The sequence below is a fragment of the Bifidobacterium minimum genome (assembly GCF_000741645.1).
GTDB lineage: Bacteria > Actinomycetota > Actinomycetes > Actinomycetales > Bifidobacteriaceae > Bifidobacterium > Bifidobacterium minimum.
Window position 1 is genome coordinate 171,424 of sequence record NZ_JGZD01000009.1, and the last position, 115,343, is coordinate 286,766.

Below are 115,343 nucleotides of genomic sequence, written 5' to 3' on the forward strand. Positions count from 1 at the left end.
GGCAGACGCTGGACGTTACGGGGTCGGAGTCCTAGGGCCGCTTCCGTTCACCTTGGGCCCGGTCCAGTCCCGGTTCGATCTCGCTGTAGTTCGATTTCGCCTTAGTCCGATCTTGCTTTAGCCCGAGTCTCGCCTCAGTCCAATCCCAGAGCACTAAGCGCCTCGGCAAGCGTCGACACCTCGATGACGTTCATGTCCGCGGGTATCCGCGTGTCCGACGAGCTCGAACGGTGACGGGGAACCACGGCCGTCGTGAATCCCAGTCGTGCCGCCTCGGACAGGCGATGCGTCAGCCGCGGCACCGGTCTGACCTGTCCGGTCAGGGATATCTCGCCCATGGCGCACGTGGTCCTATCAAGGGCCCGCTCCCGCACGGTGCTTGCCAGCGCCGCGACGATGGCGAGATCGCACGCGGGCTCCTTGGCGGATCCCCCCGCGATGGTCGACACGTACAGGTCACGGTCGAGAAGGTTGATCCGTCCATGGCGGTAGAGGACGGCGGTGAGCATCGCGATGCGGTTCGGGTCGACGCCGTTGGTCGCCCGGCGAGGGGTGGGAAGCACCGACGCGGTCACGAGGGCCTGTATCTCGATGGGAAGGCTACGGTGGCCGTCGATGGTGAACGTCACGCATGTGCCATCCGTGGGGACGTCGGAGGGTGACAGGAACAATCCCGTCGGATCCGAGACCTCGGCGATGCCGTCGCCCACCATGTCGAAGCATCCCACCTCATCGGTGGGGCCGAAACGGTTCTTCACGGCCCTGAGCAGGCGCAGCGCCGTCTGGGACTCACCTTCGAACTGGCATACGACGTCCACCAGATGCTCCAGCGTGCGCGGCCCGGCCACGGAACCGTCCTTGGTCACGTGTCCGACCAGCAGAAGCGGGCAGTCGAGCGACTTTGCCGTCTCGACCAGCATGCTCGTCACGGCCCTCACCTGCGCCGATCCTCCGGGGACTCCATCGACGTCTGACGAGGAGATCGTCTGGACGGAGTCGATAATCGCCAATGAAGGACGGATGGACGACATGGCTGCTACCGCGTCGGACGCGTCCGTCGTGGACGACAGAAGGAGGTTGGGCGTCACCGCGTCGACGCGGGATGCCCTCATGCGCACCTGGGCCAAGGACTCCTCGCCGGAGACGTACAGGACCGTGGAGTTCGGTTGCGCTCTGGACACCGATGCCGCGGTCTCCAGAAGGAGCGTCGATTTGCCGATTCCCGGTTCCCCCGCGACAAGCACCACGGAACCGGGTACGAGCCCTCCGCCGAGAACCCTGTCGAACTCATGGAACCCCGTGGGGATCCGATGCGACTGGTGGAGATCGACATCGGTGACAGGGGTCGGCTGCGGCCTGTCGTGGGACGTCGCCGACGCTCGTGATGCGCCACGGCGGCGTCCGTTGGAGGCGATGGCGGGCTCATGGAACTCGGTTACCGTTCCCCATTGCCCGCATTCCGGGCATCGGCCGTACCATTTGGGCCCGCTCCACCCGCACTCGGAGCAGAGGAATTGCGTCGTTGTCGCCATAGCATCCGACGCTAGACGTTTTTGGCGACAAGCGCATCGGGGCATGATCGTTGTGGAGGGATGAGGCCGAGTCGGGTCCAGCGCACGTCAGGTCAGGTGATCGTGCAAGAATGACAACCATGTCGAGCACTCGTGTATCCTCCTCCCATACCAAGCTGACGATCGTCGTCGCGTCGGCGGCGCTGGTCGTCGTTCTGGCGGTGTTGTCCGCGTTCGTCTGGCCGGGATGGGCGTTGGGAAGATCGGACTCCGATCAGACTGTGGCCACGTCGGCGGCCTCGTCGTCCGGCGGTACAAGCGCGTCGGCGGAGCCACTACCCCCACGATCTCCCCGTCGGCGTTGCCCGCCGACTCCACTACCCTGCTCAAGGCCATGCCTGAGAGCGTCCTGAACTTCGCCCGGACCGAGGCGTCGCCCAGCGCCAGCTGGACGTCCTCGTCGCCGCTGGAGGAATACACGCTGACGTATTCCACGGGCAAGGAAGCGCAGAACGTCACCATGATCGTTGCGCAGTGGACCACTTCCGATTCCGCCAAGACCCAGTACGACGCGCTTGTCTCGGCCCAGAAGGGCACGGACATCGCCACGGGCACGATCAAGGTGTCGGGATCGGCCACGGGGAGCTATGTCGTGCGTGAGGATGCGTCCGACTCGCAGCAGGCCGTGGCCATATGGCAGAATGACACCGCCGTTTTCCAGGTGTCGGGGCCTCGCAGCTCGGTTCTGCGGTTCTATCAGAAGTTCCCGCTGTGATGCTTCTTCGTGCAGTGGCTTCCTTCGAGCGGCCTCTTCTCGCACGCCATGGGGAACGCCATGCGCGCTAGTCGCCACGCGCGTGTATTATTGGGCAAGTTGCAGTCTTTCGAATAGGAATGGAGGCTTCCGATGGGTTCGGTCATCAAGAAGCGTCGCAAGCGTATGAGCAAAAAGAAGCATCGCAAATTGCTGCGCAAAACTCGTCATCAGCGCAAGTAGTGACGAGCGGCTCATAGCATGGATGGGGCGCCAGCCTTCAGTGATGTTATGACGCGCTGATTATGGTGTCCCGGGGCTCTCCAAGGCAATCGTCGTGGAGAGCCCCGGTGTTTTTTTACTTCGGTGTCTTTATATGACAAGGGTGTTTTATATACAAGCGGAGTCACACATATAGATGGAGTCCCTTCTTGCCTATCGGTCGGTGTCGCGGCATCGGTCGGTGTTGCCGCGGTGATCGGAGGCTCAGACATCGATCGGAGGCCCGGACCGGAGATCTTCCGCTTTCTCCCCATGATTTCTGATATGGAAACCGATCTCTGACATGGAAACCGCGCGACGTGGAAACCATGCGACACGGAAGCCGCAAGACGCGAGGATGGCGGAGCACAGGGCCCGCCACCCCCACGCACAGTTCAGTGCTTCTTGAAGGGATTGACCAATGTACGAGGCCCCTGCGGATCCCCGACGATGACCTTGTCGACCATATTGAGGAACAGCCCGTGCTCGACGACGCCGACGGTGGTGATAAGGTCCTGGGCGAGTTCCTCGGGCTTGTCGATGCGTCCCAGATGAAGGTCGACCACGTAGTTGTTCTCGTCCGTGCGCACCTCCTTGCCCGCGGCGTCCTTGCGGAGAACGGGATGGTATCCGCGGTCCTCGAATCGTTTGATCACATGCCCGGCTCCGAAGGGAATGACCTCCACGGGAAGCGGGAACCGGCCGATGGTGTCGACGACCTTTGACTCATCGACGATCCATACGACCCGGTCGGAGTTCGTTGCCACGATCTTCTCCCACAGGAGCGCCGCGCCGCCTCCCTTGATGCCGTTGAAGTTGCCGTCCACCTCATCTGCTCCATCGATGGTCACGTCGATGTGGTCGACGTCGTCGATGTCGACGATGCGTATTCCGTAGCTCTCCGCCTGCTCCTGTGTGCGACGCGAGGTCGTCACGCCGGTGAAGGAGAGTCCCTCGTCCGTCACGCGACGTCCCAGCTCATCGACGAGAAAGCGGACGGTCGATCCGGTCCCCAATCCCGCGACCATACCGTTGGTAACGAGTGACGCGGCCTCGATGCCTGCCGCTTTCTTCAGCGCGTCCTGCTGTGCCTTATCCATCATTCTCCTGTCGGTTGAGTGTGTCTATGTCCCGCATTCCATGGTGCGTGTCCGGGGCCGGAATCCATCGCTCCGTCCCCGTCGGGCAGAACCATTCTATGGTGGGGGGAGGGCAGTGGCTATGAGCGTCCGTCGGACATGGTGAAGGGCATGTTGTCGACTGTCATGGATCCGTCGCCGTTGACCAGCGCGTCTATGTGGATCACGCCATGGATGCGGCGGGGACGTCCGTCGAAACTGGGGCTGCTTGCGGGGGGCGGCGAGAACCGGAGCGTGCCGGACACCGTCAACGATGCGCCGGTCGCGGACCGTCCGTCAGCGGCGACCGGCGCCTGCGTCGTCCGTGTGGCAGGGGGTTCGATGGGCGGTTCCTCGCTGCCCGTGCGGGAGCCGTCTCGCAGGTGATCGGCGCCGTCGTCATGCGTCGCCGGCGATGACGCTGGTATCGGATCCCCTGCAGAATCGGCATCAGCGGCGTCCCTGTTGGTGGCGGAGGACGTTCCCTCCGTCCGCCCCTCCACCTGTTTCCGCGTCCCGTCCCGCGGATCATCCTTGCCGATGCGCCCGCGATGATAGTCCCGATCGTCTATGGCCCCATCGAGAAGGAGCCGGGCGTCCGGGGGAACCGTCAGTCCGGTGGCGTAATCCGAGGCGAGCAATGATTGCCATCCCTCCTTCGGAAGATATCCGTCTCGGGATCCGTCGCGGCAGGAGGAGGCATAGTCGCGGGCCAGATCATCGACCATCTCGTTTCCGGCATTGCCGGCGTGGCCCTTCACCCACACGAAGCTCACCTTTCCGGGTCGCGAATGGAGCTCGGCGTCGATCGCCTTGATCAGCGCGTCGTTCTTGACCGGTTTCCCCTGTTTGTTGCGCCATCCGTTGCGCTTCCACCCGCGCACCCACGTGGTCGAGCAGTTGATCGCATACTGGGAGTCGGTTTCGATGACAAGTGGCTCGTCACCGTGATGGGACCGCAGGGCCTCGAGAACGGCGCAGAGCTCGCCGATCTGATTGGTTCCGTTGGTGGCGCCTCCGGCGTCATGATCATGGGGATGGTCGTGCCCTTTCTCCCCCTGCGGATGAGGATGGTCGGCCCATGCCCATCCCATCGGTCCATGGGGATTTGCCAGGGCGGATCCGTCTGTTGACACGGTGATTGTCACGGGTCTCCTTTTCTTCATAGGCTTCTTCGGCCTGATATCCGGTTGGGGCGCCTATGCTGGCGGTGGCGGTGGCGGTGGCGGTGGCGGTGGCCGGAGGACTCCTCGATGGCGGCGTTACCGGACGGGTTGGATCGGCTGGATCGGTTGGATCGGCTGGATCGGCTGGATGTTCGAATCGGCCGGATCGTCGGAATCAGCCGAATGAATCGAATGGAATCGTCCCATTGCCCGCGAACGCGTGATGCCGTCGGCAAGCATCAACTCCCGACGGCATCCGTTCCCGAATCGGCCGCGTCTCGTCATGCCATAACCGTTACGGCGTGACGAGACCGGTTCGCTCAGCCCTCAAGGGCCTTGTCCACCACATCGGTCGCCTCGTCGAGGACCTTGTCCAAGGCGTCGGGCGAGACGAACGACTCCGCGTAGACCTTATAGATGTTCTCGGTTCCCGAGGGGCGTGCGGCGAACCAGTTGTTCGCGGTCGTGACCTTGATCCCTCCGATGGCGGCGCCGTTCCCGGGGGCCGTGGTCAGCTTCGCGGTGATCTCCTCTCCCGCCAGCCGGGTCGCGGTGACGTCGTCGCCGGTGAGATGAGCGAACTTCTGCTTCTGCTCCAGCGTCGTGGGGGTGTCGATGCGTCGATACCAGCTTTCGCCGAAACGTGACACCTGATCCTGATGAAGCTGCGCGGGATTCTTCCCCGTGCGCGCGGTGATCTCGGCAGCCAACAGGTCGGGGATGAGCCCGTCCTTGTCGGTCGTCCACACGCGGCCGTCCTTTCGCAGGAAGCTCATCCCGGAGCTCTCCTCGCCGCCGAAGGCGACCTCCCCGGAGAACAGCGGGTCGACGAACCACTTGAATCCGACGGGGACCTCGACGAGGCGGGCGCCGATGGACGTCGCCACCCGGTCGATGAGGCTGGAGGAGACCAGCGTCTTGCCGATGCCGGCGTTCTCCGGCCAGCCGGGACGGTTGCCGCCGAAGAGGTACTCCACACACACGGCGATGTAGTGGTTGGGGTTCATCACGCCCCAGTCGGGGCAGACGATGCCATGGCGGTCGGCGTCGGGGTCGGTGCCGCCGACGAGGTCGTACTTCTTCCAGGCGCCGTTGTTGAGGGAGTCCACGAGGCCCTTCATGGCATAGGGGGAGCTGGGGTCCATGCGGATCTTGCCGTCATGGTCGATGGTCATGAAGCTCCAGGTCGGGTCGACCTGGGGACGCACGACGTCGATGCTCAGGCCGTACTTCTCGTTCATCAGCGGCCAGTAGTTGACGGAGGCGCCGCCCAGGGGGTCGATGCCCAGCCGCACGCCGGAGGAGCGGATGACGTCGAAGTCGATGACGTTGGACAGATCGTCCACGTAGTGCTCGCGATAGTCGAAGCGCTCCACCAGATCGGAGGCGATGGCCTGCTCGTAGGGTGTCCGCTTGACCGATTTGTATGATCCCAGAAGCTCGTTGGCTCTCGCCGCTATGGCGTTCGTGGCCTCGGCGGGCGCGGGGCCGCCGGTCGGCGGATCGTATTTGAAGCCGCCGTCGGTGGGTGGGTTGTGAGAGGGCGTGACGACGATGCCGTCGGCAATATCGTTCCCCGTAAAGCGCTGCGAGCCGTCGGCGGCGCGGTTGTGAGTGAGGATGGCCTGGGACACCACGGGAGTGGGGACGACGTCGTCACGGGAGTCGATACGCACGCGCACGCCGTTGGCCACGAGGACCTCGATGGCCGTCCGCGTCGCGGGTTCCGACAGAGCATGGGTGTCGCGGCCCAGATAGAGGGGGCCGGTGACCCCGGCCTTGGCTCGGTATTCCGCGATGGCCTGTGCTATGGCGACGATGTGGGCCTCGTTGAACGAGGTCTTCAATGAGGATCCGCGGTGTCCGGACGTGCCGAAGATGACGCGTTGCTCGGCTATGGATGGATCGGGAACGAGGTCGTAGTACTTGCCTATCACCTCGTCCACGTTGATCAGATCAGCAGGGGTGGCGGGTAGTCCCGCATTTTTAGCAACCATGCCTTTTATTGTGCCACGGAGACGCGATGAAATGTAAAGATATGTGTCATTCTGTTCGAAAAACATGGAATAAAAGGACGGAAGGGAACGCCGGTGCGGCCTGCCGTGGGATGTCGTTTTGTGCGGAGCGCGTTCGAGGGCTATCATAAGGGACGAATAACATATTGCAGGGTTGCAAGTTCATCAAGGACGCAAAACCTGAGGCACGACCGTGCCTCAGGTTTTTTTATTGCCTTCGTGTCCGGGAAGCCCTGTGATTCCAATCAGGATTAAGAGAAAGGGCAATGAGATGGCTGATTCAACCCCTTCGCAGATCATTTCTGCGGTCGGCGGCCCACGGAACGTCAAGAGTCTGACGCACTGTGCCACCCGTCTGAGGTTCGAGCTGAACGATTCCGCCAAGGTCGACCAGCATCGGTTGGAAACGATGGACGGTGTCCTTGGGGCCGTTCCCCAGTCAGGGAACCGCTATCAGGTAGTCATCGGCGGCGCCGTCGCCTCGATATATGACGAGATCATGGCGCTGCCGCAGATGAAGCAGATGGGATCCGCCGCCCAGGCTCCGTCCGGGGCCGGCTCCGATGATGGCATGTCCAACGCGGACGTGAAGGCGGCCGTAAGGGCCAAGGGACGCGGCCATGTCCAGTGGCTTGACTCCTTCATCGAATACCTGTCGGACTCCTTCCGTCCCATTCTGGGGGTCCTCCTCGGAGCTTCGCTAATCATCGCGCTGGTCAACCTCCTTATATCCGTGAAGGTGATCACGGGCGATGAGGCCAACACCAGCCTGATGTTCGTCAAAGCCATATGGAAGGGCGTCTTCTACTTCCTGCCCATCATGATCGCCTACAACGCCTCGAAGAAGCTGAGGGTGGATCCGTGGGTGGGGGCCACCATCATGGGCGCCCTCATGACACCGCAGTTCGTCAGCCTGTCCGATACGCAGAAGTGGAAGGGCGTCACGACATGCGTCGAGAACGCAACGCTGGGCACCAGCTCCTGCTCCACCACGGTGTTCGGTCTTCCCATGCAGCTGAATGACTACAGCGGGAACGTCTTCGTGCCGTTGCTGATGGCGGCGTTTCTCGCCTTGGTCTACCACGGGTTGGAGAAGATCATCCCCGACAGCGTCCAGCTGGTGTTCGTCCCCTTCCTCTCCATGATCATCGTCACCGCGCTCACGGCCTTCCTGATCGGCCCCATCGGAGTCTGGGCGGGCAATGGCATCGGCGTCGGCCTGGCCTGGATGAACTCCCATGCGCCGTTCATATTCGCCATCCTCATCCCCATGCTCTATCCGTTCCTCGTGCCGCTGGGCCTCCACTGGCCATTGAACGCACTGATGCTCATGAACATTCAGACCCTGGGATATGACTTCATCCAGGGGCCCATGGGCGTGTGGAACTTCGCCTGCTTCGGCGCGACCGCCGGCGTTCTGGCGCTCTCCATCAGGGACCGTGACGAGAAGATGCGGCAGATCTCCATCGGTGCCCTTGCGGCCGGTCTGCTGGGCGGGGTCTCCGAACCCAGCCTCTACGGCATTCATCTTCGCTACAAGCTCGTCTATCGTCGCATGCTGATCGGCTGCTTCGTGGGTGGCGTGGTCATCGCCGTCATGGGATGGCTGTTCCCCTCCGTGATCGCCTCGGGAGCCAGCGTCAAGGGCGTCACCACCACGGCGTTCGCGTCCACCTCGCTGCTGACGATCCCCGTCTTCGACCAGATGTGGGTGTACGCCATCGCCATCGCCGTGGCGTTCTTCGTCTCGATGATCCTCATCATCACGCTTGACTACCGCACCCCCGAGCAGAAGGCCGAGGCCCTCGCGTCGGTCGCCCAGGCGAAGTCCGGCTCGGCGGCGGCCGTTGCGGCTCCCGCAGCTTCTTCCGTGGGGGATGGCTCGGATGGTCATGCGAGTGGTTCCGACGACGGTCAGGAGTCCACGACGACGGTGGCCGCCCCTATCTCCGGCCATGTCGTCTCTCTGGACGACGCCGGTGATCCGGTGTTCGCGTCACGCGCCCTGGGGGAGGGCGTCGGAATCCGCCCCGAGTCCTCCGACGTTCTCGCTCCGGTCTCCGGAGTCCTTCAGACCGTGGCAGAGACCGGTCATGCCTTCGGCATCAAAACGGACGATGGCGTGGAGATCCTCGTCCACGTCGGAATAGACACCGTGAAGATGAACGGAGAGGGATTCAGCGTCAACGTGGTCAAGGGCCAACGCGTCCGCGTGGGCGACAAGCTGGCGACCGTCGACTTTGCTAAGGTGAAGGATGCGGGATACAGCACCACCACGTTGATGACCGTGCTCAACACCGCGGCGCTGGGCGGTGTCGTTCCGCGCACCGGCATCGATGTCACCGCCGGCGATCCGGTGCTGGAGGTGACGCGCTAGCCAGGATGGTCACAGTGGTCTGAATCGGGGAAGAGGACGTCGTGGAGATCCTTCGCGTGTTCAACAACAATGTCGTTCTGGCCATAGACGACGGGCGTGAGGTCATCCTCACGGGACGTGGGCTTGGATTCCATGCCCGGCCGGGACAAGAGGTGGACAGAGCGAAGATCGTCCGCACGTTCCTTCCCTCCGACGGCCGCGACCCCGACCATATCGCCGAGCACATAGCCGACATCCCACCGGAGATCATCCGGCTGGTCACCGACGCCATGGCGCGGGTGGGGATGGCCCGCCAGTCCCGGGAAAGCCCCACCCTCGTCGTTGCGCTCGCCGACCATGTGTCCGGCGTTCTCAGACGCGCGAGCGTCGGCGGAACATCCATCGAATATCCGCTGGAGGCCGAGGTCAGATCCCTGTATCCGGAGGAATACGAGAAGGCTCGATCACTGGTGGCTGAGCTCAATGCGGCGCTGAAGGGCGCTCTGCCGTCAAGCGAGGACGTGGCCTTTGCTCTCCATCTCGTGAACGCGGGCTTCTCGACGGGGGACCTGTCCTATACCTACAGGATGACGGGGGTCATACAGCAGATGCTCGCCGTCATCGAGCAGACCTACGGCATCAGAATGGATCAGCGAAGCGTGAACGTCGCACGGTTCATCACGCATCTGCGATACCTTTTCGTCCGCATCCACCAGGGCCGACAGCTGGAGAAGGGCTCTGAGCCGATTATCCAATCCATCCGCCAGACGTATCCCGACCAGATGCAGTGCGCATACCGTCTGGCCGCCGTTGTGGAGCTCAGGCTCGGCGCCAGCCTGACCGAGGACGAGATCGGGTATCTGGCACTCCACGTCGCCCGTGTCGTGGCGGATGCCACCCAGTCCTCGTGACGCCGTGTCGTTTCACTCGTGACGATCGTATCGTTCCCCGTGGCGACAGTCTCGTCGAAAGGCCCAGTGGACGATGCCATCCGATGGAAGGTGCCATCCAGTGGACGATGCCATCGGAGATGGCGTCATCGAGAAAGACGGAGTTGCCGAGGGGGTTGACAGGGAGTCCTGACGCGATATGCCGGTCGCGTGCTAACGCCCGTTGGATTCGGGGACGCGGACCGTCAGGGAACGGTGTTCGACGCTGAAGCCGATATGGCTGCTTTCGCCTAGCATATCGCCGTCCACCTGAACGAGTGCCGGTTTCTCCAGAACGATGTCGGCGGATACGCCCTGAACCTGTTCGATGCTCGAGTTCGTCGACAGCGGGCTTTGCTCCGCCTTGCCCGTGATCGTCTGATGGACGACGTCGCCGAAAAGGCTCGCCCATCCCAGAAGTCCGCCCGAGGTGTCGATGATCTCGAAATCCAGAAGCCCGTCGTCGAAGGACGCCTCCGGCATCAGCGAGAACACGGGGATCTGCCCGCAGTTTCCCGCCATCAGCGTGCGGAAGGTGAGGTCACGGGTCGTGTGGGTCTCTCCGTTCGGCTCCGCTATGGTCACCGTGCCATGATATTTGGGCGCGAAAAGATTCTTGACGCCTCCGATGAAGTACGCAAGCCAGCTGATGTTCTTTTTGAGGTTCGGGTCCGTGTCGTCGATCATCAGCGCGTCGAAGCCCATTCCCGCGACGATGAGGAACGCGTGGGCGTGGACATCTTCGGCGTCGAGAAGGGACATGCGCCCCACGTCGATGCGGCGGGATCCGTGCGATGTGGCCACCGTCAGCGCGGCCTCGACGTCGTCGAGGGGAATCCCCAGATTGCGCGCCAGAAGGTTTCCCGTTCCCGTCGGGATTATCCCCATGGCATGGCCGCTGCCCGACATCGCGCTCGCTACCGTCCGGACGGTCCCGTCCCCTCCCACGGCCACCACGACGTCGGCCCCGTCGTTCAGCGCTTCGCGCGCGCAGGCGCCCCCGTCCTTATTGACCTGAGTGTCAAGAAGAATGATCTCTCCGAGTCCGTGGTCCTCGCAGAAGCGGATGATGTGCTCGCGGTTTTGCTCGGCCTGCGGCTTGGAAGGATTGATGATGAACGCGTATCGGACGCTGTCGCCCCGACGATGCAGCAGGGAAACGATTATCTTTCTGCGCTTCTGCCATACGCGGATGCCCACCACAACCGTGATCACGGCCACGGTGATGACGGTGAGGACAAGAACGACGATTGAGGTCTGGGGCATACGTCAATTGTGCCTGTGCCCGTGCGTGAAACCGGTGCGGTGGACGTTACATTGACGATTTCTGCACGAAGACGCCCCTGCGCGCGGCGCCGACGTCCTTCGTGTCGGGGGTGTCGCCTTTCGGCATTAGGCTGAAGCCATGCTTGATATTCAGTTCATTCGCGATCACGCCGATATCGTCAGGGAATCACAGCGCAAACGGGGGGAGTCCGTCGAACTCGTCGACGAGGTCCTGCGCTCGGACGAGGTGCGTCGTTCGTCGCTGAAGAGCTTCGAGGAGGCCCGGTCCCGGCAGAAGGAGATCGGTCGCCAGGTGGCGGCGGCCGCACCCGATGCGAAGGCCGCGCTTATCGCCCAGACCAAGGAGCTGTCGGCGCGCGTGGCGGAATACAGGGCCTCCGCCGATTCCGCTGCGGAGGAGTACACCACGGCGATGTGGAAGCTTTCCAACATCGTCGAGCCCGAGGCTCCCGAGGGGGGCGAGGACGATTACGTCGTCGTCAAGAAGGTGGGAAGCATCCGGGATTTCGCGTCGGAGGGATTCGAACCGAAGGATCATCTGGCGTTGGGCGTGGGCGTCGCGGGCATCGATATGCGCCGCGGCGTGAAGGTGTCCGGGTCGCGCTTCTATTTCCTGCGTGGAGCCGTGGCCCGGCTGCAGATCGCGATGCTGACCATGGCCGTGGACCAGGCAGAGGAGAACGGCTTCACGCTTGCCATCACCCCGACACTGGTCCGGCCCGAGGTCATGGCGGGAACGGGGTTCCTCAACTCCCATGCCGACGAGATCTATCGTCTTCGCGAGCCCGACGACCAGTATCTTGTGGGGACGTCCGAGGTCGCGCTCGCGGGGATGCATGAGAACGAGATCCTCGATCTGGGCAATGGTCCGCTGAAGTACTGCGGGTGGTCGAGCTGCTACCGGCGCGAGGCCGGGGCGGCGGGCAAGGACACTGCGGGAATCATCCGCGTCCACCAGTTCGACAAGGTCGAGATGTTCGTCTACTGCCGTCAGGAGGATTCGCGCGACATGCACCAGCAGCTTCTGGGCATGGAGCAGAAGATGCTGGCCAAGGTCGAGGTGCCGTACCGCATCATCGACACCGCCGCGGGAGACCTGGGGTCGTCGGCCGCGCGCAAATTCGACTGCGAGGCGTGGGTGCCCACCCAGGGGCGTTACCGTGAGCTGACATCGACGTCCAACTGCACGGAATATCAGGCGCGACGGCTGAACATCCGCGAACGCACCGAGGACGGATCGACGCGGTCGGTGTCCACGCTGAACGGGACGTTGGCCACCACCCGATGGCTGGTCGCGATTCTGGAGAATCATCAGCAGAAGGATGGTTCGATCGAGATACCGCAGGCGATGAGGCCGTATATGGGCGGACGCGAGGTCATAGAACCCGCGACGTGGGAGGCCTGACGTCCATTCGTGCGAAATCCGCGATAAAGCCGTGGCATGTCGGGGTGGCATGCCGCCGCGTCCCGTTGCCGATGGGGTACAATGGACGCTCGTGACCGCAGGAGCATGGACGCGATCATGGACAGGTGTCCGAGCGGTCTAAGGAGACGGTCTTGAAAACCGTTGTGGTGCAAGCCACCGCGAGTTCGAATCTCGCCCTGTCCGCATGAGGGCCCCGGGAGCAATCCCGGGGCCCCTTCGTTATGCGGGTTTCCCGGTGATTCCGCGTTCGTTGATTCCATTTCCGCGTTGGGGACAAGGGATTATCCACTTCGTCGCGCTTTCCTACGCTACGCCTTTCCGCCATGCCATTCTTCCGCCATGCCGTTCTTCGTTACGCCCGTGTCTTCGTTACGCCCGCGTTCCTCGTCATACCTGTGGGGTGAGGCCTAGTCGGTGATTGTGATGGCGGCGGCTTCGCTGACTTCGCAGATCATGTAACACGCCGTTTATGGAGACCCTGTCATCCGTTACCTGTCCTTAACCGTCCGCTCGTGATTCTCCGAGGCGCTTCTGCGAGTATTCACGCATGGCCCTGGGCCGTCGATTTTCCCGCTCGTTTTCGGAGCGACCGGGAACGTCGCGATGAGCGCAAGCACAGGGGGAAAGGTGTGGATATGGTGTCGAAAACCATCGCAAGCCTGATGGACGTGGATTCCACGTCAACGAGTCTGGATGCGTTCTCGGGACTGTCGAAGGGCGATCCCGCTCCGTTCTGGCTGTTTCAGGGCGTGTGCGCGGCCTGGGGGATCGATCATACGAAGGCCGCGCTCAATCTGATCACGGTGTCGGAGAACGCCACGTTCGTCCTGCTTCTGGACGATGTTGAAGAGGGCGTCGTGAGGGTTTCGCAGCCGGGGTACGTCGGGGGGCCGCAGGCGGTGGCGTCCGAGATCACCTGGCTCAACGCGCTTCATGACATCGACGGCGTCAATCTGATCAATCCCGTCCCCACCGTCCGCGGAACGTTCGTGACCGGGATACGCGACATGACGGGAACCGTATGGACGGTCGTCTCGACGAAGTTCGTGGAGGGAACCGTGCTGGAGGATCTGGAAAACCCCGCCCCCTACTACGTCACGATCGGGCGGTGGGCCGCCATGTTCCACAAGCAGTCACGGCGGTGGACCCCACCATCGGGTTTCACGCGCTTCAATTGGGATCTGTCCAATATGGTCGGGCCCTCGCCCCGCTGGGGACGGTGGGAGAGCGCGGACCTCACCGAGGACGAGCGGGACGTCTGCACGAAGGCCCTGTGGAAGGCGATGGACGTCCTCATCAAGGTTCCCCGGACCGCCGAGACCTGGGGGCTGATTCACGCGGATCTGCGCCCGTCCAACGTCATCAGGGGACCGCAGGGAAAGCTGACCGTCATAGACTTCGACGACGCGGGCTACAGCTGGTACCTCTACGACTACGCCTCGTCCCTGAGCTTCATCGAGCATGAGGACTACGCCCCTGAACTCGCCTCCGCATGGGTGAAGGGATATGAGGAGATCGCCGGAACGTTCTCCGATGACGATCTGGAGATCATGTCGGCGCTGTCGATGATCCGCAGGCTGCAGATGCTCGGGTGGACCACGAACCACCGCGAGGACGCGCTGCCACCTGGATTGGCCCGACAGCAGTCTTCCGGATCGGTGACGTGCGCGGTCCGGTATCTGGAGGATTCGCGTTGGCTTCTTCGCTGATGGATTGGAGGGCAGACGGGATGGTATGGCGTGCCGCTGGCATTGTCGGCGTGCCGATCGCGTATTGACGGGTGATCAACCAGGTGATCAGGAGAGAGAGGACAACCATGGCTTCAACGGCAGGCGACTTGCGGTCGCGTGGGTCGGGTCTGGGAGCGGTGACCTACGTGGACATCGACGAGGACTACTTCGACAAAAGGCAATTGAAAAGGACCTCCGGGGCTTTCGGCCTGTGGGCGATCGGCATCGCGGCGGTCATCTCCGGGGATTTCTCGGGATGGAACGGCGGCATCGCCCAGGCGGGATGGGGCGGTATGCTCATCGCGGCGGTCATCGTGTACGTCATGTACGTTCTGATGCTCAACTCGATCAGCGAGATGGCCTCGGCGATGCCCCACACGGGCGGGGCGTACTCCTTCGCTCGTGCGGCCATGGGGCCATGGGGAGGATTCTTCACGGGACTGGCCGAGACCATCGAATACGTGATGACGGCCGCCACGATCGTGTACTTCTCATCCGCCTACGCGGACGCCATCGTGTCGGATCTGACGGGATACTCCCTGGACGACCATGGTCTGCAATGGGTATGGTGGCTGGCGTTGTACGTCATCTTCGTCATCGTGAACTGGCTGGGGGCCGAAACCTCCTTCCGCTTCGCGCAGGTCGTCTCGATCGCCGCCCTCGCGATAGTCGCGATCTTCGGCATCGGAGCGTTCGCGACGGGCAAGGTGGATTTCGGCTCGCTTCTTGACATCAAGCCCACGGCAGGCGGAACCTCGTTCCTTCCCATGGGTCCCGCGGCCATCCTCTTCGCCATGCCTTTCGCCATGTGGCTCTTCCTGGGGATCGAGCAGCTTCCGCTCGCCGCCGAGGAGGTTCGCGATCCCGAGCACAACATCCCGAAGGCGTCTCGTCTGTGCATCCTCACGCTGGGGATCTCGGCGCTGATCATCGTCTTCCTCAACCCCGCCGTGGTGGGATCCGCCGCCCTCGCCGGTTCCGACGAACCTCTGTTGGACGGGTACAGGGCCATTCTCCCCGGGAATGTCGCCGCGCTCCTGTCGGCCTTCGCGCTGATCGGCCTCCTAGCCTCCATCCAGGGGATCATGTTCGCGTATGGCCGCAACCTGTATTCGCTGTCCCGTGCAGGCTACTATCCGGCGTTCCTCAGTCTGACGGGGAAGCGCAAAACCCCGTACTGGGGCCTGATCGTGGGCGCCGTGATCGGCTTCGCCGCTCTGTTCATCATCGCCTACGGTGGCGAGGGCGCGGGATCCGTCGTTCTGAACATCGCCGTGTGGGGCGCCGTTCTGGCCTATCTTCTGCAGATGGTCTCATATGTCCTTCTCAAGAGGAACATGCCGGGGATATCACGCCCCTTCGTCAGCGCATATGGGGTGCCCGGGGCGGTCGTCTCGGGTCTGCTCGCCCTGGTGATCTTCGTGGCGGTTCTTTTCAACCCCGACTATCGGCTGGCGGTGTATGTGATGGTCGCGATCTATCTCGTGGCGACGGTGTTCTTCGCGCTCTATGGACGCAAGCATCTCATCATGTCGCCCGAGGAGGAGTTCGCCGCATCCGGAGGATCCCTGCAATACCACACGCACGAATAGTACGTCCGATGAACGAATGAATAACCCGCACCACGGAAACCGTCGCTTCCGATGCCGACGACCTCCGAGGACGATTCCCCGGAATGGCCGGCATCGGAAGGGATGCTTGGTGCGCACCCGTGCCGGCCGGATACCGGACGGCACGCGGTGATGACGTGAATGACGCAAGAAAGAAGACATAACGATGGCAACTCGATCGACCATTATGGATACGAACAGTTTCAGGCCCGAGATGGCGGACGCCTCGACCCCCGCACGAGGGAGCTGACCCGGGAGAGAAGCGTTCTCGGCGATGCGTACCGGCTGTTCTACCGCACGCCGGTCCATCTGGTCAAAGGACGCGGATCGCATCTGTGGGACGCCGACGGCGTCGAATATCTTGACGTGTACAACAACGTGGCGTCGGTCGGGCATTGCCATCCGCGGGTGGTCGAAGCCATGACCAGACAGGCGTCCGAACTGAACACGCATACCAGATACCTGCACGAGAACATCCTTCACTACGCGGAGGATATCCTGTCGACCATGCCCGATCCCCTGGATCGTGTGATGTTCCAGTGCACCGGATCCGAGGCCAATGATCTGGCGGTCCGCGTCGCCCAGGCATACACGGGCGGCGAGGGCGTGATCGTCACGCATGAGGCCTACCACGGGAACTCCGCGTTGACGTCGAAGCTTTCGCCCGCGTTGGGCACGGCCCAGGATCTGGGGTTGACGATGAGGATGATCCCCACTCCCGACACCTACCGGGTGAGCGTGGATGGAATCCGTGGCTCGCAATGCGATGCCGCGACCTTCGGCGCGTGGATGGCCGACCGTGTGCGCGACGCCGTGGCCGACATGAACCGGCATGGGATAAAATTCGCCGCCCTGCTGGCCGATTCGATTTTCTCGTCCGATGGAGTGTATCCCGATCCCGTGGGCTATCTTCAGCCGGTTATCGACGTCGTGCATGAGCTTGGCGGCGTGTGGATCGCCGATGAGGTCCAGCCAGGGTTCACCCGGACGGGGGACGCCTTCTGGGGGTTCGAGCGGCAGGGCATCGTTCCCGATCTCGTCACGTCGGGCAAGCCCATGGCGAATGGACTGCCGACGTCCCTGATGGCGGCGCGGCATGAGATCCTGGAGCCGTTTGCGGGCTCCATTCCATACTTCAACACCTTCGGCGGCAATCCGGTGTGCATGGCTGCGGCGCAGGCCGTTCTGGACGTCATGCGCGACGAGGACACCATGGGGAACTCCAAAAAGGTCGGCGCCGTGTTCAAGGCGGCGGTCGAGGGACTCAAGGACTCCCATCCATGCATCGGCGACGTGCGCGGCGCCGGGCTCTACATCGGATGTGAGATCGTCAAGCCCGGAACGACGGATCCCGATCAGGCCTCGGCTCTCGACATCCTGGAGACGCTGCGGCAGAACCATGTCCTCACCTCGGTGTGCGGTCGCTACGGCAACATCCTCAAACTGAGGCCGCCACTGGTGTTCAGCGAGGACGACGTCGACTGGTTCATGTCGGCGTTCAGCACGACGCTCGACTCGCTGGACAAATAGAGTGACGGGCTCTTCCGCGTCGTTTCCGCACATGACGAGTGTGCGGTTCGGGTGAGCATGAGGCGTGTAGGCGAGGTGATTGTTTCTGCTGGATGTCCGTGCAGTTGCGCAGCGGTTGCGGGGATTAATGGCTACGAACGTGAGGATTTCGTATCTCGGCGTCCAGGTAATTCAACTCATTTAGCATGAGTGCGTTCCATCATGGAGGTTCATGGGAATGCCGTTGCGGGCGATGAGTGGCGTCGAGCGTTCCATCCGAGAATCAGTGAGAATGAAATGAATGAAGGGAATCTGAAATGTCATATACAAGGAAACGAGCCGCATCCCTGGTTGTAGCCACGATCTCGGCGGTTCTGGCTATTTCTGCGGCTGGATGTGGATCGACGGAAAGTTCGACTGTGGACTCTAAGTCGGCATCCGCTACCAGCGCCGAGGACTTCGGTGGCATGGATGCTCTCGTCAAAGCCGCCAAGGCCGAAGGTAAGCTGACCCTGATCGCTTGCCCGGATGACTGGGCTAACTGGGGGAAGATCATCAAACTTTTCGAGAAAAAGTACGGCATCGACATCAACTCGACCAATCCCGACGCATCAAGCGCCGAGGAGATCAAGGCCGCGAAGAATCTCAAAGGCCAGTCGAACGCTCCGGATGTGTTCGACCTGGGTGCCGCCGTCGCTACGACGAGTACGGACTATTTCGCACCCTACAAGGTTACGCGATGGTCGTCGATTCCCGATGACAACAAGGAGAGCTCGGGCCTGTACGTCAACGACTACACCGGAGTCATGTCCATTGGGTACGATTCGTCGAAGGTTCCTCGCCCAACGTCCGTCGACGATCTTCTCAAGTCCGCCTATAAGGGCAAAGTCGCGATAAACGGGGATCCCACTCAGGCAGGGGCGGCCTTCGCCGCGGTCGGTTGGGTCACCCTTCAGGAGGGTGGGACGCTTGATGACTATTCGACGGGCATCAATTTCTTCAGGAAACTGAACAAGGCCGGCAATTTCCTGACGGTTTCCGCCACTTCGTCCACCATCGCATCGGGCGAGACTCCCGTAGTCATCGACTGGAACTATCTCAATGTCGCGGCTGCTGAACAGAACGCTAACTACAAGACGGTCGTTCTTCCGAACAAGGCCTACGGAGCCTATTACAATCAAGCGATCAACAAGGACGCCCCCCATCCCGCGGCGGCGCGTCTGTGGCAGGAGTTCGTGTTCTCCGACGATGTCCAGAACCTTTTCCTCAAGTCGGGAGCGTTGCCGGTCCTCGCCAAGTCCATGACTGATGCGGGAACAATCGACAAGGCTGCGTTGAAGAAGGCTGGCGGGCTGCCGGATGACATAGCGATTGCAACCTCGGCCCAAACGACGGCGGCCAATACTCTGTTGGCGGATACGTGGTCATCGGTCTCCGCATCATGAGGCATGTGAACGATTGTCAAGATTGAGCGTCGGCGTCCCGCGAACTGCGTGAAGACGTCGACGTCGGAATCATCGAGGAGGCCAGTGTGAAGAGAATCAGAAATATGGCATCGCTGGTGCCCTTCGTCGTCTATGTGACGATGATGTTTTTCGTTCCTACGCTTCTTGTGGCGAAAAGCGCATTCGAATCGGCAGATGGAGGATGGACCCTCGCGAATCTGGCGATCTTTTCCCGGCCGGGAGTGGGATCGGCCTTTCTGAACTCGTTGTGGTTGTCGTTGCTGACGGCACTCGTCGGAGCGGTTCTTGGCTCGATCATCTCCTTCGCGCTTCTTGGCTGTGCCCCGGGAGGGATCATTCGACGGACGGTCGATTCTGCGTCCAGTACACTATCCCAATTTGGTGGAGTCATGCTGGCATTCGCCTTCATCGCCACGCTAGGGAATCAAGGCATGGTGACGCTATTCCTCCGCAGGGCTTTCCATGTCGATATATATGCCGGAAGCATGTGGCTTTATACTCCGCGTGGATTGATCCTGCCATATCTGTTTTTCCAGATTCCCTTGATGATAATTATCTTTTTCCCCGCGATATCGCGGTTGTCTCCCCAATTCGCGGAAGCCGTCGCGATGTTGGGGGGCGGACGCCGGGATTATTGGCGCTATGTTGGTGTCCCCGTTCTTGTTCCCGCTTTCATGGGAGGGTTCCTGCTTCTTTTTGCAAACGCGTTCTCCGCGTATGCGACGGCGGCGGCGTTGATAAGTCAAGGATCGCAGATAGCCCCGCTCCAGGTGCGGGCGGCGCTCATCAGCGAGACGGGTCTGGGCAGTGGCGGAGAGGCCGGTGCCTTGGCCATGGGGATGTTGGGGGTCATGATCGTCGTCGTGGGCGCGTATGCGCTCGTGGAGAGAAAGGCCTCGACATGGATCGGATAGGAATAAAGAAGACCGTGGATCGTTCGGGCGAGAGACCTATCGCGGATCAGATGCCCGTCTGGTCGCCGTATGACCGTCCCACTCAGGTGTTTCGGCGTGTAGCCCTTGTTCTTTTTGCAGTGTTCATTGCGTTGCCCCTTATTGGCATGGTGTATTTCACATTTCGTTCGTCAACCGGTGGTTTTACCACAGAGCATTGGACGACGGTTTTTTCTCCACGTGGTTCGGACATCTGGGACTCCTTGGGACCAGGCCTCTACAATTCGCTGATTCTTGTAGTCTGCACGGTCGTCATCGTGTATGTTCTGGTTATCCCTGCCATCATCCTTATCGATGTGCGTTTCCCTAGGATGCGAAGAATGATGAGGGTGTTCATGCTGTTTCCGATTGCGGTGCCCGCGATAATCCTGGTGGTGGGTTTCGCGCCGGTCTTCGCTTTCCTTTCACGTGTGGTCGGTCCAGGCTCATGGACGCTGTCGCTCGCCTATGGCGTGCTTGCCATGCCCTTCGTTTACACGACGGTGGAATCGGATCTCAGCGGTCTTCACGCTGGGACGTTGGTGCAGGCCGCAGAGTCTCTCGGATCACGATGGTCGAGGACGTTGGTGCTGGTTCTTGTACCTTGTCTACGGCGCAGCATCGTGTCGGCGACACTGATGGTCTGCGCGATCGTCCTTGGTGAGTTCACCGTCGCCTCGCTGTTGAACAGGGAGACGCTGCAGACCGACCTGATCGTGATCTCCCAAGGTGATGTGTATGTATCGGTCATTATCACATTGATCGTCCTTGTGGGTACCTTCGCCGCGCTGTTTGCGGTGAGTGGAGCCGGTGGACGCCGGACGCGCGGGGATTCCGTGAAGTAACCCCACGCTGGTCGATAGTGACGCGCGACAATAGTCATAAGGAGCAGACCATGGTCACAGAGCATCATGACGCGGGTGACGCCGCATTGGGCGAGTCGGTGGTTTTCGACAATGTCACGAAATCATATGGGGGGCGGGAAGTACTACATTCGTTCTCGCTCAGCGTGCTTCCGGGCGAGATGGTTAGTCTTCTGGGGCCATCGGGATGCGGGAAGTCGACCGCGTTGAGGTGTTTGGCGGGCTTCGAACAGATATCCGGAGGGCGCGTCAGCGTAGGGGGACGTGAGGTGTCGAGAACCCCTCCACGAAGTCGTGGCATCGGCATGGTTTTCCAGCAGTATTCGCTGTTCCCTAATATGACGGTTGCGGACAATGTCGCTTTTGGTCTGCGGGTTAAGAGGGTGGGGCGTCAGGAGCGTAGGGCCAAGGCCGCGGATATGCTGTCCCTTGTCGGTCTTGGTGAGTTTGCCGATCGATATCCTTCTCAGCTGTCGGGAGGTCAGCAGCAGCGTGTTGCCGTGGCGCGCGCGCTGATTCTCAATCCGGGTGTTCTCCTTCTGGACGAGCCATTGTCTGCATTGGACGCCAAGATCCGAGTGCAGCTGCGTGATGAGATACGGTCGTTGCAGTTGAAGCTGGGAATCACGACGATTTTCGTGACGCACGATCAAGAGGAGGCTTTGGCTGTTTCAGATAGGATCGCGGTCATGCATGATGGCAACATCGAGCAGATTGGAACGCCGAAGGAACTGTATCTGACTCCGAAAACGCCTTTCGTCAGTGATTTCGTCGGGCAGTCGAACAAGGTCGACACGACCGTGGGACGAGACGGAGCCGTCACCGTATGCGAATGCCCGCTTCCCCTGTCATCCAAGGAAGCTCCAAACAGTCTCGTCACGGTCTTCATCCGTCCGGAGAACGTGGTGCTGTCTCCTGATGACGCGGGTGATGCCGTCGTCGTCCGCACAAGCTTCTTGGGGTCCATTCAGAGGACGACCGTTCATGTGGACGCAATGGAACTTGTAGCACAGCATGACATAGACGACCGGTTCGATATTGGCCAGCATGTTGATGTTGCCATCAAGCCCTATCCAGTCATGAGCAGGCGTATCGAGTTGAGGTGGGCCGAGGATGCGGGGAAGGATGGTGACGCTGATGCTGAATGATTCGACGTTGTCGTTCCGAAAGGATGGGACTTTCCGTGTTCTCCAGCTCGCCGACATTCAGGATGGCCCCGTCGTGGATCCGGATGCGGTTGCGCTTATCGATGCCGCCGTTCGCGAGGCCGACCCGGATTTGGTGGTACTTACCGGAGATCAGATTCGCGGGTATGATCCCGGGTATATGGAGACCTTCACGTCGAGGCGTGGAGATGCTATCGGGGCGCATGTCTCCCGCGCAGTTCGATTGGAGGCGATGATTGATGGTTATTCCACTCGTTGCTCGGAGTCACCGATGGCCACGGGAGGGAGCGAATCAGCGCTTCGGAGTACCCGTCTCAAGATCAGGGAGTCGATACGCCAATTTCTGGATCCCATCGTCTCGCGGGGAATTCCCTTCGCGGTGACCTACGGGAACCATGATTTCCAGTGCGGTGTGATGCCCGACGAGCAGGATGAGATTTATCGTCAGTTCCCCGGTTGTCTCAACCCTAGGATGGACGATGTGCGGGGAACGGAGCGCTCGGCTCTTGCCTGCGAGGTCGGCTCCTTCGCGATGCCTATTATGTCACGGGATGGTTCACGTGTGGCTATGGGCATTATGATGGTCAACTCAGGTGATTTCGACGAGAGCGGTGGATATGGGGCTCCCTCTGATGTGGCTGTCAAATGGCTGGAGAGGGTCCGGCTGGGGGCAGACGGTGGGAATCCGGTGCCGTCAGTGGTGTTCCAGCATATTCCTCCACAGGATTTCTATCGGTGCCTGAGAAAGACGGGCCCTTTGACGCCGAATGCGGTGCGCGGACATCGGATGTTCTCCGATTCCTGCTACGTGCTCAATCCCGAGGTCTGCCGTCCCGGGTCTACTCTGGGTGAGGGGCCGTGCTGTTCCGAACGGGCCGTCGGCGAGGTTGAGGCGATGCGTCGGGCAGGCGGCTATTTCGCGTTGTACTGCGGGCATGACCACAAGAACACTTTTGTGGCCACCATCGATGGAATGGATTATGGATATGCGCCGACATGTGGCTTCCGATCCTATGGCCCACACGCCTCCGACAGGGCATTGCGTCTTTTCGTTTTTCATGAGGACGATCCACGGTCTTATGAAACGAGGCTGCTCAGATACGGTGATCTTATCGGTCGTGCTTCGTGTGATCCTCTGCGGATCCTTGCCGGTGAATATATGGTGTCGAGTCTGTCATCGTTGGGTGATGTCCTCCGCCGTCCGCGGGTCGCGGGGTGTCTTCTTGTTTTGTCCTGTCTTCTTGTCACTGCGATCGGGCGTATCGGCACCCTGTGGAGACGGAGGATCGACAGATCGTGACATCGATGCGCGCGTTTGATGGTGACGACGTCGCTGATGTGGGCGACGTCGTCAGAAGGCTTCGCGCGATCATCTCCCGTGAGGAGTACCAGCCTGGCGAGCGCATGGGATCAGAGCGCGACCTCGCCCGGCAGTTGGGAGTCACGCGCTCTCGTCTGCGCGCGGCGCTCGCGGTTCTTGAGGGTTCCCATGAGATCGTTCGACGCATCGGCCGGTCGGGCGGCATCATAGTCTCCGACGACAGGCTCGAGCGCAACATCAACACCGTCGAGTCCCTTCCCGACATCGCAAAACGTCAGGGGCTGGTCATGTCCTCGTGGGTGATGTCGGCCGTCGTGACTTCCGCGTCTCCGGTGGACGCCAGAATGCTGGATCTGCGTGGCGACGCGCCCGTCATCTATGCCATCACCAGACTGAGGATGATAGCGGGACGGCCTTTCTCCCTGGAGGTCACCCACCTTCCGGCGGATCTTTTCCCCGGCTTCCTGTCCAAGGATCTCACCCGTCCGTTCTATCGTATCTTCGAGGACGATTATGGTGTGCGGCCGCAGTCGGTCGACGAAACGCTGGATTCCTTCATGGCGGATTCCCGCAGGGCGCAGCTGCTGAAGATCGCCGAGGGCACTCCCGTGACCCGCATCCGTCGCGTGGCTGTCGACCAGTCCGGCCGTCCCTGTGAAAGGGCGGTGGACGTGTACATCGCATCCCGCATCCGCTTCACCATGCATCATTCGGGGTATGTGAGATTGTCGGCGACGGCCGTTGGCAATGGCGGGGAGATTGGTAGAGACGGAGAGGCTGGCAATGATGACGAGGATGGACGCGGAGGGACGGCATGACGGTCGCCCGACGGTGACGGATGTCGTCATGGATTTCTGCGGCGTCCTTGTCGATTGGCGTCCCGAGCGCGCTCTGGAAGGACTGTATCCGCAAGGGGTCATCGATATGTTCTTCGATCCCGATGACCCGTATGGCTTCGATCACTATGATGCGTTGAGCGATCTGGGCTGGAGTGACGAGCGTGTGCTGGAGGATTATGAGGACCGCCATGGCCCGGCCGTCGCCTGGGTTTTCCGGATGTATTTCGAGCATCGCGACAGGACCATCGTCGGCATGATGCCGGGGATGGCCGATCTGCTGCGCGATCTCGACTCCAGAGGATTGAGGTTGTGGGGGCTGACGAACTTCACCACGCGGTTCGTCGACATCGCTCGGCGCGCATGTCCTGACCTCGCCCTGCTCGGTGGCGTCGTCATATCCTCGGAGGAGTCGGTGGCGAAGCCCGATCCTGAAATATATCGTCGCGCGCAGGAACGGTATGGACTTGATCCCGAGCGAACGGTGTTCGTCGACGATCGTGCGGAGAACGTCGACGCGGCGCTTTCCCTGGGATGGCGGGGGATGCGGTTCACCGACGCCGAGGATCTGCGCTCGCGAATTCTCGGCATCCGTGAACCGCCCCGCTCCCCGCGTTCCGTCTCCGCGCCGTCCCCGTCCGTGCCGTCCCCATCCGGACCGCTCGCTTCCATTCCGCCCGTTACCGATCCCAGTGTCCCTGCGACTTCTCGGCCTCATCCAGACCGGTGAATCCGGCGAGTCTCACGGTGTTCGCGATGGTGTCCTCGGTCAGATTCCCGTGTCCCGAGGTCAGCGAATCAACCATCCGCGCGTACAACGACAGCGTGCGATCCGAGTAGGTCCCCAGCTCGCCGCGCAGATAGGTCTCGAACGACGTGTTCTCGGTCGTGTCCTGATCGGTTGTCAGAACGCGCATTCCGGCTCCCAGACGGGGGTATCTTTCGCGGAAGTCGGCCGCCCATCCCACCTGCGTGGCGATGATCCTCTCCTGGACCTGCATGCGTCCCTCGTCGAGCCGCGGGATGAACGGGCGGATGTCGCGGTCGAACGTCGTCGGATCGGTGGACTCCATCATCCGCGCGTACTTCTCGGTGACCAGATTGCGCCCGGTGCGGTCGGCCTGCGTCAGATCGTTCTCGTAGGAATTCAGAAGATCGTGCGGCCACGTCAGGAACTGGCTGGTCCTCATCTGACTGAACATGGGCCAGTTGTCCTGACAGGAGGCCCGACCGCCCTCGTTGGTCGTGTCCTGGAACTGCCTCCACTCGTGGGCCACCACCGTGGCGATGAGCGGATCCGGCCGGCGGCTCCCGATGGGGGCGTCGGCCGCGCCGGTTCCAATGCCGCCGGTTCCAATGCCATCCTGTTGGACGGTCTGCGGTTTGCGGTTGTCCGGCCGGATTCCGGTGATGTCTGATTCATGTGCGGTCATGGTTCTAGTCCTCCAGACTTCGTAGAAGCGGCGAGTCCGACGTGATGCGGCTTTCCACATAAGGACGCTGCCATTCAAGAAACGTCTCGGTGCTTTCGCTGAGGCCCTCGCGTCGCAGCTCGGACGCGACATCGGCGCAGACGTCCTCCACGTGTTTGCGAACGGCCGCCATCGATGTCGACGCGCCTTTGCCGCCCTCACCGAAGCCGACTCCGGCATAGCAGGCGGCGGAGGAGAGGCGCATGATGTCCTCCAGGCCGGCGGCGACCTGGGGCAGGACGCTGCCCATGCGCTTCGACAGACGTCTCAGAGCGGCGAAGCGCCATTTGTAGTAGGGCAGGTAGCCCACGCTCGCGGGATTGTTGAGCAGAAAGACCAGCGACGACGTGGCGTCCACGAATTGGCCGATCGACAGCCATGCGCCCGCCGGGTCCCCCCGTTCGAGCATGCGGGGGAGGTTGTACTGCCCGGACTGGGCCATCATCCCGAGCCGTCGCGAGATGAGCGAGAGCCGAACGTCATCGGGCATGAGCATGAACCCGCGTCTCGTGCGGGAGAACATGCCGTAGGGGTCGCGGAACACGCGGCCGTTCGTGGCGGCCGCCAGCGTGGGCTCGTCCAGCATCAGCCATTCATGGGGTTTGTCGGCCGACGGCGCCTCCCGGAGCCCGGTGAGGGATTCGAAGAAGTCGCCGATCTCGAAGACCCCCACCCGTCGTCCCTGTCCCTGGGCGCGGGGGGTACGGACCCGGGGGCCGAATCCCATGAACGATTCGGGAAGGCCCTCGTAGTCGTGCTGGAGATCCGCTCCGATCACGGCGTAGTCCTCCGCGGTGAGCCACAGACAGAACCCCGGGCCGAAATCATGGTCATGGGAGATGTCGTCGTCGAATCCGTAGCATTCCGATCCGTGCCCCACGAGCCCCACTGCGGTGCGGTCGCGGAACCGTGAGTATCTGCCGTCCAGCAGCGGCTTTCCGTAGGCTTCCCAGTATCGACGGGACAGGTCGAGTCCGGAGATGGATGATGGCGCGGATGGCTCTGCTGCCGGCTCTGCGGATGATGCGTGGACACGTGACGTGGCATGCGGGACTTCGTCGGTGGGGTGGGGGATATCCGGTCCGTCCGCCGCAGCGTCGTCATGGCGCCGCCGGTCGTCTCCGCTTTGCACGGGGGGTGCCGGAGAGGACGTGTCGTCGGGCGTCCGCTTCCCGGCTCTGAGACGTGCGTCCTCGAGATTCTGCTTCGTGACGCGGTAGGAGTCCGCATCGGTGCCATAGCATTCCTCGATCAGCGCGAGCGCCTTGCCGTAGAAGGCCACGGCGTCGTCGAAGAGTCCCCGTGCGTATGACACCTGGGCCATGGCCGCGAGCGCCGACGCGTAATGCGACTCATGCTCGGCCCCCGCTGCCCGATACAGGGACAGGGCTGTCAGCGCATGATGGTCGGCCTGCCGAAGGTATTCGTCGGATTCCGATGATTGCGCCGCGACATCGAGAAGAATGAGGGCCATGTTCGCGTGCGTGGCGGCGATGTCGACGTCATGATCCGGGTCGGGACTGGATGATTCAAGGATGTCCAGGGCCGCCCGGAGCTCCGCGAGAGCCTGACGGGGTCTGCCCGTCTCGCTGTACAGCATGGAGAGGTTGTTGTGGAGGGCAGCCATCCGCCGATCGGTTGGCGACAGCGTCGCGTTGGCCGACTCCAGGGCCTGTTTGTAGAGGTCCTCGGCCTGATCGTGGAGGCCTGCGGCTCTCATGCCCGTGGCGGCGTTGATCAGCGTCGTCGTCCAGGCGTCGGTGCCGGTGATCCCCATGCGCAGCCCCAGCTCCAACGCCCGCTGGACCATCCATTGAACATCCTGATTCCGTCCCTGCGAGCGGTAGAAGCCTATGGCCTCGTTGAGAACCGTCAGTGTTCCCGCGTCATCGCCGGCGTTCTCCGCATCCGCCAGCGCCTGGAGGATGCTGGGCTCCGCGTCGGTCGCTCCCCGGTGCGAGGAGAATATGGCGTCCAGTTCGGCAAGGAAACGATCCTCGTCGAAAGCGTCTGTGGAGTCGTTCACTCTGTCCTCTTTTCCGTCGCCACCCATAGCGCAGTCGGCCTGCATCGGTCATGTCCGCGTGGTGCGGGTCGGGTGATGAAGAGGGTGGCGTCTCGTTGCCGTCCGTGCGTCGCTGCAGTGGTTCGCGGGGATTGCCGTATGTCCTTCGATATGCGCTATCAGTGTATATCAGGGTGTTGCGAGGCGCCCGCTCGTCCTGCCGTGATTTCTCCACGAACTACACATGGCACTACACATGGCACTACACGCGGCACTACACGTCGAACTACACAAGAAACTACATATCCATACTGAAAACGGGTGTTTTCTGGGTCAAACTGCACATTGGGGGAATGGCCGGTTACGGCCTCCGAGGCCAGTAAAAGCAATGAAAAAGCGGCCCCGCACCGAAGTGCGAAACCGCTCGCTGTCGGGCTGGCGAGATTTGAACTCGCGGCCTCTTCGTCCCGAACGAAGCGCGCTACCAAGCTGCGCCACAGCCCGCCGGACAACGGAGGTCATCGTACAACGTCACCTAGGACAATGCCAAGCTGCGTGTCGATGATAGGGTCCATCGCCGGAACCGGCCTCGCCGTGGAGCGGCCCCACCGTGTGTATCCGCCGCTCGGTACACTGGTGCGCTATGAGTGATTTGAGCGAGAACGAGGATGAGGATCGCGCGGACGGTGACACGCCCTCCACCATGACGACGCTTGAGCATGCCCGTCTGCTGTGGGAGCAGGATGCCGCCATTGCACAGAGCGTCGATGAGGGCATGGGTCTGGAGGAATCCATCGATCCCGGCAATACCCGGTTCGGTCCGGCGGCGCATCCCGAACAGACCCAGATGCGGGTGGCCAAACGTGCGATGATGCTGAGGGAGGGTCTTCAGCCGTATCCGGTTCATGTGGACGTCACCCACACCATTCAGCAGGTTCGCGAGAAATACGATGGGACGTTGGATCCCGGCGCCGAAACCGAGGATATGGTGGGTATCGCCGGTCGTGTGCTGTTCCTGCGCAACGCCGGAGGACTGTGCTTCGTCCAGCTGTCGGCGGGGGATGGAACCACCATCCAGGGAATGGTCTCGAAGCGGGAGATCGGCGCCGAGTCGCTCAAGAAGTTCAAGCAGTTCGTTGATCTTGGCGACCATCTGTATATTCGTGGTCGTGTCGTGTCCTCGCGGACCGGCGAGCTGTCGGTTTTCGCGACGGAATGGTCGATCGCGTCCAAGGCCCTTCAGCCGCTGCCCGCGCTCCACAAGGAGCTTGGCGATGACACTCGCATCCGCAAGCCGTATCTGGCGATGATCGCCGACAGGCGCACGCGCGACATGGTGCGCAACCGCTCCAAGGCGGTGTCGAGTCTGCGCCGCACCTTCGACGAGCACGACTTCCTCGAGGTGGAGACGCCCATGCTCCAGACGATCCACGGCGGTGCCGCGGCGCGCCCGTTCACGACGCATATGAACGCCTTCGACATGGATCTGTATCTGCGCATCGCTCCGGAGCTGTTCCTCAAGCGCTGTCTGGTCGGCGGGATCGACCGCGTGTTCGAGATCAACCGCGACTTCCGCAACGAGGGAGTGGACGCCACGCATGCCCCGGAGTTCACCATGGTCGAGGCCTATCAGGCCTATGGAACGTATGATTCCATAGGCAAGCTCGTCAGGGAGCTCGTCCAGCGCACGGCGACCGATGCGTTCGGATCGACCACGGTCACGCTGCTCGACGGAACCACCTACGACTTCGGCGGCGAATGGAAGCAGATCAGCATGTACGATTCGCTGTCCGAGGCGCTGGGGGAGGAGATCGTCCCGAACGGAGGGCCGGACAATCCGGGCACGTCCGTCGAGCATCTGGGGCGGATCGCCGACAGACTGGGCGTGGAACGCGATGACGTCGAGAACCACGGCAAGCTCGTCGAGCACCTGTGGGAGCACTTCTACGAGGACAAGCTCTACGAGCCCACCTTCGTGCGCGACTTCCCCGTCGAGACCTCGCCCCTCGTCAAGTCCCACCGCGCCAAGCCCGGCGTGGTGGAGAAGTGGGATCTCTACGTGCGCGGCTTCGAGCTGGCCACCGGATACTCCGAGCTCAACGATCCCGTCGTCCAGCGTGAGCGCTTCCTCGCGCAGGCACGGGATGCCATGGCCGGTGACGAGGAGGCCTCGGACATCGATGAGGACTTCCTGGAGGCCCTGGGCGTCGGCATGCCCCCGGCCGGCGGCATGGGGATGGGCATAGACCGGCTTCTGATCGCCTTGACCGGTGCCACGATCCGTGAAACGATCACCTTCCCCCTGATCAAGCCGCTGTCTCTGTGACCGTCCGGGACTGGCTGCGGGGAGCGCGTCCATGGACGTTGGTCATGGGCGCGTCTCCCGTGGTGGTCGGGGCCGCGGCATCATGGCCGCGGGTGATGCGTGGCGTGTGGGGCGGGGACATGGTCCACGTGCCATGTCCCGTCGTCGGAGGGCGACCGGTTCCACGGGCGTCGGCCGGAGAGGGCGTATGCGTCACGTCGACCGGATGGTTCCTTGCCGTCGCGCTGCTGTGCCTCGTCGTCTCGGTGGCCCTGCAGATCTCCGCGAACTTTCTGAACGACTATGCCGATGGCGTCAGGGGAGTGGATCGGGACAGAGGCGTGCCGGATGCGTCGTCGGCGGGGGCCCCCGTGCGTCTGGTGGCATCCGGGACCAGTCCCCGCTTCGTGCTCCATGCCGCGCTCTCCGCTGTGGCCGTCGCCATGCTCGCGGGAATCACCGTGGTGGTGTTGACAGGGCATATGCTTCTTCTCGCCGTGGGTGCGTTGTGCGCGATCATGGCCTGGGCGTACTCGGGCGGGCGCAGGCCCGGAGCGTACCGCGGCTGGGGCGAGGCCATGGCGTTTCTGTTCTTCGGGCCCGTAGCCTGCGTGGGCACCCAGTGGGCGCTGATGGGTGGTCTGGGATCCGTCGGAGGGCTTGATCCCTCGAGCGTCATGCTGTCCATCGTGCCCGGATGCTGCTCCGCCTGTCTGATGATGGTCAACAATCTGCGTGATCGTGAATCCGACGGAGCGATGGGCAAGCGAACGCTGATGGTCCGCATGGGCGAGGATCAGGGGGCCGTGCTTTTCGCCCTGTCGATGGCGGTGGCGACGGTCGTTCCCGTTCTGCTTTTCGCGTTGACCAGGCCATGGTCGCGGCTGGGATTGACGTCATGTGGCGTGACGTCGTCCGGCGATCGGGCGTGTTCCGGTCCCTCTCCGGCGGTCACGGTCGGTTTCTGGCTGATGTCCGTTCTGCTCGTGGCGCTGCTGTCTCAGGCGATCGCGGGTGTCGTGGCTGTTCGTCGGCGGTTGTGGAGACGGGCCTTCCTTCTGTGCGTCGGGGTTTCGGCGTCATCCGCCCTCGTTCTGTCCTTGTGCGTCCTCATCGCATGAGACGCGCGGCCCGTGGAACGATGCGGAACGATTGCGTGCGGACGGTGCCCGGAGCCGCTTCCTGGTGCGGGCGTCGCCGCCATGTCGTCTGTCCTTTCGCGTAGCATGACGTTATGTCTTACAAACTGGTATTGCTCCGACATGGTCAGAGCGCATGGAACAAGACCAATCAATTCACCGGCTGGGTGGATGTCCCGCTGACTGAGCAGGGCGTCGAGGAGGCCAAGCGCGGGGGCCGTCTTCTCAAGGAGAAGAACGTGCTTCCCGATATCGTCTTCACCTCGCTGCTTCGCCGGGCTATCAACACCGCCAACTACGCGTTGGACGAGGCCGACCGTCTGTGGATTCCCGTGGAGCGCAGCTGGCGTCTCAACGAGCGTCATTACGGCGCGTTGCAGGGCAAGAACAAGTCCGAGATCCGTGAGAAGTACGGCGACGAGAAGTTCATGATCTGGCGCCGTTCCTATGCTACTCCGCCGCCCGAGATCAACCCGGACGACGAGTACTCGCAGGATCATGACCCGCGCTACGCCGGGGATCCGGTTCCGGAGACCGAGGCCCTGTCGAACGTCGTCAGCCGCGTCATGCCGTATTGGGAGTCCGCGATCGTTCCGCAGCTCAAGTCCGGCAAGACCGTTCTGATCGCCGCCCACGGCAATTCGCTTCGTGCCATCGTCAAGATGCTTGACGGTCTGAGCGAGGAGGAGATCTCCAAGGTCAACATCCCGACCGCCATTCCGCTGGTCTACGAGCTTGACGAGAACTTCAAGCCCATCAAACCGCGTGGCGAGTACCTTGATCCCGAGGCCGCCGCCGCCGGCGCCGCCGCCGTCGCAGCCCAGGGACAGAAGTAACAGGGACAGAAGTAGGTCGAACGGATCGTTCCCCTGACGGGGGCCGCACCAAAAAGGTGCGGGGCCCCTTGTTCCGTGGTGAGCATCGGCGCCGGAATGGCGCGAACGGTCAGTTGATGCGAACGGTCAGTCGATGTCCGTTCCCTCGTCTCGCGACGGCTCCTTGGTGGGATCGAATCCGGAGACGATATAGACCACCCGCCGTGCCGCCGAAACCGCATGATCCCCAAGGCGCTCCATGAAGCGCGCCAGAAGGACGACGTTGATGAGATCCTGACGCGATCCGGTCCAGTCGTCCGCGAGGACCAGATCGAAGGTCTTGTGGTGGAGTGCGTCGAGCTGGTCGTCGCTGAGGATGATCTGCTCGGCCGTTTTGGCGTCACGGTCGGCGAGCATGCTGACCATGCGATCGGCCATCACGGTGAGGAAATCCCCCATCTGCGTGAAAAGCGGCATGGCGTCGGGGGTGATCGCCGATTGGGGATATGTCCGTCGGGCGGCTTCGGCGAGATGCCTTGCCAGATCGCCCATGCGCTCGAAGGTCGACGCCAGGCGCATGGTCGATACGACGACCCGCAGATCGGTTGCGACGGGATTCTGCTTGGCCAGCAGCTTCACGCATTGGTCGAGGATGCTTGATTCGAGATTGTCGATCGCGGAATCCCCGTCTATCACGCTTTGGGCCGCTTCGACGTCGCTTTTGAGCAGCGCCGTGCAGGACAGGTTGATGGCGCGGCGCACATCCTGGGCCATGGTGTCGAGGTCGTCCGCGACGGCCCTCATCTCCTCGTTGAATATCACACGCATATTCCCGCCAGCCTTTCGCGTATAGACGCATTCGATGAAACCAGTCTATTATGCCGAGCGCCATTGTCCATGGGCATGTCTGCATCCAAACGACTGTTCAGGAAGAATTCATGGTGGCGTTCACTCAAGATTCACCGCACCCTACGTCGACGCGGTGGGAGAATGGATACATGGAATGGTCTGCGCTATCGGGATCGTCGATGATCTGGCTGGTTGCCGGAGTCGTCATCGGAGCGGTTCTGATCGGGGTGGTGGCGCTGGTGGCGTCACGTCGGCGTGCGGATGGTGAGTTTGATGACGCCGGCGATGAGGTCGACGATTCGGTGGTGTCCGTGCTGTCGATGCTGGATGAGGCCTCCGTCGTTCTGGATTCCTCCGATGAGGTTGTTCAGGCGAGTCCCTCGGCCTATCGCATGGGGGTGGTGGCGGATGATGCCGTGTCCGATCCGCAGATACGCGCGATGGTCTGGCGTGCGAGGAGAGAGAGGCGAGTCGTCCGATCCGACGTCACGACGTGGACTCCGGAACGATTCCGCGAGGATTCCGCCTCTGATGCCTCCGACGCCGGAGGTTCCACAGCGGCCGTGTCGAGACGCAACTGGCTTACCGTGACCGTATCGATGATCGCAGGGGGAACCGTCATCGTGCTGATCGATGACGTCAGCGAGCGGGTGCGTTTCGCCCAGGTTCGCGACTCGTTCATCGACAACGTCTCGGAGCAGCTTGTGGGACCGACGGCGGCGATCGAGGATCTGGCCGAGTCGATGGAATCCGGCGGAATCGACGCCGCGCATGTCATGGAATCGGCCAGACAGGCGCGGCGGTACGCCTCGCATCTCAAACGGATGGTCGCGGATCTCCTTCTTCTGATCAAAGCCCAGGAGCCCGTGGTGCCTTCCATGGAGAATCGCCTTTCCCTGCGTGATGAGGTGGACGCCGCGTGTGATAGCTGTGCTGCGCTGGCGAAGGACAATGGCATCAGGGTGGAGGTCAGCGGGGAGGACGATCTGATGGTCAACGGCGATCCGGGACAGATCCGGGTGGCCGTGGCGAAGCTTGTCGAGAACGCGATTGCGTATTCGACGCAGGGTGCCGTCGTATCGGTTCTGGTCACGCGGGCCTCGTCGCCGGAACGGGCGATGGTCCAGGTGGTCGACCGTGGTTGCGGAATCGCGAAGGACGAATGCCCCCGCGTGTTCGAGAGATTCTATCGTGGCAGCAACCAGAACCATCGCACGTCCGAGGGCATCGGCCTGGGACTCGCGATCGTGAAGCACGTCTCGCTTACCCATCACGGCATTGTGTCGGTCTGGAGCGCTCCCGGTCAGGGGAGCACCTTCACGATGTCGTTGCCGGTCGCCCAGTAGGGACGCCATAGTCGATAGTCGATAGTCGATCGTCGTCGTTTGCCGGTGGCGCCGGTGGTGCCGTTTTATGCCGAATAAGCCGGATGCCGGAATCCGGTGGCGTCGAACGTCACTTCCCTAACTGGCTGTAGTTGCGCCTATCGAGCCGTTCCCATACAAGAAGGGCGACGCCGACTCCCAATCCTGCGAGAATTACCCAGAAGGCCCTTCCCGTGGGAATCGTGAGGGCCATCAGCACGAGACATACAACGAGCGCGATGAGCCACATCACCATGCCGGCGAGGAACACCCGTTGAAGGTTGACCCTTATTGGTTTGGGCATCGGCCTTCGAGCATCCGGGTTGATGATCGGTGCAAGCTTCATGGTTTCACCATATACCGGAACCGGTATTATGTGGTCCTTCAGCGGGTACCTTGATGAGGCGCCTGTCCGCGATCAGGGAGGAGCACCTTGTGTATCGCATCGAGCCAGTGCTCAAGCCCTATGAGTGGGGGTCGAAGGACCGCCTCCAGACGATGTTTCCCCATGGTCGGGCCGCGCATGTGACGGGTCCGCTCGCCGAGGTGTGGTTCAGCGGGCATCCCGTGTGGCCGTCGGTTGTCGATGGAGGGCCCGCCGGATCCTCCACCGTGGATCAGCTGATCCGTGACGATCCCACCTCCATGCTTGGTGAGTTTGACTCGTCCCGTTTTGGTCCCGTCCTTCCCTTTCTGCTCAAGGTGATCTCGGCCCGGCGTCCTCTGTCCCTTCAGGTTCATCCCGTGTCGTTCCGGGCGCGTGAGGGGTTCAACAGGGAGAACAGGGCCGGCATCGCCTCGGATTCCCCGTCGCGGGCCTATCGCGACCGTGTCGAGAAGAACGAGATGGTCGTGGCGCTGGATCCCTTTGAGCTGTCCGTCGGATTCGCGGGTATGGGGGTGACGCGTTCCGTCCTGGCGAGGGTCCGGCATCCCGTGGCGGCGGCGATGCTGCGTTGTGTCGAAGAGGCGGATGAGTCGCCTGGCTATGACGGCGTCGGTGATGACGACGTCGGTGATGACGACGCGATGGCATGGCTGTCGCATGGGGCCCGTGCCCGCCGCCGCGCGTTGGGCATCGCGGTCACGAGCCCTCCACGATGTGCCGCTGGCCTGTACGATGCGTTGCGGAAGGCTCTGGCGGGGGCGGACGATGGGCGCGGAGCGGCCATGCTTCGGCATGCCCTCGTCGCGGCGGACGCGTTCCCCGGTGACTGCAGTCCTTTGGCGCTGCTTCTTATGAATGCCGTCAGTCTTGACCGAGGGCAGGGCATGTACGTTCCCGCCGGCACATTGCATACGTATATCGGCGGGACGGCCGTTGAGATCATGACGAATTCGGACACCGTGCTCAGGGCCGGTTTGACGGTTAAGCCACGGCATGTGGATGAGGCTCTTCGCGTCGTGGACTATGAGGGCGATGGAGGTGTCAGACTGCTGTCGTTCTCGGGAGAGACCCCGGGGCTGAGCGTCCATGGGCGTGCCGTGGCCGGCGCGATGAGCCCGGGGATCGAGGAGTTCATGCTGTCCTGGTGCAGTTTGCCGGATTCCATCGGGGTTCGCGTCGGGGAGGGTGCCGGGGAGGAGTCCTACGTGGAGTTGGATCGGGGTCGTGTCCGCGTCGTGCTGTGCGTCTCGGGAGGTGTGCGATGCGAAACGACGGCTGGATCGTTGCTTCTGAACCCCGGTGAGGCGGCTCTTGCACCGGCGGTTGAGCGCGTTCGCGTGTTTCCCGTCCCGAATGACGGGGATTGCGCCATTCTGATGGCATCACCAGCGATTTGAGATCGCTGGGCCGTGCCGCCGTCACGCCGAACGGGTTCCACGGCATGGAACCGAGACAGCGTGGAACCGGGACGGCGTAAAACCAGGACGGCACGGAACCGGTGTGGTGGGGGAAACGAAAAGGACCTAGATCCGTGACACGACGTAATCAACGCATCGCGTCAGCGCCTGCACGTCCTTGGGGTCGACGGAGGGGAACACCCCGATGCGCAGCTGGTTGCGACCGAGTTTGCGGTATCCCGACGTGTCCACGATCCCGTTGTCGGTGAGCCTCGACACCACCGTTGCGGCGTCGACTGACGGGTCGAGATCGATGGTGACGACGGAATGGGACCGCGCATCCTGATCGGTCACGAACGGCGAGGCGTAATCGCTTCGTTCGGCCCAGTCGTAAAGCGTCCGCGCCGATTCCTCGCACCGTGACGTCGCCCAGTCCAGTCCGCCGTGGTCGTTCAGCCAGCGGATCTGATTCTCCATCAGGATCAGCGTGGCCACTGCCGGCGTATTGAGCGTCTGCTCCTTGCGTGAGTTCTCCAGGGCCGACGTCAGCGACAGGAACGCTGGTATCCAACGGTCCTTCGCCTCCTGACGCGCGGAGGTTTCTATGGAGTACGCGCGCTCGATGGCTTCGGGGGAGAGGACGGCGAACCAGAGGCCGCCGTCGGATCCGAAGGCCTTCTGCGGGGAGAAGTAGTAGGCGTCCGTCTGCGCGATGTCAACGGGCAGGGCTCCGGCCGCGCTGGTTCCATCGACGAGGATGAGCGCGCCCTGCCGTGCGCTTCCCCCGATTCTCGACACGGGGGCGCTGACTCCGGTGGAGGTCTCGTTGTGTGCCCAGCAGTAGGCGTCGACGCCGTCGGTGAGGTCGGGAAGGCGATAGGTTCCCGGTTGCGATGAGAACAGGACGGGGGAATCGAGGAATGGCGCGTTCTCGGCCTCCATGGCGAATTTCGCGCTGAATGATCCGTAGCTGCCGAACGCCGCCCTGTGGTCGATGAGGCATGCGCAGGCGATGTCCCAGAAGGCGCTTGCTCCGCCGTTTCCCAGCGCGATCTCATATCCGTCGGGGACGCGCAGGAACGAGCGCAGCCCATCGCGTATCGACGCGACGAGTCTTCTGACCGGGGGCTTGCGGTGGGACGTGCCCATGAGGGACGTCGAGCCTTCGTCAAGCGCGGCCATCTGGTCGGTGCGTATCTTGCTTGGGCCGGACCCGAAACGTCCATCCTGGGGAAGCAGGCTTGCGGGAATCTGTAGACCGTCATTCATGCTTCCGAGGGTAGTCTCCGCTGTGGATGGCGGGACGGCCTCGGAACGCAGCGTGTTCGTTCTGACGCCGCGGTATCCGGCTTTGCTGCCAGAAGCGTGTGCTACGATGACGCGGGTGTCCGGCCGTTTGCGCCGTTCAGCGACGTCGGAAACGTGAAATATCGTTAAATATCGCGATGATGTTCTCGTGTGATGATTGTGGATGCCGTGCGCGCGGGGTCGTGGCGGTTGATGATCCTCAAGGAGTGTGGTAATGGGTAGTGCCGCTCATAAGGCCCGATCTTCCGGTCGCAGTCGGTTTCTATCCGGCTGGGTCCTTGGGCGGGTCTCCTCTGACAAAGGCGCCCACGCCCAGCATTGCGAAGCCGTTTTGGACGATGGGAATCCGCTTGATGCCGGGCGCGACGACGGTACTTCGATAGCAGGCGTGGATCGTGACCTCCTTCGACGGTTGAATTCGTCCGCACCCGTCACCCGACGGGAGATGCGGCTGGCCGCCCGGGCGCAGCGGCGGAGGAACAACCTTGTCGCGTCGGCGTCGCTGGCGGCTTTGGTGGGTACCGTGACGTCGGTCATGGCCTGGGCGGGGCCGCAGGGGTCCTCGACGTCCACGGCTCAGGAGACGACCACCACGCAGATCCAACGGGTGCGGGGGGATTCGGCGGCCTCGCGGTCCGATGAACGGACGGATCTGACGCAGACGCAATCGTCGTCGACGGATGACGGCGGGTGGAGTCTGGGCGAGTCGAACTCCCAGTTTGATGTGAAGAAGATGTCCACCGTGGCGGCGTCGAACGTGCGGGTCGCTGCGTTGATGGAGAAGGACTCCGCCGTGCTCCCCTCCGGATTCAATCCGAATCACGCCACCGGTGATGCGGGCAACACGTACGAGTTCGGCCAGTGCACGTGGTGGGTCTACAAGCGACGGACCCAACTCGGCCTCCCTGTGGGGTCCCATATGGGTGATGGACGGATGTGGGCCGATTCCGCCAAGACGCTGGGGTACTGGGTCGATTCCACGCCTCGGCATGTGGGGGATGTCATCGTCTTCTCCGCGGGTCAGGACGGCGCGGATGCGGTATACGGCCATGTCGCCATCGTGGAGGCCATCAATGATGATGGTTCGGTGGTCACTTCCGAAACCAGCGCGGGCATGTCCGGCGAGACCTTCTCGAGGACCTTCACGGCATCTCAGGCCGCAGCCCTCCGGTACATTCATTACTAGGCCCCTCGGTACATCCATTACTGGGTAGCGTGCAGTGCCGGGCATCATGCTTCATCACCGGGCATCGTTAAATCGAATCATCCTGTTACGTCGAATCATCCTATGGAGTGATTGACGACGGGGCCCGTGGCGGCCATGCTTTCACGGCGTGTCTCCGCGTGGCATCGGCCCATGCGCTAGGCGCGGGATATGTGTTCAATCTGTGTGTGATAGAGTTTCGCGTGATGAAGAGCCTAAACAAACCTCTGCTGTCGATCGCCATTGTCGTGGTGGTCGCCATGATGCTTGCCCTGTTCGCGCCAATGTCGATTGCGAACACGGCCCCGGCCGTCGTCACCTCATCACGGTCCTTCCCGAAGAACAACGTCGTTCGTCGTAATCTTCTTGCCGAGTCTACGTCGGTGACGGTGGAGGGTGACTCCTCCGACCGCAGTCGCTATACCGAGACCCTGAACGTCGAGAAGACCAAATCGACGAAGGAGCTTCAGGCCGAGCAGAAGGCCAAGGAGCAGGCCGCGCAGGAGGAGGACGAACGCGAGCAGCAGGCCGCGGCAAGTCGCTCTCAGGAGCGGCAGTCGTTGAGCGCCTCGTCATCGTTGTCTTCGTCCTCGTCTTCGTCTTCGTCCTCGTCGTCCGCCACCAAGGGCACCGCGACCGGGTCGGCCATCGCGGCACTGGCCACCTCTTATGAGGGGAATGCCTATGTCTATGGGGGAGAGACTCCGAATCCCGGATGGGACTGCTCGGGTTTCGTGAAGTACATCTACGCCCAGTTTGGCATAACTCTTCCTCGCGTCTCAGGATCGCAGGCCACGGTGGGCACCGCGGTCGGCAGTTTGGCAGAGGCTCAGCCGGGGGATATTGTGGCCAACGGAATCCATTCGGGCATTTATCTTGGCAACGGTCTGATCATCAGCGCGTTGTTGCCGAGTCTGGGCACTCGGATCACCGGCACCGAAGTCTACACGGGAGCCTACTCGATTCGGCGCGTTGTGTAGTGGTCGTTGTGTAGTGCTTTTGCTGTGTAGTGCTTGTCTGTATCGTCCAGTGCTTTGAAAAGAACCTGTCTGCTATTGTTTGCAGGCGGGTTCTTTCACATCGGCTCATTTCATGTCCATGGTTCCGTACGGTCTTCTTCATGCTTCGTGCTTTCTTCAACTTCGTGCTTTCTCCGTGTTTCGTGGATGTCATGGAGCGCTTCTCATGGGGGCGCTTAGTGGATCTTGCGGAGGCCTTCGGTGAGTCCCTGTGTCGCGTGCGTTGTAGGGGAGCGTCAAACGGGTAAAATCGTTTATGGCGGCGCTGGGAATACCGCCATCCGCCGGAGGAGGTCATCATGATCAACGATAAGGCCATTCTTGTGGGAGTCGATGGCTCGCGCGCCAGCTACAAGGCCACGTGGTGGGCGGCGAACTATGCCAAGCACGCGGGACTGACGCTGCAGATCGTCTGTGCGTATTCGCTTCCGAGCTATGCTGCAGTGTCCTTTGACGCGACATATACCGCTTTCGGCGACGACAAAGCCGCCCACAACGACGCTCAGGAGATCCTGTCGAAGGCGAAGGCAATTGCGGACCAGCAGGGCGTCGAGGCGGTCACGCTGATAGTGACCGGCGATCCATCCTCGGTTTTCGTCGAGCTGTCCCGTAACTACAACCTCATTGTCATCGGCAATCGAGGCAAGGGCGGATTGGCGGAAAGGCTTCTGGGCACCACCAGCTCATCCCTCCCCGCATATGCGTATTGTCCGATCGTGGTCGTTCCCTATACCGACGATGACGGCAATCTCATGCATCTGAACAACACCATCACCCGGGTCGCCGTAGGTGCCGACGAGTCCATGTGGGGGATGAAGGCGCTGGAGATCGCCGCGGGGTTCGCCGACGGATGGGGAGCGGAACTCGACGTCATATCGGCCGTTCCGCACGTCCAGGGCGCCGACGGCGACGAGGACGTCACGGCCGCGTACCTCGAGGATCTTGACCATCGCGTCCAGCCGCTGCAGAAGAAGTATCCGTCATTGGTCGTGAGCAAGAAGGTCGTTCCCGGCAACGCCGTCGCTGCCCTGACCAAGGCCAGCCGTGACCACGACGTCGTGGTGGTCGGATCGCGGGGTCGTGGCGGGTTCACCGGTCTGATCCTCGGCTCGACCAGTCAGGGGCTCGTCCAGCATGCGGTCAGTCCGGTCTATGTGGTGCCACGCAAATACGTGGAGGCCGAGGAATCGCGGCCCATTGAGAAATCGGCCGATGACATCGAGGGGGTCACCGAGGTCTCGGTGCCCACCGCGGATTCTCGACAGGCGGAGGCCATCGACGCGAGCATCGATCCTCTTCACGGCGAGCATTGACCGGAAGCCGGCGATCGACGTAAACCATTGGCATAAATTCAATCAGGAGTCGTCCGGAATGGTATCGGACGACTCCTGATCGTTTTCCTCGTTACGCGACGACGCTGCCGTCTATCGGCCGCCGTCTATCGACGAATGGTGACGTCCAGACGGACCGGTGTGATCTGCTCCATCGTGTGCTTCACCGTGCAGCTCTTGTCTATGTGGCGTCTGACGCGCTCCTCGAGCTTGTTCGCGTCCTCCGCGCTCAGATCGGCGTCGGTCGCATCGACGGTGATCTGCTCCTCGAACGCGAGATACGAATCGCTGTCGTTGTCGTAGGTGCCATCGACGACGATATGGGCGCCGTGCCCCTCCCCGACGGTATGCTCGACGGCGAACTCGCTCGATAGTGCGCCGCAGCCGGCCAAGGCCACCTTCATCAGATCGCCGGGGCTGAAAAGTCCCTTCCCATGACCGAACTTGACGTGGGCTCCGTCCTCACTGAAGGCGTCCCAGGAGCCGTCCTTGTTCCTTTCGACCCAGATGCGCTTACCCATGCGATCCTCCTTGTGGTAGCGACGCGGGACTCCGCGTCTTGACATGGACAACTGTAGTTCACCCGGGCAACCGGAGGAATGCATTGGGCTTCTGGTGAGAATCCGGGGCGCGTCCCGGCATACGGACGTGTCGGCATACGGACGTGTCGGAACGCGGATGTGTCGGCACACGGTTCCGCCTGCGTCCGTATCCGTCGACGCATCGGCCCGCCGAGAAGTCATAAGCGTCGGTAGGATGGAACCCATGTCTTTGACCACAGAGGATCTTGACGATATCCGTTCACATGTGCCGCCGCGCCCGCAGTCCGTGGTGCCCACTCCGTACGAGGATCTTCTGCGTGAGATTCTCATGACGGGGACGCTCAAATCCGACAGAACCGGCACGGGGACCATCTCGTTGTTCGGCAAACAGATGAGGTTCGACCTTGCCGAGAGTTTCCCGCTGATCACGACCAAGCGGGTGTTCTTCCGCGGAGTGGCCTACGAGCTTCTGTGGTTTCTGCGGGGATCCGGCAATGTGCGCTGGCTTCAGGAGAACAACGTCCATATATGGGACGGGTGGGCCGACGAGAACGGTGATCTCGGTCCCGTCTACGGCGTCCAATGGCGCAGCTGGCCGGCGCCCACTCCCGATGATCCGAACCGGACGATCGATCAGATCGCTCGTGTGATGGACCTGATCCGGCATCATCCCGACTCGCGGCGTATGGTCGTCAGCGCGTGGAATCCAGCGGAGGTCGAGAACATGGCGCTTCCTCCCTGCCACGCGCTGTTCCAGTTCTATGTTGCGGATGGGCGGCTTTCCTGCCAGCTCTATCAGCGCTCGTGCGACATGTTCCTCGGGGTGCCCTTCAACATCGCCTCCTACGCTCTTCTGACATGCATGCTGGCCCAGCAGGCGGGACTGGAACCGGGGAAGTTCGTATGGACCGGTGGCGACTGCCACATCTACGACAACCACGTGGAGCAGGTGCTTGAGCAGCTGGGGCGTGAACCATATCCGTATCCCACTCTGCACATCGATCCGGCCGCGTCCCTCGCCGATTACGCGTATGAGGATTTCCATGTGGAGAACTATCGTCACCACCCCACGATCAGCGCGCCAATCGCGGTATGATCGCGTGGTCTGAGCCGGTCGTTACACTGATGACCCAGTCTTGAGTCCAAGGAGCGCTGTGAAATGGAGCATGACAGTAGTAGCCGCAGTGGCTATCACGAACCCGAGCCCGGTTATGCCGGGCTTGATGACGAGGGGGAGGATTGGGGGGATGATTTCCCCAAAACCTTCTCGGTGAATCTGATATGGGCACAGGCTTCGGACCTGTCGGGAAGGCCCGGGGCCATCGGCTTCGAGGGCGGCATGCCGTGGCATCTGTCCGAGGACCTGAAGCGGTTCAAGGAGCTGACGGTTTCGCATCCCGTCATCATGGGACGGAAGACCTGGGATTCCCTTGATCCGCGGTACCGTCCGTTGCGTAACCGCGACAACATCATCGTCTCGCACAATCCCCATATGACGGCGCCGGGGGCCACGGTGGTCAGCGACATGGACGCCGCGCTCGATCTGGCCCGGCAGGAGGCGATTCCCGATGATGGCATGGACCGCAGCGAGATATGGGTTATCGGCGGAGCCGCCGTTTTCCGTCAGGCCCTGCCTTTCGCGTCGAAGGCATATGTGACCCAGATCCGCGCCCAGGTTCATGCGGACACCTATGCCCCGGACATGGACGAGCTCGTCTCGGACGGATCGTGGCATGTCGAGGATGACGGAGAATGGCGTTCGCCCGCTGCGGATGGAACCATGATCAGGGGATACCGATTCGTCACATACGCGAGGAATCGCTGAACGTTCGGCCACGGTCCCGGATCGATCGTCCGGGACGAAGGCGGGGGAGACCGCGCCGCGCGGAGCGCCGATAATGCCAGCGCCGATAATGCCGACAATAAGAGGGAGCACCATGTCCGACGACCATCGCTACACCATTATGACCGTCTGCACGGGGAACATCTGCCGATCTCCCATGGCCCAGATCGTTCTGGCCACGAGGTTCAGGGACGCCGGGCTGGATGGCAGTGTCGACGTCCTGTCAAGCGGTGTGAGCGATGAGGAATATGGCCATCCCATCGACCCGCGTGCCGTCACGGTGCTGCGGGACCGGGGGTATGAGATCCCGCGTCATCATTTCGCGCATCGGATAGACCGCGATGAGATCGATCGGACCGACCTGTTCCTGCCCATGACGGCGGCGCATATGCGCGCGTTGCTGCGTATGCTGCCGCCCGAGGATCGTGGGGCCGTGCGTATGTACAGAAGCTTCGACCCGGCTTTGAACGCCGCGGACGTCGGAATCGATGACCGCCTTGATCTGGTGGACCCCTGGTATGGGGGACCGCGCGAGTTCAACACCGCCATCGATCAGATCGACGCCGTCGCGCCCTACATCGTCGACTGGGTGCGTGACCGGCTTGACGCGTGACGAGGCTGGTGCGTGATCTGGTTCGTGACAGTGCGGACGGGAACCATGCGGGCTAAGCTGCCGACTGAAAATCGCTAGGAAACAGCATGTCGTTGGGGAACGTCATGGAAAACCCCCGGAACCGTTGAAATGTGCGGCTTCCGGGGGTTTGTCGTGGTGGCTCCGAGCGGCATCGATCCGCTGACCTAACGATTTTCAGTCGTTCGCTCTACCAACTGAGCTACAGAGCCATGACAGTTAAAAAAACCCGGAATCACCGGGTTTCTTCACCATCGCGACCCCGGCCGGACTTGAACCGGTGACCTCCGCCGTGACAGGGCGGCGCTCTAACCAACTGAGCTACGGGGCCGATGGCCGCCGTAAAAGCAGCCAAGTGGATATATTACAGATACTTTACGGTCTCGCAAGGTGTCGGCGTGTCAGAGGCTGTCATGCGAGGCGCGATCCGGGTCAGACCGCGACGCCGGGCCATAATGTGGTGGTTGTGGCGTCGGGATTCGTCGTGATCACCGTTGGGGCATACTCCTCGGGGCTGTTGCGCGTGTCCGCTGCCGACCACTCGTCGGTGGAGTTCATCGAGTCGTCCCAGTCCTCATCGCAGGAGTCCCCATAGCAGTACGACCATGAGTCGCTGTCCGTGTCGATTCCCTTGATGGTCTGGCCGATTATCCAGAAGCCGAAGATGATTCCTATGACCGTGAGCACGGTGGATATTCCGCCGATGATGATTCCCGCGATGGAGAGACCTCGGCTTTTCCCGCCGGTTTTGTTGATCTGGTTAAGGGCGATGATCGATAGGATCAGCCCCACGACCGGGATTATGAAGGCGAGTGCGAATCCCACGATGCACAGGGTGTTCCAACGGTCGTTCGGGCCGTAGGGGGTCGCGTAGGGCTGTTGCCCGGGATAGCCGGGATAGTTGGGATAGCCGGGGTTCCCGGAATAGCCGGAGTTGCCAGCATTGCCGGGATAGTTGGGATAGTTCGGGTTGCCCGGGTTCCCGTCGAATGCGCCGTACTGGTTTGGCGCGCCTGCCCCGTCGGCATTCGGCCATTGCGATGATACGGGGAAGGTCTGCTGCGGCTGTTGCGCGTTCTGCTGATCCTGATATGGATTGTGCTGGCCGGCGTCGCCGCCATAGATCGGACGGGAGCTGGGGGTTTGGGAGTAGTGGGACGAGTCGGGATAGAGGGGCGTTTGCCGTGTCTCGTTCCCCTCTTCGTCCATGGGGTTCTGCGGCTGCTGATAGGGCTGCTGCCGGTCGTCATGCTGATCGGATGATGAGGACGGCGCCGACGGATTGTTATCGCTCATGACTCCATAGTAATTCCCGCGCGGCATCGCCGGAGGGCCGTGCGTGGATGTGGTTGGATGCGGGCGATCGGGCTGATGCTGGAGGCGGCCCGTGCCGTGCGGACGCGAACCGCATGTCCACGGCGTGGATGTCTTTGGTTATCGTGGATTCTTGCCCGGAGAATACGGCCGTGCGCCGGGCGTTCGTCGCTGCACGTTCCCCGCCGATGCTCGCATGACGAGTTCTGGCCGGAACAGCATCTCCTTGCCGGATCCCAGATCCCCGCTGCGCATGGCGTTGACGAGGAAGTCGACGGCGGCCTGGCTGATTCCCAGCGTTGACTGGCGGATCGTTGTCAGCGAGGGATGAACGAATCGCATCAACGGCGAGTCGTCATACCCGATAATCGATATATCGCGAGGGACGCCCAATCCCTGACGGTTCGCTTCCTGTATCGCGCCGAAAGCCATGGCATCCGATCCGCATATGATTCCCGTGCAGCCCTGTTCTATGAGGGATTGTGCCGCGGACTGGCCTCCTTCGATGCTCAGCAGGGAGCTCTCGACGAGAATCTGATCATCCGGGGTGCCGAAGCGGCTTCGCATCAACGTGCGGAAGGTCTTTTCGCGTCGCAGCATCGGAACCAGCATCCGCGGCCCCAGGGCCAGCCCGATCCGGGTGTGTCCCAGCGAGGCCAGATGCGAAACGGCAAGACGGGTGCCCGTCTCGTCGTCGTCCGACACGAACGACGCCTTGACGTTGGGGATATAGCCGTTGACGAGGATGATGGGCAGCCGGTTCTCGAGAAGCCTCTGATACCGCGAGGGATCGGAGCCGCTTTCCGCATGGTGTCCTGCGACGAAGATGATTCCGCTCACCCGCCGATCGAGAAGTGTGGACACATAGTCGTCCTCGGTGAGACCTGCCGAGTTGCGAGTGCAGATGACGGGTATGAGATCGTATCGTGCGAGCGCGCCGGACATGAATTGGGCGAAGCTGGCGAAGACCGGAGTGTCCAGGTCGGGAACGATTATCCCGACGAATCCCTGCGACTGTTTGCGTAGTCGGCGGGGTCTCTCGTACCCCATCTCGTCCAGAGCTTTGAGAACCTTGTCCCTGGTCTCGTCCGCAACGCCCTCCTTGTTGTTGAGAACGCGTGAAATGGTCGTGATGGAGACGCCTGTTCTCTGGGCGAGCTCGGTGAGTCGTGCGGTCATGACGACCAGTGTATTCAGGATGCTTAATTATTTGCGGTTGTTTTCGTCGTGTTTCCGAAAAAAGATGGCGAAAAAAGCGGCATGTGCTTCCGGCACGCAATCCTGTTCATACACTGACGATTGTTCGACGGACACAACGAAGTATCTACGGGCGTCGGGTCCCGGGCGTCGAACGACAAGGACCAAGGACAAGGGAGTGAAAATGAGGCATAAGGTGATGGCCGCTCTTGTTGCCGTTCTTACGACAACGGGAATGCTGGCTGGCTGCGGCGGCGGGTCCGGACAGGCGAGCAAGGAAGACGAGCCGCATTTCTCGGGGACGTTGACCATCTGGGCCGACGCGACCCGGTATCAGCCGATCAAGGACAGCGCTCAACGGTTCTCGCGGAAATTCGGCGTGAAAATCGACGTCGTGCAAAGGGACTACTCCAAGATCCAGCAGGATCTCACGTCCCAGGCGCCGACGGGGACCGGCCCCGATATCGTCATAGGCGGGAACGACTGGACCGGGAAACTCGTCCAGAACGGCATAATCGCCCCGATCGATCTGGGCTCACGGACCAAGGATTACGCGACGTCCGCCATTGATGGCGTGACGTATAAGGGGAAGGTGTATGGGCTGCCGTACGCGCTGGAGAACGTGGGGTTGTTCCGTAACCCGAGTCTGGCGTCCGATGCGCCCACGTCCTATGATGACATGATCTCGACGGGCCGTAAGCTCGTGGCCGAGGGAAAGGTCAAGTATCCATTCATGGTGCAGCAGGATCCCTCCTACGGCGATCCCTACCATCTTTTCCCCTTCCAATCCTCGTTCGGGCTCTGCCGTTTGCATCAAAAGCCGATGGGAGCCTCGACGGATCAAAAGTGGCCATGGGCGGTGACAATGGGGCGCAGTTCGCGTCCTGGCTTGCGAGTCAGGGCAAGGATGGCGTGATATCGCCGAACTATTCGGCGGACGTGGTCAAGGAGGCCTTCATCAAGGGGGAGGTCCCGTACGTCGTCAGCGGGCCATGGAACATCGCCGACTTCGTCAAGGCCATCCCGGACGTGGTCGTCGATCCGGTTCCCGCGGCGGGCTCCAAGGAGGCTCGTCCTCTGGTGTCGGTCCAGGCGTTTTTCGTCAGCGCGTATTCGAAGAACCAGCTGGCGGCGAACTACTTCCTCACCAACTACATCGGCACCAAGAAGGTTCAGCTTGAGCTTTACCAGGCCGGCCAGCGTCCGCCGGCGCTACTTGCCGCGCAGAACGATCCCCAGGTCGCGGACGATCCGATCATGAAGTCGCTCGGATCCATAGGCAAGACCGGAATACCTCAGCCCAATATCCCGCAGATGTCCGCCGTCTATACCTATTGGGGACCGGCGCAGACCTCCATCGAATTCGGCAAGGGAGGCGATCCGGCGACGGTGTGGCAGCAGACCTGCGACAAGATCGACGCGGACATCGCTGCAGCCAAATAAGCCTCGGCCGCGCGGCGCTGACCTCCGGCCGCGCGGCCGTCGTGCTGAGGAAGGAGTGCGAGTGTGAAAAGCAGAACTACGGACATGACGGACATGACGGATATGACGGCCTCTTCGCGGAAGGGGCCCGAGCGTGGCGGAAGGGCCTGGATGGAGAGAATCCCCCGAGTGGGCTGGTATTTCGCCCTGAAGCTGGTTCTCATGTGCATGGTCAATGCGGTGGGGGTGTTCGGCATATGGCTGGCCGCCCTTCAGCATGACTGGCTGATCGTCGGTTTCCTTGCGGTGTCGCTGGTGGTGGCCGATGTCGTCTACTTCTCGAAGAGGATGACGATCGCGAAGTATCTTCTCCCGGGGCTTTTCTTCCTTCTGGTCTTTCAGGTGTTCGTCATCGCATATAGCGGATATGCCGCGTTCACGAACTACGGGGACGGCCATAACTCCACCAAGCAGGATGCGATCCAGGCCATTGAGCAGGGGTCGTTCGAGGAGTCGAAGGATTCGCCGGAGTACCCTCTCACCGTGCTGCGGGGAGAATCCGACGGGAATCTGTACTTCCTGGTCACCGACCCAGAACAAGGTGCGATGATCGGATCCTCGGACGAGCCGCTCCATGCGGTATCGGGGGCGACGATGGAGGATGGACAGGCGATTGGTCTGAAGGGCTACACGGCGTTGGGCATGCGGGATCTCTTCGGTATGCAGCAGCGCGTGACCGCAATGCAGGTTCCCGTTTCGGGGAATCCGAGCGACGGCATTCTGAGAACCAAGGAGGGATCTCGGGCGAGCCTGTACACGCCCACTCTTGTCTACGATCAGCGCAGGGACGCGTTCGTCGATCAGCGCGACGGCGACGTCTACCGGGCCAGAAGCGACGGACGTTTCGTCGACGACCAGGGGAAGGCCTTGGAGCAGGGGTGGAAGGTCTTCGTGGGTTGGAAGAACTTCGCCGCCGTCGTCAGGGATCCCACGATTCGTGGTCCCTTCGCGGGGGTTCTCGTCTGGACCTTCGTATTCGCGGCGGTTTCGGTCGTGCTGTCCTATCTTGTCGGTCTGGGTCTCGCGCTCGTCCTCAACCATCCTTCGGTCCGTGGGCGGCGGGTGTACCGTGCGCTTCTCATCCTTCCCTACGCCTTCCCCTCCTTCCTGTCGCTGCTTGTGTGGAAGGGGATGCTCAACACCGACTACGGCGTGATCAATGCGGTTCTGGGGGCGAACATCCCGTGGCTCACCTCGCCGTGGCTGGCGCGTCTGTGCGTCATCGTGGTGAACGTGTGGATGACGTTCCCGTACATGTTTCTCGTGTCCACTGGCGCAATCCAATCCCTGCCGGGGGATCTTATCGAGGCAGCCGAGATCGACGGCGCCAATTGGTGGGAGATATTCCGCAAGATCAAGATGCCCATGCTTCTGGTCTCCACGGCGCCGCTTCTGATATCGAGCTTCGCGATGAATTTCAACAACTTCAATGCCATATACATGTTGACGGGCGGAGGCCCGGTCGACAATCCAACCGACGCGGCGGGGTCCACCGACATCCTCATCTCGTTCGTCTACCGGCTCGCCTTCGGGGGCGTCAACAAACAGTACGGTCTTGCCTGTGCGATCTCGATGCTTATATTCCTCATCGTCGGCGCGATCTCGATCATCTCGTTCAGAAGCACGAAATCCATGGAGGAGTGGAGCTGATATGACGAAGGAAACCACTGTGCCCACAGTTGTCGGGGGCGGGTCTCAGGGCGTCGGCGGTCGCGGGGAGGCCCTGTCGGCCCGATTCGGGTCATCTCGTCCGGGGTCGTCCCCAGCAGTCCCGGAGAACGTCCATGGGCTGGGGCATTGGATGAGGACGGCCGGGTGGAGGCATGCCGTGGCGATTGTCGCGGTCGCCTTCGCGCTTTTCCCCATGGTCTTCGTCCTGTCGAGCTCCCTCAACCCCCGTGGGTCGCTCACCGATGCGTCGAGCATGTTCTCCACGGTGTCGTTGCGCAACTATCTCGAGCTGTTCCGCCAGCCGAGGTACCCCTATGCCTGGTGGTACCTGAATTCGTTGGTCATAGGCGTCACGGTTTCCGCAGGTTCGCTGCTTCTCGCCGCGTCCGCCGCCTACGCCTTCTCCCGGTTCAGGTTTAGAGGGCGCCGAACCGGGCTGATGAGCCTCATCCTTCTGCAGATGTTCCCGCAGGTGCTGGCCTATGTGGCGATTTTCCTGATGCTCAGCACCTTCACGCGGGTGTTCCCCGCCATCGGGCTCGATCGGCAGCTTGGCCTCATTCTTCTGTACATGGGAGGGGCCTTGGGAACCAACACCTATCTGATGTACGGCTTCTTCAACACCATTCCCCACGAGATAGACGAGGCGGCCATGATCGACGGAGCCGGTCATGCTCGCATCTTCTTCACGATCATTCTCAGACTGTCGCTTCCCATCCTTGTCGTCACGGGGATGCTCAGCTTCATAGCCACGCTCAACGACTACATGATTCCGTCGATCGTCCTGATCACTCCCGAACGCCAGACGCTCGCCGTCGGCCTGTACCAGTACGTCAACGTCTCGTTCTCGCAGAACTGGGGGGTCTTCTCGGCCGGCGCGGTATTGGCGGCGGTTCCGGTCGTCGTGATGTTCATGTTCCTTCAGAAGTACATCGTCTCCGGTCTGACGGCCGGCTCCGTGAAAGGATGACCCCATGGCATTATCGCCACACCATGATGGATCCGAACTCTACGTGTCATGCTCGACTCCACGACTGGGGGATGTGGTCCGCGTCAGGGTGAGAATACCCGTTGACGCGGCGTATGACGCCGTCCGGATCCGGTCGACCTATGACGCCGACATCCATGTCGAAAGCGCCGCAAGGATCATGGAGGGACCTCGCGGGGGCGTCGTCGCGGCGCGTGCGGGGACGGACGACGGGGTGAACGACGGGTTCGTCGCGGAGGATTGGTACGAGGCTCCTCTGCTGGTCCACAATCCCGTGACGCGATACCGGTTCATGCTTATGCGCGCTGACGGCGGATTCGACTGGCTGAATGCGACGGGCGTTCATCGCAGCGAGGTCAGCGACTCGGACGATTTCATCATCACCACATTCACCGGATCCCCCTCGTGGAACGTCGACGGCGCCGTATATCAGATTTTCCCCGATCGGTTCTGCGCGTCTGGGAAGTCGGCGTCGAGGAACCCGCCGCCTTGGGCGATTCCGACGGCCTGGGGCGTCACGCCCCTCGCGCGTGGGGAGGGGTCGGGGCGCCAATGGTACGGGGGCGATCTCGATGGGATCCGAAGCAGACTGGACTACATCCGGGACCTGGGATTCACCACCGTCTATCTGACGCCGTTCTTCACCGCAGGATCGGTGCATCGATACGACGCCTCGACGTTTCGGCATGTCGACCCGCTACTCGGTGGCGATGAGGCGCTGGCGTCCCTCGCGCGCGAATGCCACGGGAAGGGACTGCGGCTCGTTGGCGATCTGACGCTCAACCATACGGGTTCGGGTCATGAGTGGTTTCGCAGGGCTCTCGCCGATCCGGACTCCCCAGAGCGGAAATTCTACATGTGGCGCTCGTATCCGGATGACTACGTGGCATGGATGGGGGTTCCGTCGCTCCCCAAACTCGATTGGTCCTCCCGCGAGCTGCGCGAGCGTATGATCGACGGTCCCGATTCCGTCGTCGGCAGGTGGCTTGGCGGCTCGGACGGCCTTGATGGCTGGCGTATCGATGTGGCGAATCAGACGGGACGATACGGCGCCGATGATCTCAATCTGCAGGTCGCCCGATCCGTGCGCGAGACGGTGGACGGCTGCACGGGTGGTGATGGAGTGCTTATCGCGGAGCATATGCATGATCCCCAGAACGATCTCGATGTCAACGGGTGGCAGGGGGTTATGAACTATGCCGGTTTCTCCAGACCGATATGGACCTGGCTGTGTGATCCGGGGAACACGATCGACTACATGGGGTTGGGGGTGAATTTCTGCCGCCGTCGGGGCGTTGACGCCGTTTCGTCAATGCGGGAGTTTCTGGCGCACGTGTCATGGAAAACGGCTTTATCCCATTGGAACAACCTTGATAGTCATGACACCGCGAGAATCGCGACGCTTATAGGTGACGAGCGGCTGGTCGCCGTTGCCGTCGGACTGCTGATGGCGTTTCCCGGGGTCCCCATGGTGTTCGCCGGCGATGAGTGCGGTGCGGTCGGCAGCACCGGCGAGGAAAGTCGCGTGTCCATGGACTGGGAGTCCATGGAAGGCACCCATGGGACCCAAGGCACCCATGGGATCGCCGTGATGGAGACGTATCGGCGTCTTCTCGGTCTTCGACGGGCGTGTCCGGCGCTTCGCTCCGGTGGATTGAGATGGGCTTATGCGGACGATGATTCATTCGCCTTCCTTCGGGAGGATGCGGACGACAGGATCCTCGTGACGGCCTCCCGGACGGATGGGCGGCGGATGCGGATCGATTCCGGGTACATCGGTTCCGGAAGACCACGGCTGCTTTACGGCGACGGTCATGTGGAGGATCTTCCGGAGGGAAGGGTGTTCGTGCATGACCGTGCCTCGGTGTGTCTGTGGAGGCTTGACCCGCTTCCCGTCCCGCACTGGTGATGGGTCGATGACGGGGGATCCGCGGCATCCGGCCCGCAGGATTGCCCCGTCGCGTCGGAGGGACTGCGCGGATCGGGGAACTTATAGGAGAGGATCGGCGGAGAGAGAGGAAGAGGGGGTAGGAGGCCGCCGAGTGTCATCTCCGTGAGACCCGTGTGGCGTGGACGTCCGTGTACTGTGGACGCATGCGACATGATGAGAATGATGGGGGTTCCATGATCGACGGCGTGTCCGGAGGTTCCGAAAGATCCGATTCCGGCGGACGGCCCGTCCATCGCGTCCTTTCGTTCGTCAGACGGTCCGGTCGGCTCGATGCCAGGCTCCGTCGCGCCCGGGAGAACTACGGGAGCCGCTATCTGCTGGATGCGTCGGCGGGTGCTGGGTCGCTGGACGTGCGTCCGGGATTCTCGTTGGGGCAGTCCGATGTGGTCCGTCTATGGGGGAGTGATCGGCCGCTCGTCGTCGAAATCGGCACGGGTCAGGGTGAGAACGTCGTGGCCGCGGCCCAGAGGAACCCCGAGACCAACTTCCTCGCCGTCGAGGTGTACGACCCCGGCGTCGCCCACACGATGCTGCTGGCGGGCAAGTCGGGATTGGACAATCTGCGGATCGCCCAGGTCAACGCCACCGATCTCATGGCGGCAATCGCACCGGGGACCGTCGCCGAAGTGTGGACGTTCTTCCCGGACCCGTGGCCCAAGATGCGCCATCACAAGCGCCGGATCGTGCAGCCGGCGTTCGCTGATGCCGTGCGGGGCTCGCTCGGCGAGGGCGGCGTGTGGCGGCTCGCCACCGACATCGAGGACTATGCCCTGCACGTTCATGAGGTGATGGATGGACGCGGGGACTTTCTCAATCAGGGGACCGTCACGGTGAGTCTTCCCGTGGAGCATGTCGGCAAGGGTAATGCGCAGGAGGCCGCGTCATTGCCGCATGCCGACTTCGTGGAGTCGGAGAGGTTCGCGGGCCGTGTCCTGACGAATTTCGAACGCAAGGGGCTGCGGTCCGGTCGCGTGATCCACGATTTCACATATCGGGCCGTCTGATCCGGCGGCCGATGGCGCCCAACACGCCGCGATTGCAGGGAAAGTACGAGGCCACTAGCATTATCTATTTGTGTTGCCCCCTTCGTCTAACGGTTAGGACACCAGACTTTCAATCTGACAACGAGAGTTCGACTCTCTCAGGGGGTACGAGAATCCGTCGGCATGCGCTCGAAATAGAGTGTTCGTGGTGCCACGACCAGAGGCGATGCCCTGTGCCGATGCGTCCTGCCATGTCCTATGTTTACGTATCGGTGGCTGCATTGCGGCTGCATAAGGGCATAGGAATGCGCAAGGGACACGCGTAGTACGCGCAGTAAGGGACATGAAATAGTAAGGGACATGAAAGAAGATATGGGAAACGGGACCTTCCTGCGCGCGTGAGCGTCGGGACGGCCCCGTTTCGTTTTCGTTTCGTCAGTTTCGCCGGCATCATGGCCGATGAACCCAGCCGATGAACTCCGCAGTACAGCTTCTCAGTACAGCTTCTCGAAGATGTCCAGCACCTGCGCCTCGTCCAGCGGGACGAAGCAGTTTCGCATAAGGCGCTGCTGCGTGGCCATGACGCGATGGGCAAATTCGGGGAGATCCTCGCGAGTCACCCCGTACTCGTGCAGCGCCTTCTTGGGAAGAAGCCTGTTGATGAGGGCCTCGAGCCTGTCGTAGACCTCGTCCTCGTCGCAGTCGAGGATGCGCGCGAGGAAGGCGTTCATCACGGCGATCTCGCCGTCGGATTTGATCGACATGTAGCAGCGCAGCACTCCGGTGAACATCGCGTAGTTGGATTCCCCGTGCGGGACGTGGTACTTGCCGCCGAGCTGGTAGCTCAACGCGTGCACGGCCGCGCATCCGGCGATGTCGAAGCTGATCCCCGCGTAGTTGCTGGCGATGAGGAAATCCTCCATGAGCTCGTTGCGCCGTGCCCGACGCTCCTCGCTTCCGGCCTCGCCCGCATCGGCCACCTTCTGATAGCCCTCCACGATCATCCGCATGGCCTCGTAGCCGAAAAGCCGCGTGTATGACGTGGCGTTGGGGGAGAGGACCGACTCCACGGAATGCACGAGCGCGTCCATGGAGCTTGTGGCGAAGACGTGGTCGGGGAGGCCGTGGGGCAGCTCGGGGATGAGGACGGCGTGGTCGGCGAACATTTGCGGGCTTGAGATTCCCGCTTTGGTTCCCAGACGCGTGCGGTTGATGGCCGCTATCTCGGTCGTCTCGCTTCCGGTGCCGCAGGTGGTGGGGATCAGGACGAGTCCCGTGGAGCGCTTGAGGGATCCGATGCCGTCGATCACCTCGTCGATGCCGCGTCCGTCCGCGATGGCGACGACCTTGGCGACGTCCATCACCGCGCCGCCTCCGATGGCGATGATGCGGTCCGCGTGATAGGGCGTGGCGTCGGCGATGACCCTGTCGATCATCTCGTCGGTGGGCTCCTGGTTGCCATAGTCGTCAAGAAGAAGGGCGTGGGCGCCATTCGACAACGGCTCGATGAAGGCGTTCCAGATCGGGTGGATGCTGATGATGAGGTCATGCGACGACGGGGCGAATTCCTCGGCGAACTCGCGTACGGTGGCGAAGCGGTGGATCTCCCGTGGTCCGACGGCGAAGAGTTTCATAAATCCTCCTTGAGAGATGATGTCGGGCCATGCCGGCTTTGCGCTGTTCGGCACGGCCCGGTTGCATCATACGCACACATCATGTGTGCCGATAGGGGTTTGCTGGTGTGCGGGGGGCGTTCAGCGCGCGCTGTTCCTGACGATGATCTCCTTGAGCGTGTCGAGCGCCTCCGTGAGCTCCTCGTCGGTGATGACGAGTGGAGGCAGGAGGCGGATCACGTTGCCGTTGATGCCGCAGCTGAGGATGATGAGTCCCGCCTGCTGGCAGTCGGCGACGATACGTCCGACCAGCGCCTTGTTGGGCTCCATCGTTCCGGGCTTGACGAACTCCACGGCCTGCATGGCGCCAAGACCACGAATCTGCGCCACCGTGTCGACGGTGCCGACGAGCTCTCCCAGCGACCTGGTGACGAGCTCTCCGATATGCTGCGCCCGATCCGCCAGACCCCTGCTTTCCATCAGACCGACGGCGGCCAGAGCGGACGCGCAGCTGACGGGATTGCCGCCGTAGGTCCCGCCGATGCCTCCGGGCTGCACGCTGTCCATGATCTCGGCGCGGCCCGTGACCGCGGAGATGGGCATGCCGCCGCCGAGAGCCTTCGCGGTGGTGATGAGATCGGGCTCAAGGTCGAAGTACTCGGAGGCGAACCACTTCCCGCTGCGGCAGAAGCCCGCCTGGATCTCGTCGGAGATGTACAGGACGCCGTTTTCGTGGGCCCACTGGTTGAGCGTCGTGAGGAAGCCCTTGGCGGGAACGACGAATCCGCCTTCTCCCTGCACGGGCTCGGCGATGATGGCGGCCACGTTCTCATGGCCCACAAGAAGCTCGATCTTGTCGATCGAGGCCCGTGCGGCGGCCGCGCCATCCTCGCCGAATCCGTCACGCAGGGGGTAGGAGTAGGGGACGGCGTAGATGTCGGGGGCGAACGCGCCGAATCCGCGCTTGTAGGGCATGGACTTCGTGGTCATGGCCATGGTGAGGTTCGTGCGTCCGTGGAACGCGTTCTCCATCACGATGATGGCGGAGCGTCCGGTGTATCTGCGGGCGATTTTCACCGCGTTCTCCACGGCCTCGGCGCCCGAGTTGAGAAGCACGCTTTTCTTCGGAAAGTCGCCGGGGGTGTGCTCGGCGAGCTTCTCGCACACGTCCACGTATCCGGCGTAGGGCGTGGTCGCGAAGTTGGTGTGGGTCAGTTTGGCGGCCTCCTCCTGAATGGCCTTGACGACCTCGGGCGCGGCGTTGCCCACGCCCGTCACCGCGATGCCCGCGGCGAGGTCGATGAACCGGTTGCCGTCCACGTCGGTGATCGTCGATCCCGAGGCGTGGTCGGCGAATATCGGCATAAGCTGCCCGACGCCCGCGCTTACATACTCTCCGTATCGTTTCTGCAGGGCGACGGACTTCGGTCCGGGAATGGAGGTCGTGATGGACCGTGCCACCTGAGGGACGGTGATTGGTGATGACATGATGTGTCCTTTCCTTTATATATCTCTTATTTGGTGTGGTTTGGTGTGGTGTGGTCTTTAGGGCTGCCGTGCGCCGCCGAACGGTGCGGATGCGCGTCGTGGGGCAGCCGATGGTCGGGTCATGAAGCGTCGTCGCCGTCGTACTGCGGCGGGGTCCGGCGGAATCCGTGCGTGATGAAGGCCAGGACGACGATGCCCACGCCCAGCCAGCTCACTCCCAGAATCAGCGCGTGGGCGTCGAGGTGCACAAGGAGGTAAGCGCAGAACAGGGCCCCCAGAGCGGGTATCAGGATGTTGCGCAGGACGCCCCCCGGCATGGTCGCGTGGCGGGTTTCCTCGTCAGCTTTCGCGTATGACACGATCACGCAGACGTTGACGAGAGTGAAGGAGACGAAGGCTCCGAAATTGACGAAGGACGTCGAGGTCGCCACGTCGAGGAACATGGCGATCAGCCCTACGACCGCGACGGTGAGGATCCCTCCCACCGGCGTCGCGAACCGTGCGCTGAGCCGTCCGAAGAGTCGTTTGGGAAGAACGCCGTCGCGCCCCATGACATAGAGGAGACGCGAGGCGCTCGCCTGAGCCGCGATGCCCGAGGTGAACTGTCCGAAGCACAGTCCGGCGATGAACACAGCCGTGAACAGGTTGCCGCCCACCTGGGCCGCGACCTCGTAGGCCGCCGACGAGGAGTCGACGAAGGATCCGCCGGGATGCACGAGTTGGATGATGTAGGAGACCACGATGAAGATCAGGCCGCCGATGAGGGCTATGAGCATGATGGCCCGAGGCATGGTGTGTTGCGGATCATGGGTTTCCTCGCTGAGCGTGGTGACCGCGTCGAACCCCAGGAAGGAATAGGCCGCTATGGCGCCTCCGGCGACGATCGTCGACAGGGATGACCCCTCCCCGACGAACGGCTTCAGGCTGATGAGCGCGCCCGCGCCTCCCTGCAGCGCCACGGAGCGAATGGAGAGCACGACGAAGAGGATTATCACCAGGGACTGGAAGATCATGAGGGCGAAGTCGATCTTGTCGGCGACGTTCAGGCCCACAACGTTGATCGCCGTCGTGAGGATGATGAATCCCAGAACCCATATCCAGATCGGCACGGAGGGGAACTGCGCGTTGAGGTAGGAGGCGCCGATAAGCCATATCACCATCGGCAGGAACATGTAGTCGAGCAGCACGGACCATCCGGTGAGGAATCCCGGACGCAGGCCGATCACTCGGCCGACGTAGGTGTAGGCGCTTCCGGATGTGGGATGCAGGACGGACATCCGTCCGTAGCTCGCGGCGGTGAACAGCATGGCTATCGTGGCCATGACGTACGACATGGCGCTGGCTCCATGCGAGGCCTCCGCGATGACGCCGAATGTCCCGAGAACGATGATCGGGGTCATGTAGGCCAGTCCGAACAGCACCACCGAGGGAAGGTTCATGGTTCTGTGGAGATGGGTGTCCGTTTCCTGATCGGCTGCGGTCTCGTTGAGGAGGGGCGACGCGTGGATCGCGGTCCCGGGGTCGTTCGTTGTCGACGTTGATGTCATGATGTTCTCCTGATGGTGATGGCGGCGAGTCGTGGTGGGACGGGTCGTGGATTGCATGTGAGGAATGTGTCGGCCGTCCGTCATCGTCGCGGTGCCCACAGGGTCGAGTCGATCGATCCGCCATAGAGTGGGAGCGGAACCGGGGGATCGTCGTCCCGGAATTCCTCCCAGAGCTTGTTGCATCCCTCCGTCCCCTCGCTTCTCACCCGTCGGGCGTGGCCGAGGTTGACAGTGGTTATGAGGAGCTGCTGCCTGGGTCCGTCGAGATGGGAAAGAACGTGCCCTTCGGGATCCACCAGCAGGGAATCGCCCATGCCGTCGGGTTCGGCGGCGTTCACGCTGGCCATATACACCTGGTTCACGATCGCGTTGGACCGCGCGAGCACCGTCTCCTGAAGGCGGTCCCTCGTCGTCGTGCGCACCGTATTGACGATCATGTCGGCGCCCAGCCATGCGACCTGACGGGATATTTCGGGGAACCAGGCGTCGTAGCAGATCGTGAGGCCTATCCGCCCTTTGCCGGGGATGTCGACGACGGTGAAGGACGTTCCCGGTATGTAGCTCTCGTATGGCCTCCAAGGGCAGATTTTGCGATAGGAGGCCACGAGCTTCCCCTCGGGGGAGAAGACGACGGCGGTGTTGTGGATTCCGCCGCGATCCGCCTTCTCGGGAAGGGTTCCGGGGATCAGCCAGACGCCGAGCTCACGGGAGAGGTCGCCGAGAGATCGGGTGAGCCCGTCGTGGAGGTCCGTGGCGGCCTCGAGTTGGAGCCGCTCCGACTCCTGCGCATCGACTCCCGGAGTGCCGAACAGATGCATCTCCGGAAAGACGATGAGCTGTGGGCGCGCTCCCGATGTCGCATGGGATTCGGCGATCGACCTCACGGATCGGGCGAAGGAGTCGAATGGCGTCCCGATCGGGAGCTGCGCGTATTGAGCAAGTGCGATGGTCAGAGCCGTCGTATCCGTTGCGCTTCCCATTGCCGCCTCCTGATCAACGGCCATCCGATGATGACGTGTGTATGCCGCTTGACCATCACGCTAGGGAACGTTGACGGCCGTGTCCGTGGACGATATGGACAAATTGGGATCATTTCATGGACGTAATGGTGTTATTGGAGGAACGCGATTGAACGTTGCTGGAGGGTGACTTATGGCGATAACGCTGAACGATCTGCTGTCCACCGCCTATCTGAGGCTTGACGTCGTGGTCCCCGGAGCTCCGGGAACCATGGATGAGCCGATATCGTGGGTCCATCCCACCGAGCTCGACGACCCCACGCCCTATCTCCAGGGGGGCGAGATCATCCTCGTCTCCGGAGTGGCCATGGCGGACGATTCCCCCACTCCGGCCCAACGGGGATATTCCCAGCGGCTGGTCGACAGGCAGGTGCGCGGCGTAGGATTCGGGGTCGACGTGATCCATCCGAAGCCTCTCAGCTGGCTTGTCGACCAGTGCGAGGCCTCGGGCCTCCCGCTGTTCTCTGTTCCGTTGGACACTCCGTTCGCCGCGGTGTCGAAGGCGATCTCCCGTGGCGTCCTCAACGATCAGGGCCGGGGATTCGCCGCCCGGTACAACGAGCAGCGGCAGCTGCTACGCTCCATACAGACGCTTAACCCCGTCAGCTCCATCGTCGACCGCCTGGCCCAGGTCATTGGAGGATGGGCGTCCCTGCTCAATCCGGCGGGAACCGTGGTGGAATCCTCCCATCCGTTCATCCCCCTCAATCTGGGGATGCTGGGCGAGGCCATCACATTCAGCGCCGTGGGGCAGGCGAAGTTCATGAACGTGCGCGGATACGACGTGGCGGTGTTCCATGTGACCTCGCCGGCGGGGAGGACGCTGGGCTTCCTCGTCGCCGGCTGCCATGGGACCGTCGGAACGTTGGACCATTCGCTTGTCGCCTCCGCGTCCCTGCTGCTGTCGTTGGCGGTGACCCCCGTCGCCGACGCCGACAGGTCCCTGGGTCGTCTGCGGTCATCGATGATCCGCGCGTGTCTGGAGGGCGACGCCCGGTCCGTGCGCCCGTATGCCAGGGATCTGTGGTCCGATATGCCCGTCGAGCCATTGGTCGTCCTGCGCGTCTGCGGGGACCGGGACGCCCTTGAGTCGGCGGAAAGACTGGTCGAGCCGTTCCACAGATCGCTTGCCAAGGATCTTCATCCGGTTCTTTTCGGAATGGTCGAGGGGGATCTGTGGATCATCGTCTCGAGGTCCACCGCGCAGCTATGGACGGACCAGCTGGGTCGTGACTCGCGTCTGAGCGTCGGCTGCTCGTCGGGATGCATATGGCGCGATCTTCCCCGTGCTCGTCATGAGGCCTATCAGGCGTGTGCGGAGGCCATGACGTCGGACGAGTGCGTCGTGGTCTATGGCAGGGAGCGCGGGGTGGGGGGCCTCGAGTCGATCGTCGACCCCGCGCGGATGCGAGCCTTCGCCGATCTGAGGCTTGCCCCCATATCCGCGCTTCGCTTCAACGCCTCGATAGGCCCGCATCCATCCGGGGCCGATCGCTCGGGCGGCGCGGTGGATGTCGGCGCGGTGGATCTGCTTGCGAGCTGGTTGGGCAATCAGGGGAATCTGGAGGCGACGGCGGCCGCGTTCGGGCTTCATCGACACACCGTGAGCAAGTATCTGTCGCGCGTCGCGGCCGCGTTGTCGGTGGATCTCGGCGATCCCGGCGTGCGCGCCGAACTGTGGTACGCCTGCCGTTTCACGCGGTTCGTCTCACGCGCGGCCCGTGGGCGCATCGATGGCTGAACACGCCGGACGACGTGCGGCCGGTGACGAAAGGACGCGGGGATGGCCAATCCCGAATCCCTTGTCGCCAGTCTGAACGCGGCCGGAGCCCTGGTCGCGCTTTTCGCCGACGTCCTTCTGGGGGCGTTCTCGGACCGCAGCAGATCGCGGTACGGGCGACGCACTCCCTTCATCGTCGTGGGATCGCTGATCGCCGGAATCAGCATCTACCTCACCTACGCGTTCACCACCCCCGGCCTGATCATCCTCGCGTGGTGCGGCTTCCAGCTGGGCCTCAATGCGCTTCTCGCGCCCTTCGTCGCGACGATGTCCGACAGGATCCCGAGAACGGACGCGCGACGATGTCGGCCGTGTACGGCATCGGCCTGTCCATCGGCGGCGCGATCGGTGCGACGGTGGGCAAGATCTTCATCAACTCGCAGCAGGCGGGCTTCCTGCTGGGAGCCGTGGCTCGGGGCGTCACCGGAATCCTCGTCACGCTGATCTGGCCCAAGGAGGCGTCGGCGAGGGATATCCTCAAGGAGCATGCGGGGGTCTGGTCGGTTATGCGTTCGTTCATCCCCCCGACCCGGGACTGCCGTGACTTCTGTCTCGCGCTTGTCGGCAGGCTGCTCATGATGATGGGCTATTACGTGACCATGGGAATGCTTCTCTACGTGCTTGAGAGCTATGTGCGCCTGGGCAAGGACTCCGCCGCGTCGACGCTGGCCGTCATCTCCGTGATCAACATGATCGTGGCCGTGGTGGCGTCCCTCATCGCGGGATACATATCCGACCATTTCCAGCGTCGCAAGGTCATGGTCCTTATCTGCGCCGCCGTCTTCGCGGTGTCCTTCGTCTTCCCGTTCATCTGGGCCGAGCCGTGGGCGATGATCGCCTCGGCGGCCATCGGCGGCTTCGCGCTCGGAATATACAACGCCTGCGACGGGGCGCTCAACATCGACGTCCTCCCCAGCAAGGACGAGGCCGGAAAGGATCTGGGCTTCCTGAACCTCTCGAACACCATCGGACAGGTCCTGGGTCCCATCGTCGCGGCGTAGCTCTTCCATTCGATGGGCAGCTTCCGGCCCATCTACCCCATCGCCATGGTTCTGGTCCTGGTGTCGATGCTGTTCATCATCCCCATCCGCAAGGCCAGATGAGAGCGGTGGCCGCGCGGTCCGGCGAAGGCCGTGCGGCCGTTTCGGCCCCGTAGCCTGATGCGCGCTCGTCCGCGTCCGGACGGCGTGGCCGGCGACGGCCAGGGCACGGCGGCGGTCGGAGGCAACCCGAAACCGACGATCCGAGACAATCCAAGACAACCCGACAAACCGACAAACCGAGACAATCCGAGACAATCTGGCAATCCAAGACAAGGAGCGATTCATCATGAGCGCATCATTCGACGTGAACGATCTGACCCTCGAGGAGAAGGCCAGCCTGACATCCGGAGGCGACCTGTGGCATCTTCAGGAGATCCCCGCCAAGGGGGTCCCCGGATGGATGATCACCGATGGCCCCCATGGCCTGCGTAAGGCCGTCCGCAGCGACACCGCGACCGATCAGTCGGTTCCCGCGACCTGCTTCCCACCGGCCGCCGGATTGTCCTCGTCGTGGGATCCGGATCTCATCGACAGAGTCGGGCGGGCCATGCGCGAGATCTACCTGCCGGCGTTCGAATATGTCATCAAGCATGCGAACCCGTGGACGGTCATGTGCTCGTACAACAAGGTCAACGGCGTCTACTCCGCGCAGAACCATCGCCTGCTCACCGAGATACTCCGCAACGAATGGGGGTACGACGGGGTCGTCATGAGCGACTGGGGAGCCTGCCACGATCGTGTGGCGTCCCTGGCGGCCGGTCTCAACCTCGAGATGCCGCCGTCCCACTCCGACGACCAGATCGTCCACGCCGTGCGCGAAGGGCGCCTGCCCGAGCCGCTTCTGGACGCACGGGCGCAGGAGCTGCTCGATCTGGCGGCGAAGGTGGCTCCCGCGATGGCGCGTGAGGGGTACCGCTATGATCCCAAGGCGCATCAGGACGTCGCGCGGGCCGCGGCGCGGGAGTCGATGGTGCTTCTCAAGAACGATGATGCCGTGCTCCCGCTGTCCGATGACGATGATTTCGCCGTGGTCGGCGAGTTCGCGAGGACGTCCCGCTATCAGGGCGGCGGCTCCTCGCACATCACGCCCACCGAGATGTCGAGCTTCCTCGACGCCCTGCGCAACCGTGGGGTCGAGGCCGAGTTCGCCCCGGGCTTCACTCTGGACGATGCCGACCAGGACGCGGCGTTGACGAAGGAGGCCGTGGACGTGGCCTCCCGCCATGCCACCACGCTTCTGTTCATCGGTCTTCCGGAGTCGTCGGAATCCGAGGGGTACGACCGCACCACGATGTGCATTCCCGCCAAGCAGATCGAACTCCTTCACCGGTTGGCCAAGGAGGACTCGCGTCTCGTCGTCGTTCTTTCCAACGGCTCGTCGGTGATCACCTCGACATGGCAGGACGATGCCGACGCTATCATCGAGGGATGGCTTCTGGGCCAGTCCGGAGGGGACGCCACCGCCGACATCGTCTTCGGCGACGCCACGCCCTCGGGCAAGCTCGCGCAGAGCATCCCGGTGCGGTTGGAGGACGATCCCTCGTACATCAACTTCCCCGGAGGCGAGGGGACGGTGGATTACGGCGAGGGCGTGTTCGTCGGATACCGCTATTACGACACCGTCGGACGCGAGGTGTCCTTCCCCTTCGGATTCGGCCTGTCGTACACGACCTTCAGCATCGACGACCTTCGCGTCGAGGCTCAGGGGCCATGCGACGCCCATGTGGACGTGACGGTGACGAACACGGGAACGCGTTCGGGATCCGAGACCGTGCAGGTGTACGTCGAGCCCAAGGGCCCGTCGCCGGTGGCAAGACCCAAGCATGAGCTGAGGGCCTTCAGGAAGGTCGAGCTCGGGCCCGGCGAGTCGCGCGTGGTGTCGTTCGATCTGGATGCGCGGGCGTTCGCCTACTGGTCGGAGGCTCGTCATGACTGGCATGTGGAGGCGGGGGACTATGACATCGAGGTCGGCTCATCAAGCCGCGACATCGATGCCACGGGAACGGTGAGCCTCGACGGTGACGGGAATTCCCTGGAGCTGACCGATTTCTCCACCTACGCCGAGTGGATCGCCGATCCCGTGGGCGGGCCGATTCTCACCAAGGCCCAGGAGTCATCCGACTCCGAAAGGATCCAGGGCATGCTGGCGAATCCGAAGGTGATGGCGTTCATCCAGGACTTCCCCCTCACCATGCTCGAGGCCTTCGGCGGCCCCGACGTGGCGAAGGTGTGCTCCACGGCCATCGCGGAGTATCGCCGGACCCGTGACATCCAGGATGTCTGAGGCGGATCGGATGGCTTTGGCGGATAGGACGTCTTAGGCGGATCGGATCGCCTAGCGACAGCCTCCATGGACGGCGACGGTGCGGGGATGCCCCCCATGCCGTCGCCGTCGCCGTTTCCGGGGCACGGCTGCGGCCACGAGTACTGCGGCTGCGGCCACGGGGCGGCGGATGCTGCCGTGTCTATCTGTAGTCGTCCCATAGGGGGCTGGGGAAGATGACGTCCTCGCAGCGCGACCAGAGCCGACTCAGCGACACCGAGTCGTCGCGCAGCCAGCGCAGCTGGATACCGTCCATGGCGCTGTTGGCCGTGGTGAATACATTGCGCATATCCGTGCCGGGAGGGACCTTCCAGGCGATGTTCCGGAACCGTTCCCAGAAGGCCTTCTCGCGGCGTTGGAAGTAGTCATAGGCAGGATGGTCGGGCTGCAGGGCCTCGGCGCCCAGAACGGAGAACAGCCTGACCATGTCGGGCCGGGTCTCGTTCACCTCCACCGTGCGCCGGTACAGGACCGGTATGTGCGTGGAGGACATCGATGCCGCGGTCTGCGCGGCAAGCCGGTCACGCAGAAACATCCACACGGGGTTTCCCTCGTCGTAGCTTGACTCCAGAACCATCGTCATGAGTTCGTTCTTGTTGCGCACGTAATGCAGCACGCCGGCGTTGGTCATTCCCACGGCGTCGGCGATCTGATGCAGCGACGTCCCATAGAATCCGTATTGCCCGATAAGCTCGGTGGCGGCTCCAAGAATCTGGTGCAGTCTCTCGTCGTGCGTCTGCTTGCGCTGCCCGAAGTGTTTACGAGGTGCGCCGTCCCGTCGTGAACCCTCGCGTTCCTGCTCCATATGCCACCCTCTCCCGCGGACTGTGCCCATGGTACGCCACCGGGAGGGCCGGACGCCGGGGAGGTTCCCTATACCAGACCCCGGGTTCCCCTATCGGACCCCGACGGCCGACGGCGGATCGGAGAGAAGATCCTCGCAGATGTGGTCTCCCTGTCCGTCCGACCACGTCAGGACCACGGGCGACCTGCGGTTGTCCACCCCCATGGAGCGCGATGGCTGGAAGTCGAGTCGGGCTCGCGTCGTGTCGCCCGTCCATTCAAGGACGAGCGTGTCGTCCGATTCGCGGGAGGCCGCGAAGACGCCGTCGAAGGCGTCCAACGTGTTGCGCAGCCGGCACAGCGCGTTGAGGGATCTGACCACGGGACGGCGAAGGTTCTCGTCGATCTCCCGCGTGCCGTAGTAATGGCGGTTGATGTCCCGGCCCACATTGGTGCGTCCCAGAAGATCCATGTCGTTGGATCCGGCGAGGGCGCCCACATAGTAGACCTGAGGCACTCCGGGAAGGAAGAACTGCACGGCCCGTGCGGCCAGATAATGCTGGTCGTTGCATCCCAGCGCCGAATAATAGGTGGAATTGATCTGATAGAGATCGAGGTTGCTCGCCGCGGCCCCGGTTGCGGCCATCGATTCCCCCCGGGTGTTCCTGTGGATGGTGGTGACCAGATCGTCGACGTCCGCATCGGGTATGAGTCCCGCGACGTTATGGTCCAACTGATCGGGCCCGACGTCTATCACGCCGATGCCGTCATGGGTGTCGAGCACGGTGACGGCGTTGTTGGGACGCACGTGCGTCCAGTGCGCAAGCGCCGTGATGTCCCCGGTGAAGATGGAATGCAGGAGGAGCGGCGGAAGTGCGAAGTCGTAGACGCGATCCACCCTGGATGCGATGTCGATCTGCTTGCGGTAGTGCGAGTGGACCTCGATAAGGGTTTCGAGCCCCCGTTCGGTGGCGGCGTCCCTGATCCGTCCGATGAGTGCGAAGGTCTTGTCCGTCATGAAGCAGCTGGTGTCCGCCTGTTTGGCGCCGTATCCGACGGCGTCGAGCCGTATGGAGCTCACATGGCTTTCGCTGAGCCGGTCGAGGATCGATATGAGATAGTCCCATCCTTCGGGTGAGTCCGTATCGATGTCCACCTGTTGAGGGGTGAACGTCGTCCATACCAGACGCGTGGTTCCCGCCCACGAGTAATGGGTGAAGGGCAGGTCGGGACGGGGCCTGTAGATGCCGGCGAGCTGCTCCTCCGTGGCCCCATGCGGGAAGATGCTCGACATGGTCAGGAACATGCCGTGGTAGGGGCTGTTCTCCCCGCGGGTCATGACGTCCTGGAACTGTCTGGACCGCCAGGACATGTGGTTGACGATGGTGTCGACCATCACATGGTGCGTTCCGGAAAGCTCGGTGATGTCGGCCCATGTCCCGAGGCGCGGATCCACGGCGGTGTGGTCCACGGGGTCGAATCCGGCGTCGGCGCCGTCGAACGGAGTGAAGAACGGCAGTATGTGGACGCCCTGGTAAACGCCTGAGAAGCGGGAGCGGAGGATGTCGGTGAGGGAGGAGATCGTGCCCTCTCCGAACCGGTTGGCGTAGGTTATGAGCTGCACCTTGTTGTCCATGATGACTCCTTTGTATCGAACGGGTTCGATACTACGCCGGAAAGGGAGGAAAGACAATCCGTGTGCGATGGTGTGTCATGCCGCGCCATGCGCCTCGCCGATGCTCTGGGATGCGGACGACGATGGGTCGTCGGGGGATCATAGGCGGGGCCGCTCTGCGCCGAGACACGCTGCGTTGGGGTACGCCATGCCGTGGAGCGGTGCATCATGGAGCATGATGGCGAATCTCATCGAAAGGGGCATGGACCATGCTGGAGCGCGTGTCGATCGACGAGGCCCTAGGTTCGTATGATCTGCTGCTGTCCGGGAAACTCCTCGGAGCGCAGGGGGATCCCACCTCCGCGTTGTTCGTCGGGGGCGCCCCCCGGAGCGGCAAAACCCGGTTCGCCATGAGCGCTCTTCGTCATGCGTGGCATACCGGGAAGGACGATGGAGAACGCGGGGACATCCCCGGCGCCCCTCTTCATGGCATCCGTCCACGCGCGCTTATGGTCTGCTCGACCCGGCTCTCGGCGCGTGAGCTCAACGCGCAGATGCTCCCCTCGCTGGGGCACACCTCCATTCCCCGGGTGGTCACCACCCTGCCGGCGGTGGCGTTCTCGGTGCTCGAGCGTTCACGGGCCGAGCGGGGACTGACCGCACCCCGTCTGCTCAATGGGGCCGAGCAGGACGCGCTGCTCACCTCCGTGCTTGATGAGCATCGCCGTCATGCGCGGACTGGGGACCTGTGCCCGACCTGCGATCTTCTCGTGGAATATTTCGGCGCGCGGGACGGCATCGCGGCCCGGGGCGACACGGCATCGGCCGCGACGGGGTTTCCGGAGGGGGAATCGGACCGGACCGTCCCGTATTCGGGCACAAGCGACGAGATCTTCGAACGATGCCTGACTCCCGCGTTCACCGCGCAGCTCAGGGATATGCTCGCCCGGATGAACGAGGTCGGCGCCCGTCACGCGCGTCGTGACATGATCATCGACGCGTTGGGTGCCCGGCCGATCGATTCCGATCAGCGCGAGCGGCTGTCCCTTCAGTGGCGTCTGGCCTTCGCCCTGCGCCGCGAGTACGCGGACGCCGTCGTCCGTCGCTTCCCCGGCGAATTCAGAGTGGATTCGTCCTATCTGCTGGTGACCGCAACGTCCCAGCTGCGTGACCACCGGGAATCGTGTCTGCGCGCGGTTCCCGAGATTCTTATCGTGGATGATGCGCAGGATGTGACCATCGCCGGGATGGAGTTCGTCCAGGAGCTGGTCGCGGCGGGAACCCGTCTGGTTCTCGTCGCCGGCAACGATGAGGCCGTCCAGACCTTCCGTGGGTCGTATCCGGAATTCCTCCATCGTCGTGTCGTCATGCCTTCCGGGACCGGGGCGCCCGATGAATGCGGCATCGCCCATGGAGGTCTGGGGCGCCTTGGAGCGGCCCAGATCGAGCTCGCCCCTCTCGGTGACGACTCGACCGTCAGCGACCGCGACATCGTCGCCTCGCGCATATCCCTGTCCATCGGCTCGGAGGAGGAGGGGCTTGCGCCGATGACGGACCGCACGGGGAAGTATCCCCAATACCACGGTTCGCTTGCGGTGCCGCCGGTCTCGCGGGCGTGCGCGGAATGCCCGGAAGGGGAGGGCTCGGGGAACCGTGGCTGCCGTGTCGCCGTCGAGACCCACCGCTCACCCGGCGCCGAGATGGAGTCGGTGATCTCCCACATCATCCGCACGTCCATGTCCGGTATGACAGGCGGATCCTCGGACCGTCGTGACGATGGTGGTCTCCGGCCGGCGGACGATGGCGGTGCTCGCGTCATGTGGAACGACATGGCCGTCATAGCGCATGACAACTCGACCGTGCGCGCCTATGGCGCCAGACTGCGCGCGATGGGGGTGCCCGTGCGGTATTCCTCAGTGACTCGCTCCTTCGGCGAGGACCAGACGGTCCAGGGGTTGTTGTCCCTTCTCCAGCTTGCGATGGCGCGTCTTTCGGGGGGATCCCTTCCTGAGCCTCCGTCCGATGGCGATGCCGAAGCCGACGCCGAGACGCGGTACGGGACGATGGCGCGTCTTCTGGAGGAGTACCTGTCCAGTCCGTTGATCGGCGTTCCGTCGGGCCGTGACGACGTGGAGGGCGGACGCGTCCGTCCCGTGAGGATGCATGCGGTCCGTTCCGCGCTGGATGCGATTCGTCTGATGGCCGTGGCCGTCGGCGAGGCCGGTGCCGACCAGAAGACCGGGCGGAAGATCAACCGGAGGGCCGACCGGAGGACCGACCAGGACCAGAAGGATGGTGCGGGCCATGCGGATGGTGCGCAGACCCCTGATCCGGATTCCACGGCTTCGACCTCGCTGCGGCCATTGGCCGATCTGTGGAACGCCGCCCATGAATCGCGGGCGTCATCCACGCCGGTCAGGCACACGACCGATGAGATCGTCGCGCTGTTGGTATGCCGTGCGGGTGCGCCGTCGCAGGGGGAAGGCGACCCGTCCGCGGATGCGGCCGACGGAGTCATGGCGGCGCTGAAGGCGATGGGACGCTCCCTGCCTGATGTCAGGGCCGTCGTCCATGCCCTGTCCGTGATCCGCGCAGTCGCCGACGATCTGGGGAACGATCGCGACGTGACGCCGTCATCGGCTCTGTGGTCCGCATGGGATCGCAGCCATGTCGCGGATTCCTGGCAGAGGGCCGCGCTGGGGTCGGGGCCCGACGCCGATCTGGCCAACGATCGTCTCGATATGGCGGTCCGGCTTTTCGATTATGCCGAGCATGGCAGCGAGGCCCGCGATCTGGCGGCGTTCATCGAGCGTGTCAACGGGATGGATGTGGTCGCCGACTCCCTGGCGAGGACCGCGCCCGTCGACGACGCGGTGACGCTCACCACTCCTGCGGGAGCGGTGGGACGGGAATGGCGTTATGTGTGGATTCCCGCGGTCCAGCAGGATGTGTGGCCCAATCTGACGATACGCAACACGCTGTTCGGGGCGGATGATCTGGCCGACCTTATGCTTCGCGGACGTATGCCCGCATTGGAGGACGCCCAGGGGGACCGGTCGCGTCTGCTGTCGGTGCTCCATGCGGAGCAGAGAAGCCTTCTGGTCGCGTTGACGCGCGCCAGCGACCAGGTGGTTCTGAGCGCGGTGTCCGGTGGGGACGCCATGCCCTCCGATTTCCTGCGCGTCTATCTTCCTGAATTTTTCCAGGGTGCAGCGAACGACGACGCGTCCGGAGGCGCTCCCCATTCCGTTCGTGGCGGTTCGGAGGACATCACGGGCGTGGATGCACCGGCCGATGGGGATCCGATGGAGGATGGTCCGGCGGGCGATGACGCGGCAGCCGACACCGTGGCGGATGATCGTCGTGCGATATGCGGGGCCTTGGCTCGCTCGGTGTCCGGTTCGGTGACTCCGCGCGGACTCGTGAGGGAGGCCAGAATGGTGGTGACCTCCGAGGCCGTGCGGGAGATGGACGCCGTCGGGACGCGGACGGATGGAAGGCGGACGGCTGGAGGACGCGGCGATGAGTTCCACCGTGATGCCGATGTCCGTACGCATGTCGCTCGAGTTCCGCTCCCCGACGAGGTCCGGGACGCCGTGGGCGCGCTGAGCGCCCTGTCTCGGGAGGGCTCGCGCGGGCGGTATCCGATGGCCGACCCCCGCAATTGGTTCTTCGTCGACGCGTCCCGTTCCGACGCGTCTCGTTCCGCGTTGCATGATTCCGTCCGGTCCGGTCCGGTTTCGTCCGATTCCGCTCGGGGCCCAGCCGATTCGGCTTCCGATGGCGGCCATGGATCGCGGGACGTCGTCGTCCCCCTGAGCCCGTCGATCGTCGATTCCGTGTGGGCGTGCCCGGTGTGCGCGCTTCTGGACCGATCCATGTCCGGCCCCACCGTCTCCGGCGTGTCGATGTCCTTCGGAACCATCGTCCATCACGTGGCGCAGTGGGGATCCGAGCAGGGCCTCGATCGTCCTGTCCGGGTGGGCGCGCAGGAAGGGACGTCGGGGACCTCCGAGACGGACGACCAGCGCATCGACGCCATCGCCGGGCGCCTGACGGACAGATACCGTGAGCTGCGTGGACCGCTGGATGCGGCATCCGATCCCTCCAGCGCCATCGCCATACGCCGCAAGGATGCCGCGGCGTCCGGGATCATGGCCAATCTGGCCGGATACTTCGTCCGCGGGAACGGAAAGGACTATGGGAGCAAGGTCGGCGCGCGGATCGGGGATGTCGTCGACGTCGGCTGCGAGGTGCCCCTGACCTCTCGATTCGGTCTTGACGACATCACCGCGGCGTACAACGCGATTCCCGGAACCCTTCCGATGACCCGTGACGAAATGTTCATGATCCTCGGCGAGCTAGCCGGCGGGTTCCCCTCCGATTTCTCCCCCGACGCGGTTATCAGGCTCTCCGCGCGGATCGACAGGCTGGAGCGTCGACGCGACGCCCAGGGGGAGTTCCTGCGGGTGATCGACTACAAGACGGGAATGACGAAGCACACCGGGGCTCAGAACTTCTGCGATCTTCAGCTGGTGTGCTATCAGCTGGCGCTCCGTTTCGCGGACGAGGGAGACTGGGCATCCCGTCCCGTCGCGGGGGCGTCGCTGTTCGACGTAGCGACCCATGACGCTCCAGGGCAGGAGGCGTCGGTGGAGGAGAAGACCACGCAGCCTCCGCTGTTCGTCGACGGTCATCTCAATGCCGGGCGCGCGCGTCCGGCGAATTTGCATCCGAAGCCGGGCGACGACAGGACCGTGGTGGATCGGTACTTCCCCGATGCTCCCGAACCGTCCTCCCGTCCCGACGACGTCCGCGAGGAGGTGTGGTCCCGACTGCTCGCGTATCGGGACGCGAAAAGCTACGTCTTCTGGGGCCTGTCCATGATCTCGAGGGTGTTCTACGCCGCCGCGGTCATGTCCAGCGCAAGCATCCCGCCGCATGATCCCGCGTCGGGACACCTTCGCTACTGCGAATATCGGAATCTATGCCCGTGGTGCGCCGATGGGGTCATCACCGTCATGGGCAGGGAGCAGGACTGAAATCATGGAAGCTGAACGGAATCATGGAAACTGAACGGTCACAGTCATCGGATGCCATGGACGCATCCCCCCGGACCGAAGGCGGCTTCCGCCCGACGCCCGAACAGCAGGCGGTGATCGACGCGCCCCGCGACGAGGACGTTCTGGTGGTCGCCGGCGCCGGATCGGGAAAGACGACGACGATGACGCGTCGGATCGTCGCGCTGACGGAACGCGACCATGTCCCCGCCGAAAGGATTCTGGGACTCACGTTCACCAGAAAGGCCGCGACCGAACTGATGGAGAGGGTGTCCGGTGAGATCGCCCGGTCGCTGCCCGCGGATCGGCCTGATTCCTATGAGCGGCTGGTCATGAAGCCACATATATCGACGTATGACGCCTTCTTCCAGTCCATCGTCGCGCAGTATGGCCTTCTTGTCGGCATGGACCCGCATACCCGGCCGCTGAGCGATGCCGGCTCCATCCAGATCATCACGGATATCGTCGGAGACGACATGGACGCTCTGTTCGCCGACGCGCTTGGCGACGATTCCGACGGTGGACGGGATGCGTCCGCGGACGATGACGCGGACGCGGCAGGCGACAACATCGCCGGAGCCGGTTCCGCAGACGCCGACGGCGACGCGGGCGCGCTGAATGTCCTGGTCTCCGATGTCCGGTCGCTGTCGCAGAACATCGCCAGCTCCATGATCGACGAGAGCTGTCCGACCATGGAGGACGCCATCGCCTCCATACGGTCCTGGGACGAGCACTTCCTCCGGACGCTTGGGAATCTGCGGCCTTCGGGCATTCCCGTCGATGACTCCGGATCGCGGCCCAAGCCGCCCCAACCCAGCTCGACGGCGCTCGGCTCGATGGACTTCGAGCAGTGGGTAGCCCGTGACGGGGTCACGACGCGAAGCAGGAAACCGAAGATCGTCCCCTATCAGGCGCACGTCGTGGACTATCTCGTTCGCAGGACCCGGCGCCGCGAGCTGCTGCTCTCGCTGGTCGAGCGCTACCAGAAGGAGAAGAGGCGTCTGGGGATGGCGGAGTTCAGCGACTTCACCATAGCCGCCCTGCAGCTGGTCATGAGGTTCCCGTCCATCGGGAGCCAGTATCGCCGCCGATTCAGCCATGTTTTCCTCGACGAGTATCAGGACACCTCAACCACGCAGGCCACCGTGCTGGCCGCACTGTTCCATCCGAACGACACCGGAGAAAACGGCGACAGGAGAAACGGCGATAAGGGGAATGGCGACAGGGGGAACCGGTCGGCCGTCACCGCCGTGGGGGATCCCTACCAGTCGATCTACTCATGGCGGGGGGCCAGCCCGGGGGCCTTCCGGCTGTTCATGAGGAAGTTCGGCGTCACGCGTCGGCCCTATGAGCTGACCATCACGCAGCGCAATCCCGAGGTGGTGCTGGCGGCGGCGAACAGGCTCACCGACGCCTTCCACAAGTCGTACCGCGTGGACAGCAACGTTCCGTCGGATCTCAGGGAGGTGCCCGTCAGCAGACTGGCACCCCCGAAGAAAGCCTCGCCATCGGAGGACGTCTCGTCGGAGGATCCCGCGGACTCGCCGTCGTTCGCGCTGATGGGATTCGGCACGCGGCTGGAGGAGGCCGATGCCGTCGCATGCTTCGCGCGCGACTTCATCATCCGCCATCCTCGGGTGCGGGGAAGGGACGGTGACGGTGACGGGAATCACCGCCCTTCCGTGGCGATTCTGTTCCGTTCGCGGTCGACCATGAGGTTTTTCGGCGACGCGTTGAGACGCCATGGGCTGACCTATGCCATGGCTGGGAACAATCCTCTTCTCGACAGACCCGATATGGCCGATATGCTGTCCCTGCTGCGTGCGGCCGCGGATCATTCCTCGTCGCGATCCCTGCTGCGGTTGCTGGCGTCTCCTCGGATGGGGATGTCCATCAGCGACCTCAAGACGCTGTCGTCCGCGGCGGATGCGGCGAACGCCGACTACCAGTTCCTTGCCCTGAAACAGGCGGGGCTCGTCGACGACTCGGTGGGCCGAACAGCCGTGGATCGGGCACGGGCGGTCCGGGCGCTGCGGGATGACGTGTCGCTGCCTACGGGCGTGTTCCTCGCGGATTTCATGATGTCCGAGCAATGCGATGCCGCGTTGTCCCGGGCGGGGATGAGCGAGCGCGGACGCCATGACGTCCATCGGGTGTCCGCGATGCTTCGTCAGGTCGAGGAGGCCGCACGCCATTCCATCGCCGATGCCGTCCGGGCCAGCGCCGATGCTCTGGATCTGGACATCGACACTGCGGTGGCTTCGGTGGCTGGCGACGACCAGGCGGCGGCACTGGCCTCGTCGTATCCCGATGCGATGGACACCGTCCTCGGGCAGGTCGACTCCTTCATCCAGGAGCTCCCCGCGGGACGACGCGGAACCGTCGCCGGATTCCTGTCGTGGCTCGACGCCATGACGCGCGATCCGGATGGACCCGCCATGGAGGTCGATTCGGGCGTCGATGCGGTTCTGATGACCATCCATCAGGCAAAGGGACTGGAATGGCCCGCCGTCGCGGTCGTGGGAATGGCCGACGGGCTGTTCCCCACCAGCCAGGGGGAGCATCTGCGTGTCTCGAAGCCCGACGATGAGGACTGGGCTCAGGACCGTGGCCCGGAGTATCGCGCCACAAGCTCCTGCTGGCTTGACACGCCCGATGCCGTTCCGGCGCCTGTCCGGGCGGACAGGGACATCATCCCCAGGTTCCCGCATTCCGGAACGCTTGACGATATCCACGATGCGGCGACTCTGGAGCATGAGTTCGTCGATGCCCTGTACGGCGTCAGCGGAGAGCGTCATGCGCCCGGGGACGAGTATCTGGGCCAGTATGAGGAGTACGGGCGGCTGCGGCATGAGGACGAGAGACGCTTGGCCTATGTGGCGTTGACGCGCGCCGAGAGCAGCGTGATGCTGACGTATTCCAGCAGGTCGTCCACGCCGTGGTCCGAAGAGCGCGGCGGTCAGATCGTCCGTCTCGATCCCGATGAGGGCAAGGACGCAAAGGTCCGCAGGGCCTCCAACTTCTGGAGGGAGCTCCACGCCGCGTGGGGGAGGGATGTGGACGCCGGCATGACCGTGGAGCGGCATGTCGAGGATGAGATCGCCGGACGTCCCGACGGCGTGCCTGACGGATACCGCGTCCCCGTGGGATTCGTGGTCTGCGACGACAGGGAGGGCTCGGAGCGGTTGCTTTCGGACATCGCGAAGTCGACTCTGGATGCGGTGGAGGATCACCTCCGGCATTCCCGCGACGCCCATCATGGTTCCGGCTGGCCGAGGTCACTGACCGACCGCACCCGTCGGATCCTTGACCGCAGCGCCGAGCTGGTGATGGAGCACCGCGATGACGATCCGACGCCGGACGTTTCCTCCCCGGGAGGCTCCACCGCTGCGTTCGGGACGATGCTGGGACGCGCGAGAATGATGATCGGGCGTTCCGGTGAATCGTCGGACGGCACGCCCGTCGGGATGAGCGGGATTGACGATGGGCGACAGTCCTCTCTGATCGCGAGGGCGGATCGGGTGAGGGCCCATGCGAACCTTGGAACGACGACGATCGAGAGGACTCTGGCCGCCAAGGGCGATCCGGTCAGGGTGGGGGCCGTTGCCAGAAGCATACTTCGGCCGGTCCCGCTTCCCCCCGCGGCGGCGGCCGATCGCGGGACGCTGTTCCACGAGTGGGCCGCGGACTTCCTTGGCGCATGGATCGACGGCGAGGTCGATGAGAGACGATCCATGGTCGCCGCCATCGACGGCGAGGATTCCCTGGATGCGGACGAACGCGCGTGGCGACATCGTCTCGCGCAGTCGCCGTGGGCCCGCCGCAGACCTCTTGCGGCGGAGCTCCCCATCACGGCCATAGTGGACGGAGCCCCCATCAATGGCACCATCGACGCGGTGTTCGCCGGGGGGCTGGATGATGACGGCACGGATGACGACCCGTCATCGTCCGGGGAGGGGCGGACCGCGACGCCTCCATCGACGGAGGCCATCACCATCGTCGACTGGAAGACGGGGCGCAGGCCCACCTCCGCGGACGAGATCGAGAACAGGCTGGTCCAGCTTGACATCTACCGTCTTCTTCTGTCGGGGCAGTGGGGGGTTCCCCTCAGGAACATCCACGCGACCCTGTACTACCTGTCTCAAAGCGATCCGCGGTTCCGGGCCATTCCTGCGAATGACCGCGACGAAAGCGCGGTGATCGCCGAGATTCGCGAGGGCCGGCGGCTGTCGGAACAATCGGAACGATAGGCGGGATTCGGCGGCCGGCGTCGCAGACTTCCTGGCGACGCCGCAGACTCCGTTCCCGGACGATCGTCCCCTCGTTCCCGGACGATGACCCCCATCCATCCGTGGACGCGCTCATCCAGCATCGAGACTATCCTTGACCGAGAATATCCTTGGTGTTGGCTTGAAGGACTCGTTCCCGTGGCGTGTGGTGCGTGGTATGCCGCCCGCCGGGGCTCATCGGAAGGTTGCATTGTGACCCTGACTCTGCTTGTTGTGGGTGCGCTGTTCGCACTATCATGGGCCGTGGCCTTTTTCGCGCACTCGCTGGCGACGGTGTTCATCGTGGTCTTCGTGGTTTTCGTCGTGGTTTTCGTCGCGACCATCGCCGGGCATCGGATCAGGGCCCGTCTGGAGGCCCGAAAGAGTAGTCGGTTGGTGTCGTCCTGGGTGTCGCAGACGCCGCGGGACTAACCCGGAACCTACGGGACTAATCCGGGATCTACGTACGGGACTGGCTCGGGATCAACGGGATCGCATCGTCGGCCGGATCGTCGGGGACGGGGGACGACGTCAGGCCCGGTCGGCTATGGTGCGGTCGGCCACGGTATGGCAGCCGCCTTCGCTTCCTTCTCGGTCATCGAGGTCCTCGCCCTCCTTCTCGGCGATTTCGAACTGCTCCTTGAGCCATATGCGCTCCGCGGGATTGACGTCCATCATGTCCAGATACTTCTGGTAGACGGGATAGAAGAGCCTGAGGGCCGGATAGGCCGCGTAGAGGGCCTGCTCGGTGCGGTGACGGCGCCAATGCTCGGGATGCGCGTCGAAGGTGTTGCGGAAGCGCTTCATGTAGTTGTGGAACGAGGCGAAGGAGGTGTCTATTCGCCGGGCCGAGATGCCGCAGATCATCCGGCGCGAATACACCGTCTTCATCCCACGGCCGAGAAGATGCAGGGAGACGTCGAGATCCTCATGCATCACGTCCTCCTTGTCGGGGCACACCTCGGTGGCTATGGCGCGCCATGCGGAGGCGCGTAGCGCCATGTTCGATCCGAACAGCAGCACCTGGTCGCCGTCGGCCCTGTAGGTGTGGCGACGGACCTTGTCGTCCCCCTTGAGTCCGACCCGCTTGGCGGGCATGTCGTAGTACACCACGGGTCCGGTCGCGCCCATGGCGTCGGGATCTTCGGTGAAGATTCCCGATACCACCTCGACCCAGTCGGGCTTGAGCATGCAATCGGCGTCCACGCGGCCCAGAACGTCGCCGGTGGCATGGTTGAGTCCGTAGTTTCGCGTGGGGATCAGCCCCTGGGAATCATCCTGATGAAGAAGTCTCACGGGGGAATCCGGATGGTCCCGGATGAAATCCTCGACGATCGACACCGTCGAATCCGTGGAACGGTTGTCGACGACGATGACCTCGTGGGGGGCGACTGTCTGGCGTGTGGCGTTGACGAGGCATGCGTTGATGCGCTCCTCCTCGTTCCATGCCGGGATGACGATCGAGACGTTCAGCATAGTGACAAGGATAAGATGAGCAGCCTACAGCGTCCGGCCGCGGGATTCCCACGCGGGGGAAGGCGCCATGGGCGGCGGTTCGTCGTCCGGGATGTTCGTAGGGGCGAACTGTAGAATGGGCGCCATGGCTTCGCATGACGACAAGAAGATTGACCTCGCGTCGGTCTTCCCCTCGCGGGGGGATCCCCGCAGACCCCCCGAATGGTGGGGGAGGGCCCTGCTGTATACGGGGATCGGCGTGTTCATAGCCGTCTTCCTCTGGCGATCCTGGGGGAAGGTGTCGTTCATCGTCCTCGACGTGGTCATAGCCGTCTTCATCGCACTGGCCATCGAGCCCTTGGTGGTCCGTCTGGTGGGACGAGGATGGCGTCGCGGCGTCGCGGCGGCGGTGAGTCTGATCGGCCTGTCCGTCATCGTCATCGCGTTGATGGGGCTGTTCGGAAACATGTTCGTCCAACAGGTCGTCGCCATGGTGAAGGGCATCCCCGAGCTCTACGATCAGGCGCGTGACTTCGTCTCCGACCATACCGACTTCGTTCTGCCGGAGAAAAGCAGCGTGGGCAGCGAGATCATGAACAACATCCAGACCTCATGGCTCACCGATGTGGCGGGTCAGGCGGTCAGCACCACGATGGGCCTGTTCAGCGCGCTTCTCGATCTGCTCACCGTGGTGATGGTCGCCTATTACGTGTCCGCCGCCGGGCCCAGGATGCGCAGAAGTCTGTGCCGATGGCTGGGGCCGGTCAGCCAGCGCCGGTTTCTGCTGGGATGGACCGTGGTCCAGGACCAGATTTCGGGATTCCTGTTCTCCCGGACCATTCTGGCGGCTATCAACGCCGTATGCATGGCGGTTTTCCTCGAGATAATCCACGTTCCTTCGTGGCTGCCGCTCGCGCTGTTCTGCGGGATCACGTCCCAGTTCATCCCCGCCGTCGGAACCTATATCGGCGGGGCGTTGCCGGTGATCTTCGCCTGGGGGTCCAATGGTCTGATGTCGGCGGTTGGGGTTCTGGTGTACATCATCGTCTACCAGCAGATCGAGAATCTCATCCTTTCCCCGAAGATCTCCGAACGGACGATGGATCTCAATCCCGCCGTCGCCTTCCTGTCGGTCCTCGTCCTGGGCGCCGTGTTCGGGGCACTGGGCGCCTTCCTTGCGCTTCCCGTCACGGCCAGCATCCAGGCGATCCTCAAGGTGTATCTCAAGCGATACGAGCTGGTGGATTCGCCTCTGATGTCGGACCCCGTGCCGGAGCGGAAGTCCAGGGTGGTGGAGGGCGCCGAGGCCTTCAACGAGCATGTGATCAAGCCCATGAGCGACCGCATCCCCCGCGCTGCGAGGGGATCCACGTCGCGCGCGCCCGTCGACGACGAGCTGCGGAGGCTGCAGGAGGATCTGTATCCGCAGGTCTCCCAAAGCAGCCCCGAGGATTCGATGACGGTGGCGATACCTCGTGGCGCGTTGGCGCCGCACGGGGTGTCCGTGGGGTCGGAAGCGTCCGTGGGGTCGGAGGATTCCGGCCTGCCGTCCGGCGAGAGTCGCGGAACGGATGTCACGGGTGCGGATAATGGTGAGGTCGGGTCCGATGCCGAAGAGGAATCCGACGATGACGGGCGCAATCCCAGAGCGAGGTGGCGTTAGATGGTTTTCCTGGTTGTCCTTGATGTCCTTCTCATGGTCGTCGGAGGCGCGGGGATCATCTACCAAGGGGTGTGCATACTGGCGTCGTTGTTCTCCCATGAGATCACCTTCCCGGCCGCGCCGATGGACAGACGGTACGCGGTGCTCATCTCGGCCCGCAACGAGGAGAACGTCGTCGGCAATCTCATCGACTGCATACGATCCCAGACGTATCCCTCCGAGCTGATCGACATATGGCTTGTGGCCGACAACTGCACCGATGAGACCGCCAGGGTCGCGCGCGACAAGGGATGCCATGTCGTCGAGCGCTTCGACTCCGCCAAGGTGGGCAAGGGCTACGCCCTGACCTACCTTCTGGACCAGATGATCGACAAGGGCCTCGAGGACGTCTATGACGCCTATTTCGTCTTCGACGCCGACAACAGGCTTGACCCGCACTACATCGAGGAGATGAACAAGGCCTTCCAATCGGGATTCCGGATTCTGACGAGTTACCGCAACTCCGTCAACCTTTCCGACAACTGGGTCTCCTCGGGGTCCGCGCTGTGGTTCATCCGCGAGTCCCGCTTCCTCAACAACTCCCGGATGCTGTTCGGATCGAGCTGCCATGTCGGGGGAACCGGCTTCATGTTCTCCAGGGAGATCATGAAACGCAACAGAGGATGGAAGTTCCATCTTCTCACCGAGGATCTGGAGTTCACCATGGATTCGGTGCTGCACGGCGATCGTGTGGGATACTGCGGCACCGCCATCCTGTATGACGAGCAGCCGGTGACCTTCCGCCAGAGCTGGCGTCAGCGTCTGCGGTGGAGCAAGGGGTTCCTTCAGGTGTTCCGTTATTACGGCCCGGCGCTGATCCGGCGCGCGGTGCGAGAACGGGATTTCTCGGCGGTCGACTTCACGCTGCTGCTTTGCCCGTTCACCGTCCTCGCCATAGTCCGCATGGTGCTGGGCTTATTCTTCGCGCTGTTCGGCTTCGTGACCTGGGCGAGCCAGCTGGGCGCGCTGGTCGGATGGGCGTCGGGAATACTGATGAGCGTTCTGGGAATGATGGGGCTGGCGGCCCTGACGATCGTCGTCGAGCGTGACAGGATAGGTGCCAGCAACAAGGAGCTTCTCGCCTACGTGCTGAGCTTCCCCGTCTATATGTTCAGCTATGTCCCGATCTCCTTCCAGGCCATTTTCTCGAAGGCGCAATGGAAGCCGATCGAGCATCAGGGACGATGACGTGATGGGTGACGTTCGTGCTCGCCGAACCGGCGATCAGGAGGATCCACCGGCGCGTTCCGCCAGGCGACGGCGGGCGCTTACCGTGCTGGCGTCATGTCTGACGACGATCGTGGTCATGACGGGGTATCTGGTGGCCGGCGCGCGGGGTCTGGTTCCCGGGGTGCTCGCCGTGCGCGGAACCAGTGCCGCGTCGTCCAGCTCCCACTCCTATGTGCCGGGGGTCCGTGCCGTATCCGACGCCGTCCCGCAGGCCGATCTGTCCAAATCGATCGATAAGAATGCGTTGCGGTCGGCCGTCAAGGCGTTTGAATCCACCAGCAAACTGGGCGACGATTATTCCGTGGCGGTCGCCACCGCGGATGGGACGATCGTGGAATCGCGCGATCCTGATTCCCCCCGTCAACCGGCTTCGACGCTGAAAACCCTCACCGCCTTCGCCGCGGCGTCCCGCCTTGACATGGGATCGACTCTCGATACGCAGGTGTATCTCGAACACGCCGACGACTCCACGCCGACGATCATCCTCAAGGGCAATGGAGACATGCTGCTGTCGTCCGGTGACGACGATCCCGATCATGTCAACGGACGCGCGGGACTGGGCAGCCTGGCGACCCGCACCGCCCGGGTGCTGCGGGGCAAGGGCATCTCCCGCGTCCGTCTTGTGGTGGACGATTCCCTTTTCGGCTCCGTCCGCTCGCCGACGAACATCGAACAGAACAACGAGGATGGACTGTACTACACGCCGGTGTCGTCGATGGCGGTCGATGGAGGACGACGATGGTCCTCCGGGCAGACTCCCTCCGACCCGGACGTTTTCGAGGATTACCCGCCGTTGTCCACGCACACGGCGTCGGATGCGACGACGGTGTTCATCCGGCGTCTCGTCGAGCGCGGGATCACGGTTGAGGGCACGGCCTCATCGGGGCAGGTCCACGATGGTCTCAGGCCGGTGGCGAGCGTCCACTCGGCGACGCTGACCGAGATCATGGCCTTCATGCTCAGGCACTCGGACAACACCCTCGCCGAGGAGTTCGGAAGGCTTCTTGCGCTGCACGTCGGTGAGGAGAACTCGCCCACCGGCGCGGTCACGGCGGTCAGGGACGTTCTTCGCGCGTCGAAGATCTCCATGACGGGATTGACGATGGCCGACTGCTCTGGGCTCTCTCCGGGATCGCTCGTCAGCGTCCGCACGCTGGCGGCCGTACAGTCGCGCAATCTGGGACGGCATGGGGTGTCCGCGGCGGCCGAGGGACTGTCCGTGTCGGGGCTTGTGGGTACCGCGGCCGAAAGGTTCTCCGACTCCGCGGCCAATGGCCTTCTCCGTGTCAAAACAGGAAGCCTGTCCGATGTGACGGCGATGGTCGGGACGGTCTCGCGCAAGTCCGGCGGCGTTCTGGCGTTCGCCGTGATCGTCAATGATCCGCAGGACTACGATGCGGCGGTGGCGGCGATCGGCTCCTTTGGCTCCGCCCTGACGGGAGTGTGAGCGCACGATGACCTATACAGCGTCCTTGAGGACCGCCGTGGGCTGCGTCCATGCGGCGATCGACTCCCTTGGTCTGGATCGTGACCCGCGTTTCCGCGAGCATGGACGCCATGTTCCCGAGAGAGACGCCCCCATGGTCGTCGTGGCGTGCTCCGGCGGACGTGACTCATTGGCGCTCGCCGCGGTGTCGTCGATCGTCTGCTCGTCCAGGGGCCTGCGCTGTGCGGCGGCCATCGTCGACCACCGGCTTCAGGACGGTTCGCGGGAGGTGTGCGACCGGGCCGCCCGCCAGTGTGCGGGCAGGGGGTTGGAACCGGTTCGGGTCATCGGCGTCGACGTCGTCGACGATGGCCGGGGGATCGAGGCCTGCGCCCGGGACGCGCGGTATCGGGCGCTATGTGAACAGGCGCGCCTATGGGGGGCCTGCGCGATTCTTCTGGCACATACCCGCGACGATCAGGCCGAGACGGTGCTGATGGGGATGCTGAGGCTCAATGGCATCGACGGGGTGGCCGGAATGCCGGAGAGGTCCGTCGTCGACGGAGTCGTCTTCCTCCGCCCCTTCCTGTCGCTGACAAGGGCCCAGACCACGCGGATCTGCGAGGACGTCGGCCTGTCGTGGTGGGATGACCCCACCAATGGGGACGACCATCCCGGAGACGAGGATCTTCCGTCCGACTATCCGCTGCGTTCACGGGTCCGGCATTCGCTGATCCCCTATCTTTCGCGGTTCACCGGGTCGGATGTCGTCGACCACCTGGCGAGAAGCGCCCGATTGTGCGCGGTCGACAAGGATTATCTCGATTCCCGGGCGGACGAGGTCGCCGCTAGGGTGGTCACGCCCATCGTGGGCGCGTCCGGCTCCGAGGTCGTCATCGACGCTCCGGGGCTGGCCGACGAGCATGAGGCCATCAGATCGAGGGTGCTGGTCCGGGCGGCGTCCCTTCTGGGGCTGACGGTGAGCTCACGGCATGTCGCCGCCATCGACGCTCTGGTGACGCGATGGCATGGGCAGGGGGCCGTTCATCTTCCCAGCAAGTATTCGGCCATTCGCCAGAAACACGTCATTCGGCTGTGCCAAGATGGAGTGCATGCAAATCGCTGATGTTCAGGAAGCCATCGACCACGAGCTGGTGAGCAGCAAGGCCATACATGACAAAATCACGGAGGTCGCCGCGCAGGTGAGCAGGGACTACGCCGGCAAGGATCTCCTTCTTCTGGGTGTGCTCAAGGGAGCGGTGAACACCATGGCGGAGTTCTCGCTCGCCGTGAGCATCCCGGTAGGCCTTGAGTTCATGAGTCTGTCCAGCTATGGGTCCGGCACCACAAGCAGCGGCCGCGTGACGATCCGTCAGGATATCTCCACCGATGTTCGCGGGAGGCACATTCTTATCGTCGAGGATATTATCGACTCGGGAAGAACGCTTGCGTGGCTGGTGGATGAGCTGAGGCGCCGCGGTGCCGCGTCGGTCGAGATCTTCGCGTTGCTGGAGAAACCCTCGCGACGCGAGGTCGAAGTCCATGTGAAATACCGTGGATATGAGATTCCCGATGAATTCGTTGTGGGGTTCGGACTGGATTACAATGAGCGGTTCCGTAACCTCGATTCGATAGCAGTGCTCAAGCCCGATGTGTATCAAGGAGTGCAGGCATGACCAATCCGCAAGGTCCACAGGGGCCTCAGCAGGGCAACGGCGGTGGCCGCAAGCCCTCCCAGGGGGGCAATCCCTTCGGACACAACCCCTTCACCGGTGGCGGAAACGATCCTCAGACAGGTGAGAAGAAGCCCTTCTGGCAGTCCCCGTGGCTGTGGGTGGTCGTTCTTGTCCTTCTGGTCCTGTCGGCCTTCCAGATGTTCTCCGGGACGGGATCCCAGACGATCGACACCAAGGACGGGCTGACCCTTCTCAACGGCAACACCGTCAGCTATGCCGAGATCATCGACAACAGGCAGCTGGTGAAGCTCACGCTCAGCCAGAACTACACGAAAACCGATTCATCGACGGGCAAAAGCCGTGACTACGGCAAGAAGGTCCAGTTCTACTACACCTTCGCGCAGGGATCCCAGATCGTCAAGGCCGTCCAAAGCGCGGATCCGAGCGACGGCTGGACGTCCAGCATGCAGCAGACGAGCATCTGGAGCTATCTGATCACGTCGATCCTGCCCTTCATCATCTTCTTCGCGCTGTTCTGGTTCCTTCTCAGCCGCATGGGCGGGGCGAACGGCATGCTCGGCATGGGCGGCAAGAAGAACGGCAAGCTGCTGGAGGGCAAGACCCCGACCACCAAATTCTCCGACGTCGCCGGCGAGCAGTCGGCCGTCGAGGAGGTCGAGGAGATCAAGGACTTCCTCAAGGACCCCTCCAAGTACAAGGCTCTGGGGGCGCGCATCCCTCGTGGCGTTCTGCTGTATGGCCCTCCTGGAACCGGCAAGACGCTGCTGGCTCGTGCCATAGCGGGTGAGGCCGGCGTTCCCTTCTATGCGATGGCGGGTTCCGACTTCGTGGAGATGTTCGTCGGATTGGGCGCATCCCGAGTCAGGGAGCTTTTCGAGGAGGCCAAGAAGAACGCGCCGGCGATTATCTTCATCGACGAGATCGACGCCGTGGGCCGCAAGCGCGGTTCCGGCATGGGTGGCGGGCATGACGAGCGCGAGCAGACCCTGAACCAGCTGCTTGTGGAGATGGATGGATTCGACAACGACACCAACCTCATCATCATAGCCGCGACGAACAGGCCCGATGTCCTTGATCCGGCGCTGCTGCGCCCGGGACGCTTCGATCGTCAGGTCGGGGTCGAGGCCCCGGATCTGGAAGGACGTGAGGCCATCCTCAAGGTGCATGCCAAGGGCAAGCCCTTCGTGCCCGATGTCGATCTGCACATGGTCGCGGTCCGCACTCCCGGCTTCACCGGAGCCGATCTGGCCAACGTCCTCAATGAGGCCGCGCTGCTCTGCGCCCGGTCGGGCGCCCAGCTCATCGACAACAGGGCCATCGACGAGGCCATCGACCGCGTCCAGGCCGGACCTCGTCGGCAGTCCAAGGGCATGGCGCTCAACGAGCTGCGCAACACCGCCTACCACGAGGGCGGTCACGCCTTGGTCGCCGCCGCGCTGCGCAACACCGATCCGGTGACGAAGGTGACAATTCTTCCGCGCGGACGGGCGTTGGGATACACCGCGGTGATGCCCACCACGGACCGGTATTCCCAGTCGAGGAACGAGCTTCTCGACCAGATGGCGTACGCGATGGGCGGCCGCACGGCGGAGGAGGTCGTTTTCCACGATCCGACCACCGGTGCGTCCAACGACATCGAGAAGGCCACCGCCATCGCGCGGAAGATGGTCGTCGAGTTCGGGTTCTCCGAGAGGCTCGGCGCCATTCAATGGGCCTCCGATGACGATCAGACCACGGTGATGGACGGGCTCCAGCCCCGCAAATACTCCGATGAGACCGCACAGGTCATCGATGACGAGGTTCTGCGTCTTGTGGAGAACGCCCACACCGAGGCATGGACGATCATCAGCCAGAACCGCGATGTTCTCGATGAGCTTGTCCGTCAGCTGCTTCTCAAGGAGACGCTGAACGAGAAGGAGCTCGCGACGATATTCTCGACGATCCGCAAGGCCCCCGAGCGTGCCCTGTGGCTGTCCAGCAAGGACCGTCCCGTGTCGGATCTCCCGCCGGTGGAGATTCCCGAATCGTTGAAACGCTCCGTAGGGATGAAAGCCGGGGAGTGACGACCGGCATGGCGGGCGATGATCCGATGGACGATGATGAGCGTGATGAGGGACGTGTGATCCGTCTCCGTGACGGCCATCCCGTCGTCAGGGCCACGGTGGTTCTGACGGTCGATCCCCGGTCTCTTGCGGACGTTGCGCGGGATGCGACGGTCATGGGCGATGCTTCGTCGGGCGTTGCCGCAGTGGACGGTGCTGCGGGTGTCGCCGCGGCGGGTGGCGCTGCGGACGTCCACGGCACTGCGGATACGCGTGACGTGATTCGGAGGTTCGCCCGGGGACTGGAGGCGTCCGTCGTCCTCTCCCATCGTGATCCGGCGATGGCTGCGGTGGTCGGAACCATTGGGCCGGACGACGTGGACGTCAGAATCACTGTCGGCGACGGTGACGTGGACGGCGGTATGGGCGGATCCGCGGGTGTCCGCGAGGATGCCCCGCGTCCTCATGAGACCTCCGTGACGGATCGGTCCCGAGCGGCCGTCGGAATGGTGCGGTCCGGTCGGCAGACCCCTGACCGTGATGGCCGGGCGATACTGTCGCTGATCTCCTGCGCCCCGGACGCCGAGAGGTTCTTCCGTTCGGCGGTGGTCACTCTTGACGCGATACCGGGGAACCAGGTCGAGGGAATATCCGCGTTGTATCACGTCAGCGCGGTCGATGGGCCCGATTCCATGACGACGGTCGTCGCGTTGTCCACGCATATGACCGTCCGTGAACTGGCGAAGGCCGTTCGGGCCATCGGATCCCATGAGGGGACCGACGGCGATATACGGATTATCGACGTGACGTTCCCGCAGGACGGATTCTCTTCCGGCTCCGGCACCGACTCGTCTTCCGGCACCGGCGCATCGTCCGTGGGCGCGGCCGCCGGCGGCGCGCTGCGTGACGACGATGCCGGCGATGGTCTGGCGGATGATTCGATCCGACACAGCGCCGTGGTTCTGGTCCCCTGGCTGGACATGGACGTCAACGCCACATTGGATGGCGATCCCGTGTCGTATCTTCTGGCATTGTCCGGTGACAGCGACACCGTGGGCATGCTGGCCGATGACTGGGTGTTCCGGGATTCGTCGCGCGACGATGGAGAGGTGTCGCCATGAAGGCTCGACGCACACCGTGGTGGTACTACGTCCTTGCGGTGACGCTGGGAGCTGGGGGAGGCGTGTGTCTGGCCTCTCTCGATGACCGGTCGAGGATATCCCTTATCGGTGCCCCGTGGATCGTTCCGATCGTTCTCGCGATTCTTGGCGTGGTCGTTCTGGTGATGTGCATCCAGGTGCACCAGTACGCCACAACCGATCCTGCGAAGCGCCGGTCGCGCCTCGACCCCGCCAAGGCGATGATGACCCTCGTTCTCGCCAAATCCCTGGGAATCGCCGGAGCGGCTCTGCTGGGCTGGTATGGCGGGCAGGCCCTGATGACGATGGGACGGTCGGAGGCGCCCTATTACGGCGATGCGGTCACGCAGTGCGTGGTCACGGCGGCGGTCTGCCTTGCGGATATGAGCATCGGCATCATCGGTGAGTGGCTGTGCCAGATACCTCCGGCGGATGGCCCGGAGAATCCCCATCGCATCGATCCGCGGAAGAAATCCATCACCCGGACGGCAGCAGGCGTCGAATCCCGAATGTCCTCCCGCGACACCCGTTCATCGGGTGCGGCCGCGCAGCCGGATGCCGCTACGACAACAAATGGCGGCGTGACGACGAATGCCACTGTGACGAGGGATACCGCCGTGACGAGGGATGGTGCTGCGACGAGGGATGTCACGCCGCGCTAGTCGCGTGGAACGCGGATCATGGCCTCCTGCGCCATGGTGGCGACAAGATCACCGTCGCGGTCGTAGACCTTGGCGGTTCCCAGCCTCGGCCATGCGCGGCCGTCGGGGTGTCCTGAACGTAGAGAAGCCAGTCGTTGATGTCGACGTCACGGTACCACCACATGGAATGATCCAATGAGGCGAAGGAGATCCCCGGCGTGGCTATGCTCAGACCCGCCCTGCGCAGGACCGGCTCCATCATGACCTGATCGCACTGCAGCGCGAGCATGGCACGGTGCATGGCCTGCGGAAGGTCCACGTGACCATCGGCACGCATCCACACCATCTGCCGTCCGCTGTCGCGGGCGACGCTGTCCTTGTCCACGCCCAGCATGACGGTCGGCGAGATGTGGCGGATGTCGAAGGGGGAGCGTTGCGCGTAGAAGTCGGCGAAGGCCGATTTGCCGGCGTAGGGGGCCATCAGCTCCTTCGCGCTGGTGAGGGTGTCGGGGTCGGGAGTGTCCTCGGGCATGGGATCGGCGAACTCCACGCCGCTTTGTCCGGTTTTCTGGAAGCTGGCGATGGCCGTGAGGATGGCTCCCTGCGATTGGGTGACGTTCACCCGTCTCGCGGAGAAGGAGCGTCCGTCCCGAAGCGTCTCCACGTCGAACAGGAGATCCTGACGGATGTCCCCCGGGGCGATGAAGTAGCCATGGATCGAATGCGGGAGACGGTCTCCCTCAACGGTCTTCGACGCGGCGATGATGGATTGGGCGATGACCTGTCCCCCATATACCCTGCCCGTCGGAAAGTAGAGGCTTTCGCCGTTGATGTAGGTATGGTCGCGATACCGTGAGGGGTCCCCCAAACGCAGCACCTGGGCCACATGCGTCAGTGGTGTGGCCTTGTCGGCTTCAGTCATGCTGTTCCTCGATTCCTGTTCGTGGATCTCCGGGAGGTCCATGTCCGGTCGCGTGCGGCGTCGCCGGGCTCCAATCGCCCTGGCCTTATGATCCGTAGTCTATCGGGGCAAGGTAAAGGACGATTGGCGTCATGTAACGAACGGTCGTCGCTCCGCAGCGGCGTGGCAGCCGTTCGTTACATGACGCCAGGGACGTGCCTGGATATGTCTAGCGTGTCAACTTGCGGTGCAGACGATGCGGACGAGCCGCCTCCTCGCCGAGCCGGACGACCTTGTTCTCCTGATACGCCTGGAAGTTGCCTTCGAACCAGTACCAGTGCGCGGGATGCTCGTCGTCGCCCTCCCAGGCGAGGATGTGCGTGGCGATGCGGTCGAGGAACCAGCGGTCGTGGGAGATCACGACGGCGCATCCGGGGAACTCCAGAAGTGCGTTCTCCAGCGACTCCAGCGTTTCGACGTCCAGATCGTTGGTCGGCTCGTCCAGCAGCAGCAGGTTCCCGCCCTGCTTGAGCGTCAGGGCAAGATTCAGGCGGTTGCGTTCTCCTCCGGACAGGACGCCGGTCATCTTCTGCTGATCGGATCCCTTGAAGCCGAAGCTCGCCACATAGGCCCTCGTGGGCACCTCGACGCCTCCGACCTCCATGAAGTCGAGTCCGTCCGACACGGCCTCCCAGAGGTTCTTGGTGGGGTCCAGCCCCTCGCGGTTCTGATCCACATACGAGATCTTGACCGTGTCGCCGATGGTCAGGGTCCCCGACGTCAGCGGCTCGAGGCCGACGATGGTCTTGAACAGCGTGGACTTGCCGACGCCGTTGGGGCCGATCACGCCCACGATGCCATTGCGGGGCAGCGTGAACGAGAGGTCGTCGATAAGGACCCGGTCGCCGAACGCCTTGTGGATGTGCTCGGCTTCGAGGACCTGGGAGCCCAGACGTGGTCCCGGCGGGATCTGGATCTCCGAGAAATCCAGCTTCTTGCTGTTGCGTGCCTCGTTCTCCATCTGGTCATAGCGTTCCAGACGGGCCTTGTTCTTGGCCTGACGGGCCTTGGGGGAGCTGCGGACCCAGTCGAGCTCATTCTTCAGCCGCTTGGCGAGCCTGGCGTCCTTGGCGCCCTGTATCTCCATGCGCTTGGCCTTGGTCTCCAGATAGGTGGAGTAGTTGCCCTTGTAGGGATACAGATGCCCGCGGTCGACCTCGCAGATCCACTCCGCCACGTTGTCCATGAAGTAGCGGTCGTGGGTGACGGCGATGACGGCACCCTTGTATTGGTGGAGGAACTGTTCGAGCCACAGGATCGATTCGGCGTCCAAGTGGTTGGTGGGCTCGTCGAGAAGAAGAAGGTCGGGGGCCTCCAGCAGAAGGCGGCACAGCGCCACGCGACGCCGCTCGCCGCCGGAGCACACCGACACGGGAGTGTCGGGATCGGGGCATTGGAGGGCGTCCATCGCCTGTTCGAGCTGGGAGTCGATGTCCCAGCCGTTGGCGGCGTCGATCTGCGTCTGGAGCGTTCCCATCTCCTCCATCAGGGCGTCGTAGTCCGCATCGGGGTCGGCCATCTCCTCGCCGATTTTGTTGAAGCGCTCGACCTTGGCGGCGAGTTCGCCGAAGGCCATGCGGATGTTCTCGCCCACGGTCTTGTCCTCGTCAAGAGGAGGTTCCTGCTGGAGGATCCCCACGCTGTATCCGGGGGTCAGATCGGCCTCGCCGTTCGACACCGTGTCGAGGCCGGCCATGATGCGCAGAAGCGTGGACTTGCCCATGCCATTGGGGCCCACGACGCCGATCTTCGCTCCGGGCAGGAAGCTCAGGGTCACGTCGTCGAGGATCACCCGATCGCCGTAGGCCTTGCGAGCCTTGATCATTTGGAAGATGAATTCAGCCATATAATACCTAACTACTTAGGAAACGTTGATTTTCCAACGTTTTGCGGGACCTGGACTCCGTAATGACACAAATTAAAATGACACAACCGTCTACGGGGTGTCCCGGACGGCCCGTTTTGTGTCATCCGCCGTTTGTTTTCCCGTGTCATCCTGGTGTCTGTCCACGCAAAAGCACTTTGTGGATTATCCCATATCCCATCGTCATGCCGCAACAGTGGAGTGGGGTCTGATTCAACGGCATGCTCATAAAACATGAGCCATGGTAGCCGTGGTTTTAGCATCGTCTGTCCGCCAGACGGTGGATTCTAGTGGTGGTTGCAACACCTGAGGTTTGAGCGGCCTTCCATGGCCGCGTTGTCGGTTGTTGGGGTTGTCACGCGGCGTCGAGCAGTTCGATGATCTTCTCGCTTGGTTTCATGAAGCCGAGGGTTTTGCGTGGCCGGTCGTTGAGTTCCTCGGCGACCGCGTCGAGGTAGTCCTCCGGGTAGGCGGATAGGTCGGTGCCTTTGGGGGGAAGCGCTGGCGCAGGAGCCCGTTGGTGTTCTCGTTAGTGCCGCGCTGCCAGGGGAGTGCGGGCCGCAGAAGTAGACGGCCATGTCCAGTGCCGTGGTGATCCGTTTGTGCAGGGCGAGCTCGCTTCCCTGGTCCCGGGTCAGGCTGTTGCGCAGGAGTTTGGGCAGGTGCTGCATCTTGTCGATGATGGCCTGTTGGACGTGTTCGGCGTCGTGCCCGTCGGGCAGGTGCAGCAGGATCGTGAACCTGGTGGTGCGCTCGACGAGCGTGCCGATCGCGCTTTGGTTTTTGGCGCCGGTGATCAGGTCGCCCTCCCAGTGTCCGGGCACGGCGCGGTCCTCTATCTCGGCCGGCCGTTCGCCGATCATGACCATGGGCTCGCGGAACCGGGGTTTGCGCCCGCCGTCGCCCTGTGGCTTGCGCTTGGTCCGGCCTTGCCCCATGGCGCGTTTCAGCTCCTGCTTGAGTTCGCCCCTGGCCTGCAGGTAGATGGCCTGGTGGATCGTCTCGACGCTCGCGTGCATATCCCATTATCCGGGAAGTCGGCACGTAGCCTGCCGGCGATCTGCTCGGGACTCCAATGCCTGCGAGGTCCTTCGAGGATCTCCCTCCACAACGGCGTGCCTTCGGCGGCCTTCCTCGGTTTGGGCCGTTTGGGCCGGTCAGCCGCCTTCTGCTGGGACCGGTAGGGCTCGTAATCGCCGGACTCGGGATTCCTGTTGCGCTCGACCTCGCGGCTGACCGTGCCGGGATCGCGGCCCAGCAGCCGCGCGATGGCGCGGATCGAATCGCCCAGGCGCAGCCGGTCGGCGATCAGGATGCGCTCCTCCTGATTGAGGTAGCGCGCGTGGATCCGTTTGGGTTTGTCCATGGTGGAACGATACCAGTCCATGCTTGCCTTTTCGTTCCTCCCGGTGGCGCGGGTGCGCCCGTTGCGCCATACCTTGCCGGCGCGCTTGGAGACCCCGACCGCATGGGCGGCCTGGGTGAAGTTCATGCCCTCCTCGTCCAGCAGACGCACGTACTCCTCGCGCCTCGCCGCGCACATCAGCTTCCTCGTCGGATATTCGACGCCGTTGAACGTCCAACGGCGTTCCCCGCCACGGTCTTCGTTTCGGTGGCTCCTGGTCACCGGGACTGTCCATTTATGTGTGTAACTGGCTTTGATCGCCGATCGTGTTGATTGGCGGGGAAGGCCGGTGAGTATGCCGACTGAGACAATGGCTGGTATGACAGCCAAAAATAACGAGAACCAGACGCGTTCGGCGGAGATGGATGCCGCCGTGCAGCTGGTGCGCCAGGCCAGGGAGCAAGGGCTGGCGTTGACTGGGCCGCGTGGCCTGTTGAAGCAGTTCACCAAGACGGTGCTGGAGACCGCGTTGGACGAGGAGATGAACGAGCACCTCGGTCGCGTTAAGCACGAGAAAACGTTGGACGGTCGTGCGAAGAATGCACGTAATGGCACCACGAGTAAGACGGTGACGACCGATGCGGTCGGCCCGGTCGAGATCACGGTGCCGCGTGATCGGGATGCCTCGTTCGAGCCGGTGATCGTCAGGAAACGGCAGCGCCGCTTGAATGATGTGGATGAGGTGGTGCTTTCCCTGTACGCGAAAGGTTTGACGACCGGGGAGATCAGCGCGCACTTCCAGGAGATATACGGGGCGTCCGTCTCGAAGGAGACGATCAGCCGGATCACCGACCGGGTGGTCGAGGAGATGAACGAGTGGTCCTCGAGGCCGCTGGACCAGGTGTATGCGGCGATCTTCATCGACGCGATCGTGGTCAAGGTGCGTGACGGGCAGGTCGCCAACCGGGCGTTCTACGCGGCCATCGGCGTCGGCCTGGATGGTAACCGGGACGTGCTCGGCATCTGGGGGTCACCCGCGTCGGAGGGCGCGAAATACTGGCTTTCGGTGTTGACTGATCTGAAGAACCGGGGTGTGGCGGACGTGTTCTTCCTTGTCTGTGATGGTTTGAAGGGCCTGCCCGACGCGGTGGAAACGGTCTGGCCGCTGGCGATCGTGCAGACCTGTGTCATCCACCTGATGCGCAACACGTTCAGGTACGCGTCGAAGAAGGACTGGGATGCGTTGAAACGCGACGTGAAACCCATCTACACTGCCGCCACACCAACGGCGGCCGAGACCGCACGCGATCAGATGCTCGACCACTGGTCAAAGAAGTATCCGGCTATCAGGAGTCTGTGGCTCAACGCGTGGGAACGGTTCATTCCATTCCTGGACTACGACGTGGAGATCCGCAAGGTCATCTGCTCGACCAACGCGATCGAGAGTCTGAACGCTCGGTTCCGCCGCTCCATACGCGCCAGGGGGCACTTCCCCAACGAGCAGGCCGCCCTCAAATGCCTCTACCTGACCGTCCGCTCCCTGGACCCGACCGGCAGAGGTCAGGTACGATGGATGACACGATGGAAGCCCGCATTGAACGCGTTCGCCATCACCTTCGCCGACCGCTGGCCGGACGGAGACAACCAATAATGAAAACCGCCAGTTACACACTTAATGAGATAGTCCCTGGTCACCTGACCCTCCTTGCGGTAGGTCAGGTGTTGCAACGATCACTAGAACTCGCCGGGGTGCTAAGTCCGCCGTTGATGCAGACGGCAACGTGCTCGCCGCTTATGCTTCCCATGTCGCCTTGCAGAAGGCAGAACGCCCTGTTGCTCCCAAGCCTGCCAAGCCAGGCCCGGGTGCGAATGTTCCCCCTGCTGCTTCGAATTCTTCCGGATTCAACGGCCGGATGGGAAAAACCGGTAGCGCCGTGATGGTCATCGTCTTCGCCATGCTGTGCTTGGTCGGTGTCGGATTGGTATTGAAGAAATTCGGTCGTGGCCAAGCGTTGCTCGCAGCCTTTTCCGAAAAGGCGGTGCGTCGATGAACATGACAACGCTTCGTAAAGGATTTGCCGTGGCCGTAGCCACGGTACTTGCCGCATCCATGAGCTTCATGATGGTGCCAAAGAACAAGGCGTACGCCGCCAACATCACCCCAACCGCAGGCAGCATCTCCGCACAGGTGCTCAGCCGAGTGCCCGCCGTGGAAAGCGCCGTCGGACGTACCATCGCCGTCAAGGGCACCGTACCGGTGAAAGGTTTGGCGGGCAAACAATCTGCGTTGGTACGCGTCAGCGTATTCGGTGCCGCGCAAGACACGGTGGTGAATGTGACTGGCACTCCGGCTCTGAGCGTCACATCCGGACATGATGCTTCGGCCACGGTGCTCGCCCCCGTATCAAACGGTACAATCGCGGTTGCCGCAGATCATGACGCCACCATACGCGTGGAAGTACTTGCCACATTTGCGGATACCGAAAACGCGCCAGGCATGACCAAGGCTCTGGCTACGCCGACCACCCGCGCAGCAGTCGCGCTGGCCGAAACGGCTGCCCCGGTCGCCATCAACGGTTTGGGCGGCGTGCCCTCCGACGATGTGCGCGCAGCATATGTCACTGCGGACATCACCCTGCCGGCCGCAGGCAATGTGACGCTCGGTGGTCAGCAGCTTTCATTGCCTGCCGGCCGTAGCCTCGTTTCCACCATTGTGGTGCCCGATGCGCAAACCGGTGCGGTGAACGTGACTTCCTCCGTTGGCGGCAGTGCGACGCTGACGGTGCGTGGTTGGGTCAGTGGTTCGGCCGCCCAAACCGAACACGCGAACGTGAAAGGCAGCTTCGTGCCCGCGACGAACGCCGCATGGCAGAAGATCTCCGCCACCGACACCGCCAACGGGTCGGTGAACCTGCCTGGTTCCGCGGATAAGCAGTTCACCGTCGCCTTGGTCAGCGCCAGCCAGGATACTTCGCTGGCCGACGGAACACAGCGCGAGCGTACCTTCGTGGATGTTGGCGAAAGCATTCGAGGACGATCCCATGGCGTAGTGGTTGATGCGTCGAACGGTGCACTGCCGCAGCTTGAAGTCGTGGAGAATCCGCAGGGCGCGGCCACCGTGGCTGCACGCGGCGAAGCCATTACCGGCCACGTGCTCGCCTTGGGTGATGTTTTGGGCGATGCGGTGCAAGGCGGTACGGCCGACGTGACCATCGAAGCCTCCAACGCCAACAATGGTGCGGTTGATCTTGCACAAGAAGGCAACGTGGAACTCACCGGTACGGTGACTTCCGATGCTGCCGTCGACAGCGTGAAGGTGTACGGCAACGGCACGTTGATCGGCACAGCTGCTGTGCAGTACGACGCCACCGGCAAGGCGAGGTGGAACTTGAACGTGGCTGCGCCGAACAGTGGCGACGTTGATTACAAAGCTGTGGCTGAAACCCGAGGCGATGCCAAGGATGATGCTTCGGTGAAGGTGAACGTCACCCTGCCGGATGCGGACGATACCGTGCTCGCATCCGAAACCAAGGTGCTCGACGAAGCGGCGCTCGCCGCCAACCCGGTGCTGGCGTTGACGGACAACACCGTGACCTTCGCCAACGAACCCACCTTCGCCATCGGTGACATCATCGTGGCTGGCGTAACCGACAATGCGCCCGAAGGGTTCCTGCGTCGTGTCAAGGCCATCGAGCACACCGATGCCGGCTGGGTAGTGACCACCGAACTCGGCTCGCTGACGGAAGCGATTCTGCAGACGGATACTGCGCAGGATAAAGCCGTTATCGATAACGATACGCAGGTGGAAACACCGGCGGGCGACGATGGTCCGGTACAAGCGACCATCACCGATGCGCAGGTACCGAAAACTCAGGCTCAGGCTTATCGTATGAGCCGTGTGAGTAGCTCTGGAAGCGAGGAACTTGAATCCTCCGCCGGGGTCTCCGTCTCATGCTCGTGGACTTTTGCGAAGACAGAGAATAGTAATCCCAACGCCGATGACACTGTGACGAACGGTTGCATGGGCGACGACGATGACGAGGAAAGCAACGGCAATAACAACAGTGGCAATGACACCGACACGGATGGAAGTTCGCTTTCCGCAGGCGTCAAGCTTGCGCTTGAGGCTAGTGCGAAATTCGGTCTACGCTTCAAGTTGAAGGTGACATGCGACTGGAATTGGTTCCTTCCCGACCCGGAGTTGCAGGAGTTTAAGGCCGCTGTCTTCGGTGAGCTCGATGCCAAGCCCTCTGTTGATCTTTTCGCCTCCTACGAGTCCAAGCCTTTCAAAAAGGAATTGGCAAAGATTAGCCCGGCTCCGGTGAGATTCACCGTGGGGCCGGTCCCGGTGGTAATCAAACCTTCCATCCCGCTGAACCTTGAAATCACGATTACTGCTGAGGGCAAGGTCAGCTACGCTGTTGAGATCAAGCGCGGCTTCGAAGTGGGGCCTGCCTATTCCAAGGATCGTGGATGGTATCTGATTTCCGATCCAAGCGAAGATGTGGATTTCAAGAATCCCTGCAACGTCTCGGCATCTGTCGAAGCGGCTTCGCCGGTCAAGCTCAGCCTCGAACCTGAAATCATGCTGTACGATACTGCTGGTCCCAAGGTCGAGATGAGTGCTGAGTATAAGCCCAGTATCAAGGTGACGGTCGAAAAGGATGACAACGATCGTCAGACTGCTTCGCTGGTGGTCGATCAGAGCACGAAGGTTAAGGCCGCCGCATCCGTGGTTCTTAAACTGCCGGTGATCGATAAGAAACTTGCCGAGTTGGAAGTGGCGAGTTGGGAGAAGACCTTCGATCTTGAAAAAATCAACATCCAGTTGCATAATTTCGGGGCGTGCTCCACGGATCCCGAGCCGGGTAATGGCGGTAACGGCAGTGGTAGCGGTGGTTCCGAGGGAGGTTTGGAGCTCCGCACGGTACAGGGCAAAGTAACCAGCGCGGTTACTGGTCTTCCCATTTCCGGCGCTTACGTCAAATTGGTGAACACTGAGAACTCGCAACAGACGTTTGGACAGTATTCAGGGTTTGACGGTTCGTACTTGCTGGGCATGGTTCCGGATGGCAAGTACCAGCTGACTGCTGTTAAGTTCGGATATACCGACTATGAGTCGGAAATAACGGTTGACGGTAACGAGGCGGCGAACATTAATATGATTCCGCCAACTTCGTCGACCACCGAATACAAGGCGGTGCTGTCGTGGGGCGAGAAGCCTCGTGACGAGGATTCCCACTTGGTGGGTTCTGATGGCACGTCGGCCCCCTACCACGTGTACTACGGTAACAAGGACGCTTATGATGCGAACGGCAACCGCATCGCATGGCTTGATCACGATGACACCACGAGTTACGGTCCGGAGACGTTGACCTTCGATGTCAACTCGAACGGCACCTACAACTACTACCTGCACAATTATTCCGGCGAGGCGCCGCTGAACACTTCCGGTGCCAAGGTGGAGCTGTGGAAAGGCAATACGTTGATAAAGACGTACACCATTCCCGCGGATTGGAGCGACCAGAACATCTGGGGCGTCTTCAGTATCGTGCATGGGCAAGTGGTTGATTTCCAAGGCACCGACGTGCCGTCGCAGGCAGATGCCCGGTCCGTGACGCCTGCCAATCCGCTCGACGGCATCGAGCAGTCGCTCGCCAACTTGCCGAAGACGCAGTGATTGGCGACATCACCGGAACGCCTCCGTATCTGCACGGTGCGACAGGTCGGTGATGACGTGACGCCATCATGACCACAACGCATGGCCCCGATTGCACCCCGTACAATCGGGGCCATGCGCGTTATGGAATAGGGTGGTGGTGTCCGAATCCTTGCTTTTGTCTACCGGTCTGCACGCTGTCACGAATGCCTTGGTAGGGTCGGGTACGGCATATGTCACATTCACGGCGGGTAGCGCGTGATACGGCATCGATGAAGGGCTGCGGACGTTTTCTTGGAGATGGTCATGCATCCGTTCCTTGGCTTTGCCTGTATTGTACCGAGCTCATCCAATCGAGCGACTGCTTGATGCGATCATGGTCGTACCAGTGAATGTACTCACCAATCAAATCGAGCACTTCATTGCGGGTGCGTTCTTCCCAACGCTCGGGGTAGACGGCCTCGGTCTTCATCCTGCCGAAGAAGCCCTCCGCGGCGGCGTTGTCTGGGGGAACAGCCCTTAGCGCTCAGCGAACGCGTCAAGCCGAAACGTTCCATGAGCCCCAGCCATCCGGCCACCGGTAATGGCACCCGCGATCGGAATGGACTAGGGGCCGCGCACCTTCGGGCAGCGCTGCGACCGCTTTCTCCAGCATCCGGTTGGTGAGCCCCGCGTTGGGATTGAACTCGGCTGTGTACGCGACGATCTTGCCGTCGTGGCAGTCGATCATCGGCGACAGATAGACTTTGCCGTCGGATGCCTTGATCTCGGTGACGTCGGTGAGCCACTTCTCGTTGGGGTGTTCGGCGGTGAAGTCCCGGTTTACGAGGTTGCCGGGCGCTGGAGTCGTCTCGCCCTCGTAGGAACCGTACCTGCGCCGTCCGGACGCATGCGCCACGAGCCCGTCCTCGGCCATGATTCGGCGGATCACCTTCTCCGAGACTCCGGTCTTGAGCTCGACCTTGATCCTGCGGTACCCGTAACGGGCTTTGGAGGCGGCGAACACGTCGGTCACCTCAGCCCTGAGCCCGGCGTATTTGTCAACGCCGAGTCTGACGCGGTGGTAGTGGCAGCCGCTCGGCGCGATGGCGAGCAAGCAGAGCATCGAGTTGAGCGAATGCATCGGCCTCATCCGGTCGATCAGAATCGTCTTCTCCTGGTTCTACAGGCGCCTCAGGTCGGCGCCGGGGTCTTTTTTACGACGTCCACCACCCCCATCAATGTGTTCTCCAACTCCAATTGGCGACCCTGCGGCGCAACGCCTCCCTGTCGTCGCCATCGGCATCGACGCTCCGGCCGAACGGCATGCAGGCCGGTTTGCCATTCTGCGCGGCGTTCCTGTTTTCGGGGATCAAAGCGGCCATTCCGCCCTCGCGGTACATCTTGACCCAATGGTTCACGGCGCCTGCGCTCACGCCGAGCTCACGGGCAGCCTGTTTCTGCCGCATGCCGCCCAGCACCAACTCGATCGCCTTCTGCCGTGTCTCCAACGGGATGATGGGTTTCCTCACGTTCCCAGCATAACGGGGATCCTTCGCCAGTCACCGTTCCAGGCATTGCCTGGTCGGATAACCCAAATTCTCGACTATCTGGGCCGTGGTCATCGAAGTCGTGAAATACAACTCCACCGCACGTTCCCGCTCCTCAAGACTGAACACACGAAAATCCTTTCGCTCAATCTCCAAGAAAACGTCCGCAGCCCCCAATCTCCAATCTAACGGGTGTTGCACTTTTATTTAGACAACGGAGTTACGTATGTTGGATTTGCGCGACATACAATGGGACATAATGGTGACTGTGGAATGAGATGGATGCGATGTCGGGTGAGTGTCTCAATGATCGGGTCAAAGGATATTGCTCTGGCCGTTCACTCCATGCAGATGGAGGGCGGTGCCGTTTCCGTTGCATTCACGGACGATGCCAGGGATTACGCGAGGGGGCTGATCGATCCCGCCGAGTTGGTGACCCGCACCCGGCGGTGCTATGGGCTGGAAGGCTTGTGATCAATCTGCTATGGATTGGGATTCTGCTTGCAAGGAAATGCTCCGAGAGTTTGGCGGATACAATGAGGAATGTGTCGAAAGGTGGTGTGTGATGACGGCTGTGGAGGCTTTGCCTGTGTATAAGAAGGCCAAGGAGATCGCGCAGAGCCGTGGTGAGAACCTCACGTCGCTGATTGGCGCGTATCTCTCCGGCTGTGTCGCCGCCGGCTACGGGCCTCGCCGTGTGGTCAAGGTCAACACCGTGCGCAGGTTCGATCGTTCTGAGTTCGGACGTGCGATCATGCCCGCCGATTGGGATGATCCCGAGGATGCGATTTATGACAACGCCTGATATCAGGCCATATGATGTGTGGCTCATGTGGGTCGAATACTAGGGTGTGTTTACCCTATTTAAGGCCTTTCGCTGTTTGGTGTGGGTAAATCCGGTCAGGCGGTGACTGTTTTGAGGTCGAGTTTGCCGCAGGTCAGGTAGATCATGGTGGAGAAGTAGTCCATGTTCCTGAAGCCTCGGGCGCGGGTCTTGACGTGTTGGATGATGCTGTTGAGCCCTTCGAGGATCGCGTTCGTGTATGGGTGGTCGAAGCAGGCGAGGATGTCGTCCCAGTGCCGGCGGAACTGTCTGGCGAGGGCCTGCATCGGTTCCAACCGGGAATGCATCATCCATGAGCACAACGACTTGAACCCCGCCTCCGCCTCCATCCGGCTGGCGCTGTCGGCGTAGATGTCCTGCAGGGTCTCGCGCATCCCGCACGCCCGTGCGGTCTTCAACCGTTGTTTCGCAAGGTTGCGCTTGACCTCCAGCTGCGGATCCGTCAGGCCCGCCTCGGTGCTGAGCCACACGTACTTCGTGTTCCTCGGCACCGGCCTGTCCCCGGCCTCGGCCTTCCCGACCTTGTCGACGGCCTCGTTGGCGTGCTTGATGACGTGGAACTCGTCGATGATCCTATGCGCGTGGGGCAGGCGCTCGCGGATGCCCTTGGCGAACCCCGGGCTCATGCCGCACGTCACCGGGGAGACCCTGTCCGGGTCGCCGTTGTGGTCCATGAAGTCCCGCGCGAACTCCTTGACGGTGTTCGAGTCCTTGCCGGGGACCACGCAGACCACGTTGCGCCCCGTCAGGTCGGCGACCACGGTGATGTACCTGTGGCCTTTGCGGCTGGTCTCGTCGATGCCGATGGCCTCCACGCCCGTGTAGTCCTCGTAGAGCCTGGCCTCGTCCACGTAATGGCGGATGAACCGCCACAGCCTCGTGTCGTGCTCGCCGACCTGCGCCGCGACGTCCGCCACCGGCTGCGTCTTGGCGAGACCATGGCCTCGAACAGGAGCGTGAACCCACTGCCCGGCCTCGCCCACGGCACCGGAACCGTCCTGACGCCATGGGCCGGCCAGGCCACGCGCGGCACGAGCGCGTGGATGTAGGCCTCGTACTGGAAGAAGTCCAAATGGCGCCACGTGCGTTCCGCCGTGTCGTGAACCGGGCATGACTCCTCCCGGCATTTCGCCTCGGGGCAATGGAACCGGGAGCCGGTACCGTACCCGACCGTGATGCGCAGCTCCCGCTTGCCACCGAGCCGCGTCCCTGAACGACACGTCGATGACCTTCCACGGGTCGGCGAGTTGCAGGGCGGCGGTGGACAACATCGTGGTATCCATGCCACCCAAACTACCCCGCCGTCATCACCTACCGGATGGCTTACCCACACCAAACAGTGAAAGGCCCTATTTTAAGTTTTGCGTGAAATTGCCGTATGTGTACGCCGAGGTATGACCTCACGCTTGACCGGTTCATGAGGGTCGCGCATCTGTTGCCGCGCCAGCGCGGCAACGTGGCGGTCGACAACTACACGTTCGTCAACGCCCTGCTGTGGATGTGCCGCACGGGAGCCCCGTGGAGGGACCTGCCGGAGCGCTACGGCAAGTGGGTCACCGTCTGCCAGCGGTTCGACCGCTGGTCCAGGAACGGCGCGACAGGGCGCCTGTTCACGGCATTGCAGGAGGAGCGGATCGTCGGGGTGGAGATCCGGGTGCCCGCCATGGACTCCACGGGCGTGAAGGTCCACTAGCACGCGGCCGGGCGCCGAAAAAGGGGATTCCCGGTCCGTCGGCGTCTCCCAGGGAGGGCGGAACACCAAAGTCCGCGTGGTATCCGACGGCGAGAGCACGCTCGTCGAGATCCATCTGAGCCCGGGCGACGAGCACGACGCGGCCCACGGGCGCCGCTCGATGGCCGCGCTCGGCGCGTTCATGGGCGCGCGCCCGCTCATGGGCCGCGCGTACGAGGGGGATCCGACCCGGCTGCCGCCGAGTCGTTCGGCCTGGCGGCAGCCGTGCCGCCCAAGAGGAACCGTACTGCCCCATGGGATTACGACAGGGAGGCGTACAAGGGGCGGAACATGGTCGAACGCGTCTTCAACCGCATGAAGCACCACCGCAAGGCCTCCACCCGCTACGACAGGCTCGACGCCACCTTCCTCGCCGACCTCCAGCTCATCCTCATCGCCGTCTACCTGAAAAAACCAGCCAAAACCCAACTAGTGTAAACTCACCCTAGGATCATCCAGGCGTCGGCAAAACGCGCCCGGTCGTCATCGCTGAAGTCGACGACGGTGGCGTGTTCGGTATCATCGTCAAAGTCACTGGCAACATCAATTGGAATGAGCCAGGAGATGTCTTGCTGACGGACTGGCGGGAGGCTGGTTTGCTCAAACCTTTGCTTGTCAGATGCGGTCAACGTTACGAGTTCTTGCCCGGCGATCTGTACAAGTGGTTCAGCTCGCTTTCGGACACTGATGCCGCGTGGGTCGCGGACGGCTTGGAAGCCACCAGCGATGCGTTGCCTTACAAGCGAAGTAGATGACACAGGCTTGACACAACTGTTGATCCTAAACGATGGTGACACAATTTTGCGTCAGTAGACACGCCAAAGAAATGTTGAAATAGCAATGATTACGAAGGCTGACCAATCTGAACAATAAACTCAGCCACAGTCTTTCCGTCCTTCGGGAATGCGGTTGGTCACATACGCGTTCCATTATCCCCCACGGGCCTACATGGGATCCGGGGGATCCTCCCATTCGGGCGCGTGCCGTGCGTTGCGTGCGGGGATGATGGCGGCCTGACGCGGGTGCATCCGCGGGTGCGGGTGCGTGTCACGGATGAGGCGGATGAGGCGGGGCGTATCACAGCAGGGCGGCGATGGACCGTTCCATCTGCTCCGGTGTGGTCCGCGAGCCGAACCGCGCGACGACGCGGCCGGTTCTGTCGATGAGGAACTTGGTGAAGTTCCAGGCGATCCGTCCCGTTGCTCCCGGCTGGCTTTTCAACCAGACGTAAAGTGGGCCGGCGTCCTTTCCGTTGACCTTGATCTTCGCGAACTGGGGGAAGGTCGTGTCGTAGTGAAGCGTGCAGAAGTCATGGATCTCCTCCGCGGTCCCCGGAGCCTGCCCGGCGAACTGGTTGCAGGGGAAGTCCAGGATTTCCAGACCCCGCGTGTGATACGTGCGGTACAGCTTCTCCAACCCCTCGTACTGTGGCGTGAACCCGCACCCCGTGGCGGTGTTGACGATGAGAAGGACCTGACCCCGCCATTGGGACAGGTCGCGCTCGCGGCCGTCCCGGTCTCGGACGGTTATGGCATAGACGTCATTGGATGGCGTGCCCGCCGATGGCGTGCCCAAGTCGGCGCCCGCTTCCGAGGTGCCTCCGCTCGAGGTGCTTCCGCCATCAGTGCTGTCGTTTCCGGTGTTCTCGTTCATCAGGCTCTCCCGTCCGAGGAATATGGTCATGTCTGCACTATGCCTGCACTATGCCTGCACTATGTCTGCACTATGACTCTGCACCATGACTCGCCCGCGTGTTGTGCGCCTTGGGCGGAACCCCGCATTTCGCATGGACATGGGTTCGCATGGACATGGGCATCGTGCCTGCCGGCGCCGCCTGCCGGTGTAATGTCCGAAGAAGTTCGCCGAACGGATGTGCCGGAGGGCCCGGTGCCGGTTTCGTATGACCGGATGGTGCCGATGGGCGTGGAGGTGGTTCCCCTGTGACGGGATTGTCGGCTCTGACGCTTCTTGTGGTGCTGGTGGCGGGTATCGGCGCGGGTTTTCTGGGATATGCGGTGGGTGCGTCGTCATTGGTCTCCTATCCGGCGATGCTGGCGTTGGGCATCCCTCCCGTGGTGGCGAACGCCACCAACACCGTGGGCGTCATCGGAACGGGTATCGGCGGCGTCCTGGGGGCGCGGGCCGAGCTTCGCGGGCAGCGCCTGCGCGTTATCACGTATGTTCTTATCGGATCGATCGGCGGCGTGGTGGGTGCCCTTCTGCTTCTGGGCTTCGATCCCAGGGTGTTCGAACTGGCGGTTCCCCCGTTGATTCTTCTCAGCGCCGTCGTCATCGCCGTGAATCCGCGCGGCAGAAGCCAGTCGAAGCAGGCCGTCCGTGATGCCGAAAGACAGCTGTCGCAGGTCGGGGATGACGGTTTCCTGCCGTCACGGACGGTCGAGGACGGCCGATCGGCGATGATTTCTCCGGATGGTGACGGAGTCCGCCCGCTGTCCTCGGATTCATGGTGGGTGTGGCTGGCCGTATCGGCCGTGGCCGTGTACAGCGGATATTTTGGCGCGGGAGCCGGAACCCTGGTCCTGGCCGTGCTCGATGCGGGCCGTGTCGGTCCATTCCATAAGATCAACGCCCTCAAAACCGTGATCGGGGCCGGTGCGAACGTGACGGCCACAATCGTTTTCCTTACGCGCGGCGTGGTCGATTGGCCGGCGGCCATCGTGATGGGGATCGGCTGCTTTGTGGGAAGCTACATCGCCCCGCCCATCACGCGCCGGATTCCCGCAAGGGTGATGCGAGGGGCCGCGGTGGCGGCCGGTGTGGCGCTTGCGGCGGATCTGGCCTTTCGCGCATATCGTTGAGGTCCGTTCGGGACGGTCCGACGGTGGCGGCCGGCTGGATCGGGAACCCGGCCGAGCGCGTCAGGCGCGTATGCGTATACGCCAAATGCGTATATACCGCGTATCTGATATGCTTAATTGTTTGTTCACAGGCCAGCGCATTCGGCGCTATGGTCTGACATGTAATGTGAAAGGCTATCGTGCCGAATCTTCCTTATGATTCTCAGTCATCCTCCCATGCCGACGATGACGTTCAACCCGTCTCCTTCGCCGAACTAGGCGTCCCCAACCCGCTGGTCGCGGCTCTTGCCGATGACGGTAAGACCAGCGCATTCCCCATTCAGGCCGACACCCTCCCCGATTCGCTGGCGGGACGTGATCTGCTGGGCCGTGGTCGGACGGGTTCCGGCAAGACGCTGGCCTTCGCCATCCCCATGGTCGCGCGTCTGGGCTCCGAGGATATGGGCGCATCCGCGATGAAGGAGGCCCGCCGCGCCCGCGACGACTCCCGTGGAGGACGTTCCCGCGGGCCGTTGCCCCATCCGCGTGGACTGGTTCTTGAGCCGACCCGCGAGCTGGCCAATCAGGTCGACGAGGTCATCCGGTCCCTTGCCGAGGTCTACGGCATGCGCACGGCCACCGTCTATGGCGGCGTCAACCAGAGCCGCCAGGTGCGTGAGCTGCGCGCCGGAGCCGACATCGTCGTGGCGTGTCCCGGACGGCTGGAGGATCTGCTCCGGCAGGGGCTTCTGAGTCTCGAGTCGGTGGAGGTCACTGTCCTGGACGAGGCCGATGAGATGGCCGACATGGGCTTTCTGCCCGCCGTCGAGCGTCTTCTCTCGCAGGTCGATCCCGAGGGCCAGCGCATGCTGTTCTCCGCGACGCTGGATCATGGCGTCGATCAGGTCGTCAGAAAGTTCCTCCATGATGCGAAGGTCCATGCCGTCGACTCGGCCGACGCTCAGGTGGACACCATGACGCACCATGTCTTCGCCGTCTCGCAGGGCAACAAGCATGAGGTGATCCGGCAGCTGGCGTCGGGGACCGGACGGCGGATACTGTTCACGCGGACCAAATACCAGGCCAAGAACATGGCCCATAAGCTGGTTCAGATGGGAATTCCGGCTGTGGATCTGCAGGGAAACCTGTCGCAGAGCCAGCGAGACCGGCATCTGGCCGCCTTCACCAGCGGCGAGGTGCGCGTGATGGTCGCCACGGATGTGGCGGCGCGTGGCATAGACGTCAGTGATGTGGAGCTTGTGGTGCAGACCGAACCGCCCGAGGATCCAAAATCCTTCCTTCATCGTTCGGGTCGAACCGCTCGCGCCGGCGAATCCGGCGATGTGGTGACGCTGGTGCTCCCCCAGCAGCAGCGCGATGCGCGTCAGATGCTGCGTCGTGCCGGCATCCATGTGAATCCCGTGCAGGTGACTCCGGGATCCGAGGAGATCGAGAAGCTTGTCGGCGAGCATGCGCCCCTGGTGGAGGACTGGGAGCTGTCGTCGGCTCCCGTGGCCCGTGGCCAGGGGCATCGTGGGGGAGGATCGAGATCCCGCCGCGGTTCCCGTGGATCGCGCGCAGGCTCGCGTTTCGTGCGTGACGGTGAGCGTGGCGGTCGTGGCCGTGGCGACGGGCCTCGTCATGAGGGATCCGACCGCAGGGAGGATCGTGGCGGTTCCGGTGATCGGCGCCGTGACGGATATCGCGGCTCTCGCGATGACGATGGACGCAGGGATTCGCGCGGATACGGCCGCGGCCGCGGATCACGCGACGGATCCGCAGGGGATGGCCGTACGGAGCGTACGGAGCGTCGCAGCCGTTACGACCATGACGGTGGCGGCCGTTCGGACCGTTACGACGGCGGTCGTGACCGTCGGGACGCTCCGCGCCATGATGGCGGCGACGGCGGTCGGCGTTCGGGACGGCCGTCGTTCTCCCGGCGTTCCAACTCGTCCGCAGGAGCCCGTGGGAACGGTCGTTCAGGCGGCCGCCGCGGTCAGCGCTGATTCAGAAGCGCGAGGTAGTCGCCGTATCCTTCGGCGGCCATCTGGTCGCGGGGAATGAACCTCAGCGAGGCCGAGTTCATGCAGTAGCGCAGGCCGCCCCGGTCGTCGGGTCCGTCGTCGAACACGTGGCCGAGGTGGATGCCCGTCCCCGCCGACCGCACCTCGATCCGAGGCCGTCCGGGAATCGAGTCATCCCGGCGTTCCGTCAGCGACGCGGGATCGATGGGACGGGAGAACGCCGGCCATCCGCATCCCGAATCGTACTTGTCGCTGGAGAGGAACAGTGGCGTCCCGCTGAGGACGTCCACGTAGATTCCCGGAGAGAACTGATGGTCGTACTCGTTGTCGAAGGGGCGCTCCGTGGCGGAGAGCTGCGTCACGGCGAACCGTTCGGGATCAAGCGACCATGCCTTCTCGACCCATCTCTGCCGCTCGGCGACGCGGAACATGGCGGCGAGGGATATATGGCAGTATCCTCCGGGATTCTTGTCCAGATAGTTCTGATGGTGCTCCTCGGCGGGGAAGAAGTTGCGCAGGCCCTCCACGACGATCGCCGGCGTCCGGCCGGTCAGCGCGGCGACGCGATCGACGACCCCGTCATAGACCGTGCGCTGCTCGTCGTCGGTGAACAGCATGGAGCTACGGTACTGGCGCCCTACGTCGTTGCCCTGCCTGTCGACGCTGAACGGATCGATCACCTCGACCATGAGAAGCGCCAGGGTGCGGAGCGTCACGCGCCGGGGATCGAAGTCGACGCGGACGGTTTCGACGGCGTCGGTGGACCCCGAGCACACCTGATCGTAGCTGGGCGAGTCGATGGTCGACTGCGCGTAGCCGACGGTGGTTCCCGTCACGCCCTCGATGCGGCCGAGATACGCCTCGAGTCCCCAGAAGCATCCTCCGGCCAGATAGGCGGTTCGCCGTCCGGATGCGGTGTCGGCGGTGGCGTCGACATCGGCGTCATGGGCGCCGGGGGCGTGTGCGGGCTCGTTGCCGCGCGTCGTGGAATCGTCGTGAGGCTCGGCATCGTGGACGTCATGGTTCGTGTTGTTGCGGGTATGGTTCTCGGACATAGCCACAGTATGGCATTCGTGTGCGCGGATGTCCCGGATTCTTCGCTTCCGGAAGAGTGCGTAGACGTCCGCGCGTATCCTTGGTCTGCGCGGAAAGGGCGGTGCGAGGTTGTCTGATATGGGAGAGGACTGGCGTGCGGAGCAGGTTGGGTCGCGCGGGGGATGGAGACGCGGGTTCCCATCGCGTGCGGCGACGTCCACTTATGGGGCCGTGCGCGACGAGGACTCCGGCGCGGGGCACGCGGTCGTCTCCGACGCCGATCTGCGCCGCGTCGGGGGACAGGCGTATCTGCGGAGCATCGAGATCCTCGTCGCGCACAGGCTTCACGGCCTCACCCGCGGATATGACGACAACGGGCTGCTGGTGCTGCGTTCCCAGGTCAGCGTCGCCGAGGGGTTCTCCGATGACTATTCCGTCAAGGTCGTCATCGACGAGGATCCCGGCGCGATCGTCTCATCGCAGTGCACGTGTCCCGCGGCGGCCCGCAACCATGGCATGTGCAAGCATGTGATCGCTCTTGTCCGCACCTTCAACGACGATTCCGCCTCCTTCGCCCGGGTGGGGACGTCCATTCCGGTGCCCGCGCGGCGTGGGTCGCGGTCGGCCGGCACGTCGGTCGCGCTTCGGCGGTTTCTGTCGGAGGAGACCCGTCGTGAGCGTCACGAGATGCATGAGCGTCAGGTCCGACTTCTGCGCGTCGTGGGCGCGATGTCCCATGAGAGTGGCGACGCGGCTTCGGGCCCTGCGGGGCATGCCCCCGATTTTCGCGAGGAGGGTGGCATAACCCTTCGACCGCGTCTGTCCAGGGGCCAGGGTGGATGGCTGGTCCGTCTCGGCATATCCTCAAGCGACGGCGCGTCCTATGTGGTCAAGGACGTGTCCGCCTTTCTGTCGGCCGTTCGCGACGGGGATAGGGTGGAGTACGGGCGCCATCTGGCGTTCGTCCATGAATCCCGGATGTTCGACGGACTGTCGCGCGAGCTTATCGACATCATCGATCGGGCGCAGTCCATCCGCAGGGCGATGTCCGGCGGATATGGCGTCCATCCGTGGCGCTCGTCCCAGACGGGCCGTGGAGGCATGCTTCTCACCGACGAGGAGACGTGCGAGATCCTCGACCTGTACACCGATGCGGACGCGACGCTGGGCTATGCGCCCGAGGACGGCGCGGCAGCGGATTACGTCCAGGTGCGTGTGGTCGACGGCGACCCGGATATGGGCCTTGTCATCACGCCGGCCGAGGGGCCGGAGGCGGCACCGGGAAGCTACACCATCGCGCATCGGCGGTGCATCGATGACGTCATCCCGAGCAGACGCCGTGGTTTCGTCGTCGTGCGGGACGCCGGATACGCCGTGGACCCCGCAGCGCGATCCATCGAGATACACCGTGCCGGGCGTGAGTTCATATCGCATCGTGATCTCATCGACGTCCTCTGCAGTCCCGTCGATTCCTCGGACATGACGGTCGCCGCGGGCGACGTCGATCAGTTCTCCCGCGTCGTGCTTCCTCAGCTGAAGCCCCAGGGCGGGACCGGGATCATCGCGGCGACCATCCCTCCCGAACTCGTCGGCCGGCGCCGGGAGCCCTGCGTGATCGAGATCTATCTTGACCGTGATCGCAGCGGGGTGACATGCGATCTGCAGGCCCGCTATGGCCGACGACGTTTCGCGGTGTTCGACGGATCGCGCCCCGACGACCCCGTCGAGCGGGACACGGCCACGGAGCGTCTTGCGGTGGAGGCCGTTCGCCAGTATTTCCCACGTCCCGACGGTCCGGTGGCCAGAATTCCCGACGACGATGACGAGGCCATCCATGAGCTCATCACCCAGGGGGTGACGCTGCTCAGACGGGTGGGCACCGTGTTCTGCACATCCGCGTTCGATGGACTGACCAGGTCGTCCCGCGTGACGATCCGATACGGGTTGTCGCTGTCGTCCGGTCTGGTGGAGATATCCCCGATCGCCGACGACGTCGATCCCGCCGACGTGCCCGGGATTCTGGCGTCGTTGCGTGGAAAGAAGCGTTTCCATCGCCTGCGCAACGGCTCGTTCGTGGAGCTCTCCAACGTCGATGCCCGATCCATCGATCGCGTTTCGGCCGATCTCGACCTTGACCGGTCGGATTTCGATGGCGGCTCGGTGGATGTTCCGCTGTTCGAAGGCTTCTATCTCGCGGCGAACTGTGACGAGGGCGACCAGTCGCGGGAGTTCCGGGCCGCGATGCGTCCTTTGACGGAGGTGGCCCCCGACGCGTATCGCATCCCCGACTCCTTCTCGGGAAGCCTTCGGCCGTATCAGATGGAGGGATTCCGTTGGCTCAACGCCTTGTGGGACAAGGGATTCGGCGGTGTGCTGGCCGATGAGATGGGATTGGGGAAAACCGTGCAGCTTCTGGCGCTGCTCGCGGCCCGCACCCCGACGCCGTCCACGGGGGAGAGGAGGCGCACCGCTGCCGACGCACCGCAGATCGCTGTACCGCAGGTCGCTGTATCGCAGGTCGCTGTATCGCAGGCCGCCGCTGAGTCCGGGAATCGGCATGCGCATCTTATCGTGTGCCCGGCCTCGCTGGTCTACAACTGGACGGCGGAATGCGCGCGGTTCGCGCCGAAGCTTCGTGTGGTGGCGGTCGCGGGGAGCAAGTCGTCGCGTCGGTCGATCCTCGCTGACGCGGAAAAGTACGACGTCATGGTCACCTCCTACGACCTTCTGCGGCGCGATGTCAACGATTATCACGGAGTGCCGTTCCTGAGCATGACTCTGGACGAGGCTCAGGCCATCAAGAACCACACCACGAAGGCCGCGCGGGCGGTGCGGTCCATCGACGCCCTCCATCGTTTCGCGCTTACCGGAACGCCGATCGAGAACAGGCTGGCGGAGCTGTGGAGCCTTTTCGACGTTCTCGATCCGGGGATGCTGGGGCGGTACTCCCATTTCCGCGAGGTCTTTGATCTGCCGATCATCAGCGGCGACGAGGAGGCTCAGCGGCGTCTGCAGAATCTTGTGGAACCCTTCATTCTTCGTAGGCGCAAGGCCGATGTCCTCGATGATCTGCCCGACAAGATCGACAACGTCATCACCGTGCGGCTGGAGGGAGCCCAGCGGCGCCTCTACGCGGCGTTGGAGCAGCGCCTTCGCGCGACGATCTCGCATGATGACTCCGCGTTCACGCAGGAGGGCCGTATCCGGGTTCTGGCGCAGCTCACCCGATTGCGTCAGGCGTGCTGCGACCCGCGTCTGGTGGACGACGATGCCGTCGTCGCAGCCCAGGGTGACTGCGCCAAACTCGACGCCATCACCGATCTGGTGTCGTCGTGCCGCGACGAGGGCCGGAAGATGCTGGTGTTCTCGCAGTTCACCAGTTTCCTCGATCTCATCGGCGAGCGGCTGGACCAGCTGGAGGTGCCCTACGACGTGATCACCGGATCGACCGCCAAGAAGCGGCGACTGGATCTGGTGAACTCCTTCAATACAGACGACACCCCGGTGTTCCTCATCTCGCTGAAGGCCGGCAACACGGGATTGAACCTGACCGGCGCGAGCGTGGTGGTCCATGCGGATCCCTGGTGGAACGCCGCCGCCCAGGAGCAGGCGAACGACAGGGCGCACCGCATCGGGCAGACGCGTGACGTCGATGTCTACCGGCTGGTCGCCCAGGACACCATTGAGGAGAGGATCATACGGCTGCAGCAGGCCAAATCCGTTCTCGCGTCGCGTTTCGTGGACCAGGCCTCGTCGGATTCGGTGGCGCCTCTATCCTCGCTGACGCGCGAGAGTCTGCTGGCCATGCTCGGCGCGTAGGAAGGAGGCTCGTTTTCGCGGCCCCGGATTCCGCTTCGCGGCCCCGGATTCCGCTTCGTGGCCCCGGATTCCGCTTCGCGCTCCTGGTTCCGATGCCGGATTCCGATGGGCTCTCCGATTTCCCAGAAAACCCCCAGCTCATATGGAGACTCGTCGCAGAGGGCTTTCCGAGTCCCCTCAGCACTCGCCGTTTTTGGGGTTCTAAGGTTCCAACGGTTAAGGTGAATCGTCGCCGTCGTCGGATACGGAAGGGGCTGATGATAGTGGAATGGAGCCCTAGTCCGCGATCGGGGCGCCCACCGAGGCACGGACGCGTGACGGCCGACCTTCGTCGTCGCTATAGACGTCGGAGATCGATGGTGCTTCTGTCGGCCATTCTCGTGGTCCTTCTTGTGCTTCATGTCTTCGTACAGGATGGGCGGCTGTCAACGGTGGTCTCCACGGTACGGCACGCCGTGACTTCCGTCTGGCGTGGGTCATCCCCCTCCGGTTCCAAGGCCGCTTCGTCCGCGGTCGAATCGGATTCCACGGACTCCGACGCTGCGGATTCCGACGCGGGGTCCTCGATCGCGAAGGCCTCGTCGGTGCCCGACGCCACGTCGACGAAGAACCTGACCGCCGGATTGACGACCTCCCTAGATTCCATCTTCTCCGGTGCCACCTATGCGGTGGACGTCATCGACATGTCCACGGGCGGGACGGTGGTGGGAATCGATACCGGCACCCGATACACGTCGGCGAGCACCTACAAGCTTTTCGTCGCCTACTCGATGATCTCGGCGGTAGAGAGCGGCGAGAAGACCTGGGATTCCGAGCTGAACGGACAGACGCTGAGATCATGCGTCGCCACGATGATCGTCGACTCCGACAACGACTGTCCTGTCGCGTGGCTGGAGGAGCAGGGATACGGGGAGGTCAACCAGCAGGTGCATGACGCCGGGTTCGACGACACGACCATCGAGAACCAGAACATGAGCACGACCGCCTCGGACCTTGCCGACTATCTGACCCGTCTGCATCAGGGAAGCTTCATGGACGCCGATTCACGGTCCATGTTGCTCGGATACATGAAAACGCAGGTGTATCGCTCCGGCGTGCCCACCGGAATCGGCTCGAACGGCACCGCGGCCGACAAGGTCGGTTTCCTTGACGGTCTTCTTCACGACGCTTCGATCATCTATACGACCAAAGGCGACTACGTCATGGTCGTGCTCGCCGATGGATCCTCATGGGCGTCGATAGCCCAGGCCGCGTCGACGATCTACGCGGCGCTGTAGGTCGGGATCATGCGGTGGGGCCGCCTCGCCCTCCATCGTCTTCCTCCGGCTTCTCCCTGCGATTCCCTCCTGTAGGATGTTCGTACAATGAACGGCATGACCATTCTTCGGACGGACCGTCTCATCCTTCGCCCATGGCGTGTGAACGACCCGAGTGACGCGCGGGCGCTGTATCGGCATGCCTCGGATCCCGAGGTGGGCCCGCGCGCCGGATGGCCCGCCCATTCCAGCGTCGAGGAGAGCGCTCGCATCATTCGTGACGTGCTGTCGGCGGATCTGACCTATGCGATCGTCCTGCGGGCCTCTGAGTCGGCGATTGCGGACGCGGACGTTTCCTGTGGGGATGGGCGCGTCGAGCATGACGGTGATCGGGATGGGGATGATGACGCAGAAGGATACGGAGACGGAGAAGGAGACGGGTACGGATACGGCCGCCCCATCGGGTCCATCGGGCTCAAGGAGATTGCCGGAAAGGCCGATGCCAGGGAGCTGGGCTACTGGATAGGGCGTCCTTATTGGGGACGCGGCCTTGTTCCCGAGGCCGCGCGTGAGCTGATGAGGTACGGCTTCGATGAGCTGGGGCTGACGGCCGTATATGCCTGCCATGACGTATCGAACGGCCAATCGTCGAGGGTCATGGACAAATTGGGGCTTGTCCGGCTGCGAACCGACAGGTCGGTTCCGCGTCCCCTGCTGGGAGCCGACGTCCGACGCGATGAGGTCGTGCGTCGTATGACACGCGAGGAGTGGACGGTCCGCGGTACGTCGGGAATCACGCCGATCTCCCGGAGTTCCGGTGGGTCGGGCAAATAGGTAGGGATGCCGGGTAGGGATGCGTGGAAAGGAGAGCGGCCATGACCATCATCATCCGTGGGGACATCGTCTTCACTCCGAGGCCCGACCGTTTCACCGTGCTCGAGGATGGATGCGTTGCGGTAGGCGACGACGGGCGCGTGACGCAGGTGGCCGGCTCGCCCTCGGACATCAGACTCCGCGGCACCCGCGCTTCCGGCGACCGCATCGTTCCGACCGATGACGCTGCGCCGCGGTCCACCGTTGATTCCGGGGAACCGGAGCCCCGCGTCATCGATCGACGTGGGTGTCTTGTCATCCCCTCCTTCGTCGACCTGCACGTGCACGCCCCGCAGTATCCGATGGCGGGCGTAGGGCTCGACGAGCAGCTTCTGCGATGGCTGGAGAACACCACCTTTCCCGTGGAATCGCATTTCGCCGATCCGCAGGTCGCCGGGACATGGTATCGGCGCTTCCTGCACCGCATATGGAGGGTTGGCACCCTGCGCTTCAGCGCCTTCGCGACGCTTCACGAGGAATCGACACTGATGCTTATGGGACTGTGCCAGGAATCGGGACTGCGACCCGTCGTCGGCAAGGTCAACATGGATCGCAACGCCCCGGAGGAGCTTCTCGAGAGCACCCGCGACAGTCTCGAGAGCACGCGGCGCATCATCGGGAAGTCCCGAGCCGCGACGCCGGACATCGGATACGTCGTCACTCCGCGCTTCGTGCCTTCCACCACCCCGGAGCTGATGGAGGGACTCGGGGAGATCGTGCGCGAGTTCGGCCTTCCCGTGCAGTCGCATCTCGACGAGAACCGCTCCGAGGTGGAGTGGGTGCGCAGACTGCATCCCGACGTCCCCACCTACGCGCAGGTGTACGACCGTTTCGGTCTTATGCCCGAGGGACGCACCATCATGGCCCACTGCATCTGGATGACGCAGACCGAACGCCGGCTGCTCCGCGAGCGTGGGGTGTGGGCGGCGCACTGCCCACAGTCGAATCTCAATCTCGCCAGCGGTCTCATGCCCGTGAGAAGGGACCTCGACGCGGGAATCAAGGTGTGCGTCGCCAGTGATGTGGCCGCCGGGCATGATCCGTCCATGCCCCGGCAGATCGTTTCCGCCATCGAGACCTCCAAGGCCAAGACCTTCGAAACGGGGCATGAGAACGACCGTCCGCTTGCGCTTTCCGAGGCCTTCTATATGGCGACCAAGCGGCCGGGGGAGTTCTTCGGGGCGATCGGTCGTGGCAGGGTGGGCACCTTCGAGCCCGGATGTGACTTCGATGCCCTCGTCATACGCGAGGAGGACGGCAATCCGTTGGACCTGCCGCCGGAGGGCAAGCTGGCGCGCTTCATCTACGACGGTGACGACCGTGACATCCTCGAACGTTGGATCGCAGGCCGGACGGTCCCCGAACCCTTTGCCTGACGGGGACGATCGTATTGACGGGGATGATCGGTGGATCGCATCGTCCGGCATGCCCTCGCGTCACGATCGGACGAGTGTCGCTCCGGCCTTGGCGAGCTCCTCGAGCGCGGTCTGGAAGGTCCGCGGGGCGACGCCGGCGACGAGGTCGGTGAGGACGCGCACGCGGCGGCCGGAGCGGAGCGCGTCGAGCGCGGAGGCCCTCACGCAGTAGTCGGTGGCGATGCCGGCCACGTCCACGTCGGTGACGTGGTGGGCGTCGAGCGTCTGGGGGAAGGACCGGCCGGAGTCGTCCGTGCCTTCGAAGATCGAGTAGGCGGGGACGTTCTGCCCCTTGCGGATGTGCACGTCGACGAGCGAGGCGTCGAGGCCGGGGTCGTAGTCGGCGCCGGGGGTGCCGGCGATGCAGTGGACGGGCCAGGTGTTCACGTAGTCGGGCTTGTCGGGCGGCAGCGCGATGTGGCCCCCGTTGGTGCTGTTCGCGGTATGCCAGTCGCGGCTGGCGAAGACCACGTCGTAGTCGGATTTGTGGGTTCGCAGGTAGGCGGTGATGCCTCTGGCGACCGCGTCGCCGCCGGTCACGCCGAGCGCGCCACCCTCCGTGAAGTCGTTCTGCACGTCGATGATGAGAAGAGCTGTCGTCATGAGGCCAGTGTAGGCGGGGGAGCGCGGCGGTGGGGGTCGGATTTGTTACATGATATTCAGACTCAACCGCGCGACCGCAGCCGATTACTCGCAGCTTGATCGCGCTCCGCTTCCTGCCCGTCAGTCCAGCTCATCACCGGTACTGTCGGGTTCGGATGCCCCATGGTCTGACGAGGACGGAATGCGCGTGCGCGGTCCCCATGCCACGCCTGCTATCCCTTCAAACGGCGGTCCACTACAAAGTGAATGGGGGCAGCAATC

86 protein-coding genes, 5 tRNA genes and 6 pseudogenes (1 of these 97 running past the window's edge) are annotated in these 115,343 nt (G+C 62.9%); 64 read left to right on the top strand and 33 right to left on the bottom strand.

The features are described 5' to 3' along the window. Positions 1–35 (top strand): annotated as a pseudogene (locus BMIN_RS04495) (riboflavin kinase) (it extends 1,245 nt beyond the left edge of the window). Positions 36–134: 99 nt separating this feature from the next. Here the strand turns inward: BMIN_RS04495 and radA are convergent. Further along, a complete protein-coding gene (gene radA, locus BMIN_RS04500; protein ID WP_022860910.1) occupies positions 135–1,532 on the bottom strand; it encodes a DNA repair protein RadA in 1,398 nt (465 codons plus the stop codon). 110 nt (positions 1,533–1,642) lie between these two features. On the opposite strand from radA, the pseudogene BMIN_RS04505 reads away from it, so the two are divergent. Both BMIN_RS04505 and BMIN_RS08375 read left to right on the top strand, forming a co-directional pair. Beyond that, a pseudogene (locus tag BMIN_RS04505) lies at positions 1,643–2,286 on the top strand (hypothetical protein). Positions 2,287–2,418: 132 nt separating this feature from the next. Then, complete coding sequence (locus BMIN_RS08375; RefSeq protein WP_004268639.1) at positions 2,419–2,508, top strand: 30S ribosomal protein bS22; 90 nt, start codon at positions 2,419–2,421, stop codon at positions 2,506–2,508. Positions 2,509–2,921: 413 nt separating this feature from the next. Here BMIN_RS08375 and rpiA read toward each other — a convergent pair whose 3' ends face one another. The 3 genes from rpiA to pgm form a co-directional block, all read right to left on the bottom strand. Next, positions 2,922–3,626: a ribose-5-phosphate isomerase RpiA gene (rpiA, locus tag BMIN_RS04510; RefSeq protein WP_026647390.1), complete on the bottom strand. Its 705-nt coding sequence runs from the start codon at positions 3,624–3,626 to the stop codon at positions 2,922–2,924. A gap of 119 nt (positions 3,627–3,745) precedes the next feature. Further along, complete coding sequence (locus BMIN_RS04515) at positions 3,746–4,792, bottom strand: ribonuclease H family protein (RefSeq protein ID WP_026647391.1); 1,047 nt, start codon at positions 4,790–4,792, stop codon at positions 3,746–3,748. Positions 4,793–5,130: 338 nt separating this feature from the next. Next, positions 5,131–6,807, bottom strand: a complete 1,677-nt coding sequence (pgm, locus tag BMIN_RS04525; RefSeq protein ID WP_022860915.1) for a phosphoglucomutase (alpha-D-glucose-1,6-bisphosphate-dependent) — start codon at positions 6,805–6,807, stop codon at positions 5,131–5,133. A 289-nt stretch (positions 6,808–7,096) separates the two neighbouring features. Here pgm and BMIN_RS04530 point away from each other — a divergent pair, with 289 nt between their 5' ends. Together BMIN_RS04530 and BMIN_RS04535 are read left to right on the top strand one after the other, a co-directional pair. Further along, positions 7,097–9,202 carry a glucose PTS transporter subunit IIA gene (locus BMIN_RS04530; protein WP_034886285.1) on the top strand — a complete coding sequence of 702 codons (2,106 nt, stop codon included), beginning with the start codon at positions 7,097–7,099 and terminating at the stop codon, positions 9,200–9,202. A 41-nt stretch (positions 9,203–9,243) separates the two neighbouring features. Next, positions 9,244–10,092, top strand: coding sequence for a PRD domain-containing protein (locus BMIN_RS04535; RefSeq protein WP_022860917.1), 849 nt, complete (start codon positions 9,244–9,246; stop codon positions 10,090–10,092). Positions 10,093–10,284: 192 nt separating this feature from the next. Here BMIN_RS04535 and BMIN_RS04540 read toward each other — a convergent pair whose 3' ends face one another. Next, positions 10,285–11,376 carry a diacylglycerol/lipid kinase family protein gene (locus BMIN_RS04540; protein ID WP_022860918.1) on the bottom strand — a complete coding sequence of 364 codons (1,092 nt, stop codon included), beginning with the start codon at positions 11,374–11,376 and terminating at the stop codon, positions 10,285–10,287. Between the two features lie 139 nt (positions 11,377–11,515). Here BMIN_RS04540 and serS point away from each other — a divergent pair, with 139 nt between their 5' ends. The 12 genes from serS to BMIN_RS04600 all read left to right on the top strand — a co-directional run bounded on the left by serS (position 11,516) and on the right by BMIN_RS04600 (position 24,986). Further along, the gene (serS, locus tag BMIN_RS04545) at positions 11,516–12,802 is read left to right on the top strand and encodes a serine--tRNA ligase (RefSeq protein ID WP_022860919.1); all 1,287 of its coding nucleotides are present in this window, start codon (positions 11,516–11,518) and stop codon (positions 12,800–12,802) included. Positions 12,803–12,921: 119 nt separating this feature from the next. Then, positions 12,922–13,006: transfer RNA gene (locus BMIN_RS04550), tRNA-Ser, on the top strand. A 452-nt stretch (positions 13,007–13,458) separates the two neighbouring features. Then, on the top strand, positions 13,459–14,532 hold the full coding sequence (locus BMIN_RS04555; RefSeq protein WP_022860920.1) for a phosphotransferase enzyme family protein: 1,074 nt from the start codon (positions 13,459–13,461) through the stop codon (positions 14,530–14,532). Between the two features lie 107 nt (positions 14,533–14,639). Further along, a complete protein-coding gene (locus BMIN_RS04560) occupies positions 14,640–16,145 on the top strand; it encodes an amino acid permease (protein WP_022860921.1) in 1,506 nt (501 codons plus the stop codon). Positions 16,146–16,304: 159 nt separating this feature from the next. Continuing rightward, positions 16,305–17,693: an aspartate aminotransferase family protein gene (locus tag BMIN_RS04565; protein WP_238565621.1), complete on the top strand. Its 1,389-nt coding sequence runs from the start codon at positions 16,305–16,307 to the stop codon at positions 17,691–17,693. A gap of 398 nt (positions 17,694–18,091) precedes the next feature. Next, the gene (locus tag BMIN_RS04570) at positions 18,092–19,117 is read left to right on the top strand and encodes an ABC transporter substrate-binding protein (protein ID WP_022860924.1); all 1,026 of its coding nucleotides are present in this window, start codon (positions 18,092–18,094) and stop codon (positions 19,115–19,117) included. 86 nt (positions 19,118–19,203) lie between these two features. Next, on the top strand, positions 19,204–20,052 hold the full coding sequence (locus tag BMIN_RS04575; RefSeq protein WP_026647396.1) for an ABC transporter permease: 849 nt from the start codon (positions 19,204–19,206) through the stop codon (positions 20,050–20,052). Between the two features lie 374 nt (positions 20,053–20,426). Then, a complete protein-coding gene (locus tag BMIN_RS08720; RefSeq protein ID WP_162138749.1) occupies positions 20,427–20,915 on the top strand; it encodes an ABC transporter permease in 489 nt (162 codons plus the stop codon). Positions 20,916–20,965: 50 nt separating this feature from the next. Beyond that, complete coding sequence (locus tag BMIN_RS04585) at positions 20,966–22,081, top strand: ABC transporter ATP-binding protein (RefSeq protein ID WP_022860927.1); 1,116 nt, start codon at positions 20,966–20,968, stop codon at positions 22,079–22,081. Next, positions 22,071–23,399, top strand: coding sequence for a metallophosphoesterase family protein (locus BMIN_RS04590; RefSeq protein WP_033395425.1), 1,329 nt, complete (start codon positions 22,071–22,073; stop codon positions 23,397–23,399). The genes BMIN_RS04585 and BMIN_RS04590 overlap by 11 nt, the downstream gene beginning before the upstream one ends. A 5-nt stretch (positions 23,400–23,404) precedes the next feature. Next, entirely contained in the window at positions 23,405–24,238 is an 834-nt protein-coding gene (locus BMIN_RS04595; protein ID WP_081647985.1) for a GntR family transcriptional regulator, read from the top strand. Next, positions 24,204–24,986, top strand: a complete 783-nt coding sequence (locus BMIN_RS04600) for an HAD family hydrolase (protein ID WP_238565622.1) — start codon at positions 24,204–24,206, stop codon at positions 24,984–24,986. Before BMIN_RS04595 ends, BMIN_RS04600 begins: the two co-directional genes overlap by 35 nt. Here the strand turns inward: BMIN_RS04600 and BMIN_RS04605 are convergent. From BMIN_RS04605 to BMIN_RS04615, 3 genes are all read right to left on the bottom strand, one after another. Beyond that, on the bottom strand, positions 24,937–25,689 hold the full coding sequence (locus BMIN_RS04605; RefSeq protein ID WP_022860931.1) for a DUF4125 family protein: 753 nt from the start codon (positions 25,687–25,689) through the stop codon (positions 24,937–24,939). The genes BMIN_RS04600 and BMIN_RS04605 overlap by 50 nt on opposite strands. A gap of 4 nt (positions 25,690–25,693) precedes the next feature. Next, positions 25,694–27,781 carry a DUF4037 domain-containing protein gene (locus BMIN_RS04610; RefSeq protein ID WP_051126277.1) on the bottom strand — a complete coding sequence of 696 codons (2,088 nt, stop codon included), beginning with the start codon at positions 27,779–27,781 and terminating at the stop codon, positions 25,694–25,696. Between the two features lie 382 nt (positions 27,782–28,163). After that, positions 28,164–28,237 (bottom strand) — tRNA-Pro (locus BMIN_RS04615). A gap of 139 nt (positions 28,238–28,376) precedes the next feature. Between BMIN_RS04615 and lysS the strand changes: the two genes are divergently transcribed. The 3 genes from lysS (at position 28,377) to BMIN_RS04630 (ending at position 32,013) form a co-directional block, all read left to right on the top strand. Beyond that, positions 28,377–30,059, top strand: a complete 1,683-nt coding sequence (gene lysS / locus BMIN_RS04620) for a lysine--tRNA ligase (protein ID WP_022860933.1) — start codon at positions 28,377–28,379, stop codon at positions 30,057–30,059. 44 nt (positions 30,060–30,103) lie between these two features. Further along, entirely contained in the window at positions 30,104–31,159 is a 1,056-nt protein-coding gene (menA, locus tag BMIN_RS04625) for a 1,4-dihydroxy-2-naphthoate octaprenyltransferase (protein WP_152595162.1), read from the top strand. A 113-nt stretch (positions 31,160–31,272) separates the two neighbouring features. After that, positions 31,273–32,013, top strand: coding sequence for a phosphoglyceromutase (locus BMIN_RS04630; protein WP_022860935.1), 741 nt, complete (start codon positions 31,273–31,275; stop codon positions 32,011–32,013). A gap of 126 nt (positions 32,014–32,139) precedes the next feature. Here the strand turns inward: BMIN_RS04630 and phoU are convergent, their stop codons facing one another. Continuing rightward, positions 32,140–32,820 carry a phosphate signaling complex protein PhoU gene (phoU, locus tag BMIN_RS04635; protein ID WP_022860936.1) on the bottom strand — a complete coding sequence of 227 codons (681 nt, stop codon included), beginning with the start codon at positions 32,818–32,820 and terminating at the stop codon, positions 32,140–32,142. 170 nt (positions 32,821–32,990) lie between these two features. On the opposite strand from phoU, the gene BMIN_RS04640 reads away from it, so the two are divergent. After that, positions 32,991–34,187: a sensor histidine kinase gene (locus tag BMIN_RS04640; protein ID WP_022860937.1), complete on the top strand. Its 1,197-nt coding sequence runs from the start codon at positions 32,991–32,993 to the stop codon at positions 34,185–34,187. A 109-nt stretch (positions 34,188–34,296) separates the two neighbouring features. Here the strand turns inward: BMIN_RS04640 and BMIN_RS04645 are convergent, their stop codons facing one another. Continuing rightward, positions 34,297–34,551 carry a DUF2530 domain-containing protein gene (locus BMIN_RS04645; protein ID WP_022860938.1) on the bottom strand — a complete coding sequence of 85 codons (255 nt, stop codon included), beginning with the start codon at positions 34,549–34,551 and terminating at the stop codon, positions 34,297–34,299. Between the two features lie 53 nt (positions 34,552–34,604). Between BMIN_RS04645 and manA the strand changes: the two genes are divergently transcribed. Further along, complete coding sequence (manA, locus tag BMIN_RS04650; protein ID WP_081647974.1) at positions 34,605–35,990, top strand: mannose-6-phosphate isomerase, class I; 1,386 nt, start codon at positions 34,605–34,607, stop codon at positions 35,988–35,990. A 126-nt stretch (positions 35,991–36,116) separates the two neighbouring features. On the opposite strand, the gene serC is transcribed toward manA, so the two are convergent. Then, positions 36,117–37,259 carry a phosphoserine transaminase gene (gene serC / locus BMIN_RS04655; RefSeq protein WP_022860940.1) on the bottom strand — a complete coding sequence of 381 codons (1,143 nt, stop codon included), beginning with the start codon at positions 37,257–37,259 and terminating at the stop codon, positions 36,117–36,119. 427 nt (positions 37,260–37,686) lie between these two features. Between serC and BMIN_RS04660 the strand changes: the two genes are divergently transcribed. The 3 genes from BMIN_RS04660 (at position 37,687) to BMIN_RS04670 (ending at position 40,834) form a co-directional block, all read left to right on the top strand. Further along, a complete protein-coding gene (locus tag BMIN_RS04660; RefSeq protein WP_238565623.1) occupies positions 37,687–38,484 on the top strand; it encodes a CHAP domain-containing protein in 798 nt (265 codons plus the stop codon). Between the two features lie 224 nt (positions 38,485–38,708). Beyond that, positions 38,709–39,482: a C40 family peptidase gene (locus BMIN_RS04665; protein ID WP_026647399.1), complete on the top strand. Its 774-nt coding sequence runs from the start codon at positions 38,709–38,711 to the stop codon at positions 39,480–39,482. Positions 39,483–39,820: 338 nt separating this feature from the next. Then, a complete protein-coding gene (locus BMIN_RS04670) occupies positions 39,821–40,834 on the top strand; it encodes a universal stress protein (protein ID WP_022860943.1) in 1,014 nt (337 codons plus the stop codon). Positions 40,835–40,959: 125 nt separating this feature from the next. Here BMIN_RS04670 and BMIN_RS04675 read toward each other — a convergent pair whose 3' ends face one another. Next, complete coding sequence (locus tag BMIN_RS04675; protein WP_022860944.1) at positions 40,960–41,373, bottom strand: OsmC family protein; 414 nt, start codon at positions 41,371–41,373, stop codon at positions 40,960–40,962. Between the two features lie 244 nt (positions 41,374–41,617). Here BMIN_RS04675 and BMIN_RS04680 point away from each other — a divergent pair, with 244 nt between their 5' ends. From BMIN_RS04680 to BMIN_RS04690, 3 genes are all read left to right on the top strand, one after another. Next, positions 41,618–42,490, top strand: a complete 873-nt coding sequence (locus BMIN_RS04680; protein WP_022860945.1) for a thymidylate synthase — start codon at positions 41,618–41,620, stop codon at positions 42,488–42,490. A 63-nt stretch (positions 42,491–42,553) separates the two neighbouring features. Then, positions 42,554–43,219 (top strand): dihydrofolate reductase, encoded by a 666-nt coding sequence (locus tag BMIN_RS04685; protein ID WP_022860946.1) that lies wholly within the window; start codon positions 42,554–42,556, stop codon positions 43,217–43,219. Between the two features lie 112 nt (positions 43,220–43,331). Beyond that, complete coding sequence (locus tag BMIN_RS04690; protein ID WP_022860947.1) at positions 43,332–43,850, top strand: low molecular weight protein-tyrosine-phosphatase; 519 nt, start codon at positions 43,332–43,334, stop codon at positions 43,848–43,850. Positions 43,851–44,004: 154 nt separating this feature from the next. Here the strand turns inward: BMIN_RS04690 and BMIN_RS04695 are convergent. From BMIN_RS04695 to BMIN_RS04710, 4 genes are all read right to left on the bottom strand, one after another. Then, positions 44,005–44,080, bottom strand: a tRNA-Phe gene (locus tag BMIN_RS04695). Positions 44,081–44,125: 45 nt separating this feature from the next. After that, a tRNA-Asp gene (locus BMIN_RS04700) sits at positions 44,126–44,199 on the bottom strand. 101 nt (positions 44,200–44,300) lie between these two features. Further along, positions 44,301–45,164, bottom strand: a complete 864-nt coding sequence (locus BMIN_RS08055; protein ID WP_022860948.1) for a DUF4190 domain-containing protein — start codon at positions 45,162–45,164, stop codon at positions 44,301–44,303. A 138-nt stretch (positions 45,165–45,302) separates the two neighbouring features. Further along, positions 45,303–46,361: a LacI family DNA-binding transcriptional regulator gene (locus BMIN_RS04710; protein WP_022860949.1), complete on the bottom strand. Its 1,059-nt coding sequence runs from the start codon at positions 46,359–46,361 to the stop codon at positions 45,303–45,305. Between the two features lie 202 nt (positions 46,362–46,563). Here BMIN_RS04710 and BMIN_RS09070 point away from each other — a divergent pair, with 202 nt between their 5' ends. The 7 genes from BMIN_RS09070 to BMIN_RS04740 all read left to right on the top strand — a co-directional run bounded on the left by BMIN_RS09070 (position 46,564) and on the right by BMIN_RS04740 (position 53,622). After that, a complete protein-coding gene (locus BMIN_RS09070; RefSeq protein WP_051913494.1) occupies positions 46,564–47,295 on the top strand; it encodes a sugar ABC transporter substrate-binding protein in 732 nt (243 codons plus the stop codon). Further along, complete coding sequence (locus BMIN_RS09075; protein WP_081928459.1) at positions 47,232–47,822, top strand: sugar ABC transporter substrate-binding protein; 591 nt, start codon at positions 47,232–47,234, stop codon at positions 47,820–47,822. The genes BMIN_RS09070 and BMIN_RS09075 overlap by 64 nt, the downstream gene beginning before the upstream one ends. Positions 47,823–47,885: 63 nt before the next feature. Then, a complete protein-coding gene (locus BMIN_RS04720) occupies positions 47,886–49,511 on the top strand; it encodes an ABC transporter permease subunit (protein WP_202961044.1) in 1,626 nt (541 codons plus the stop codon). Between the two features lies 1 nt (position 49,512). Continuing rightward, complete coding sequence (locus tag BMIN_RS04725) at positions 49,513–50,502, top strand: sugar ABC transporter permease (protein ID WP_081647976.1); 990 nt, start codon at positions 49,513–49,515, stop codon at positions 50,500–50,502. Between the two features lie 4 nt (positions 50,503–50,506). Further along, a complete protein-coding gene (locus BMIN_RS04730; protein WP_022860953.1) occupies positions 50,507–52,429 on the top strand; it encodes a glycoside hydrolase family 13 protein in 1,923 nt (640 codons plus the stop codon). 185 nt (positions 52,430–52,614) lie between these two features. Then, positions 52,615–53,475, top strand: a complete 861-nt coding sequence (trmB, locus tag BMIN_RS04735; protein WP_022860954.1) for a tRNA (guanosine(46)-N7)-methyltransferase TrmB — start codon at positions 52,615–52,617, stop codon at positions 53,473–53,475. Between the two features lie 75 nt (positions 53,476–53,550). Continuing rightward, positions 53,551–53,622, top strand: a tRNA-Glu gene (locus BMIN_RS04740). Positions 53,623–53,948: 326 nt separating this feature from the next. On the opposite strand, the gene BMIN_RS04745 is transcribed toward BMIN_RS04740, so the two are convergent. The 4 genes from BMIN_RS04745 to BMIN_RS04760 form a co-directional block, all read right to left on the bottom strand. Continuing rightward, positions 53,949–55,088: a 4-hydroxybutyrate dehydrogenase gene (locus tag BMIN_RS04745; protein WP_022860955.1), complete on the bottom strand. Its 1,140-nt coding sequence runs from the start codon at positions 55,086–55,088 to the stop codon at positions 53,949–53,951. Between the two features lie 120 nt (positions 55,089–55,208). Continuing rightward, positions 55,209–56,555: a 4-aminobutyrate--2-oxoglutarate transaminase gene (gabT, locus tag BMIN_RS04750; RefSeq protein WP_022860956.1), complete on the bottom strand. Its 1,347-nt coding sequence runs from the start codon at positions 56,553–56,555 to the stop codon at positions 55,209–55,211. Positions 56,556–56,674: 119 nt separating this feature from the next. Further along, complete coding sequence (locus BMIN_RS04755) at positions 56,675–58,102, bottom strand: APC family permease (RefSeq protein WP_081647987.1); 1,428 nt, start codon at positions 58,100–58,102, stop codon at positions 56,675–56,677. Between the two features lie 80 nt (positions 58,103–58,182). Beyond that, entirely contained in the window at positions 58,183–59,082 is a 900-nt protein-coding gene (locus tag BMIN_RS04760) for a carbon-nitrogen hydrolase family protein (RefSeq protein WP_081647977.1), read from the bottom strand. A gap of 172 nt (positions 59,083–59,254) precedes the next feature. Between BMIN_RS04760 and BMIN_RS04765 the strand changes: the two genes are divergently transcribed. From BMIN_RS04765 to BMIN_RS04775, 4 genes are all read left to right on the top strand, one after another. Further along, the gene (locus BMIN_RS04765; protein WP_022860959.1) at positions 59,255–60,862 is read left to right on the top strand and encodes a PucR family transcriptional regulator; all 1,608 of its coding nucleotides are present in this window, start codon (positions 59,255–59,257) and stop codon (positions 60,860–60,862) included. Positions 60,863–60,904: 42 nt separating this feature from the next. Beyond that, positions 60,905–61,345: an MFS transporter gene (locus tag BMIN_RS08955; RefSeq protein ID WP_152595164.1), complete on the top strand. Its 441-nt coding sequence runs from the start codon at positions 60,905–60,907 to the stop codon at positions 61,343–61,345. Positions 61,346–61,407: 62 nt separating this feature from the next. Continuing rightward, complete coding sequence (locus tag BMIN_RS08070) at positions 61,408–61,902, top strand: MFS transporter (RefSeq protein ID WP_238565640.1); 495 nt, start codon at positions 61,408–61,410, stop codon at positions 61,900–61,902. Positions 61,903–62,230: 328 nt separating this feature from the next. After that, on the top strand, positions 62,231–64,228 hold the full coding sequence (locus BMIN_RS04775) for a glycoside hydrolase family 3 C-terminal domain-containing protein (protein WP_022860960.1): 1,998 nt from the start codon (positions 62,231–62,233) through the stop codon (positions 64,226–64,228). 181 nt (positions 64,229–64,409) lie between these two features. Here the strand turns inward: BMIN_RS04775 and BMIN_RS04780 are convergent, their stop codons facing one another. Together BMIN_RS04780 and gtfA are read right to left on the bottom strand one after the other, a co-directional pair. Beyond that, positions 64,410–65,072, bottom strand: coding sequence for a TetR/AcrR family transcriptional regulator (locus BMIN_RS04780; protein WP_022860961.1), 663 nt, complete (start codon positions 65,070–65,072; stop codon positions 64,410–64,412). A gap of 90 nt (positions 65,073–65,162) precedes the next feature. After that, a complete protein-coding gene (gene gtfA, locus BMIN_RS04785) occupies positions 65,163–66,686 on the bottom strand; it encodes a sucrose phosphorylase (RefSeq protein WP_022860962.1) in 1,524 nt (507 codons plus the stop codon). Positions 66,687–66,934: 248 nt separating this feature from the next. On the opposite strand from gtfA, the gene BMIN_RS04790 reads away from it, so the two are divergent. From BMIN_RS04790 to BMIN_RS04800, 3 genes are all read left to right on the top strand, one after another. Then, positions 66,935–71,707, top strand: coding sequence for a PD-(D/E)XK nuclease family protein (locus BMIN_RS04790; RefSeq protein WP_022860963.1), 4,773 nt, complete (start codon positions 66,935–66,937; stop codon positions 71,705–71,707). Positions 71,708–71,763: 56 nt separating this feature from the next. After that, positions 71,764–75,975 (top strand): ATP-dependent DNA helicase, encoded by a 4,212-nt coding sequence (locus tag BMIN_RS04795; RefSeq protein WP_420796717.1) that lies wholly within the window; start codon positions 71,764–71,766, stop codon positions 75,973–75,975. Positions 75,976–76,206: 231 nt separating this feature from the next. Beyond that, positions 76,207–76,425 (top strand): hypothetical protein, encoded by a 219-nt coding sequence (locus BMIN_RS04800; RefSeq protein WP_022860965.1) that lies wholly within the window; start codon positions 76,207–76,209, stop codon positions 76,423–76,425. A gap of 99 nt (positions 76,426–76,524) precedes the next feature. Here BMIN_RS04800 and BMIN_RS04805 read toward each other — a convergent pair whose 3' ends face one another. After that, positions 76,525–77,469: a glycosyltransferase family 2 protein gene (locus BMIN_RS04805; RefSeq protein ID WP_022860966.1), complete on the bottom strand. Its 945-nt coding sequence runs from the start codon at positions 77,467–77,469 to the stop codon at positions 76,525–76,527. 124 nt (positions 77,470–77,593) lie between these two features. Here BMIN_RS04805 and BMIN_RS04810 point away from each other — a divergent pair, with 124 nt between their 5' ends. The 8 genes and pseudogenes from BMIN_RS04810 to BMIN_RS04845 all read left to right on the top strand — a co-directional run. Next, positions 77,594–79,111: an AI-2E family transporter gene (locus BMIN_RS04810; protein WP_022860967.1), complete on the top strand. Its 1,518-nt coding sequence runs from the start codon at positions 77,594–77,596 to the stop codon at positions 79,109–79,111. Continuing rightward, a complete protein-coding gene (locus tag BMIN_RS04815) occupies positions 79,112–80,338 on the top strand; it encodes a glycosyltransferase family 2 protein (RefSeq protein ID WP_022860968.1) in 1,227 nt (408 codons plus the stop codon). It begins immediately after the preceding gene. A 4-nt stretch (positions 80,339–80,342) separates the two neighbouring features. Further along, positions 80,343–81,827: a D-alanyl-D-alanine carboxypeptidase gene (locus tag BMIN_RS04820; RefSeq protein ID WP_022860969.1), complete on the top strand. Its 1,485-nt coding sequence runs from the start codon at positions 80,343–80,345 to the stop codon at positions 81,825–81,827. A 7-nt stretch (positions 81,828–81,834) separates the two neighbouring features. Beyond that, a complete protein-coding gene (gene tilS / locus BMIN_RS04825; protein ID WP_022860970.1) occupies positions 81,835–82,932 on the top strand; it encodes a tRNA lysidine(34) synthetase TilS in 1,098 nt (365 codons plus the stop codon). Continuing rightward, a complete protein-coding gene (gene hpt / locus BMIN_RS04830; RefSeq protein ID WP_022860971.1) occupies positions 82,919–83,482 on the top strand; it encodes a hypoxanthine phosphoribosyltransferase in 564 nt (187 codons plus the stop codon). Before tilS ends, hpt begins: the two co-directional genes overlap by 14 nt. Further along, positions 83,479–85,566: an ATP-dependent zinc metalloprotease FtsH gene (ftsH, locus tag BMIN_RS04835; protein WP_022860972.1), complete on the top strand. Its 2,088-nt coding sequence runs from the start codon at positions 83,479–83,481 to the stop codon at positions 85,564–85,566. The genes hpt and ftsH overlap by 4 nt, the downstream gene beginning before the upstream one ends. Before the next feature lie 8 nt (positions 85,567–85,574). Continuing rightward, entirely contained in the window at positions 85,575–86,666 is a 1,092-nt protein-coding gene (locus tag BMIN_RS04840) for a hypothetical protein (protein ID WP_152595165.1), read from the top strand. Continuing rightward, positions 86,663–87,160: pseudogene (locus tag BMIN_RS04845) on the top strand (DUF3180 domain-containing protein); the annotation flags it as partial. The gene BMIN_RS04840 and the pseudogene BMIN_RS04845, both read left to right, overlap by 4 nt. A gap of 182 nt (positions 87,161–87,342) precedes the next feature. Here BMIN_RS04845 and BMIN_RS04850 read toward each other — a convergent pair. The 3 genes and pseudogenes from BMIN_RS04850 to BMIN_RS04860 form a co-directional block, all read right to left on the bottom strand. Then, positions 87,343–88,247, bottom strand: a pseudogene (locus BMIN_RS04850) (acyl-CoA thioesterase). A gap of 208 nt (positions 88,248–88,455) precedes the next feature. Continuing rightward, the gene (gene ettA / locus BMIN_RS04855; RefSeq protein WP_022860976.1) at positions 88,456–90,132 is read right to left on the bottom strand and encodes an energy-dependent translational throttle protein EttA; all 1,677 of its coding nucleotides are present in this window, start codon (positions 90,130–90,132) and stop codon (positions 88,456–88,458) included. A 373-nt stretch (positions 90,133–90,505) separates the two neighbouring features. Further along, a pseudogene (locus BMIN_RS04860) lies at positions 90,506–91,777 on the bottom strand (IS30 family transposase). 97 nt (positions 91,778–91,874) lie between these two features. Between BMIN_RS04860 and BMIN_RS04865 the strand changes: the two are divergent. From BMIN_RS04865 to BMIN_RS04870, 3 genes are all read left to right on the top strand, one after another. Further along, positions 91,875–93,146 carry an IS256 family transposase gene (locus BMIN_RS04865; RefSeq protein WP_022861949.1) on the top strand — a complete coding sequence of 424 codons (1,272 nt, stop codon included), beginning with the start codon at positions 91,875–91,877 and terminating at the stop codon, positions 93,144–93,146. A 130-nt stretch (positions 93,147–93,276) separates the two neighbouring features. Further along, complete coding sequence (locus BMIN_RS08575; RefSeq protein WP_152595259.1) at positions 93,277–93,546, top strand: hypothetical protein; 270 nt, start codon at positions 93,277–93,279, stop codon at positions 93,544–93,546. Next, positions 93,543–97,175, top strand: coding sequence for a carboxypeptidase regulatory-like domain-containing protein (locus BMIN_RS04870; protein ID WP_081648058.1), 3,633 nt, complete (start codon positions 93,543–93,545; stop codon positions 97,173–97,175). The genes BMIN_RS08575 and BMIN_RS04870 overlap by 4 nt, the downstream gene beginning before the upstream one ends. A gap of 283 nt (positions 97,176–97,458) precedes the next feature. Here the strand turns inward: BMIN_RS04870 and BMIN_RS08960 are convergent, their stop codons facing one another. The 3 genes from BMIN_RS08960 to BMIN_RS08970 all read right to left on the bottom strand — a co-directional run bounded on the left by BMIN_RS08960 (position 97,459) and on the right by BMIN_RS08970 (position 98,665). Further along, positions 97,459–97,626 carry an IS3 family transposase gene (locus BMIN_RS08960; protein WP_238565624.1) on the bottom strand — a complete coding sequence of 56 codons (168 nt, stop codon included), beginning with the start codon at positions 97,624–97,626 and terminating at the stop codon, positions 97,459–97,461. A 66-nt stretch (positions 97,627–97,692) separates the two neighbouring features. After that, positions 97,693–98,277 carry an IS3 family transposase gene (locus BMIN_RS08965; RefSeq protein ID WP_238565625.1) on the bottom strand — a complete coding sequence of 195 codons (585 nt, stop codon included), beginning with the start codon at positions 98,275–98,277 and terminating at the stop codon, positions 97,693–97,695. A gap of 94 nt (positions 98,278–98,371) precedes the next feature. Continuing rightward, a complete protein-coding gene (locus tag BMIN_RS08970; RefSeq protein ID WP_238565626.1) occupies positions 98,372–98,665 on the bottom strand; it encodes a helix-turn-helix domain-containing protein in 294 nt (97 codons plus the stop codon). A gap of 324 nt (positions 98,666–98,989) precedes the next feature. Between BMIN_RS08970 and BMIN_RS04890 the strand changes: the two genes are divergently transcribed. Both BMIN_RS04890 and BMIN_RS04895 read left to right on the top strand, forming a co-directional pair. Continuing rightward, positions 98,990–99,157 (top strand): antitoxin VbhA family protein, encoded by a 168-nt coding sequence (locus BMIN_RS04890; RefSeq protein WP_238565627.1) that lies wholly within the window; start codon positions 98,990–98,992, stop codon positions 99,155–99,157. 91 nt (positions 99,158–99,248) lie between these two features. Continuing rightward, positions 99,249–99,488, top strand: coding sequence for a hypothetical protein (locus BMIN_RS04895; protein WP_152595217.1), 240 nt, complete (start codon positions 99,249–99,251; stop codon positions 99,486–99,488). Between the two features lie 95 nt (positions 99,489–99,583). Here BMIN_RS04895 and BMIN_RS04900 read toward each other — a convergent pair. Then, positions 99,584–100,810, bottom strand: a pseudogene (locus BMIN_RS04900) (ISL3 family transposase). Between the two features lie 95 nt (positions 100,811–100,905). On the opposite strand from BMIN_RS04900, the gene BMIN_RS04905 reads away from it, so the two are divergent. The 3 genes from BMIN_RS04905 (at position 100,906) to BMIN_RS08075 (ending at position 102,014) form a co-directional block, all read left to right on the top strand. Continuing rightward, a complete protein-coding gene (locus BMIN_RS04905; RefSeq protein ID WP_033395690.1) occupies positions 100,906–101,220 on the top strand; it encodes a transposase in 315 nt (104 codons plus the stop codon). Positions 101,221–101,484: 264 nt separating this feature from the next. Next, a complete protein-coding gene (locus BMIN_RS08725) occupies positions 101,485–101,697 on the top strand; it encodes a transposase (protein ID WP_162138765.1) in 213 nt (70 codons plus the stop codon). Between the two features lie 71 nt (positions 101,698–101,768). Then, positions 101,769–102,014 carry a hypothetical protein gene (locus BMIN_RS08075; protein WP_051126402.1) on the top strand — a complete coding sequence of 82 codons (246 nt, stop codon included), beginning with the start codon at positions 101,769–101,771 and terminating at the stop codon, positions 102,012–102,014. 322 nt (positions 102,015–102,336) lie between these two features. Here the strand turns inward: BMIN_RS08075 and BMIN_RS04920 are convergent, their stop codons facing one another. Then, positions 102,337–102,942 carry a glutathione peroxidase gene (locus tag BMIN_RS04920; RefSeq protein WP_022861608.1) on the bottom strand — a complete coding sequence of 202 codons (606 nt, stop codon included), beginning with the start codon at positions 102,940–102,942 and terminating at the stop codon, positions 102,337–102,339. Between the two features lie 257 nt (positions 102,943–103,199). Between BMIN_RS04920 and BMIN_RS04925 the strand changes: the two genes are divergently transcribed. Both BMIN_RS04925 and BMIN_RS04930 read left to right on the top strand, forming a co-directional pair. Further along, positions 103,200–104,078, top strand: a complete 879-nt coding sequence (locus BMIN_RS04925) for a sulfite exporter TauE/SafE family protein (protein WP_022861607.1) — start codon at positions 103,200–103,202, stop codon at positions 104,076–104,078. Positions 104,079–104,257: 179 nt separating this feature from the next. After that, the gene (locus BMIN_RS04930; protein ID WP_022861606.1) at positions 104,258–106,063 is read left to right on the top strand and encodes a DEAD/DEAH box helicase; all 1,806 of its coding nucleotides are present in this window, start codon (positions 104,258–104,260) and stop codon (positions 106,061–106,063) included. Here the strand turns inward: BMIN_RS04930 and msrB are convergent. Continuing rightward, positions 106,054–107,136 (bottom strand): peptide-methionine (R)-S-oxide reductase MsrB, encoded by a 1,083-nt coding sequence (gene msrB, locus BMIN_RS04935; protein WP_022861605.1) that lies wholly within the window; start codon positions 107,134–107,136, stop codon positions 106,054–106,056. The genes BMIN_RS04930 and msrB overlap by 10 nt on opposite strands. 118 nt (positions 107,137–107,254) lie before the next feature. On the opposite strand from msrB, the gene BMIN_RS04940 reads away from it, so the two are divergent. From BMIN_RS04940 to BMIN_RS04955, 4 genes are all read left to right on the top strand, one after another. Further along, complete coding sequence (locus BMIN_RS04940; RefSeq protein ID WP_022861604.1) at positions 107,255–110,935, top strand: DEAD/DEAH box helicase; 3,681 nt, start codon at positions 107,255–107,257, stop codon at positions 110,933–110,935. Between the two features lie 314 nt (positions 110,936–111,249). Further along, positions 111,250–112,212, top strand: coding sequence for a serine hydrolase (locus BMIN_RS04945; protein ID WP_022861603.1), 963 nt, complete (start codon positions 111,250–111,252; stop codon positions 112,210–112,212). 96 nt (positions 112,213–112,308) lie between these two features. Beyond that, positions 112,309–113,025, top strand: coding sequence for a GNAT family N-acetyltransferase (locus BMIN_RS04950; RefSeq protein WP_051126400.1), 717 nt, complete (start codon positions 112,309–112,311; stop codon positions 113,023–113,025). A 41-nt stretch (positions 113,026–113,066) separates the two neighbouring features. Next, positions 113,067–114,440, top strand: a complete 1,374-nt coding sequence (locus tag BMIN_RS04955) for an amidohydrolase family protein (protein ID WP_022861601.1) — start codon at positions 113,067–113,069, stop codon at positions 114,438–114,440. A gap of 60 nt (positions 114,441–114,500) precedes the next feature. Here BMIN_RS04955 and BMIN_RS04960 read toward each other — a convergent pair whose 3' ends face one another. Further along, entirely contained in the window at positions 114,501–115,082 is a 582-nt protein-coding gene (locus tag BMIN_RS04960) for an isochorismatase family protein (protein ID WP_022861600.1), read from the bottom strand. Positions 115,083–115,343: the final 261 nt, after the last annotated feature.

Bases quoted from the DNA above. Each gene is read 5' to 3' on its own strand.
- radA (WP_022860910.1), bottom strand. From the start codon at position 1,532: ATGGCGACAACGACGCAATTCCTCTGCTCCGAGTGCGGGTGGAGCGGG.
- BMIN_RS08375 (WP_004268639.1), top strand. From the start codon at position 2,419: ATGGGTTCGGTCATCAAGAAGCGTCGCAAGCGTATGAGCAAAAAGAAG.
- rpiA (WP_026647390.1), bottom strand. From the start codon at position 3,626: ATGGATAAGGCACAGCAGGACGCGCTGAAGAAAGCGGCAGGCATCGAG.
- pgm (WP_022860915.1), bottom strand. From the start codon at position 6,807: ATGGTTGCTAAAAATGCGGGACTACCCGCCACCCCTGCTGATCTGATC.
- BMIN_RS04530 (WP_034886285.1), top strand. From the start codon at position 7,097: ATGGCTGATTCAACCCCTTCGCAGATCATTTCTGCGGTCGGCGGCCCA.
- BMIN_RS04540 (WP_022860918.1), bottom strand. From the start codon at position 11,376: ATGCCCCAGACCTCAATCGTCGTTCTTGTCCTCACCGTCATCACCGTG.
- serS (WP_022860919.1), top strand. From the start codon at position 11,516: ATGCTTGATATTCAGTTCATTCGCGATCACGCCGATATCGTCAGGGAA.
- BMIN_RS04555 (WP_022860920.1), top strand. From the start codon at position 13,459: ATGGTGTCGAAAACCATCGCAAGCCTGATGGACGTGGATTCCACGTCA.
- BMIN_RS04560 (WP_022860921.1), top strand. From the start codon at position 14,640: ATGGCTTCAACGGCAGGCGACTTGCGGTCGCGTGGGTCGGGTCTGGGA.
- BMIN_RS04565 (WP_238565621.1), top strand. From the start codon at position 16,305: ATGACGCAAGAAAGAAGACATAACGATGGCAACTCGATCGACCATTAT.
- BMIN_RS08720 (WP_162138749.1), top strand. From the start codon at position 20,427: ATGCTGTTTCCGATTGCGGTGCCCGCGATAATCCTGGTGGTGGGTTTC.
- BMIN_RS04585 (WP_022860927.1), top strand. From the start codon at position 20,966: ATGGTCACAGAGCATCATGACGCGGGTGACGCCGCATTGGGCGAGTCG.
- BMIN_RS04590 (WP_033395425.1), top strand. From the start codon at position 22,071: ATGCTGAATGATTCGACGTTGTCGTTCCGAAAGGATGGGACTTTCCGT.
- BMIN_RS04595 (WP_081647985.1), top strand. From the start codon at position 23,405: ATGCGCGCGTTTGATGGTGACGACGTCGCTGATGTGGGCGACGTCGTC.
- BMIN_RS04600 (WP_238565622.1), top strand. From the start codon at position 24,204: ATGATGACGAGGATGGACGCGGAGGGACGGCATGACGGTCGCCCGACG.
- BMIN_RS04605 (WP_022860931.1), bottom strand. From the start codon at position 25,689: ATGACCGCACATGAATCAGACATCACCGGAATCCGGCCGGACAACCGC.
- BMIN_RS04610 (WP_051126277.1), bottom strand. From the start codon at position 27,781: ATGGGTGGCGACGGAAAAGAGGACAGAGTGAACGACTCCACAGACGCT.
- lysS (WP_022860933.1), top strand. From the start codon at position 28,377: ATGAGTGATTTGAGCGAGAACGAGGATGAGGATCGCGCGGACGGTGAC.
- menA (WP_152595162.1), top strand. From the start codon at position 30,104: ATGGGCGCGTCTCCCGTGGTGGTCGGGGCCGCGGCATCATGGCCGCGG.
- BMIN_RS04630 (WP_022860935.1), top strand. From the start codon at position 31,273: ATGTCTTACAAACTGGTATTGCTCCGACATGGTCAGAGCGCATGGAAC.
- phoU (WP_022860936.1), bottom strand. From the start codon at position 32,820: ATGCGTGTGATATTCAACGAGGAGATGAGGGCCGTCGCGGACGACCTC.
- BMIN_RS04640 (WP_022860937.1), top strand. From the start codon at position 32,991: ATGGAATGGTCTGCGCTATCGGGATCGTCGATGATCTGGCTGGTTGCC.
- BMIN_RS04645 (WP_022860938.1), bottom strand. From the start codon at position 34,551: ATGAAGCTTGCACCGATCATCAACCCGGATGCTCGAAGGCCGATGCCC.
- manA (WP_081647974.1), top strand. From the start codon at position 34,605: ATGAGGCGCCTGTCCGCGATCAGGGAGGAGCACCTTGTGTATCGCATC.
- serC (WP_022860940.1), bottom strand. From the start codon at position 37,259: ATGAATGACGGTCTACAGATTCCCGCAAGCCTGCTTCCCCAGGATGGA.
- BMIN_RS04665 (WP_026647399.1), top strand. From the start codon at position 38,709: ATGAAGAGCCTAAACAAACCTCTGCTGTCGATCGCCATTGTCGTGGTG.
- BMIN_RS04670 (WP_022860943.1), top strand. From the start codon at position 39,821: ATGATCAACGATAAGGCCATTCTTGTGGGAGTCGATGGCTCGCGCGCC.
- BMIN_RS04675 (WP_022860944.1), bottom strand. From the start codon at position 41,373: ATGGGTAAGCGCATCTGGGTCGAAAGGAACAAGGACGGCTCCTGGGAC.
- BMIN_RS04680 (WP_022860945.1), top strand. From the start codon at position 41,618: ATGTCTTTGACCACAGAGGATCTTGACGATATCCGTTCACATGTGCCG.
- BMIN_RS04685 (WP_022860946.1), top strand. From the start codon at position 42,554: ATGGAGCATGACAGTAGTAGCCGCAGTGGCTATCACGAACCCGAGCCC.
- BMIN_RS04690 (WP_022860947.1), top strand. From the start codon at position 43,332: ATGTCCGACGACCATCGCTACACCATTATGACCGTCTGCACGGGGAAC.
- BMIN_RS08055 (WP_022860948.1), bottom strand. From the start codon at position 45,164: ATGAGCGATAACAATCCGTCGGCGCCGTCCTCATCATCCGATCAGCAT.
- BMIN_RS04710 (WP_022860949.1), bottom strand. From the start codon at position 46,361: ATGACCGCACGACTCACCGAGCTCGCCCAGAGAACAGGCGTCTCCATC.
- BMIN_RS09070 (WP_051913494.1), top strand. From the start codon at position 46,564: ATGAGGCATAAGGTGATGGCCGCTCTTGTTGCCGTTCTTACGACAACG.
- BMIN_RS09075 (WP_081928459.1), top strand. From the start codon at position 47,232: ATGGGCGGTGACAATGGGGCGCAGTTCGCGTCCTGGCTTGCGAGTCAG.
- BMIN_RS04725 (WP_081647976.1), top strand. From the start codon at position 49,513: ATGACGAAGGAAACCACTGTGCCCACAGTTGTCGGGGGCGGGTCTCAG.
- BMIN_RS04730 (WP_022860953.1), top strand. From the start codon at position 50,507: ATGGCATTATCGCCACACCATGATGGATCCGAACTCTACGTGTCATGC.
- trmB (WP_022860954.1), top strand. From the start codon at position 52,615: ATGCGACATGATGAGAATGATGGGGGTTCCATGATCGACGGCGTGTCC.
- BMIN_RS04745 (WP_022860955.1), bottom strand. From the start codon at position 55,088: ATGAAACTCTTCGCCGTCGGACCACGGGAGATCCACCGCTTCGCCACC.
- gabT (WP_022860956.1), bottom strand. From the start codon at position 56,555: ATGTCATCACCAATCACCGTCCCTCAGGTGGCACGGTCCATCACGACC.
- BMIN_RS04755 (WP_081647987.1), bottom strand. From the start codon at position 58,102: ATGACATCAACGTCGACAACGAACGACCCCGGGACCGCGATCCACGCG.
- BMIN_RS04760 (WP_081647977.1), bottom strand. From the start codon at position 59,082: ATGGGAAGCGCAACGGATACGACGGCTCTGACCATCGCACTTGCTCAA.
- BMIN_RS04765 (WP_022860959.1), top strand. From the start codon at position 59,255: ATGGCGATAACGCTGAACGATCTGCTGTCCACCGCCTATCTGAGGCTT.
- BMIN_RS08955 (WP_152595164.1), top strand. From the start codon at position 60,905: ATGGCCAATCCCGAATCCCTTGTCGCCAGTCTGAACGCGGCCGGAGCC.
- BMIN_RS08070 (WP_238565640.1), top strand. From the start codon at position 61,408: ATGCGTTCGTTCATCCCCCCGACCCGGGACTGCCGTGACTTCTGTCTC.
- BMIN_RS04775 (WP_022860960.1), top strand. From the start codon at position 62,231: ATGAGCGCATCATTCGACGTGAACGATCTGACCCTCGAGGAGAAGGCC.
- BMIN_RS04780 (WP_022860961.1), bottom strand. From the start codon at position 65,072: ATGGAGCAGGAACGCGAGGGTTCACGACGGGACGGCGCACCTCGTAAA.
- gtfA (WP_022860962.1), bottom strand. From the start codon at position 66,686: ATGGACAACAAGGTGCAGCTCATAACCTACGCCAACCGGTTCGGAGAG.
- BMIN_RS04790 (WP_022860963.1), top strand. From the start codon at position 66,935: ATGCTGGAGCGCGTGTCGATCGACGAGGCCCTAGGTTCGTATGATCTG.
- BMIN_RS04795 (WP_420796717.1), top strand. From the start codon at position 71,764: ATGGACGCATCCCCCCGGACCGAAGGCGGCTTCCGCCCGACGCCCGAA.
- BMIN_RS04805 (WP_022860966.1), bottom strand. From the start codon at position 77,469: ATGCTGAACGTCTCGATCGTCATCCCGGCATGGAACGAGGAGGAGCGC.
- BMIN_RS04810 (WP_022860967.1), top strand. From the start codon at position 77,594: ATGGCTTCGCATGACGACAAGAAGATTGACCTCGCGTCGGTCTTCCCC.
- BMIN_RS04815 (WP_022860968.1), top strand. From the start codon at position 79,112: ATGGTTTTCCTGGTTGTCCTTGATGTCCTTCTCATGGTCGTCGGAGGC.
- BMIN_RS04820 (WP_022860969.1), top strand. From the start codon at position 80,343: ATGGGTGACGTTCGTGCTCGCCGAACCGGCGATCAGGAGGATCCACCG.
- tilS (WP_022860970.1), top strand. From the start codon at position 81,835: ATGACCTATACAGCGTCCTTGAGGACCGCCGTGGGCTGCGTCCATGCG.
- hpt (WP_022860971.1), top strand. From the start codon at position 82,919: ATGCAAATCGCTGATGTTCAGGAAGCCATCGACCACGAGCTGGTGAGC.
- ftsH (WP_022860972.1), top strand. From the start codon at position 83,479: ATGACCAATCCGCAAGGTCCACAGGGGCCTCAGCAGGGCAACGGCGGT.
- BMIN_RS04840 (WP_152595165.1), top strand. From the start codon at position 85,575: ATGGCGGGCGATGATCCGATGGACGATGATGAGCGTGATGAGGGACGT.
- ettA (WP_022860976.1), bottom strand. From the start codon at position 90,132: ATGGCTGAATTCATCTTCCAAATGATCAAGGCTCGCAAGGCCTACGGC.
- BMIN_RS04865 (WP_022861949.1), top strand. From the start codon at position 91,875: ATGACAGCCAAAAATAACGAGAACCAGACGCGTTCGGCGGAGATGGAT.
- BMIN_RS04870 (WP_081648058.1), top strand. From the start codon at position 93,543: ATGAACATGACAACGCTTCGTAAAGGATTTGCCGTGGCCGTAGCCACG.
- BMIN_RS08960 (WP_238565624.1), bottom strand. From the start codon at position 97,626: ATGAAGACCGAGGCCGTCTACCCCGAGCGTTGGGAAGAACGCACCCGC.
- BMIN_RS08965 (WP_238565625.1), bottom strand. From the start codon at position 98,277: ATGCATTCGCTCAACTCGATGCTCTGCTTGCTCGCCATCGCGCCGAGC.
- BMIN_RS04890 (WP_238565627.1), top strand. From the start codon at position 98,990: ATGATCGGGTCAAAGGATATTGCTCTGGCCGTTCACTCCATGCAGATG.
- BMIN_RS04895 (WP_152595217.1), top strand. From the start codon at position 99,249: ATGACGGCTGTGGAGGCTTTGCCTGTGTATAAGAAGGCCAAGGAGATC.
- BMIN_RS04905 (WP_033395690.1), top strand. From the start codon at position 100,906: ATGTGTACGCCGAGGTATGACCTCACGCTTGACCGGTTCATGAGGGTC.
- BMIN_RS04920 (WP_022861608.1), bottom strand. From the start codon at position 102,942: ATGACCATATTCCTCGGACGGGAGAGCCTGATGAACGAGAACACCGGA.
- msrB (WP_022861605.1), bottom strand. From the start codon at position 107,136: ATGTCCGAGAACCATACCCGCAACAACACGAACCATGACGTCCACGAT.
- BMIN_RS04940 (WP_022861604.1), top strand. From the start codon at position 107,255: ATGGGAGAGGACTGGCGTGCGGAGCAGGTTGGGTCGCGCGGGGGATGG.
- BMIN_RS04950 (WP_051126400.1), top strand. From the start codon at position 112,309: ATGACCATTCTTCGGACGGACCGTCTCATCCTTCGCCCATGGCGTGTG.
- BMIN_RS04955 (WP_022861601.1), top strand. From the start codon at position 113,067: ATGACCATCATCATCCGTGGGGACATCGTCTTCACTCCGAGGCCCGAC.
- BMIN_RS04960 (WP_022861600.1), bottom strand. From the start codon at position 115,082: ATGACGACAGCTCTTCTCATCATCGACGTGCAGAACGACTTCACGGAG.